General features: G+C 26.8%; 100 protein-coding genes, 4 tRNA genes, 2 rRNA genes, 1 pseudogene and 1 riboswitch (2 of these 108 only partly in view). Of the genes and pseudogenes, 47 read left to right on the top strand and 60 right to left on the bottom strand.

Annotation, left to right across the window (positions count from 1 at the left end; all coding sequences use genetic code 4):
- Window positions 1-148 carry the final stretch of a hypothetical protein gene (locus tag EGN60_RS01660; protein WP_124724363.1) on the top strand. It extends 2,150 nt beyond the left edge of the window, so only the last 148 of its 2,298 coding nucleotides appear in the window; its start codon lies off the left edge, out of view; its stop codon occupies window positions 146-148.
- Window positions 149-225: 77 nt separating this feature from the next.
- Window positions 226-2,742 carry a valine--tRNA ligase gene (locus tag EGN60_RS01655; RefSeq protein ID WP_124724362.1) on the top strand — a complete coding sequence of 839 codons (2,517 nt, stop codon included), beginning with the start codon at window positions 226-228 and terminating at the stop codon, window positions 2,740-2,742.
- Window positions 2,743-2,753: 11 nt separating this feature from the next.
- On the opposite strand, the gene recO is transcribed toward EGN60_RS01655, so the two are convergent.
- Genes recO through EGN60_RS01635 form a run of 4 tightly spaced genes read right to left on the bottom strand, consistent with a single transcriptional unit; the run spans window position 2,754 to window position 7,676 of the window.
- Entirely contained in the window at window positions 2,754-3,428 is a 675-nt protein-coding gene (gene recO / locus EGN60_RS01650; protein ID WP_157977614.1) for a DNA repair protein RecO, read from the bottom strand.
- 23 nt (window positions 3,429-3,451) lie between these two features.
- Window positions 3,452-3,778 (bottom strand): histidine triad protein HinT, encoded by a 327-nt coding sequence (gene hinT, locus EGN60_RS01645; protein WP_124724360.1) that lies wholly within the window; start codon window positions 3,776-3,778, stop codon window positions 3,452-3,454.
- A complete protein-coding gene (locus tag EGN60_RS01640; RefSeq protein WP_124724359.1) occupies window positions 3,778-5,517 on the bottom strand; it encodes a HinT-interacting membrane complex lipoprotein P60 in 1,740 nt (579 codons plus the stop codon). Before EGN60_RS01640 ends, hinT begins: the two co-directional genes overlap by 1 nt.
- A gap of 11 nt (window positions 5,518-5,528) precedes the next feature.
- Entirely contained in the window at window positions 5,529-7,676 is a 2,148-nt protein-coding gene (locus EGN60_RS01635; protein ID WP_124724358.1) for a HinT-interacting membrane complex protein P80, read from the bottom strand.
- Between the two features lie 95 nt (window positions 7,677-7,771).
- Between EGN60_RS01635 and EGN60_RS01630 the strand changes: the two genes are divergently transcribed.
- Entirely contained in the window at window positions 7,772-8,500 is a 729-nt protein-coding gene (locus EGN60_RS01630; protein WP_124724357.1) for a LicD family protein, read from the top strand.
- A gap of 20 nt (window positions 8,501-8,520) precedes the next feature.
- Here the strand turns inward: EGN60_RS01630 and EGN60_RS01625 are convergent, their stop codons facing one another.
- From EGN60_RS01625 to EGN60_RS03615, 9 genes are all read right to left on the bottom strand, one after another.
- Complete coding sequence (locus tag EGN60_RS01625; RefSeq protein WP_124724356.1) at window positions 8,521-8,832, bottom strand: hypothetical protein; 312 nt, start codon at window positions 8,830-8,832, stop codon at window positions 8,521-8,523.
- 153 nt (window positions 8,833-8,985) lie between these two features.
- Window positions 8,986-9,777, bottom strand: coding sequence for an ABC transporter ATP-binding protein (locus tag EGN60_RS01620; protein ID WP_245979626.1), 792 nt, complete (start codon window positions 9,775-9,777; stop codon window positions 8,986-8,988).
- 256 nt (window positions 9,778-10,033) lie between these two features.
- The gene (locus tag EGN60_RS01615) at window positions 10,034-18,427 is read right to left on the bottom strand and encodes an ABC transporter permease (protein ID WP_124724354.1); all 8,394 of its coding nucleotides are present in this window, start codon (window positions 18,425-18,427) and stop codon (window positions 10,034-10,036) included.
- A gap of 163 nt (window positions 18,428-18,590) precedes the next feature.
- The gene (locus tag EGN60_RS01610) at window positions 18,591-20,726 is read right to left on the bottom strand and encodes a hypothetical protein (protein ID WP_124724353.1); all 2,136 of its coding nucleotides are present in this window, start codon (window positions 20,724-20,726) and stop codon (window positions 18,591-18,593) included.
- 106 nt (window positions 20,727-20,832) lie between these two features.
- On the bottom strand, window positions 20,833-22,725 hold the full coding sequence (locus EGN60_RS01605) for a transglutaminase domain-containing protein (protein WP_124724352.1): 1,893 nt from the start codon (window positions 22,723-22,725) through the stop codon (window positions 20,833-20,835).
- 6 nt (window positions 22,726-22,731) lie between these two features.
- Window positions 22,732-23,448: a 16S rRNA (guanine(527)-N(7))-methyltransferase RsmG gene (rsmG, locus tag EGN60_RS01600; protein WP_124724351.1), complete on the bottom strand. Its 717-nt coding sequence runs from the start codon at window positions 23,446-23,448 to the stop codon at window positions 22,732-22,734.
- Window positions 23,432-24,394, bottom strand: coding sequence for a ribose-phosphate pyrophosphokinase (locus EGN60_RS01595; protein WP_124724350.1), 963 nt, complete (start codon window positions 24,392-24,394; stop codon window positions 23,432-23,434). Before EGN60_RS01595 ends, rsmG begins: the two co-directional genes overlap by 17 nt.
- A gap of 91 nt (window positions 24,395-24,485) precedes the next feature.
- Window positions 24,486-26,579: a magnesium-translocating P-type ATPase gene (mgtA, locus tag EGN60_RS01590; protein WP_334198913.1), complete on the bottom strand. Its 2,094-nt coding sequence runs from the start codon at window positions 26,577-26,579 to the stop codon at window positions 24,486-24,488.
- Window positions 26,576-27,256, bottom strand: a complete 681-nt coding sequence (locus EGN60_RS03615) for a P-type ATPase (RefSeq protein ID WP_281272056.1) — start codon at window positions 27,254-27,256, stop codon at window positions 26,576-26,578. The genes mgtA and EGN60_RS03615 overlap by 4 nt, the downstream gene beginning before the upstream one ends.
- A 200-nt stretch (window positions 27,257-27,456) precedes the next feature.
- On the opposite strand from EGN60_RS03615, the gene EGN60_RS03530 reads away from it, so the two are divergent.
- Window positions 27,457-27,621: a hypothetical protein gene (locus tag EGN60_RS03530; protein WP_245979623.1), complete on the top strand. Its 165-nt coding sequence runs from the start codon at window positions 27,457-27,459 to the stop codon at window positions 27,619-27,621.
- On the opposite strand, the gene EGN60_RS01585 is transcribed toward EGN60_RS03530, so the two are convergent.
- Genes EGN60_RS01585 through EGN60_RS01570 form a run of 4 tightly spaced genes read right to left on the bottom strand, consistent with a single transcriptional unit; the run spans window position 27,599 to window position 30,850 of the window.
- The gene (locus EGN60_RS01585; protein WP_245979622.1) at window positions 27,599-28,180 is read right to left on the bottom strand and encodes an ATP-binding cassette domain-containing protein; all 582 of its coding nucleotides are present in this window, start codon (window positions 28,178-28,180) and stop codon (window positions 27,599-27,601) included. The genes EGN60_RS03530 and EGN60_RS01585 overlap by 23 nt on opposite strands.
- A gap of 52 nt (window positions 28,181-28,232) precedes the next feature.
- Window positions 28,233-29,198: a lactate/malate family dehydrogenase gene (locus EGN60_RS01580; RefSeq protein WP_124724349.1), complete on the bottom strand. Its 966-nt coding sequence runs from the start codon at window positions 29,196-29,198 to the stop codon at window positions 28,233-28,235.
- Window positions 29,191-30,522: a glucose-6-phosphate isomerase gene (locus EGN60_RS01575; RefSeq protein ID WP_124724348.1), complete on the bottom strand. Its 1,332-nt coding sequence runs from the start codon at window positions 30,520-30,522 to the stop codon at window positions 29,191-29,193. Before EGN60_RS01575 ends, EGN60_RS01580 begins: the two co-directional genes overlap by 8 nt.
- Complete coding sequence (locus tag EGN60_RS01570; RefSeq protein ID WP_124724347.1) at window positions 30,512-30,850, bottom strand: hypothetical protein; 339 nt, start codon at window positions 30,848-30,850, stop codon at window positions 30,512-30,514. Before EGN60_RS01570 ends, EGN60_RS01575 begins: the two co-directional genes overlap by 11 nt.
- Window positions 30,851-30,916: 66 nt before the next feature.
- Window positions 30,917-31,005: riboswitch (TPP riboswitch) on the top strand.
- Between the two features lie 22 nt (window positions 31,006-31,027).
- On the opposite strand from EGN60_RS01570, the gene cypl reads away from it, so the two are divergent.
- Entirely contained in the window at window positions 31,028-32,173 is a 1,146-nt protein-coding gene (gene cypl, locus EGN60_RS01565) for an ABC transporter thiamine pyrophosphate-binding lipoprotein p37/Cypl (RefSeq protein WP_124724346.1), read from the top strand.
- Window positions 32,173-33,924 (top strand): PhnE/PtxC family ABC transporter permease, encoded by a 1,752-nt coding sequence (locus EGN60_RS01560; RefSeq protein ID WP_124724345.1) that lies wholly within the window; start codon window positions 32,173-32,175, stop codon window positions 33,922-33,924. Before cypl ends, EGN60_RS01560 begins: the two co-directional genes overlap by 1 nt.
- Here the strand turns inward: EGN60_RS01560 and EGN60_RS01555 are convergent.
- From EGN60_RS01555 to EGN60_RS01520, 9 genes are all read right to left on the bottom strand, one after another.
- Window positions 33,913-34,986 (bottom strand): Eco57I restriction-modification methylase domain-containing protein, encoded by a 1,074-nt coding sequence (locus EGN60_RS01555; protein ID WP_157977612.1) that lies wholly within the window; start codon window positions 34,984-34,986, stop codon window positions 33,913-33,915. The genes EGN60_RS01560 and EGN60_RS01555 overlap by 12 nt on opposite strands.
- Window positions 34,953-35,168 (bottom strand): hypothetical protein, encoded by a 216-nt coding sequence (locus EGN60_RS01550; protein ID WP_124724343.1) that lies wholly within the window; start codon window positions 35,166-35,168, stop codon window positions 34,953-34,955. Before EGN60_RS01550 ends, EGN60_RS01555 begins: the two co-directional genes overlap by 34 nt.
- Window positions 35,169-35,239: 71 nt before the next feature.
- Complete coding sequence (locus EGN60_RS01545) at window positions 35,240-35,842, bottom strand: GIY-YIG nuclease family protein (RefSeq protein ID WP_124724342.1); 603 nt, start codon at window positions 35,840-35,842, stop codon at window positions 35,240-35,242.
- Window positions 35,843-36,660: 818 nt separating this feature from the next.
- Window positions 36,661-37,209 (bottom strand): hypothetical protein, encoded by a 549-nt coding sequence (locus EGN60_RS01540; protein WP_124724341.1) that lies wholly within the window; start codon window positions 37,207-37,209, stop codon window positions 36,661-36,663.
- 291 nt (window positions 37,210-37,500) lie between these two features.
- Entirely contained in the window at window positions 37,501-37,665 is a 165-nt protein-coding gene (locus EGN60_RS03425; protein WP_157977611.1) for a hypothetical protein, read from the bottom strand.
- A 392-nt stretch (window positions 37,666-38,057) separates the two neighbouring features.
- Window positions 38,058-38,133 (bottom strand) — tRNA-Lys (locus EGN60_RS01535).
- Between the two features lie 5 nt (window positions 38,134-38,138).
- Window positions 38,139-38,225: transfer RNA gene (locus EGN60_RS01530), tRNA-Leu, on the bottom strand.
- A gap of 310 nt (window positions 38,226-38,535) precedes the next feature.
- On the bottom strand, window positions 38,536-39,663 hold the full coding sequence (gene dcm / locus EGN60_RS01525) for a DNA (cytosine-5-)-methyltransferase (RefSeq protein WP_124724340.1): 1,128 nt from the start codon (window positions 39,661-39,663) through the stop codon (window positions 38,536-38,538).
- A gap of 57 nt (window positions 39,664-39,720) precedes the next feature.
- A complete protein-coding gene (locus tag EGN60_RS01520) occupies window positions 39,721-40,263 on the bottom strand; it encodes a Bsp6I family type II restriction endonuclease (protein ID WP_124724339.1) in 543 nt (180 codons plus the stop codon).
- Window positions 40,264-40,288: 25 nt separating this feature from the next.
- Here EGN60_RS01520 and EGN60_RS01515 point away from each other — a divergent pair, with 25 nt between their 5' ends.
- From EGN60_RS01515 to rsmA, 4 genes are read left to right on the top strand one after another with little or no spacing between them, the layout of a single operon-like run.
- On the top strand, window positions 40,289-40,930 hold the full coding sequence (locus EGN60_RS01515; protein ID WP_124724338.1) for a 5'-methylthioadenosine/S-adenosylhomocysteine nucleosidase family protein: 642 nt from the start codon (window positions 40,289-40,291) through the stop codon (window positions 40,928-40,930).
- Window position 40,931: 1 nt separating this feature from the next.
- Window positions 40,932-41,159, top strand: a complete 228-nt coding sequence (locus EGN60_RS03525; protein ID WP_245979699.1) for a TatD family hydrolase — start codon at window positions 40,932-40,934, stop codon at window positions 41,157-41,159.
- Window positions 41,096-41,692 (top strand): TatD family hydrolase, encoded by a 597-nt coding sequence (locus EGN60_RS01510; RefSeq protein WP_334198912.1) that lies wholly within the window; start codon window positions 41,096-41,098, stop codon window positions 41,690-41,692. Before EGN60_RS03525 ends, EGN60_RS01510 begins: the two co-directional genes overlap by 64 nt.
- Entirely contained in the window at window positions 41,692-42,465 is a 774-nt protein-coding gene (gene rsmA / locus EGN60_RS01505) for a 16S rRNA (adenine(1518)-N(6)/adenine(1519)-N(6))-dimethyltransferase RsmA (RefSeq protein WP_124724337.1), read from the top strand. Before EGN60_RS01510 ends, rsmA begins: the two co-directional genes overlap by 1 nt.
- Window positions 42,466-42,509: 44 nt before the next feature.
- Here the strand turns inward: rsmA and rpmB are convergent, their stop codons facing one another.
- The 4 genes from rpmB to dnaA form a co-directional block, all read right to left on the bottom strand.
- Window positions 42,510-42,707 carry a 50S ribosomal protein L28 gene (gene rpmB, locus EGN60_RS01500; RefSeq protein ID WP_124724336.1) on the bottom strand — a complete coding sequence of 66 codons (198 nt, stop codon included), beginning with the start codon at window positions 42,705-42,707 and terminating at the stop codon, window positions 42,510-42,512.
- A 70-nt stretch (window positions 42,708-42,777) separates the two neighbouring features.
- A complete protein-coding gene (locus tag EGN60_RS01495) occupies window positions 42,778-43,005 on the bottom strand; it encodes an RNA-binding S4 domain-containing protein (RefSeq protein ID WP_124724335.1) in 228 nt (75 codons plus the stop codon).
- Window positions 43,005-44,102, bottom strand: coding sequence for a DNA polymerase III subunit beta (gene dnaN / locus EGN60_RS01490; protein WP_124724334.1), 1,098 nt, complete (start codon window positions 44,100-44,102; stop codon window positions 43,005-43,007). Before dnaN ends, EGN60_RS01495 begins: the two co-directional genes overlap by 1 nt.
- Window positions 44,103-44,114: 12 nt before the next feature.
- The gene (gene dnaA, locus EGN60_RS01485) at window positions 44,115-45,464 is read right to left on the bottom strand and encodes a chromosomal replication initiator protein DnaA (RefSeq protein WP_124724333.1); all 1,350 of its coding nucleotides are present in this window, start codon (window positions 45,462-45,464) and stop codon (window positions 44,115-44,117) included.
- A gap of 334 nt (window positions 45,465-45,798) precedes the next feature.
- Here dnaA and rpmH point away from each other — a divergent pair, with 334 nt between their 5' ends.
- The 3 genes from rpmH to yidC are packed head-to-tail and all read left to right on the top strand — an operon-like array spanning window position 45,799 to window position 48,296.
- On the top strand, window positions 45,799-45,945 hold the full coding sequence (rpmH, locus tag EGN60_RS01480; RefSeq protein ID WP_002881399.1) for a 50S ribosomal protein L34: 147 nt from the start codon (window positions 45,799-45,801) through the stop codon (window positions 45,943-45,945).
- Between the two features lie 31 nt (window positions 45,946-45,976).
- Window positions 45,977-46,306: a ribonuclease P protein component gene (gene rnpA, locus EGN60_RS01475; protein ID WP_124724332.1), complete on the top strand. Its 330-nt coding sequence runs from the start codon at window positions 45,977-45,979 to the stop codon at window positions 46,304-46,306.
- A complete protein-coding gene (gene yidC, locus EGN60_RS01470) occupies window positions 46,293-48,296 on the top strand; it encodes a membrane protein insertase YidC (protein WP_124724331.1) in 2,004 nt (667 codons plus the stop codon). The genes rnpA and yidC overlap by 14 nt, the downstream gene beginning before the upstream one ends.
- A gap of 72 nt (window positions 48,297-48,368) precedes the next feature.
- On the opposite strand, the gene EGN60_RS01465 is transcribed toward yidC, so the two are convergent.
- On the bottom strand, window positions 48,369-48,731 hold the full coding sequence (locus EGN60_RS01465; RefSeq protein ID WP_124724330.1) for a hypothetical protein: 363 nt from the start codon (window positions 48,729-48,731) through the stop codon (window positions 48,369-48,371).
- Window positions 48,732-48,859: 128 nt separating this feature from the next.
- On the opposite strand from EGN60_RS01465, the gene EGN60_RS01460 reads away from it, so the two are divergent.
- Window positions 48,860-49,867: a nicotinate phosphoribosyltransferase gene (locus EGN60_RS01460; RefSeq protein WP_124724329.1), complete on the top strand. Its 1,008-nt coding sequence runs from the start codon at window positions 48,860-48,862 to the stop codon at window positions 49,865-49,867.
- A 9-nt stretch (window positions 49,868-49,876) separates the two neighbouring features.
- Window positions 49,877-50,521 (top strand): hypothetical protein, encoded by a 645-nt coding sequence (locus EGN60_RS01455; protein ID WP_124724328.1) that lies wholly within the window; start codon window positions 49,877-49,879, stop codon window positions 50,519-50,521.
- 29 nt (window positions 50,522-50,550) lie between these two features.
- Here EGN60_RS01455 and EGN60_RS01450 read toward each other — a convergent pair whose 3' ends face one another.
- From EGN60_RS01450 to EGN60_RS01440, 3 genes are all read right to left on the bottom strand, one after another.
- Window positions 50,551-51,999, bottom strand: a complete 1,449-nt coding sequence (locus EGN60_RS01450) for a variable surface lipoprotein (RefSeq protein ID WP_124724327.1) — start codon at window positions 51,997-51,999, stop codon at window positions 50,551-50,553.
- A 123-nt stretch (window positions 52,000-52,122) separates the two neighbouring features.
- Window positions 52,123-53,109, bottom strand: a complete 987-nt coding sequence (locus tag EGN60_RS01445; RefSeq protein WP_124724326.1) for a DHH family phosphoesterase — start codon at window positions 53,107-53,109, stop codon at window positions 52,123-52,125.
- Window positions 53,096-54,073, bottom strand: a complete 978-nt coding sequence (locus tag EGN60_RS01440) for a DHH family phosphoesterase (RefSeq protein ID WP_124724325.1) — start codon at window positions 54,071-54,073, stop codon at window positions 53,096-53,098. The genes EGN60_RS01445 and EGN60_RS01440 overlap by 14 nt, the downstream gene beginning before the upstream one ends.
- Before the next feature lie 270 nt (window positions 54,074-54,343).
- Between EGN60_RS01440 and EGN60_RS01435 the strand changes: the two genes are divergently transcribed.
- The 14 genes and pseudogenes from EGN60_RS01435 to EGN60_RS01370 all read left to right on the top strand — a co-directional run bounded on the left by EGN60_RS01435 (window position 54,344) and on the right by EGN60_RS01370 (window position 74,584).
- Window positions 54,344-54,910: a DJ-1/PfpI family protein gene (locus EGN60_RS01435; protein WP_124724324.1), complete on the top strand. Its 567-nt coding sequence runs from the start codon at window positions 54,344-54,346 to the stop codon at window positions 54,908-54,910.
- A 72-nt stretch (window positions 54,911-54,982) separates the two neighbouring features.
- Window positions 54,983-56,029: a S66 family peptidase gene (locus EGN60_RS01430; protein ID WP_124724323.1), complete on the top strand. Its 1,047-nt coding sequence runs from the start codon at window positions 54,983-54,985 to the stop codon at window positions 56,027-56,029.
- Window positions 56,030-56,493: 464 nt separating this feature from the next.
- Window positions 56,494-58,461 (top strand): annotated as a pseudogene (gene mip / locus EGN60_RS01425) (Ig-specific serine endopeptidase MIP); the annotation flags it as partial.
- 19 nt (window positions 58,462-58,480) lie between these two features.
- Window positions 58,481-59,086, top strand: a complete 606-nt coding sequence (locus EGN60_RS01420) for a hypothetical protein (RefSeq protein WP_124724321.1) — start codon at window positions 58,481-58,483, stop codon at window positions 59,084-59,086.
- 17 nt (window positions 59,087-59,103) lie between these two features.
- Complete coding sequence (locus tag EGN60_RS01415; RefSeq protein ID WP_124724320.1) at window positions 59,104-61,155, top strand: putative immunoglobulin-blocking virulence protein; 2,052 nt, start codon at window positions 59,104-59,106, stop codon at window positions 61,153-61,155.
- 6 nt (window positions 61,156-61,161) lie between these two features.
- Window positions 61,162-62,559 (top strand): MSC_0624 family F1-like ATPase-associated membrane protein, encoded by a 1,398-nt coding sequence (locus tag EGN60_RS01410; protein ID WP_124724319.1) that lies wholly within the window; start codon window positions 61,162-61,164, stop codon window positions 62,557-62,559.
- Window positions 62,552-63,079, top strand: coding sequence for an MSC_0623 family F1-like ATPase-associated protein (locus tag EGN60_RS01405; RefSeq protein WP_124724318.1), 528 nt, complete (start codon window positions 62,552-62,554; stop codon window positions 63,077-63,079). Before EGN60_RS01410 ends, EGN60_RS01405 begins: the two co-directional genes overlap by 8 nt.
- Window positions 63,069-63,968: an MSC_0622 family F1-like ATPase gamma subunit gene (locus tag EGN60_RS01400; RefSeq protein WP_124724317.1), complete on the top strand. Its 900-nt coding sequence runs from the start codon at window positions 63,069-63,071 to the stop codon at window positions 63,966-63,968. Before EGN60_RS01405 ends, EGN60_RS01400 begins: the two co-directional genes overlap by 11 nt.
- On the top strand, window positions 63,958-64,428 hold the full coding sequence (locus EGN60_RS01395) for an MSC_0621 family F1-like ATPase epsilon subunit (protein WP_124724316.1): 471 nt from the start codon (window positions 63,958-63,960) through the stop codon (window positions 64,426-64,428). Before EGN60_RS01400 ends, EGN60_RS01395 begins: the two co-directional genes overlap by 11 nt.
- A complete protein-coding gene (locus EGN60_RS01390) occupies window positions 64,419-66,584 on the top strand; it encodes an MSC_0620 family F1-like ATPase-associated subunit (protein ID WP_124724315.1) in 2,166 nt (721 codons plus the stop codon). Before EGN60_RS01395 ends, EGN60_RS01390 begins: the two co-directional genes overlap by 10 nt.
- A 10-nt stretch (window positions 66,585-66,594) precedes the next feature.
- The gene (locus tag EGN60_RS01385) at window positions 66,595-68,127 is read left to right on the top strand and encodes an MSC_0619 family F1-like ATPase alpha subunit (RefSeq protein WP_124724314.1); all 1,533 of its coding nucleotides are present in this window, start codon (window positions 66,595-66,597) and stop codon (window positions 68,125-68,127) included.
- Window positions 68,127-69,542 (top strand): MSC_0618 family F1-like ATPase beta subunit, encoded by a 1,416-nt coding sequence (locus EGN60_RS01380; protein ID WP_124724313.1) that lies wholly within the window; start codon window positions 68,127-68,129, stop codon window positions 69,540-69,542. Before EGN60_RS01385 ends, EGN60_RS01380 begins: the two co-directional genes overlap by 1 nt.
- A 53-nt stretch (window positions 69,543-69,595) precedes the next feature.
- Window positions 69,596-71,917: an Ig-specific serine endopeptidase MIP gene (gene mip, locus EGN60_RS01375; RefSeq protein WP_124724312.1), complete on the top strand. Its 2,322-nt coding sequence runs from the start codon at window positions 69,596-69,598 to the stop codon at window positions 71,915-71,917.
- Window positions 71,918-71,926: 9 nt separating this feature from the next.
- On the top strand, window positions 71,927-74,584 hold the full coding sequence (locus tag EGN60_RS01370; RefSeq protein ID WP_124724311.1) for a putative immunoglobulin-blocking virulence protein: 2,658 nt from the start codon (window positions 71,927-71,929) through the stop codon (window positions 74,582-74,584).
- Between the two features lie 39 nt (window positions 74,585-74,623).
- On the opposite strand, the gene EGN60_RS01365 is transcribed toward EGN60_RS01370, so the two are convergent.
- Window positions 74,624-74,863, bottom strand: a complete 240-nt coding sequence (locus EGN60_RS01365) for a Smr/MutS family protein (protein ID WP_124724310.1) — start codon at window positions 74,861-74,863, stop codon at window positions 74,624-74,626.
- The gene (gene mutM / locus EGN60_RS01360; RefSeq protein ID WP_124724309.1) at window positions 74,863-75,687 is read right to left on the bottom strand and encodes a DNA-formamidopyrimidine glycosylase; all 825 of its coding nucleotides are present in this window, start codon (window positions 75,685-75,687) and stop codon (window positions 74,863-74,865) included. The genes EGN60_RS01365 and mutM overlap by 1 nt, the downstream gene beginning before the upstream one ends.
- A 37-nt stretch (window positions 75,688-75,724) precedes the next feature.
- Between mutM and EGN60_RS01355 the strand changes: the two genes are divergently transcribed.
- The gene (locus EGN60_RS01355; RefSeq protein WP_124724308.1) at window positions 75,725-76,192 is read left to right on the top strand and encodes an L-threonylcarbamoyladenylate synthase; all 468 of its coding nucleotides are present in this window, start codon (window positions 75,725-75,727) and stop codon (window positions 76,190-76,192) included.
- Between the two features lie 11 nt (window positions 76,193-76,203).
- On the top strand, window positions 76,204-76,668 hold the full coding sequence (locus EGN60_RS01350) for an RpiB/LacA/LacB family sugar-phosphate isomerase (RefSeq protein ID WP_124724307.1): 465 nt from the start codon (window positions 76,204-76,206) through the stop codon (window positions 76,666-76,668).
- Window positions 76,669-76,705: 37 nt separating this feature from the next.
- On the opposite strand, the gene EGN60_RS01345 is transcribed toward EGN60_RS01350, so the two are convergent.
- From EGN60_RS01345 to rpmG, 15 genes are all read right to left on the bottom strand, one after another.
- Entirely contained in the window at window positions 76,706-78,004 is a 1,299-nt protein-coding gene (locus EGN60_RS01345; RefSeq protein WP_124724306.1) for a YitT family protein, read from the bottom strand.
- A gap of 90 nt (window positions 78,005-78,094) precedes the next feature.
- Complete coding sequence (locus EGN60_RS01340; protein ID WP_124724305.1) at window positions 78,095-79,516, bottom strand: DUF2179 domain-containing protein; 1,422 nt, start codon at window positions 79,514-79,516, stop codon at window positions 78,095-78,097.
- Between the two features lie 5 nt (window positions 79,517-79,521).
- A complete protein-coding gene (locus EGN60_RS01335; RefSeq protein WP_124724304.1) occupies window positions 79,522-80,988 on the bottom strand; it encodes a replicative DNA helicase in 1,467 nt (488 codons plus the stop codon).
- 21 nt (window positions 80,989-81,009) lie between these two features.
- Window positions 81,010-81,447, bottom strand: coding sequence for a 50S ribosomal protein L9 (gene rplI, locus EGN60_RS01330; RefSeq protein ID WP_124724303.1), 438 nt, complete (start codon window positions 81,445-81,447; stop codon window positions 81,010-81,012).
- The gene (locus EGN60_RS01325; RefSeq protein ID WP_124724302.1) at window positions 81,428-83,389 is read right to left on the bottom strand and encodes a GGDEF domain-containing protein; all 1,962 of its coding nucleotides are present in this window, start codon (window positions 83,387-83,389) and stop codon (window positions 81,428-81,430) included. The genes rplI and EGN60_RS01325 overlap by 20 nt, the downstream gene beginning before the upstream one ends.
- Window positions 83,390-83,425: 36 nt before the next feature.
- A complete protein-coding gene (gene yihA / locus EGN60_RS01320) occupies window positions 83,426-83,977 on the bottom strand; it encodes a ribosome biogenesis GTP-binding protein YihA/YsxC (RefSeq protein ID WP_124724301.1) in 552 nt (183 codons plus the stop codon).
- 2 nt (window positions 83,978-83,979) lie between these two features.
- Window positions 83,980-84,912, bottom strand: coding sequence for a tRNA (adenosine(37)-N6)-threonylcarbamoyltransferase complex transferase subunit TsaD (gene tsaD / locus EGN60_RS01315; protein ID WP_124724300.1), 933 nt, complete (start codon window positions 84,910-84,912; stop codon window positions 83,980-83,982).
- Window position 84,913: 1 nt separating this feature from the next.
- Window positions 84,914-85,477 (bottom strand): hypothetical protein, encoded by a 564-nt coding sequence (locus tag EGN60_RS01310; RefSeq protein WP_124724299.1) that lies wholly within the window; start codon window positions 85,475-85,477, stop codon window positions 84,914-84,916.
- Window position 85,478: 1 nt separating this feature from the next.
- Complete coding sequence (tsaE, locus tag EGN60_RS01305; protein ID WP_124724298.1) at window positions 85,479-85,865, bottom strand: tRNA (adenosine(37)-N6)-threonylcarbamoyltransferase complex ATPase subunit type 1 TsaE; 387 nt, start codon at window positions 85,863-85,865, stop codon at window positions 85,479-85,481.
- A gap of 81 nt (window positions 85,866-85,946) precedes the next feature.
- Window positions 85,947-87,032, bottom strand: coding sequence for a zinc-binding metallopeptidase family protein (locus tag EGN60_RS01300; protein ID WP_124724297.1), 1,086 nt, complete (start codon window positions 87,030-87,032; stop codon window positions 85,947-85,949).
- A gap of 357 nt (window positions 87,033-87,389) precedes the next feature.
- A 23S ribosomal RNA gene (locus tag EGN60_RS01295) occupies window positions 87,390-90,285 on the bottom strand.
- 187 nt (window positions 90,286-90,472) lie between these two features.
- Window positions 90,473-91,992, bottom strand: a 16S ribosomal RNA gene (locus EGN60_RS01290).
- The 16S and 23S rRNA genes sit together here, the layout of an rRNA operon.
- A gap of 181 nt (window positions 91,993-92,173) precedes the next feature.
- On the bottom strand, window positions 92,174-92,752 hold the full coding sequence (gene nusG / locus EGN60_RS01285) for a transcription termination/antitermination protein NusG (protein ID WP_124724296.1): 579 nt from the start codon (window positions 92,750-92,752) through the stop codon (window positions 92,174-92,176).
- A 12-nt stretch (window positions 92,753-92,764) separates the two neighbouring features.
- Window positions 92,765-92,974 carry a preprotein translocase subunit SecE gene (locus EGN60_RS01280; RefSeq protein ID WP_124724295.1) on the bottom strand — a complete coding sequence of 70 codons (210 nt, stop codon included), beginning with the start codon at window positions 92,972-92,974 and terminating at the stop codon, window positions 92,765-92,767.
- Complete coding sequence (gene rpmG / locus EGN60_RS01275) at window positions 92,974-93,120, bottom strand: 50S ribosomal protein L33 (protein WP_124724294.1); 147 nt, start codon at window positions 93,118-93,120, stop codon at window positions 92,974-92,976. The genes EGN60_RS01280 and rpmG overlap by 1 nt, the downstream gene beginning before the upstream one ends.
- 70 nt (window positions 93,121-93,190) lie before the next feature.
- On the opposite strand from rpmG, the gene EGN60_RS01270 reads away from it, so the two are divergent.
- Window positions 93,191-94,495: a hypothetical protein gene (locus tag EGN60_RS01270; protein WP_124724293.1), complete on the top strand. Its 1,305-nt coding sequence runs from the start codon at window positions 93,191-93,193 to the stop codon at window positions 94,493-94,495.
- A 1-nt stretch (window position 94,496) separates the two neighbouring features.
- Window positions 94,497-95,648 (top strand): tRNA uracil 4-sulfurtransferase ThiI, encoded by a 1,152-nt coding sequence (gene thiI, locus EGN60_RS01265; protein ID WP_124724292.1) that lies wholly within the window; start codon window positions 94,497-94,499, stop codon window positions 95,646-95,648.
- 47 nt (window positions 95,649-95,695) lie between these two features.
- Here thiI and EGN60_RS01260 read toward each other — a convergent pair whose 3' ends face one another.
- The 3 genes from EGN60_RS01260 to EGN60_RS01250 form a co-directional block, all read right to left on the bottom strand.
- Window positions 95,696-96,010, bottom strand: a complete 315-nt coding sequence (locus EGN60_RS01260) for a thioredoxin family protein (protein ID WP_245979694.1) — start codon at window positions 96,008-96,010, stop codon at window positions 95,696-95,698.
- Window positions 96,011-96,033: 23 nt separating this feature from the next.
- Window positions 96,034-97,467, bottom strand: coding sequence for a proline--tRNA ligase (proS, locus tag EGN60_RS01255; RefSeq protein ID WP_124724291.1), 1,434 nt, complete (start codon window positions 97,465-97,467; stop codon window positions 96,034-96,036).
- A gap of 70 nt (window positions 97,468-97,537) precedes the next feature.
- Entirely contained in the window at window positions 97,538-98,728 is a 1,191-nt protein-coding gene (locus EGN60_RS01250) for a phosphopentomutase (protein ID WP_124724290.1), read from the bottom strand.
- 299 nt (window positions 98,729-99,027) lie between these two features.
- Between EGN60_RS01250 and EGN60_RS01245 the strand changes: the two genes are divergently transcribed.
- The 3 genes from EGN60_RS01245 to EGN60_RS01235 all read left to right on the top strand — a co-directional run bounded on the left by EGN60_RS01245 (window position 99,028) and on the right by EGN60_RS01235 (window position 102,432).
- Complete coding sequence (locus EGN60_RS01245) at window positions 99,028-99,870, top strand: variable surface lipoprotein (protein ID WP_124724289.1); 843 nt, start codon at window positions 99,028-99,030, stop codon at window positions 99,868-99,870.
- Between the two features lie 185 nt (window positions 99,871-100,055).
- Window positions 100,056-101,477: a pyruvate kinase gene (gene pyk / locus EGN60_RS01240; RefSeq protein WP_124724288.1), complete on the top strand. Its 1,422-nt coding sequence runs from the start codon at window positions 100,056-100,058 to the stop codon at window positions 101,475-101,477.
- Window positions 101,478-101,628: 151 nt separating this feature from the next.
- On the top strand, window positions 101,629-102,432 hold the full coding sequence (locus EGN60_RS01235) for a hypothetical protein (protein ID WP_124724287.1): 804 nt from the start codon (window positions 101,629-101,631) through the stop codon (window positions 102,430-102,432).
- A gap of 18 nt (window positions 102,433-102,450) precedes the next feature.
- Here the strand turns inward: EGN60_RS01235 and EGN60_RS01230 are convergent, their stop codons facing one another.
- On the bottom strand, window positions 102,451-103,260 hold the full coding sequence (locus EGN60_RS01230) for a hypothetical protein (RefSeq protein WP_157977610.1): 810 nt from the start codon (window positions 103,258-103,260) through the stop codon (window positions 102,451-102,453).
- A 94-nt stretch (window positions 103,261-103,354) separates the two neighbouring features.
- Window positions 103,355-103,438, bottom strand: a tRNA-Leu gene (locus EGN60_RS01225).
- Window positions 103,439-103,495: 57 nt separating this feature from the next.
- On the opposite strand from EGN60_RS01225, the gene EGN60_RS01220 reads away from it, so the two are divergent.
- From EGN60_RS01220 to EGN60_RS01210, 3 genes are read left to right on the top strand one after another with little or no spacing between them, the layout of a single operon-like run.
- Entirely contained in the window at window positions 103,496-103,981 is a 486-nt protein-coding gene (locus EGN60_RS01220) for a dUTP diphosphatase (RefSeq protein WP_124724285.1), read from the top strand.
- Window positions 103,981-104,655 (top strand): chromate transporter, encoded by a 675-nt coding sequence (locus EGN60_RS01215; protein ID WP_124724284.1) that lies wholly within the window; start codon window positions 103,981-103,983, stop codon window positions 104,653-104,655. Before EGN60_RS01220 ends, EGN60_RS01215 begins: the two co-directional genes overlap by 1 nt.
- Window positions 104,655-105,320, top strand: a complete 666-nt coding sequence (locus EGN60_RS01210; protein WP_124724283.1) for a chromate transporter — start codon at window positions 104,655-104,657, stop codon at window positions 105,318-105,320. Before EGN60_RS01215 ends, EGN60_RS01210 begins: the two co-directional genes overlap by 1 nt.
- Before the next feature lie 59 nt (window positions 105,321-105,379).
- On the opposite strand, the gene arcA is transcribed toward EGN60_RS01210, so the two are convergent.
- A complete protein-coding gene (gene arcA, locus EGN60_RS01205) occupies window positions 105,380-106,612 on the bottom strand; it encodes an arginine deiminase (protein ID WP_124724282.1) in 1,233 nt (410 codons plus the stop codon).
- 281 nt (window positions 106,613-106,893) lie between these two features.
- Between arcA and rpoE the strand changes: the two genes are divergently transcribed.
- From rpoE to gap, 5 genes are all read left to right on the top strand, one after another.
- Window positions 106,894-107,151: a DNA-directed RNA polymerase subunit delta gene (gene rpoE, locus EGN60_RS01200; protein ID WP_124724281.1), complete on the top strand. Its 258-nt coding sequence runs from the start codon at window positions 106,894-106,896 to the stop codon at window positions 107,149-107,151.
- A 36-nt stretch (window positions 107,152-107,187) separates the two neighbouring features.
- Window positions 107,188-108,057 carry a class II fructose-bisphosphate aldolase gene (locus EGN60_RS01195; protein ID WP_124724280.1) on the top strand — a complete coding sequence of 290 codons (870 nt, stop codon included), beginning with the start codon at window positions 107,188-107,190 and terminating at the stop codon, window positions 108,055-108,057.
- Window positions 108,023-108,907 (top strand): thermonuclease family protein, encoded by an 885-nt coding sequence (locus EGN60_RS01190; protein ID WP_124724279.1) that lies wholly within the window; start codon window positions 108,023-108,025, stop codon window positions 108,905-108,907. The genes EGN60_RS01195 and EGN60_RS01190 overlap by 35 nt, the downstream gene beginning before the upstream one ends.
- Before the next feature lie 44 nt (window positions 108,908-108,951).
- Window positions 108,952-109,045 (top strand) — tRNA-Ser (locus tag EGN60_RS01185).
- A 78-nt stretch (window positions 109,046-109,123) separates the two neighbouring features.
- On the top strand, window positions 109,124-110,128 hold the full coding sequence (gene gap, locus EGN60_RS01180) for a type I glyceraldehyde-3-phosphate dehydrogenase (RefSeq protein ID WP_124724278.1): 1,005 nt from the start codon (window positions 109,124-109,126) through the stop codon (window positions 110,126-110,128).
- 52 nt (window positions 110,129-110,180) lie between these two features.
- On the opposite strand, the gene msrA is transcribed toward gap, so the two are convergent.
- Window positions 110,181-110,651, bottom strand: a complete 471-nt coding sequence (gene msrA, locus EGN60_RS01175; RefSeq protein ID WP_170149952.1) for a peptide-methionine (S)-S-oxide reductase MsrA — start codon at window positions 110,649-110,651, stop codon at window positions 110,181-110,183.
- Window positions 110,652-110,706: 55 nt separating this feature from the next.
- Window positions 110,707-111,975, bottom strand: a complete 1,269-nt coding sequence (locus EGN60_RS01170) for a DDE-type integrase/transposase/recombinase (protein ID WP_157977609.1) — start codon at window positions 111,973-111,975, stop codon at window positions 110,707-110,709.
- A gap of 32 nt (window positions 111,976-112,007) precedes the next feature.
- Here EGN60_RS01170 and EGN60_RS01165 point away from each other — a divergent pair, with 32 nt between their 5' ends.
- The 3 genes from EGN60_RS01165 (at window position 112,008) to EGN60_RS01155 (ending at window position 114,044) form a co-directional block, all read left to right on the top strand.
- Entirely contained in the window at window positions 112,008-112,352 is a 345-nt protein-coding gene (locus EGN60_RS01165; protein ID WP_124724275.1) for a hypothetical protein, read from the top strand.
- A gap of 158 nt (window positions 112,353-112,510) precedes the next feature.
- Complete coding sequence (locus tag EGN60_RS01160) at window positions 112,511-113,581, top strand: BspA family leucine-rich repeat surface protein (protein ID WP_124724274.1); 1,071 nt, start codon at window positions 112,511-112,513, stop codon at window positions 113,579-113,581.
- Window positions 113,565-114,044, top strand: coding sequence for a BspA family leucine-rich repeat surface protein (locus EGN60_RS01155; RefSeq protein ID WP_124724273.1), 480 nt, complete (start codon window positions 113,565-113,567; stop codon window positions 114,042-114,044). Before EGN60_RS01160 ends, EGN60_RS01155 begins: the two co-directional genes overlap by 17 nt.
- Here the strand turns inward: EGN60_RS01155 and EGN60_RS01150 are convergent.
- Window positions 114,041-115,343 carry the 3' portion of an MIP family Ig-specific serine endopeptidase gene (locus EGN60_RS01150; RefSeq protein WP_124724272.1) on the bottom strand. 1,214 nt of this gene lie beyond the right edge of the window, so the window shows 1,303 of its 2,517 coding nt (coding positions 1,215-2,517); its start codon lies beyond the right edge, outside the window; the stop codon is at window positions 114,041-114,043. The genes EGN60_RS01155 and EGN60_RS01150 overlap by 4 nt on opposite strands.

Here is a 115,343-nt window from a genome sequence, read left to right as displayed (position 1 = left end):
AATTGAAAATAATCACAGCATTTACTGTACTTGAAACCAACTAAATAGTTGAGCAACTGAAAACAACATTAAAAATCAAAAATTAAATAATCTTTTATTTTTAAAACCTGAAATTAAAAGTGAGAAAAAGATAAAATTGAAGATTTAGAAAGTTTTCAAGAAACAACAATTATTGATTTAAGTATTGATAATGAAATAATTAAAGAAAATAAAGGAGTAAGTGAAATGGAAAAAAATTTAGATCATAAATTAATTGAAGAAAAAAGAAATGCTAAATGAATTGAAAGAAGGTTCTTTTCAAAACATGATAAAAATAAAAAACCTTTTACCATCATTTTACCACCTCCTAATGTAACAGGAAAATTACATATTGGTCATGCTTTAGATGGTTATATTCAAGACACTGTTATAAGATATAAAAAATTACATGGATATGATGTTTTATTTTTACCAGGTAAAGATCATGCTGGTATTGCTACACAAGCAGTAGTTGAAAAACAATTACTAGAAAACAAAAAACTAACAAGATATGATATCGGCCGTGAAGCTTTAATAGAAGAAATTTGAAAATGAAAAGATGAATATTCAAATAATATAACTCAACAATGAGGAAAATTAGGTTTAGCTTTAGACTATGAATCAGAAAGATTTACTTTAGATTCTCAAGCTAACGAAGCTGTTTTAAAAATATTTGTTCAAATGTATAAAGAAGGTTTAATTTATAGAGATAATAAAGCTATAAATTGAGATCCTAAATTACAAACTGCTTTATCTAATATTGAAGTAATTAATAAAGAAACTGAACAAAAAATGTACTACATTAAATATCCAATTAAAGATAGTGATGAGTATTTAGAAATAGCAACAACAAGAGTAGAAACACTTTATTCAGACGTTGCTATTGCAATTAATCCCGAAGATAAAAGAGTTAATGATTTAATTAATAAAATAATTGTTCATCCTTTAACAAAAAAAGAAATACCTATTGTTAAATCAGAAAGTATTGATCCTAACTTTGGTAGTGGGCTAATGAAAGTTTCAGCTCATGCAATGGATGACATTGAAATAATTAAAAACTATAAACTAGATTTAGTTGAAAGCATTGATAAAAATGGATTAATGAATGAAAACGCAGCTGAATTTAAAGGTTTAGACCGTTTCAAAGCAAGAGAAGAAATAGCCAAAAAATTAAAAGCAGAAGGTTATTTAATTAAAGAAGAAAAAGTTATTTCAAACGTTGGATATTCAGAAAGATCAAAAGAAGCTATTGAAGTTTTAGTTCAACCTCAATGATTTGTTAAAATGGAAAAATTAGCTAAAGATATTTTAAATCATTTAGATAGCGAAGATAAAGTTGAAATTATTCCTGTACGTTTTGAAAGTACTTTAAGACAATGAATGGAAAACGCTCATGATTGAACAATAAGTCGTCAAATTTGATGAGGTCATAGAATTCCTGCATGATATAAAGATGACCAAATTAAAGTTCAAATCGAAAGTCCTGGTCAAGGTTGAAGTCAAGATAATGACGTTTTAGATACTTGATTTTCATCAGCTCTAAGTCCTTTTGTTTTCTTAGGTTGACCTCAAAGTAATGAAAAATTAAATCATTACTACCCAACTGATTTATTAGTAACTGGATATGATATTATTTTCTTCTGAGTTTCTAGAATGTATTTCCAAGGATTACATTTTATGCATAAAAAACCATTTAAAAAAGTTTTATTACATGGTTTAGTAAGAGATTCACAAGGTAGAAAAATGTCTAAATCTTTAGGCAATGGAATTGATCCTATCGCTGTTATTGATCAATATGGATCTGATGTTTTAAAAATGTCTTTAATTTTTAATTCAACTCCTGGACAAGACATTAATTATGGTGATGAAAAAATTCAAATGGCTAGATTATTTATTAACAAATTCTGAAACATAGCACGTTTAATAAATAATTTTGAAAGAACTGAAATTGATTTTAATACAAAAAACTTAGATGAGTATGATTTTTGAATCATTAATAAATTTAATGAATTTAAAAATAATGTAGATGAAGCTATGAAAAAATATGAATTTACTATTATTTTTAAACATATTCAAGACTTTATAATTAATGATTTTTCTTCTTGATATTTAGAGTTTTTAAAATTCAAAAATAACGCCAACTTAATTCATCACTTATTTAAACAAATGTTAATTGTTTTACATCCATACATGCCTTTTTTAACAGATTATTTATTTGAAACAATGTATGAAGATGAACTTTTAGAAAAACAAGTAGATGATTTAATTAAAGTAAGTGATATTAAAGAAAATAATGTTAAATTTATTATTTCTTTAATTACAACTTTAAGAAAATACCGTGAAGATAAAAAAATATCAAAATCACAAACTTTATATTTCTATTTAGATAATAATCAATTATCAGAAAATGATTTATTAATTATTAATAAACTAACAAACTTCGAATTTAAAGAAAATCATGATTTATCTTTAAAAGTTTTAAATCAAGAAATTTATATTAAATTAGATGAAAATGCAGCTAAAGCGGAATTAGAAGAATTGAAAAAGTTAATAGAAAAATGCAAATTCGAAATAGAATTTAATTCAAGATTTATTTCAAATCCTGACTTTATGGCTAAAGCAAATCCTAAAACTATTCAAGATAAAAAAGATAAAATTGCAGAATTCAGTGAACAACTAGCATTCTATGAAGAACAATTAAAATCTAAAAAAAGTAGCAATTAAGCTACTTTTTTTTACATATTTTCATTTAAATATGCAACTAAGATATTATAGATATATTCAGAAACTTGATAATCACAAGCTTTATCAAATGTTTCAAAATCTTTATTTATATAATATATTGCTCTTAAATATTTAACATCTATTTCGTTTTTTGAATGAATAGAACATAAAAAACCACCTTTATGAAATGAAAAATCAACTATATTATCTAAATTATTACATTCAGCACAATGATCTAAAATAGGATTAATACCTTCTTTTATTAAGATCTTATACAATAAATAGTTTGTTACTGATTTTGTCTTAGTTTTTAATAATGGAATTAATTTTTCATAAGTATTAATAATTTCTGAACAATTGCCAGGACTTAATTTTAATAAAAAAGTTTTAATTACTTCAATATCTTTTAAAAAATTAGTATAGTTTTCAAGAGTAATTAAAGCTGTTGCTTTTTTTAATCTTAAAAGTAAATTTGGTTTATGTGAGTTAATTAATTCAAGAAAACTTAAAGAAAATAGTAGCAAATTAAAGGCATTTTTTGAGGTAATTTTTTTTATACCAGGAGCAAAGAAACTAAATAATCCATTTTCTCCTAAACATTCAATTATTTCATCATATTCATTTACTGGTATTTTTTTTAAAATAATTACTTTTTTTCTACTATATCCATAAAAAAATAATAACAAAAAAATCAACGTTTGTTGATTTTTTAGTCTTCATAATAAGGAATAATGTGTACGTGAGTTCTGAACACTTGTTGCCCTGCTGATTCGTTGTTGTTTACAACTAATCTAAAACCAGTAGCGTGTAGTCTCTCAGTTTGTTCTAAAGCTAGTTTTCTAGCTGCTAGCATAAGCTCAGCTAAATCTTCATCTTTAATGTCATATAAATTTTCTGAGTATTTTTTAGATACTACTAAAAAGTGTCCTTTTGTTTCTGGATTAATATCTAAAAATGCTATAACTTTGGCATCTTCATATATTATTGTTGCTGGTAAATCACGATCAATGATTCTTTGAAAAATATCTCGTTCCATTAAATTAATCCTTCTATTTTTAAAATGTCTGTAACATTTCTATTCATTTTTTGCTCGTCAAATTTAAAGCCTAAGAATTTAAAGTATTTTACAGCTTCACGATATAAATTATCCGCATCATTTGTTGCTATAGTTAAGGCTATATTTTCTTGTTGAGTTGCACTTTCTCAAGGTGTTCCATTAAAAGTTAAAACTTCTTTAGAAACATCTTGATCACCTTCTTTAACAGTTTCTGTTCTATATAATGGTGAAATTTTAATTACATATTTAGCTTGGATTTTATTATCCTTAATCATATCAACAGTTTGAGGATATTTATCTAAGTTAAAGTTTGGTAAATCTACTTCACTAACTGAATTTGAACTTTCTGTATATTTTAATTTAGCACTGTAATCATAATAGTTTCTTGCGCCTAATTCTTTAACACTCAAACGCACAGGGATTGTAACAGCTTGACCATCAAAAGTAATTAAAGCATTAATTTTGTATTGAAGAGTGTAAGTTGTTTGATCTACTGTAATTTGTTTAGTAAATAAATTTTTATTAATACTATCTCTATTTAAACCTTCGAATTGAATATCTTCAGCTGCTAAAGTGTCTAGTTTCTTTTCTGATAATTTGCTATCAAAAGAACCGTCTTTTTTAGCTTTAGGTGGTTTACCTACTTGAGCTAATATTTTTGCAAATTTGAAACTATCTTGTGAATAAACACGATTTGTTCTTGGATCTACAAATCCAAATACGCTTGATAAATCAGCTTTAACGTTTGCTAAAGTACCTGAAAGTTCTCCACTTGATGTATTAGCTGTTAAACCTTTATATGCTAATAAAGTTTTTAAAACGTCTTGACCTTCTGAAGATCCTGTTGCAATTAGTAAATCAGGGTTTTTAATTGGAGGGTTAAAGTCATATTGAGGTGTAGCACTTGGGTTATATGATGCTAATGCATTAAATTCCGCGAATGATGATACATTAGCTTGACCTCAACGTAAATTCATATCTCTATCATCTGTAAATGATCATTCTTCTAATTTTGGATTATCTATTAAGTATTTAATTAGATATAATGAATTATCTTGGAAATTTAAAGCATTATATAGATCTTTAACTGAGTCAGCTGTTTCTTTTTTATTCATTTCATCTTTTAAAGACAATTGATATAAGTCACGGCCTGAACTATCATTTGCTAGATTTCTATATTCATCTCTATTTTTTAATAAGTAGTTATAAACTAGTAATCTTTTTTGTAAATCTAATCTAATATCAGTTTCTATAAATTCTGAATTATTTAGCATAAATTTAAGTTGATCATCTGTTGGAATAGCAAAAGGTGTAGGGTTAAAGTCAGTTGTATCAACATTAGCATTTATATAATTAGATCTTAAACTTCAGAAAAATTGAGGGTTTTCTTTTAACTTTTGATCAGCATAGAATTTAAAAACTTTTTTAATATCATTAAATAATTGTGAACTTGGTTTGTTTATTAAAACTTTGATTGGATCTGAAGCTTTTTCATCTTCAGTTAAAGTTGCAACTTCATTTCCATAAAAAGTTTCTAAAAATTGATTTGAGACTCTTGTTAAAATATTATTTTTTGTTAAATTTTGTTTTAAAACACTTTCTTGAAAGCCAGCACTTGTTGTTTTGTTTTCTTTTTTAGTTGAACAACTAGCTGCAATAGGTAAAACTGCTAAAGGTACTAATGAAGTTAATAAACCTAATAATCTATTTCTTTTCATTTCTCTCCTCTCTAGTTATTTCCTCTAATAAATTTAGTAATAGTTTCAAATAAGTATGTTAATAAGTCTTTATCTTTACCTTGAGTTTCAAAATAGAATTTGTTTGTATCAGCATCTAATTTATAGTCTCTATATAAACCATTTTCTATTTCAGTTTTTAAATAATCTTTTACTTGGTTAGCTTTACCATCAATTAAGTTTTGATCTTTAATTTGAGTTAATAATACTTCATATTTTTTAGCTTTATCAATATCTTCATCAGTAAACTTAGCTGTTTGACCATCTAATGTAGTTAAATCTTGATTTTTGATATAGCTTACAAAATCATCTTCTTTTAATAAATCATCTACCATGAAATCTTTAGTTAAAATTTCACTAAAAATACTGTCTAAGTTAAATAATTGAGTTGTTAAAGTACTTGTATAATTTGCTTTTGATAAAATTGATAAATCATGTGTAATTAAACGTCTAACGACATCTTCAGAATCTAATTTAAATACGTTTTCAATTGTTATACCTTTATCAGTTACTAAAACATAGTTATCTTTAACTTTAATAATTTTAGAAACTTGATATTTTTCATTTTCATGACCAAATGCATTTCTAAATGCTAAACCAAATTTTTCATTAAAGTCTTGATCTGTCATATCATTAATGAATTTTTTAATTGCATCATTATAACGTGTGTATTTTTCAACGTATTTATCAGTTTTTTCTAATGTTTCCTTTTTATTTAATATTTCACTAAATTTCTTTTGTGATTTATCAGTGTCTGTAAATTGATTGTCACCAAATACTTTTACAAGTTCTTCTTTTAATTTAGTAAATAAATTGTCTTTTTGTTCAAATTTAAAAATACCTGAATTTGCAGTTGCATCGCCTAAAAGAATTGAAATTAATGGAATGTAGTCATCTGGATTTTTTGATCCAATTTTTGTTTTAATATTTTCAAAACCATTTGAACCATATTTTGAAGCTAATGATGTATCTGAAGCAACATATTGAATTAATTTTTCATCATTACGTGCCGCATTTTCAATTTGAGGTGTAATTTTATCAGCTGCCAATAATGAACTTAAGCCTTTAAAAGTAGGTAATTTATCAACTCCTAAAGCTAATTCAACTTTTCCATCGTCTGTTAAGTATGCACTAAATGTTAAAAGTTTAATTATTTCATCTTTTGTTACTGATCATTCTTTAGCACTATCTTTAGCAACTGGGTGAGCTGATAATGAAATAGATGAGGTAATTGATTGTTTGCGGTTAATTCAAGGAGCTAAAAATCTATCTGCTCTTTTTTGACTTTCAACAAATGATTTAGTTACAAAAATAGGAATTTTGATTTCATCTTTTGTATTTGTTTTAACTTCAACATCACTATCAACTGGTAAAACATAATTTTGATTTTCAGTTGCAAAACTTAAATTAATTACTGTTCCTTTTTTAGCAACGTCCACTCTTTTACCTTGATATGTGTAAAATACATCTTTATTTGCAACTATACCATTTTTTAATTCTGAATAAGTGAAGTCTGAATTAGTTTCGGTTTGATATCTTCTAAATGCATCGTTACTTAATCTTTGAGTAACTTTATAATCAATTGCTTCTTGTTTATTTTTAGCATTTCCATATTCAGGTGTAGCTAATTGTTCTAAGAATTTTTCATCAGCTTTCTTTTCTAAACCAAATTGCTCTTGGAATTTGACTTCAAGGTCATCAATTTCTTTTGTGACATCTTGTCTAACTTTATCAATACTTGGCAATGCAAATGTTTTTTCATCACTTTTTGCTTTATCAGCATTATAAACTGCTTCATATCATAATGAACCTTTGTATTCTTGTTCATATAGATATTTAACTAAATGTTTTTCTACTTCTGAAGCAATGTGTTTACTTGCATTAACTTGTTCGTGAACTTTATCAACATCACCATAAGTAATTGTTGAAGAATCTCCATTTGGTGAACTTAGACTTAATAAAACTGAATTATCTCCTAAAATTGGAGTTGGTTTTGGTAATGATTTATGTGCTTGAACTAAAGGAACTGCAACACCTGTTGTAATAACTGCCGCAATAGCAGTTGTTCAAACAGAAGCTCAAATAACTTTTTTTCTTTTCGCTTTTTGTTCAGTTGTTTTAACTTTTACTTTTTCTGACATATAACCCTTTCTTTATATTCAATATTTATATATTTTACCATTTTTATAGATTTTTTATTCAGGTATTTAACTTTTAAATTATAATACTTTTAGTTATGAATACTTTAATTATGAAAAATAAAGAAATTTTAAAAGAATTTGTGTCAATTTGTGAAGAAAATGACTTGTGATATTCAATGGATAATTTAAGTTTATTATCTTTTTTTAATGGCTATATTTTAGATGAAAATATTGAACATTTTGAAGTTATGATGCAATATAAAGATTATGAAAAACTAAAATATTTATATCCTCAAAGAGTTCTAGATTCAATGAGTCATTCAGAATATTTTTCACCTCAAAATTTATTTATTTCAGCTAATAAAAAAGAATATAATTTAGAAAATAATGTCTTTATTAAAATCAATCTTTTAATTCCAAGTAATCAAAAAAATATTTTGAATTACTTAAAATTTAAAAATAGAAAAAGAGCTTTTATGAGTCATTATTTACATTATTATGACTTAAAAAATTTTAGTAATAAATTTAAAAGTTTTTTAGCTAAGATTTTAAAACCTAGCACTAAATTAATTAACTATAAAGATATTTATGAAATTTTATATATTCAAAATGCAGAAGGCTATATAGCAACAGAAGGCTTAATTAAAAAAAATTCTCATAGAAAATGATTGCCCAATTTAAATTTAAAAGTTCATAAAAAAAGTTTTGATAATTTTGATGTTAATGTACTTGAAAATTATGATCTTTATTTAAGTAATATTTTTGGAGATTATAAAAATATAAAAAGTTTTGCTTCAGTAAATATAAATCAACAAGAAGAATAAAAAAATAGGAATTCGGTTTCCTATTTTTTTGTTAGTTTATACCCTTTCTCTTTTAGTATATAAAAAGTAGCAAATGTTGCTGTAGTAGCAATAGAATATACTAAATATAATACTGCAAAGATTAACATGCAAACTACTAGCGGTTTTACTTGTTTTCAACTAATTACTGTTATTGAGTAGTTTACAATGTCCATGAAGTAAATGATTGATGCGGCCATAAAACCAAGTCCAACTAAACATAATCTTTTATATATTTTTGGAACTGATTTTTTGATCATAAAAATCGCTACTGTAAGAACTAGTGATGTTATTACTGTACCGAAGATAATCATTGTTATTAGTAATCCAGTAGTCATATCTCTCCTTAAAAATACATAATAATTATACATTAACGCAAATAAAATTATTTTTATTTTAAAATTTAGAATAAAATTTTAAAAAAAATGAATATAAAAATGAACTAGCTTATACACTAGTTCATTTTTTTAGTTCTCTTCTAACATTGATTTTCTTGTTTGAATTTTAATTTCTTTAACTTTTCCTTGTTCTAAATAAATAACTTTATCAGCATAACTAGCAACGTCAGGATCGTGAGAAACTATTATTATTGTAGTTCCATAATCTCTGTTTATTTGTTGCAATATTTTTAAAACAGTTAGACCAGTTTTTTCATCTAAAGCCCCAGTTGGTTCATCAGCTACCATGATTTCAGAGTTTTTAGCAATAGCTCTTAAAATTGAAACCCTTTGTTGTTGACCACCAGACATTTGAGATGGATATTTATACATACATTGCTCAAGTTCAAATTGTTTAAATAAATCTTTAATATTTAAATGTTTTGATTTATCTCTTTGCAAATATGAACCTGTTTCAACGTTGTCATAACTATTTAAATTAGCTAATAAATTATAGTTTTGGAAAATAAATGAAATATTTTCTCTTCTAAATAAAGTTTGCTTATTATCACTTAAATAAGGTAAGCTAACGTCATTAACAATAACATCTCCACTTGTAGGTCTATCTAATGCACTAATAATATTTAACAAAGTTGATTTTCCTGAACCTGATTTACCATATAAAATGGCTATTTCACCTCTTTTAATTTCAAAGCTAACACCTCTTAAAACATCAGTTGCAACGTTTCCAGATAAATAAGTTTTTTTAATATTAATAACCTCAACAATATTGCCTTCTGAATTTTTTTGATCTATTTTATCATCTTTTTTTCTAGGTTTATTGTTTGCCTTTTTAAAATCTTTTAAAGTTTTTTGATCCAAAACTTTAACAGTAATGTCTTCGTCTTTTATTTCAAAAGGTTCTTTATGTTTTTTAATGTTAACTAAATTTAAATCTAAAACAGTTGTTTCGTTTTTATCTTTTTTAGCTTTTTTATCCTTTTTAGGCTTTTTTTCTTTTTTTATCTTAGGTTCTTTTTGAACTTTTTCTTTAACTTTTTTAGGTTTCTTTTCTTTTTAGTGTCGTCAGTTTTATTAACCTCAGTTAAAAGTTCATCAATATTTAAATCGTCTTTCATTATTTTCCTTTCAGAGCATCGACAGCTTTTATTTTATTTAAGCTTTTTCAAGTAGCAACAGAGGTAATTGTGAAGACTGTTAAACAAATAACAGTAGACAGAACAATTGCTGATAAATGTAAAATTAGTGGTAGAACTATTTGACTTGTTACCATCATAAATGTATTAAAGACTGCAATTATTGAAAGAGTAACTGGAATCATTAATAAACAAGCAAATAAAATTGCGGGTACATAGTTAAAGAAGAACAAGAATACTTTTTCTTTATTTGTATAACCAAGAATAGAAAAAGTTGCTATTGATCTTTGATTTGAAGCAATCATTATATTAGTAATAACAACTAATATAACTATAGAAATTATTAATGAAACAATAATAAATGCTAAAAGAATTGTATTAACAGTATTTGAAATACCTGAAATAAAGCTTGCTTCAATGTCTTTACTATTAACATCAAATGAAGCACCATTTAATATTGTTTTACCATATATAGTTGTTGGTTGAGTTCCGAAAAACTTAGTTAAAGTAGATAAAGCTAAGTTTTTATATTTTTCATTAGTTGATTTTAATGAAACAATTTCAGCCAATTGTTCATCATTTATATCAAGTAACTTTTTAAGTTGAGTTTTGTAATCTAAATTAGCATCTGGATGAGCTTCATTATAAGCTTCAACGTTGTGTTCATATACTGATTTATATCTTACTGAAGGATCTGAAATAAATATTCTCTTAAAGAAGTTTCAAATACTTTCAGAAGAAGCAGAAGCAACATCATAAGAAGCAGCAGCCCCTCAGAATCCTAATAATGAATAAGTAGTTAGAGTGTCGATTGTTTGAACAGGTGTATCATCATTTGATAATATACCATTAAATGCGTCATATTTTCTATCAAAAATTTCTCTATATTTTTGTTCGTTTTCAGGATCTAAAGCAATTTGATTATCAAGTTCATATTGTCTTGCATCTTTTAGCCGTTTAGATAAAGTATCATAACCTAGAATATGATCTAAAATATCTTTTCTTGAAACAATTTCAAGGTTAATATAAGTTTCTGAAATATCAATAACTCTAAATTTATAATCTAATTTAGGTGGTTCTTGTAATAAGGCTCTATAAGCAAAACGGTCAACGTGGTTTAATAATTTAGCACTAAATATTGAACCAGGTTTTAAATGGAACCGTCTTGCAGCAACTTCATTAACAATTACTGGAACAGGGTCGTTTGAATCAAATTTATAATTATAAGCTCTTAATTTTTGAGTTAAATTTTGACCTTTTGAGTTGTATAGTTTAATAAACTCAGAATCATCATAATAACCATAAATTCTATTTTCTCTTCCATTAATTAATGTTTTTGCATAAGTATATTTTTCATTTGTTTGATCATTTCAAAATACCCCACCAAATGATGTAAAGAAATCATTTCCAGTTAATTTTGAATAAGCATCTACTAAAAAGTCACGATATTGAGTTCTAAAACTTGAAGTTGAAACTCTTTTTGGTTTTAAATATGTAGCATTTGCAGCGTCTCATTCAATGTAGTAGAATTGACGTGAAATTCTATCATCTTTATTTGAACTTCCAGCACCAAATTGTTGTCCTAAGAATATAAAGAATCCAGTTCTATTACTTAAATCTTCAAGTTTATTAGCCTTATAATCACTTAAGAATTTATTTAAATCCTTAACAGCAATAATGTTAGTATAATCATCATAATCAGTATTAACTTCACGATAGTTACTATCACCATTAGCTAATTTTTTAAGATTAATTAACTGTTGAGTGTTTTGCATTTCAAGAGAAATTCTATTGAATATTTGAGCAACCCGAGCCCTTTGAGTTTCAGGCATATTTGCATAAGTAATGTCTCATGGACTTAACTCAACTGATAGATCCATTAATAAATCTAGTGATGATTTTGTAATAACTGTTGGATCAAATTTATGATGAATAACATCAGTATTAAATGATTCACCAGGTCTTAAGAAATTAGGGTTGTCATAATCTAATTGACTTCCTCCATTTCCTGTATTACCAGCCAAATCATTTGGAACATATAATAACGAATTAATATCTTGTTTATTATAAGTTACATAAGGTCCACCTTCAGTTGTAGGTGATTCTAAATCTAGTTTAAATTTGTATAATCTATCTTTATATGTTTTAGAAATTGTTTTATTAAAGACATTATTTGAAGATAAGAAGAACATTGAAATCAATGAAGTAGTTGAGAAAGCTAAAAATAGTGAAAACATTTTTCAGAAGTTATTTAAAGCCATAGCTGCAATATATCTAATTTTAATAGGCCATCTTCTAAATAATGAAGATATTCTTTGACCTAAATTACCAATTGCAACTTCAGTTAGTCCACTCATTAATTCAGTAGGTTTTTTCTTAACTGATAATCTTGTAATTATAAATATTAATCCAGAAGTAAAGAATATTGGAACTAAAATAGTTAAAAGCATAGCATATGTACTAAATGGAATTATTACAGTTTCTAAAGTTCAGTAACTTGATAAAACATTCATTGCCGACTTTTGTAAAGCAAAACCTAAAATGTATCCCATTATAGCACCAACCGTTGATGGAAGTCAACCAAAAGCGGCAAATGAAAGCGCTATTTCACCAGATTTATATCCTTGTGCTCTTAAAATACCAATAACTTTATTACGTGCTTCAATATATCTTTTAATAATAAAGTAAACAATAAATGAAACTAATAATGAAAGAACTAAAACTAAATATAGTGTCGCATTTCTTATAGATGTAATAATAGATCTAATTGTAACAACTCTAATATAACGCTCAGGGTTAATTGGATCTTGTTCATCTTTTAAATAAGCTTTTTGAGTTTGTGAAGCTGATATAGTTGAAACAATATCATTAAATTTAGCTTTTAAAGATTTTGGATCTTTTCCTTTAATAAAATTACCTTTTTTATCTACTGGCGCTTTTACTAAAACATAAGTTTTTAAAGCAAAAGTAGGATAAGCTGAATAAATTCTATCAAACCCTTTACTATTAACAAAAACAATAGCTTGATTTGATGTATCAACTTGAATATTTTCTTCATTAACTACAGGATATAAATAATCAGCTGTATTATCAACACCAATAATTAAATATTGTTGATTATTAACTATTATTTTATATTTATCGTCTAGATTTCTTATAAAGTCTTGCATTTCAAAAGGTTTAGATAAATATTTTGAAATGTCTCCTGTATAAGGTTCTTTTTTATTTTTAGATAAATAACCATAGCTTACTTTTGCTAAATATGAACCTGAATCTGTATAAACTAATTGGTTAGCTATAACAACTGGTTCAATTAAACTTTTTATATAATCTTTAGCTATTTTAGAAATATTAATATTAAAGAAATTTAAATCTTTACCTTCAGGATTTTTAAAGACATGGTTTACTAAATAATTAAAATAAGACATGTCAAGTGAAACTGCATTATCATTTTGAGTTTCAAATGTGGTTGAAACGAAATTAAATTCTTGAGTAATAGCAGCTATATTATTTTTTAATTCATTAACGTCAGCATTTTGCAAGTTATTTAAAATTTTAGAAATAACATAAGCTAAATTACCTTCATTTGGATTTGGACTTAATAAATAATATAAAGCAATTTGAGGAAAACTCATGAATGTTAGAGGATTAACAACACTTCTTGGAATATTTAATAATGATAAATAAGAAGGTAGTTGTGCAGCTTCTAAAGTATTTTTATATAAAATATCAAAATCTTGATCATTTAAGACTAAAGGAACTAAAGAATTAGATGCTGAATGAGATGTTTTTATAAATGAATCAATAAATGTTTTAATTGATTCTAAATAATAAGTTGGCATTTCATTAGCGGAAGCTATTAAACCAAAATTATATGTAATTTCATTTGAGTTAGCTAATAAAATCTTTTTAATTTCTTCAATTGTTTTTTCATTAATATTTGCTTTTCTTAAATTATTAAAGAAAGTGCTAAATTGTGGGCTTGATGAAATTAAAGAAACTAAAACTTTGTTTGCTTCAGTATTTTGAGCATTAGCATAAGCTACTTTTAAAAGTTTAGCTCTAAATGTGTCATCACTTCCTAAAATACCCATACTTGGAATTGGATTAATTACAGCATTATAATTAGCCATCTTAGCTTTAATTTCATTATCATTTGCTACTTTAAATAATTCTTGTAAAACTAAAGTTATTTGATCATAAGTTAGGAATTTATCATAATGGAATTCTCTATATCTATCATCAGTTTTTGAATCAATAATAATTTTTTCAGTAACATTAGCTAATTTATTTAAATTATAACCAAGTTTGGTTCATAAACTAAAGACACCTAAAGATTGTCTAATTAAATTAGCTGGATCTTTTCCTAACATTGATGAAACAAAACTATTAGCTAAAACACTATGTAATGTTTTTAGAATTTGTGAATCATTTTCATGGCCAGGAGCATTATCATTAAATATTGCTGAACGATAAGCTAAATCTCCATAACTTGCAGCTTTAATATTTTCAGCATTATCTTCTGAAAAATTATAGTTTTGATTTTTATTTAAATAATTAACATATAAAAGTTTTTGAATATAGCTTTTATAAGCTTCAATTTTTTGTTTTATTATTTCAAGATTTTGAAGATCTTGTTTGGTTACTAAAACTTTATTTTCTAAAAACTTATATTCATCTAAAGTTAAATTAATTAGTGTTTTGTTTTCTATTGCTTTTTGAACTTTAAATAAAATTTTATTAACATCATCAATAGAAAATTCGTTTATTGCTTGAGGTGCATTATTTTCATTTTTAATTTCAGTTTCATTAACTGGGAAATTTAATTTTAATAATGTTGGAATATCTAATAATGAAAGTTTATTTTCATCAGCAGCTGGAATTGCTAAGTTCAATGTTTTTGATGCTATATCTGTTTTATTAGATAAATTAAACATTTTGATTATAGCAGCTTGAATTTGTGAAATCTTACCTGAAGAAACTATCCCATCATATGAAGAGTTAATTGCTGATAAAAAGGCAGCAATATAATCGTTTTTAGTTAATGATTCAGTGTTAAAGTCTTTAAAGATTTTATTGTTAGATGAAATTGGATAATTATCGTGTTTAATTAATTTATTTAACGATTGAGTAAAACGAGCTAAATTAAATTGGCTAAATATTTCAAATAAACCTTTATTGATGTTTGTATAACTTAATGTTCCGTCTTTTGATCCATTTAGTTTAATAAATATTTTTCTCATTTCAGCTTTTTCATTATCTGAAATTACATTATTAACTAAAGTATTTGAATTTATTCATTTTTGATATAAACTTCTTGGGCTATCTGGATTTAGTAATTTTGAAAAATCTAATTGGTTTATTAAATTATTTATTGCTGTTTTTATTTTATATTCATCTAAAGATTGAAGTAAACTTAATAAAATTCTTTCATTTGATAATGATCAATAAGTATCATTAATTGCAGTGAAAGGTTTGTATGGATGTTTTTCATATCAATCTTGTATAATGGCTGAAAACTTAATAAAGTCAACTGAATTTACAATTGATTTTAAAAATTCAAAGATTTCATTTTTGTCTTTAATTAAATCTAAAGCATCTCTAATTGAAAATTTGATTTGAGGAATTAAATATAGAGAATTTAAATTTAAAAATCCTGAAATATTATGAATTTGTTCTAATAAAAAGTCATCTCTTTCTTGTTGAGTAGTTCCTGAATTTTTATATTGTTGTTGTAAATAAGTAATAATATTGTTAAATATTTTTTTAATTAAAGTATTAGCATTAGTGTTTGCAAATTCTAAGTTTTTATTATTGCTATGATTAATTGGTTTAATTATAAATTTTAAAATATCTAATAATACTTTTGTGGTAATTTGACCATTAATTTTACCAACCGCTAATAAAGTATGAAAACCGTTTGATTGAACACTTTGAGAACCAGCTTCAAAGAAACGATATAAATCATCTTTATTAAATAGTTTTCTTAAATCTGAATTTAAAATAATATCTCTAACTTTTTGAACTAAACTTTGAATTGAATTTTTTTGAATAATTTCTTGAACGAATTCATTATTAATTGCTCCAAAGCTGATTGGTAAAGAAATCGAGTTTTTAAATTCTTCATTAACTTTAGCTCAACCATTAGGTCCTATTTCTCCTCTAACTGTGTAGTTTTGAGTTACTAAATAGTCATAAAGTTCATTTAATGATAAATATTCTTTATTATTAATTTTTACTTTATTTCAAACATTATTATTAACAAAGCCTTTAATAGGTGAATATCTTAAAATAATGTATTGATCATCTTTAACTTTAGCAATACCACCAATTAATGTTGACCCTTTTGGGTTTTTAAGTTCTGGTGTTGCTGTTGTTATAGCTAAAATTTTACCTTTTACTGGATAAGGAATTTCAGTATTAGGTAAATAGTCATAATAAGTATCAAATCTAATGTCAGCATTAAAATAATTAATATCTGGTGTAAATTGTTTTAAAGTATATTCGATTAAATCTTTAGTATATACTGAAGGAATCTTTCTAATATATTTATCATTTGGATCTGGTTTTAAAACAAATTTATCAACATTTTCATTAGTTATTGAGCTGTTTAAATAACCTGGGTTTAATGTTTCATTATATAATTTATCAACATTTTGTTTAATATCTAAAACTGTATTTTTTTCATTTCCAACATTAACAAAATGGTAAACATTTTTCTTTCCAGTTTCTTCATTAACTGTTTCAACTGTAATTGTTTGTCTTAAACCTAAGTTCTCTTCTCCTACTTCTTTTTTAAGAGAATTAATAATAGATGAACGAGCAAAATTAGTTGCAGATTTAGAAATAAAATCTTGTGCAGTTTTTAATTGATTAACATTTGAAATTTTCAAAAATTCTCTATCACTAATAGGATTTGAACCAAATTCTTTAAATTCAACTTGTTTAATATTATTAAGTTTTTGATGTTCTAAATTTAGATGAAAAACTTTAATTTTTGGATTTTCTTTTCCACCTTCTCAAGGTTCTTTAAAAACAGTTAAAGTATCTTCTTTTGTAATAGGAACTGTTTGTTCTAATGTTTCTTTAGCATAATCACCTATGCTATATTTTGTTACAATTGTTTTATTTCAATATGATAAATAAAGAAGCTTGTTATATTCATCTGGATTAGTTTCTTTAAAATCACTTATAAATTTTAAATATGAACCTTTTCAGTTAGAATTATCTTCATCTAGTTCATTATTTCAGTTTAAAATTTGACGATATCAATTAAAATAAACTTCTGTTTCAGTTTTTCTTATTCAGTCTTCTGGTATTTTATAAGTAGTTGCTGATTTTAATGAAGTAAAAGTATCTATATCTCTTTCAATTCTATTATTTTGTAAATATTTATTTAATGAAAAATTTGTTTTAATTTTATCTCTAATATTTAAAGTAGTATCAGTACTGCTAAAGTTTGAGTCTAATTGTAAATCAGAAGTTGAATTTAAATTTTTATTAAAATAATATTTATCATTATTACCGTCTTTTCTAAAGCCTAATAATTGAATAGCTTTTTCAGCCGGTATAACAATTAAAGTATTTTGAGAATTTCATCTATCATAATCTTCAGTAGCATATGAAGCTTCTTTTGTTTCAATATTTATAAACAAAGGATTAGGTGAAAATAAATAATCTTTTTCTATTTGTGCAGCATTTGCTCCTCTTGGTGCAAATGCAACTCTAGCAATATCATTTAATGTGGGTTCGTGTAATAACTTAAAAGTTTGATTTTGGGCTAATGAAATATGCTGAGTTACTGGAACGAATTTATTATTTTCTTTTTTATATAATTTAAATTTTCTATCTGAACCAAAGAATGTAAATTCTCTTATTTTATTTGGGTCAGGATTTTGTTTTTGAACTTCAAAAGCAACACTAGAACCAGGATCTTTTTGAGAATAATAAAATCTCATAAAATCCTCAGTACTGATATATAAATTATCATTGTCTATATTTCAGTTTTCAAAACGGTTTTTTAATTTTATATAATTTTGTTCTTCAGGTTTAATAGAAATTGAATACGAAATATCACTGCCATTTTTAGATGCAGCAAATTTTATTGGATCATTTGTTAAAGTAACGTTGTCTTTACCCACTTGGCTATAACCGGAATTAGGAATAACACCTGATGGGTTAACATCTAAATCAACTGTTACATCATGTAGGCGAGATACTTTGTCATATGAATTAACAGTTGATGAAAAACTAACTTTAACGTCATTTAATAAAGTAAATAAAAAAGTTGTTAAGAAAATTAAAATAGTTAAACAAACTAAAGTTACTTTATTTCTTGACAGCGATTTGAATACTTCTTTAAAGAGTCTTCGCATATTTTCTCCTTAGATTTGCTGGCAAATAAAATATAAATAATTATAACAAAATTTAAAATTTTGTTGTCCTAAACGTCTTATAGACGTCTAAAAGCACAAAAAATTTAATTTTTAGGGCTTTTTATGACATAAATTAAACAAAAAAAATAAGACTCTAAAGGTCTTATTTTTGTATATTAACTAAAATATTTTTGTTTACAACAAGCTTTGCTTGCTCTGAAAATCTTTGTAAATGTAAGTCCTTTATTACCTCAGTTGAGTTATAAAAATCAGCAACTGCATTACCATTTTTTAAATCTAAAGTCTTTATTTTTCTATCAGTTTCTAAAAAATAAAGTTTTCCATTATATTCATTTAGTAATGGTTTTGCTATTTTTAAGTATAAATTTAAATCAATAATTTTGTTAGTTTTTGCATCTAATACTTTTAGTTTAAAAGTGTTATTTTCTTTTAAAATGAAATAAAATTTTCCTTTATAAAATTGAAAGGCTGATATTCTATTGTCACGATAAATTCAAGTATATTCATAAATTGTTTTCATAAAATGACTATCAAAATAATTTTGGTCTATTAACTCACCATCTTTTATATCTAGATCATATGGAAAATAACTTCAAGAACTTCTTGTTTCAACTGGGTTTTTATCTAATTTAACACTTTGATTTAATTTGAAAGTTTGAAATGCTGAAGAAGAATCAATACTAGAAGTAGATGTTTGACCAATAATTTCGACTTTTGCTTTTTCACCAGTTGTTGAACCATCAGTATCAACAAAAGTAGGGTCGGCATATGCCCATTTATTATCATCTAATTGATAAACTAAAAAGATATGAGTTTCACCAGTCCCGATTTTATATCTTATATTTGCAGCTGATAATAAATAGGTCATTAAATCAACATACTCTTTACATACACCTCAATGATTTTCGTATGCAGTTTGTAAAAAATTACCATTTTTATCTGAGTAATTTAAATTTTCAGTTACATATTTCATTATCACATATGCTTTTTCAGCTATGCTCATACCTTCATAAAATAATGAAAGTACATAATTTTTTTGAAATTCTCTTATTTTTAAACCTTCTGTATTCAAATCATTTCTTTGAAAAATAGTCTCACTTATTTGACCTTGTTTAGCAACCCTAAAAGTTCAAGGTCCTTGACTTGCTACTGATAAATAAGGTAAATTTACTAAATCAAATTGTAAAAAATCTTGTAAAGCATCGAAAACTGTAGAAACTAAAACTACTTTATCTTTAGGATAAGTTACAGTGACACTTGAACCTCTTTTTTGATGTTCAAGTGTTTTAATTGCTTTTATTCATAAGTTTCTTATTTCTACTTTAGATAATAATTTATCATTTGAAATTGAGCTGTTTGCATTTTCAATTGCTTGTCTTAGTTTTAAAACAAATTCATTAAAACTAGTTTCTAAATCATTAATTTTTTGAAGATTTGCTTCGGTTGCTGATGCATTCATTAATTCTTCAATATTATTCATTTTTTGAGATCACTCATTTTGCAATTCTAAAGGTAAGGTTCTTAATGATGTAGCATAAATCATTAGCCCATTTCTCATTAATCCTAATTTTCTTAATGGTTCGCCAGTGATTGCTACAAAAGGTTCATTAATATTATGATTGTCAGATTCAGGTTCATTTTGAGGCGCTGGGTTTTCTATTGTAGTAGTTGTTTCTGCAGGTGAAGTATTATTATTTTCATTTAAACTTGGTAATGTTTCAACAGTAGTTTCTCTTGCTGGTGTTTTAGGTTCAGTAGTAGGTTTAGAAGCTGAAACTTCATTTTCATTACTTGCATCAGAAACTGTAGGTTTATTTACTGGTGAAGCATTTTCACCTTCTATTTCATTATTTTTAGTTGAGACTTCGGGTTGATTTTCTTCATTTGATGCCACTACATTTTCTTTATTTGTTTTATTATTTAAATTATTTAAAGAAGGTGTTTTTGGTTGAGATTCCATTTTTTCTGGCTCACTAATAGGTTTTTTCTCTTGTGGAGTATTTATAGTCTCCTTTGGTTTTTTAGATATTTTAGTTTTATCTTCTAAAAGATTTTTTTCTTTTTCACTTGGAGGCAAAATTCTATCATTTTCTTTTGTTTCTTTTTTATTTAAATCTTCGCTATTTTTGCTATTTGTTCTTTCATCTTCTTCAATAGTTACAAAAACCGGCTTAGATTTATTATTTAGTTTTGAAATCGTATTTTCACATGACAAACTAATAGCTGATGTAGCTATTAAACTTGATATTAATATTAAAGTTGCTTTTTTCATTTTCATACAATTTCTCCTAAAAGTATATAAATTGTAATATAAAAAATAAAATTTTATATATTATTAGTAAAAATTAAAAAACAAAATCAGGAAATTCCTGATTTTGGCAAAATTATGAATTAATTAATTTTTCAATTTTTGTAGTAGCATCTGCACCATTAATAATTAGTTTAGCATCTTTTGTATCTCTTAATAAATTCATAGTTTTTATAGGCACATTAGATTTATAAAACTCACTAATTTGATTACCATTTGTTAAATCTAACTTCATTACTGTTGTATCATTTTTTAAAAAGAATAATTTTCCGTTATATTCATTTAAAAGAGGTTTTGCAATTGTTAGACCAGTAACATTTAAATCAGTAGTAGTGTTATTTTTTGCATTTAATATTTTTATTTTAAATGGACTAGAATCGTTTTCCTTTCAAATATAGTAAAAGTTGCCATGGTAGTATTGAAAGGCAGAAAGTCTGCTGTAATTGCTTTCTCTACTTGCAAGTTCTCAAATTGTATTCATAAAATGAGAATCAAAAAATTGTTTTGTTATTACTTTATCTTTTGGAATATCTAAATCATAAGGAAAATATGATCATGATCAACCAGTTTTTTCTCCTGGTCTATCATCTAATTCAACACTTTGAGTTGTTCTATAAGTATTAAATGCAGCAGAACCATCTAATTCTGGTGTTGAAGGTTGACCAATAATTTGATCTACTGAGTTTTCCCCTGTTGTACTGTTTCCAGTGTCAACAAATGTTGGATCGGCATAGACTCAGGTTTTATCTTCTAATTGATATGCTAAAAAGATATGTGCATCTCCAGTACCAACTTTATATGGAATGTGAGCAGCTGATAGTAATCACATCATCATATCTACATATTCTTTACATACACCATAGTGATCTATATAAGCTGTTTCTAAAAATTTACCTTTTTTATCTGAGTAATTTAAATTTTCTGTAACAAATTTCATTATTACATATGCTTTTTCTAAAGTGGGCATTCCATCGTAAAATTGAGACAATATAAATTCTTTAGCTCACTCTCTTTTGGCTAACCCAGCAGCATCTAAATCATTTTTTTGAAATATTGTAGTCCCAATTTCACCTGGAAGACCATTTTTAAATATTCATCTGCCATTACTTGCTATAGAAAGAAAAGGGTAATTTGTTAAATCATCTTTCATAAATTCTTGAACAGCAGCAAAAGCTTCTTGATTACGAACAACTTTTCCTTCAGGATAAGTTACTGTCGCAGTAGGAACTATAACATTATTAGGATCTTCAGGAGTTGGATTTTTAATTAATGGTTCATCCTTTAAATGTTTAATTGCTTCTATTCAGGCATTTCTAATCTCTTCAACAGAAGCATAACTTGAAGAATCTGCATTTGCCGAAATTGTTTGTAAAGCTTTGTTTAATTCTGACATCAGTGTATAAAAAGTTTTTTCGAATTCTTTAAATTCTTTTAATGCTTCCTTTGTAGCGGGCTTTCTTTTGAAATCACGAAGTTTCTGCAAAGCTTCATCATATTTAGCTTTTAAATCGGCAGGAAGTTTATTAGCTCTAGGAGCTAAACTTTGTATATTTCTTTCCATAAAAACAAAAGAAAAGTTTGCCTCTGGTGACATACCTAGAGTAGGACCATTATTAACTGGTGCACTAGGTGGATTTACGGGAGGTTGTGAACTAGGGCTATCATTTGATGGTCTTTCGTTTGTATTTGTAGAACCAGGGTTTATATTAGCTGAGTTACCATTTGCTGAGCTACCTGATCCATTTGAACTTCCAGCGCTTCCTGAATTTGAAGATGAGTTAGCTGAAGAATTCGAATTAGTATTTCCGTTTGATGATGAAGAACCTCCTGAACTAATTCCGTCACTTCCTGTTGTAGAAACTAAAATAGGTCCAGAACTTTTTTTAGAGCCAAAATCACAAGAAGCTGCCATCATAGGAATTGCTAAAGCTGCTGGAGTTAGTAAAATTAGTAATTTTTTTGATTTCATATTTGCCTAAACTTTCTTTAAATCATCTTTTATTATAAAAGATCATTTACGTGGGTAATTTTCTAAATTATTGATTGTTTTATTATAAAAAATTAAGTTTGTTTCATATCCAAATGGATTTATTACTTTTTTAATTTTTGTGTCTATTTTAAACGTATTTATTATTTTTGATGCATTATTGATTTCATTTTGGTAATTTTTTGATTTTAAAAAGCAAAAAACTCCATTTTTTTTGCCTAAATTAAAGCTTATTTCAATTAAGTTTTTTAATTCACTAACTGCTTTAGCTGAAATAAAGTCAAATTTATATTCTTCATTTGATTCTTCTGCTCTTATTTTTTTGACTATTATATTTTGAAGTGATAAATCATTTATAACCATATTTAAAAAGTTAACTCTTTTTTGCATTGGCTCATAAATTGTTATATCTAAATTTGGTCTATAAATTTTATAAGGAATGATAGGAAAACCAGCACCAGAGCCAATATCTAAAACTTTTTTATTATCTAAATTTAAAATCTCTTTTTCTATATTTATAAAAATTAAAATAGATTCAATAATGCCTTCATTAACTAGTTTTTCATCTCTGTAACCTGTTAAATTATATTTTTGATTTTCTATTTCAACAAGTTCATAATATTTATATAGATTATTTAAAATTTGATTGTCTTGAATATCTAAATGAGTTTGAATAAGGTCAATAAATTTATTTACTGTAAGCATGATAAATTTCGGTTATAGATGTGTTTTCAACATTAGCTTTAATTACAAGACCTAAAAATTGAGCTAAAGATAAAATTTTAATTTTTGAAAAATGTTTTAAATTGCTATGATCTATTGAATTTGTTATTATTACTTCATCTATTATTTCACTATTTTCAAAAGTTTCAAATCCGCATGAAAATAAACCGTGTGTAGCAGCAATAATAATTTTTTTTGCGCCTTGTTTTTTTAAAGCTTCTGCTGCATGTAAAATAGTTCCACCTGTATCTATAATGTCATCATATATTACAACGTTTTTATCTTTAACATTACCTAAAACACTTACTATTTCAGAAACATTTGGAGCTGTTCTTCTTTTATCAATAATAGCTATTTCTTCTTCATTATTTAAAAGTTCAGATAGTTGTCTTGCTCTAACAGCGCCCCCATGATCTGGTGAGACTATTGTAAATTTCTCATTACGATTCTTAAGTTCTTTTGAAAAAATAAAATGTCCTCTTAAATCATCTACTGGGATGTTAAAAAAACCTTGAATTGAAGGATTATGTAAGTCAATTGCAATGACTTTATCTACTCCACTTCTTTCTAATAAATCAGCCATTAAACGAGCAGTTATGGGCTGACGTCCTTGAACTTTTCTATCTTGTCTAGAATAACCATAATAAGTCATTACACAAATTATTCTTTTTGCTGATGCTCTTTTTAAAGAATCAACAAATATAAATAATTTCATGTAATTATCATTAACTGGTGATGAAGTATTACAAATTATAAAAACTGTTTTATTTCTAACAGTATCATAAGAATATAATAAATCTTCTCCATCTTTAAAAGTGATTTGACCAACTTCACTTACTTCTGTTTTTAAAACACTACCTATTTCTTTAGCTAGTTCAAGTGAATTATTCATGCCAAATACTATGACATTTTCATCTTTAAAACTCATATTTCACTCCTATATAAATACATCTATATTTTACTATAATAAATAAGTTTTTTATTTTATAAATAAAAATGCGAAAGTAAAATCGCATTTTTTATAAAAATTCTTTATATATTTTTTTGTAAATAATTTTTACTATTTGAACTAATATTATATAACTTAATAAAAACAGACCAAGTCAAGCATAAAACATTGCAGGTAAGGCTCTTAATTGAAGTCATGAATTAACTTTAGGAACGTATGCTATAGATGTTACTATACCAACTGCTACTATAGTCATTATTAAAACAGGCGTTGAAGCATTTGATTTAATAAATGGTATTTTATTAGTTCTTATAAAATGAATTATTATAGTTTGAGTTCACATAGAGGTTATTAGTCAACCTGTTCAAAATAGTTCTTTAAATGCTTGTTGATTTTCTAAAGAAGTAATTTGTTTATATTGACCTAAAGCTGAGCCATTTATTGAAATAGTTGGAATAAAAACATAATATAGAATTAAAAACGTCATTAAATCAACTATAGAACTAACTGGTCCAAATCAGAGCATAAAGCGCCAAATCGATTTATGTTCTCATTTTCTTGGTTTTTGAATAAACTCTTTATCAACATTGTCTCATGGCAACGTTCCACAACAAAAGTCATAAATTAAATTTAAGAAAATTATTTGAACAGGAGCCATTGGAATAAATGGTAATAAAATTGAAGCGAATATTATTGAAAAAATGTTACCAAAGTTTGAAGAAACGGTCATTTTTACATATTTATTAATGTTTGCATGTGTTTTTTTACCTTCAATAATTCCAGTAGCTAAAACATTTAAATCTTTTTCTAAAAGTATTATATTAGCTGATTCTTTTGCAATATCAACTGCAGTATCAACAGAAATTGAAACGTCAGCAACTTTCATAGCAGGAGCATCATTTATTCCATCTCCCATATATCCAACAACATGACCATTTTTACGTAAAATTTCAATAATTCTTGCTTTTTGATCTGGACTTAATTTTGCAAATATTTGAGTTCTTTCAACTTCGATTGCCAGTTGTTCATCAGTCATATCATTAATATCTTTTCCAATTAAAATACGACTATATGGAATACCTACCTTAGCACAAACTGCTTTTGTAACTAGTGGATTATCACCTGTTAAAATCTTAACTTCTACACCTAAATTATGTAATTTTTGAATTGATGATTCTGCTGAATGTTTAGGTGGATCTAAGAAAGTCAAATAACCAATTAAGGTCATATCTTTTTCGTCAACAACTGATAATTTACCAACTGCATTTATATCTGATTTTTTAGAAGCGACTGCAATAACACGCATTCCTTCTTCCCCAAATTCTTCAACTTTTCTTAAAACTTTTTTAATTATTTTTTTGTCTAGTTCAACAACTTTACCATCTAAATAAATTTTTGAACAAACATTAATTATTTCTTCAACTGCACCTTTTGTAATTAATGTAACTTTATCATTTTTAATTGATTTAACTAAAACTGACATTCTTTTACGATTAAAATCAAAGGGAACTTCGTCAATTTTATCGTAATGCAACTCTAAATTTTCTAATGATTTTAATTCATCAGCCAATTCCATTGTTCTATTAATAATTGATTTATCTAATAGATTTTTAAGACCTGTTTGATAAAATGAATTTAAAAATGCATATTTTAAAACGTGTGCATCACTTTTACCATTAACATCTAAATGACGTTCTAAAATAACTTCATCTTGTGTTAATGTACCTGTTTTATCAGTACATAAAATATCCATTGTTCCAAAGTTTTGAATAGAATTTATATTCTTAACAATGGTTTTAGCTCTACTCATTGCAATAGCACCTTTAGATAAACACGCTGTTACAATCATTGGTAGCATTTCAGGCGTTAAACCGACTGCAATAGAAATACCAAATAGTAGTGCATTAATTCAAGCTTTTGAATCAGTTCTATTTGTTAAACCAACAATTAAAAACACAATAGGAATTATTGAAGCCATAATTATTGTTAACATTATTGAAATCTTTTTAATTCCCTTTTCAAAAGAGGTTGGTACTTGTTTTTCATTTACTTTAGAAGCAACTTGTCCAATATAAGTATCATTTCCAACCACTATTACTATAGCTTTAGCTGAACCTGAAATAATATTTGATCCCATAAAAGCTAAATTATGACGGTTAGTTATATTGTCATAACTTTCTTTTTTGCTAACATATTATATTTTTCAATTGGTTCACTTTCGCCAGTTAAAGAAGCTTGTGAAACAAATAAGTCTTTAGCTTTTAAAATTCTTACATCACCAGGAATAATGTCACCAGCTGCAAAGTGAACAATATCACCTACAACTATTTCATCCATTGGAATTTCTTTTAAAACTCCATTTCTTTCAACTAAACACGTCGTTTCAATTATTTCAATTAATTTTGAAGCACTCGAAGCACTTTTTTGTTCTTGTATAAAATGAATAATACTACTTAAAAATACCATTACTAAAATAATAGTCATGGTTATAAAATTTAAGTCTTGTTTATTATTTTGAACAATTGGCAAAATAACGTCAACTACCATTGAAACGCCGGCCAAAACAATTAAAATAACATTAAAAAGATTGAAAAATGATCTAAATAATCTTTTTCAAGTTGTATCAGCTCCTTTTTTAGTTATTTTGTTTTCACCATATTCATCGCAATTTTCTTCAACTTGCTCTTCAGTTACTATACCTATTGAAGATGAATTATATTTTTTAAATAATTCTTCTTCGCTTGCTTCTGAAGCCATTATTAAACGTTTTTTAATTTCTTCACGTTCAGCTTCTAATTTTTGTTGTTTAGCTGATTTTTGTAAAGTATTTTTAGCTATCATAATTCCTCCTTTTATTTTTTTAAAAAGAGCGAATAATTAAAAGAGAACTTGTTCTTTTTTTAAACAAGTTTTGCTATTATTACTCCGCCCTGTACTTGAATTTTCCATAGAACAAAATTCCCTTTCTTTTTAGTTATTTTTATTTTACCACATAAATAATATAAAAAGCACTTTATGAGTTTTTTTCATAAAGTGCCTTAATGAATTCTTCATTTAAATTATTTTTATTATTCTCAAAAGAAACAACTTTACCGTTTTTAATTGCTAATATATGACTAAAATTATCAGCTAATAAATTTAAATCATGAATATTAACTAAAACAGTAGTATTAAATTCTTTATTTATATTTTTAAAAGATTTATAACTTCTTTTGCATTTAAAATATCAAGACTAGAAGTTGGCTCGTCAGCCAAAATAAGTTCACTTTTTTGAAGTAATAATTTAGCAATTTCAACTCTTTGTTTTTGACCGCCGCTTAGTTCAGAAACTCTTATAAATGCTTTATCTAAAATTCCTAGTTTTTCAAGAACACTAAAAACTTCTAATTTTTGTTTTTTAGTTAAAATTTTAAAAAATGTAAAAATAAAGTTTTTATATTGCGAATATAAATGCAAAATGTTTTCATATACATTTAAATCTTCAATTAAATTTGGCTCTTGACCTAAATATCCAATTTTTGTCAGTAATTTTTTATGTTCTTTTTTAGATAAATCTTTTAAATTTTTATTATCTATTTCTAAAACACCACTTTGAATTTCTAATTGATCTAAAATAGCATTAAAAATTGTTGATTTACCAGCGCCAGATGGCCCAATTATGGCAACCATTGATCCTTGAGGAATTAAAAAATTAATATTTTCTAAAACTAAGTTTTGATCTTTTTTTTCATATTTAGCAAAATAGTTTTTAAATTGTATTTCCATAGTAATAAATTATAAATAAAAATAGTGTTTTATAAACAACACTATTTATTTGTTAAAATTTTGGGTTAATATCTAAGTTTCTTAATACATCGATAACTGTTTGTTTCATTTCTGCTGAATATTCTTCAAACATTGCTAATTCATTTTCTTCTAATCTAACTTTTGGTAAGTGTCTATATCCATTACGTCCTAAAATAACTGGTAAACCAAAGTATACGCCGTGGTTTGTGTATTCTTTAGGTAATTTAACACCTAATGAGTAAATTGCTTGACGATCTGATAAAATACCGTTAACAATTTCAGCTAGGTTTTCACCAATACCGAAGTTTGTAATTCCTTTACCTGAAATAATTTCAAAAGCTTCATTTTTAACTTTTTCATATAAAGAACTTACTCATTCATTGTCTAAAGAACCGTTTGCCAAATAGTCTTTTAATGAACCTAAACCGATTCTAATTTTTGAAAATGGAATGATGCAACGTGCTCCATGTTCTCCAATAACAAAACCTGTAATTGAAGAAGCTTTAACACCGATTTTATCAGCTAAGAATTTTTTCATTCTTGCTGTTTCTAGAATTGTTCCTGAACTAATAACTTTAGAAGCTTCAAATTGTGTAACTTCTTGATAAACTGAAGCCATTGTATCAACTGGATTTGAAGCAATAATAGTAATTCCTTTAAATCCTGAGTTTTTAACATTTTCTCCAATTTCTTTTAATAATTTTGCATTGTCAGTTAATAGTTCTAAACGGTCTTTTAAAACACCTTCTTTAGGTTTTACTGATGCTGTAATAACAATAATATCAGCATCATGTAAATCTGAATATTCTCCAGCTCTAAATTTAGCGCCACAGTTAGACATAGAAGCAGCAGCATCATTTAAATCTTTTGCTTGTGCTTCAGCAAATGTTTTGAAATAATCAATTAATACATAATCAGCTTCGATGTTTTTATTTAGAGCAGCATATAAAAAAGCTGATCCAACTGCTCCTGTACCAATAAGTCCTATTTTAGTCATTATTTGTTCCTCTTTTCTTTTTTAAGTTTTTTACGAGTTCAACATTATACATGTATGGTGTTCCATTAGATTCAAAAGGATCATAGTCCATTAAATAACCGAACATAATTGCAGCTCTATAAATAAATGCAATTATTCATCCATAGGCCTCATTATTTTCTAAATCATTTATTGTAATTTTAATTGTTGGAGTCTTACAGTAATTTACGAGATTTTCTAAAAAAGTATTACTCATAATTTTACCTATACTATTATAAGTTAAATTTGATAAATAATTCAAATATTCATCTTCAGTATCACTGAAAGTTGAGACATTTTTATCATAAATAGAGCTATTATTAATAATTGCTGTATTAAATGATGGAACAGGGTTTGAAGCCACTATATTTAAAAAAGCATTATTTATTTCATAGCCATCTCAAAAGTATGAATTGATTCCTTTTTTAGCTTTATTTCCAACTTCTAAAAATACCATTGAAAATAGTTTTGCTAAACTAAATTCAGATTTTGAAAAACTAAAAATATTTTCAATAATTCTACTTTCTTTATAAAACCTAAATCTTGCTGTTGCATAACGATATGGTTCGTTATTTATTAATGAAGCTTCATTATATTTTTTATTAGCATTTTCAGCTCCTAATAAATATTTATCAATATCAATTCCAGCTACTGCTAGGGGTAAAAGAACAGCTGGTGAATATGCAAAGAATTTTTCATGATTATTATCTAAGATAACTAAATGTGAATATTTATAATCTCTTGCTTGATAAAATAATTCTCCATAATTATTATTGGTTGTAATAATAATATATTTTTTAGCTGAATCGGATGAAAATTTTTTAAGTAATAAAGCTCTTAATTCATGAAATAAAACAAGAGTGTTGAAATCTTTTCCGTTTTGTGAAATTACATTTATTGCAAAACTTTTATTTTCTAATTTAGCTAAAAGTTTAATCATATCTGAAGTTGTAATTATATTTGAAACATACAAAATTTCAGTTGTCTTTTGTTTGTCTTTGTCTTTAAAGACGTTTGAATATAAATCAACTAAGGCTTGACTTTGAATTGCTGTTGTTGAGTTTGAAATAACAACTAAATAATCAATTTGTTCTTGTTCTAATAAATTTGCAAATGATTTAATTTTTTCAATTGTTTTTGGTTCACTTGCTTCAAATGGTCTAAAGCAGTTTACTACTTGATATCCTTTATATTTTCCGCTTATAATTTTATGATTTATTTCTTTAATGACTTTTTCAGCTGCTTCGAATAATTCATCATTAACAGCATCAGATGTATCTACTGAAATAAAATTTTTATTTTCCATAGTTTATTCCTTTGTTTGTAAAGTCTAATAAACTATCAAATTTTGCAGTCTTTTTATCCATTTTAAAATTGAATGGATTTTTTAAATATTTTGGATGAATTCTTTTATATGAAACGTTGTATTCATTATCAGTGATTTTTTCAGTTATTATTAATTCTTTAATTTCCCCAACCTTAAACATTTCATTTAGATCAGCAATAAAATAATCACTTACTTCGGTAATATTTAGATTAAAAATTACATTGTCTTTTGATCCAAAAACTACTCAAGTTTTATTTATTTTTAATATTTTTGCTCTTATTATTTTTCCTATTTCTAAATTATTCATTATTACCCCTTATTTTATTATTTAATTTAATTATAAAGATTTTTTTAAAACTAATTTATAATATATAAAAAAGAACAGGGGTGCCCAAGGGCTGAGATAGACCCTCATTAACTGATCTAGTTAGAACTAGCGTAGTGAGTTTCTCAATTTTAAGGGTTTCTCTATAAAAGGAGAAATATGAAAAAATCATTAAAATTATTTTTATTTACTTTACCTTTAATAAGTCCAATAATATCAATTTCATGTCAAAATAATAATCAAGAAATTAAGACTTTAAAAGATATAAGATTTGCTGTAAATGATCCTTGATTTGGTTCAAGAAGTGAAGGATTTTTTAAAAATATTACAAAAAGATTTAATGAAAAAACTAATTCAAATGCTACTTATAATGTTAACTTTCAACAAGCCAATGCTGATTTAGCAAGCAATATTTTAAAAGGTTCTAGTGATGTTGCAGTTTTAACATCAGGTTTATATAATGCATCAAATAATGCAAGCGAATTAATTCCAATAGTTCAAACAATGACTAGAGCTTTAAGTTTTGATTTAGATAGTTCAAAAAGATATTCAGATGGTTCAGATAATGATGAACTTGTTAAAATAGCTAAAAAAGCTGAGGCTTTATTTTTAGAAAAACCTTATAGCGAATGAAATGACGAAGAATATAAATGAAATGGAAGTTTATATCAAAAATTTTATGCTCCAGCTGATACATCAGTTGATTTTTATAGAGGTTTAGTTATGATTCAAGGAACCAATGAAGAATTAACTAAAATTAAAGAAGCTTGAAAAAATAAAGATTGAAATACATTTAGAAACTTTGGTATTGTTTTAGGTGATAAAGATAGTAGTTCAAAATACATTTTGCCTCAAGCTTTATTTAAAAAGCATTTTAATAAAAAAGGCAATGAATTTTCTGGTTTTGAAGTCGATAAAATTGAACATTCAAATAAATATAACACAGGCAATATTAAAGATATTGGTAAAGGCTCATTAGCTGATTTTCATATTGTATTTGATGATCTAGGTTCTTTTGGCTATACTCATAATATAAAAGGTAATGAAAAACTAAATTATTATAAACCAGATAATTCAAATGCTAAAATTGAATTTTTAACTGTTACAGATCCTTTAAAATACAATGTTTTTGTAACTTCAAAAAGAATGTCAAAAGATTTAAGAGATGCTTTAGCTAATAGCATAATAGAAACATGAAAAGCTAATGAAGATGATTATGGCTTTAAAGTTGGATTTAATGGCTATAAAATAATCAATGATTATCAAACTGAAGTAATTAAGTTTTATAAAGATTCAACTCAATAATGAATACTAATTTAGATATTAAAACTTCTTTAGTTAATGACTATTTAATTAAAGATTCAAAAAAAATAAAGGCTTCAAAATCAAGTATTTTTAAGATTTTTATTTTTTTATTAATAATTGGTTTAATTATTTTAAGTATTGTAATAATAAATTTTAGTTTCTCATCTAATGGACTAAGTTTATTTTCAAGAAATTTAAAAAACTTTTTTACCCCGGTTCAGAAATCTGAAATATTTTTAAATCAAAATTTATGAATATTATCTTTTAAATTTTTATTTACTAGTATAAAAATAACTTTTTTAGGCACAACTATTGGGCTTATTTTAGCTTTAATTACTAGTTATTTTTCTAATTTAAAAATGAATTATAAATTTATTGCAATTCCTTTTAAAATTGTTGTTATTTTGCTTAGATTACTACCTGAATTATTTTTTATATATTTATTTCAAAATTCAGCTGAAAAAATGATTGCTATAAATTTAATTTTTATTTGATTTACTTGGCTTTGACTTCATGAATATTTTAGTCAAATAATTGAAAATGCTGATTTTAATATTTATTATTGAATGCTAAAAAATAAAACATCAAGATTTTATGCATTTAAAAAAGAAATATGACCTCAAATAAGAGTTAAGTTTTTTAATTATATTTTTTATGCTTTTGAATCAAATATAAGATGATCAACTATTTTATCTAAACTAGCTTTTCCTGGAATTGGTTTATTAATTAATCCAAGCATTAGTTCTTTAGATAATTATTATAATGAACTATTAATTCCTTTAGTTACATTATTAGGCTTTTTATTATTTTTAGAATTGTCTTCTTATTTATTAAAGAAATTCTTTTTTGTTTCAAAAAGTCATGAGTTTAATTATAAAAAATATCAAATAGATAAAGGTATAAAAAACTTTGTTTTAATTTTATTATTAATTTTGTTTATTACTTTAATTGCTTTAGCTATTAAAGATTTAAATGGACTTAAGTTTTATAATAGTCAAGCTAAAAAGAATTTTAAAGACTTTTTTAATCCTAATTGATCTGAAATAAAATTTAGTTTAGACAAACAAGGTATTTTTTGAATTGTTCTAGAACTTCTAGCATTAGTTTTTTTAACTTTAGTAATGACTTTATTTATTGCTTATTTTAAAATGTTTTTATTAACTAGTTCTTTAGTTAAAAAAACAATTAAAAGCATTTTTGGTTTTAGTAATATTTTTATAAGAACTATACCTGTAATATCACTTTATTTTTTAATTTCAGCTTTATATAATATGCCTGCTGCAGCATTTTCTATTGTTTTTAGTATTCATGGAGCTTCTACACTTTCTAGAGCCATGACATCTTCTTTAAACAATATTTCAATAAATAAAATAGAACAGCTTAAAAAAAATCATTTCAGTTTATTAAGAATTTATCATGATTATGTTTTAGTAACTATTAAAACTGATTTAATTACTTTTATAAGTTTTGAAATAGAAAAAACTTTAAGAAACTTTATAACTTATGGTCTTTATTCAGCTTCATTATTTGGAGAAAAAATTATTCAAACAAGAGTAAGAGAAATACCAGAAATAGCTCCTTATTTATGATTATCATTTTTTATATTAGCTATTATCTCATTTACTAGTTATTTATTAAGAAATAATAATTATAATAAACTTAAATTTAGTATTAAAAATCTATTTTTAAATAAAACAAAAAAAGATTGAACTATGGTTTATAGCCTTGTTCAATCTTTTTTAATATTTTAGAAAGCTTATTAACTTATTTATTTTGTTTTCTTGGGTTTTATTTAGTTTTATATTTTTATCAAATAATAAATATTTAAGAACTGAAATATTATTAAAATTACCATATCTTGTTATGTGTATAAGCAATTTATATAAAGGTTCGGTAATTTTCTTTAAATATTTTTGTGCATCATTTTCACTATCGAAAGCAAAATATCCAACAGATTGAGTTGTATTACTTTTAGAAACAATATAAGGTTTATAAAAATTAGAAAGTGGAACTATTATTAACCATTTTTCATATATATCTTGCTTTATTGAAGCATATCTTGTTATATTTGGCGTATGTATAGTTTTATATTTAAATTCACTATCTTGAATGTCTTTTAAAAAAGAACTTTTTGTATGGTTATGTAAATCACATCTATAGTTAAAACTGTTTCTTTTTTTGCCTATTGTTTTTAAACAAATTTCTAGTATTTCATTAGATATATATAGTGGTAAAAATTTAAGTTCTTTAGATATTAAAACATTTGTCTGTATGTCTTTTACAAGAAAATTATTAAAAACAGTTGTTTTATTATCAAAAACCCCTTTTTGTCATATAAAAATTGTAAATGATGACCCTACCTGAGGAAAAAATTTTTTTGCATCATTATCAATTACTAAAAAAGATCCTTCATTTAGTAACCTTTTTAATGTATTGTTATTGTTATTAAAAGACATTCAATTATTTGGAGTAATATAACATAAATACCCTTTTTCATTTAATAAATCAATTCCTTTTTCAATAAAAAGATTAGAAAGGCTTTTGTTTTTATTGCCTCCACCAGAATAAGGTGGATTAGCCATTATTAGGTCATAACTTCCTTCTATTTTTAAAGCATCTATATTACTAATATATTTTGGGTTTAAAAGTTCAATACATTTCTTTATTCTTTTTTCATTTATATCGTTAAAATAAATATTTTCTATGCTTGTTTTTGTTAAACAATAAGCTCCAAAGTTCCCATTACCGCAGCAAGGATCTAATATCTTTATATCTTTTTTTAATCAAAAATCTTCAGGGATATAATCAATCATTTTTTTACACATTTCATTGGTGTACATATATCGTCACGGCTATTGAAATGTGAAGAGTCATTATTTAAATCGTCTAAAAGTTGAAATAAGTTTTCTCAGGTTCGACTTTTTTTGTCTGGCAAAGATAGAGTAAAAGAATCGTCTTTAATATCAACAAAATAATCTAATTTACTTTTGACCATATAAAACTCCCGCTAGATAATTTAATAATAAATATATTTTAAATTTATTTTTTGAAATAACACACATTTATTTAAATATTTTCTTTTTTTGCAGTTGCATTAGCATGAACATTTGCTAAAGGTTTTTTTGAAAAAGCTTCAACAAATTTTTTTATAATAATGTCTTCAGCTGCTATTGATTTTGGTGTTGCAATTTTTTTTGATTCAACACCATGCCAGTTAAAAGAATAAAAATCATCACTGCAATCATAAATATATAATTTGTATGTCGTTTGTGTTGTATAGGTTGTGATCATTGATTGAACAATTTTTATATTTGTAGTTGAAACAGTTCTTCAATGAGTAACTGTTCCACAATTATAAGAATTTAATCTTTCTTTGAAAGTCGTTCTAGTTTGACCAAATTTTATTATGTGTTCTTTTCCATCTGAAACACATGTAATCATATATACTACACCTAAAGATTTTTTAAAAACGTTTTCAGTTTCTTTATTAACAAAATCAAATGCTAAAATTTTTTCATTTGTTACAATATCATTTACTATCTCTAAAGGTCTAATTTTTAACTTACAAATATATTGAAAATCTATAATACCTTCAAATTTAAAATCTTTTAACTCTGGTTGCTCTTTTACATCCTCCAACGTAAAAGGTTTATCATTCTTATTTGCCAAAATGAATATTTCTTCTAAAGCTTTTTTGTAATCTAAACCAGTTTTTGATCTATAAATACCATCTTAATATTTTTTACATAATTTTTTTAATTCTTCTATGTTGTTTTGATTATTTTTCATTTTAAAAATTTTACTTTTCCTTTGCTAGTATTAATTTAATTATAACATAATAAAAATAAATTTTATTTATTTTTTAAATACGGTTTAAAATAAAGAAAATCAATTATAAAAAGTATAAAAATTAAAAATAGAATATTGTTCATTATTTTTCAAAAATATTGCTCATTTTTTAAACAAAATATTGCTCATTTTGTTACCTTTTAATATAATTAAGTTATAAAGAGATTAATATACGCATATTAAAAAATAAAAAAGATTATAAAAACAGAATTGTAGATAAATTAATAAAAAGTTATTTAAAAAAAGCAAGCATTATTTGTCTAGAAGGGCCAAAATGATGTGGAAAAACCTTTACTTCAGCTCATCATTCTAACAGTAAATTTTGATAGGTAATGATGACAACCACTTTTCAAATAAAGAGTTAGCAGAAATAAATCTTTTTTCTTATTTTGCAAGGCAAAACACCTTGACTTATAGATGATTGACAAGAAGTTCTTTTATTATGAGATTTTATAAAAAATGAAGTTAATGAAAAAAGGAACAAATAATTTTAACTAAACTAAAATAAAAAATTTAGACACAAATACACTAATACTGTTAAAAAACGTATAGCTTTTTGTGCCTAATATACATTTACAATTTTGTTATTTTTTAAATCTTTTTTTATTGCCGCTATATCACTAAAAACTGTTGCAATTCTAATTATCTTTTTTTGCCCATTTTGTATAATTTATTTTTATTTTTTCTAAATAATTTTCTATTGGTCTAACTGATAAAATATATCCATTATGCCCAATTTTATTAATATATATATCTGTCAGATCTCCCAAGCAAAAATTTCTAAAAATTTTCATTGCTTGTTGCATATTGTCAAATTTCAAATATTCATTATTTTCGTTTATTAAAGGTTTTTTAATAGGAATTAAGCTATTTTCTGCGATTATTAATCAATGTATACATTCTAGGCTCTTTTCTTGAACTATTAACTCGCTTTTAAAAACTGTTTCTAATCCGTTATTTTTTATGTCATCAAACATATCTTTGCAAACTGAATAAACTTCTGAAAAATTTATATAAAATTCTCCTTCAAAGTTATTAAAAAATTTCTTAATTTCTTCTTGCTTTCCATCCATGTAATAGCCATAATCAAAAGTATCATTGGTATCAAAATGTTGAGCTTTTTCAGAAGCCACTGAATTTGATACTTGAATAACTAATAGTCTATCATTTTTTAAAATTATTGCCATATTTCCTCTTTTATAAAATTATTAATATTAAATCTTTTTTTTACACAAATATAAAATATATTTTGTAACTTCACTAAATCTTTTTTAAGAATATTTTGCTCATTTTGAAGTTTAGACATGAATTTATTTATTAACTTTTTTCGACCTTCATTTAATGTTCATTTTCTTTCGATCCATAAAACCATGTTAGATAAAAATTTAGACACAAAAACGCTTTGCGTTAATTAACAACCTTTTTTTGTTTTTTCTATTTAACATAATTAGAAATAATTAAAGCACTTTTTTAAGTATTTAATCGCCAGAATTTACTCAAGTATATATAGTTTTAACTGCTTGGATTGTTAAATTATAATTATTCTTTATAAAGTTTCTAGTTGGTTCAAATATAAATGAAATTTTATTATATTTATTTTTAAATAATTCATTGAATTCTGCTGTGTTTTCTCGTCTGTTCAATTTTATAAAACAATTTTTTTTCTGACTTTTACCCAGTAATGCGCATCCGCCACTGAATAACAAAACTCAGAAGAATTAACTTTCGTTTTATACAAAACTGACACATTGGATAAGCTTAATTTCTCAACTATTTGTCTTGTTGAAAAAAGAGTAATTTTTTAAATATATTTCAAGTTTAATTCTTTTTCAATATCATAAGTAGGCAAATCATCTATTTTTTTTAGATATTTTTCTAACAATTGCATTTTAAATTTACTCCCTATATTTATTTAATTATCTAAATTAATTTTACTATATTTTGTTTACAAAAATAGCGATCAGCACAAGATTTATATTTTTATTTAAAATAAATAAAAAAGAGCCGAAGCTCTTTTTTGATCAGTTTCCTGAAATGGTACGCCCTAGAGGATTCGAACCTCTGACCCAATGGTTAAAAGCCATTTGCTCTACCTGCTGAGCTAAGGGCGCATCAATGGTGCCCAGAACTGGACTTGAACCAGCACGGCCATTACAGCCAACGGATTTTAAGTCCGTAGCGTCTACCATTCCGCCACCTGGGCAAGGTGTGTACTTAACATACTTAATTATTATAAACTATTTAAATAAAAATTATTAAAAAAAATATTTTTTTATTAATCTTTTAAATTTTTTACTATTTTAAATATATTATTTATATTAAAATCATCAAAGTAAATTTTTTAAATAAATAAATTTTTTATATTATTTAATTTCTTGGTTAATAAAAATATTTTTTTAATTTATTAAGAAAACAATGTTTAAATTTTTAACTTTATTTAAATGTACACTAATGTTATAATGCAATAAAAGTTGTTTTATTTTTTTATTTAATTAAACAAAAAATTGCTTATTTTAAGCAATTTTGTCTTTTAAATCTGTTTTTGAAAATGCACTTAGAATTTCGTTTGCTATTAGTTTTATTACCGGAATAGAAACAGCATTGCCTGCTTGCTTATACAATTGAGAATCTGGGTAAGCTTTATTGTTAAAACTTTGTGGGATCTTAAATCAAGTATCTGAATTAAAACCTTGTAATTTTAATGTTTCATCTGGCGTTAATTTTCTTATTCCATAATCGTCTTTTATCAAAGGAACATTATGCCCACCAGTACCCATGTTGGCTGTTAAAGTAGGGCAAACATTACTTTTATTTTTTCTAACATACATGCCTCTTCTTAATTGAAAAAATTGAAAATACTCATCAATATCTCTATTTAAATTAATACTGTCTTTTAGTTCCCCAAAATACTTTGGATATTTTTCAGAATCATAATAATACTTATCATCGACTTTTTTATCTAAGGTTAATAAATTTTTTATTTGTTCTTTTCTTTTTTCTAAATTAAAATTATTTTTGTAAGTTTCTAAATTATCAAAAGAAAAGTTTTCAGCATCTTGATTATTTAAAAAACATACTATATAAATTCTTTCTCTATTTTGAGGCAAATTAGAATATTCTGATGTATTTAAAACTTTTTCTTTAACAACGTAGCCTAGTTTTTCTAATTCTTGTTTTATAACTTTAAAAGTTCTCTTGTTATCATGAGAAACTAAATTTTTAACATTTTCTAAAAACAGTGCCCTTGGTTTTTTATTTATATTTTTATTTAATAAATTAATTAAATTAACAATACTTCAAAATAAATTACCTCTGTTATCAAAAAAACCTTTTCTTTGCCCTGCAATACTAAATGCTTGACATGGAAAACCACCAACTAAAATGTCTAAAGGCTCATAAGCTATGTTTTTGTATAAGTTAAAATAATAATCTACATCACTTGATTTTTGATAATCTAGTATTTGTTCAATATCGCCTTTATAAATAGGATGTTTAAAATTATTTTTGTAGGTTTCACAAGCATAGTCATCCACTTCGTTTGCTCAGGCAATTTCAAAACCAGAACCATTGTGTTCTGCTTCAATAAAACCTCTACATATTCCACCTATACCAGCAAACAAACTTCCAACTTTATATTTCATAGCTACCTTTAATTAAATTTAATTATACAATATTGTTATTTATTGATATTAATTATTTTAGTCTAATAAATTAATTTTCAAAATAGGTTTTATATTTTTGTAATTAATTAATTTTTGTTTTATAGAAAGTCTAGGTCTTCTGCCTTGTTCTTGTTGTGCTTTAAAAGTCTCGTTTTTTTCATAATTTAAAACTACAGTTTGTATTTCGTTATCAACTTTATAAAAGTGTACTTCCCCATTTATTTTACCCTCTGGGGCAAAATCTATAAAATATAGTTCATCTCATGTATATTTAGGTCCAAAAGAACTCAAATCATTTAATATTGAAGACGACTTAAGTTGTATTCCTTTGTTTCTTTTTATATCTACAGCATCATAAGAATGAGCTGAATTTCTTGTTCTATAAGCATTAAAAAGCAAGCAAAACAAGCCCTCGCTAAGGACATCAGGCACATTCATAGATCTACCATTTAATTCTTTTAGTTTTTTATTTAGTTCTATTCATTTTTTAAATATTTCTTTTAAACTTTTAAAGTCTTTTTTTTCAAAAATGTCGACTTTTATTGTTTCATTTCTAAATTTTATTTCTTTATTTATCATATAACATATTATAATTTAAGTATTTATGAAATTATTTATTTTTGCAGAAGAATGAGAAACTGAAAAACTAAGAAATGAGTTAAATATTAAAAATAAAATTTCTTTAAATATAAATAATAATTATCAAAGTTTATATATGTATAAAGAAAATGTTTTATTAGCTCATTCAGGTGTAGGTAAAAGTAACGCAGCTTCTTTTTTAAGTTTTTTAATAGCTAAATATCCAATAGACATTATTATAAATATAGGACCAGCAGCTTCAATAAATAAAAGAGAAATAGGAGAAATTATTGAAGTAAATAAAACTTGTTTTTATGATGTTGATTTAACTTTTTTAAAAGGTTATAATTTAGGAAAGCTTCCTTATATTGAAACTTATTTTGAAACTAAAAATAAAATAGATAAAAAAGAAATCACTTTAGCTTCTGCTGATCAGTTTGCTTTTTTAAAACACAGGGATTTTTTATTAACTAATTTTGAAAATGTTGAAGTTGTTGATATGGAAGGAGCATCTTATAATTTAGTTGCTCAAAACTTTAATATTGATTTTTATTGCTATAAAATTGTTTCAGATAATTTATTAAGTAATAGCAATGTTGAATATTTAGAAGCTAAAAAAATATGAGAAAACAAAATTATAGAAGTATTTAAAAAAATAGGAAATTAAAATGAAATATATTGATGCACACACTCACCCATTTAAAGAGTATTATGATAATCCTTTAGAAATAATAAAAAGTTGACATAAACAAGATGTTGAAAAAATGATTTTAGTTGGAACTGATTATTTAAATGTTGTTGAAGTTTCTCAACTAATAAAAAAGAAGATTATTTATATGGGGCAATTGGAATTCATCCAAACGATGCAAAAGGTAAAGAAGATGGAGAATTTCTAAAAAAATATATATCAAATAAAATAGTAGCAATAGGTGAAGTAGGACTTGATTATCACTATGATGATTCTCTTTCAAAAGAAATTCAAAAAGAAAGTTTTTTAGCTCAAATTGAAGTGGCTAAAGAAAATAATTTAGTAGTGATGCTACATATTCGTGAAGCTTTAGAAGATGCTTTTGAAATAATTACACGTCCTGAATATAAAGATGTAATATTTGTTTTTCATTCATATAGCGGTGATTATGAATTTACTAAAAAATGTTTAGCATATGAAAATATTAATTTTTCATTTAGCGGTGTAATTACTTTTAAAAATGCAAAAAGTTTGCAAGCAACATTGCCTTTAATTCCTTTAAATAGAATAACTTGTGAAACTGACACACCTTATTTAACACCTACTCCTTTTAGAGGAACGCCTAATATTTCACCTTATGTAAAATATGTGTATGAATATATTGCCAATTATTTAAATATTGATCTTGAAGAGTTTGTAAACCAAGTTAGAAAAAATATAGAAAGAATTTATAAAATCTAATGAATATAGAAGCAAAAAAATCCTTTGGACAAAATTTTTTAATAAATAAAGAAATTCAAAAAAGAATAGTTTCATTAGCAAAAATAGAAAATGAAGATGTTATTGAAATAGGCCCTGGTTTAGGTGCTATAACTAATTTAATGGTTTCAAAAGTTAAATCTTTAAAAGCTTATGAGCTTGACAATAGACTTTATGAATATCTAAAAGATAAAAAATACAATGATAATATTGAAATAATTAATCAAGATTTTTTAGAAGCTAATTTATTTTCTGAAAATAAAAAAATAGTAGTTGGTAACATACCTTATAATATTACTTCTTTAATTATTTTTAAATTATTTGATAATATGAAATATTTGTCATCAGCAACTTTAATGGTTCAAAAAGAAGTAGCTCAAAGAATAACAAGCTTGCCTAAAAATAAAAGTTATTCAAAATTATCAGTTTTTTGCCAAATGTTTGCAAATGTAAAATATGGTTTTGATGTAAAAGCAAAAGAGTTTAATCCGGCACCTAAAGTTGATTCAGCTGTAATAAGAATTGATTTTAATAAAAAAGATTTAGACATATTAAATAATTATGAAAAATTAAAAGACTTTATTAAATTGTGTTTTCAATTTAAAAGAAAGACACTTTATAACAATTTGATTTCAAATTATAAAAAAGAAAAAATTGTTGAAGCAATTGAAAAATTAAATTTAAAACCAGCAGTTAGATCAGAAGAAATTGAAGTTTTAGATTTTTATAAATTATTTAAATTATTAGAAAATTAAAAGTTGCCTTTTGTGGGCAACTTTAATTATATTTAAAAAGATTACTAAGCAACTAATCCATATTTTTTTAATGTTCTTGCATTTTTAGCTGTAACTCTAACTGTTTTTTTAGTTCCTGTTTCAGTTAAAATAGTTACCTTTTGCAAGTTTAGATCAAAAGTTCTTTTTGAAGTGTTTAAAGCGTGTGATCTTCTGTTTCCACTTAGAGCTTTTTGACCTGTAAGTTGATCTCTTCCTGGCATGGGCACTCCTTAATTTATTATGTTTGATTTTAGTTTAATTAGTATGTTATATATTGTACATTAAAAATTGTTATTTTGTTTCATTTTGTTGTTTTTGTACTACAAAATAAACATCATCATCAACTCAAACAGTGTCACCAACTCTTATTTTAGCGTTTCGACCACCTGCTTTTCTATCATTTATTTTAACTTCATGAATGTCTAAAAAATATTTTGAAAGACCTCCAGTAGGACATGCATCAATTATTTTTAAAAATTGACTTAGTTTAATAAACTCTTGAATTATTTCTACTTTCATTAGAATCCTTTGAATGCTGAAATTAATTGAATTGCATTAGGTTTTGTATCTGAAGTTAATAATATTTTTGTTCTGTCGGCTGTGAATTTTAAAGTTATTTCATCATCATATACAGCAATAGCTTCTCTTAAATATTTAGAATTTAATGCTACTTTAAATTCTTCGCCTTCTAAACTGAATTCACTAGTTCTAATAGCTGCATCTGCTATTTCTTCTCTTACTGAAGAAATTTCAAAAAATTCATGTCCAATATTCAATCTTATTTTATTATATGATTCAGAAACTATTACTAAAACCTTATTTAACAATGAATTTAAAACACGTTTTGAAATATTTATTGTGTGAGCAAATTGTTTAGGAAAAATTCTTGAAACATCATTATAAGCTTGATTAAAGACAGCACATTCAATAACTGTTCCATCTAATTCAAACAATATCTTGTGTTCTGAGATATTTAAAATAACATCTCCATTGTATTCAAAACTCAATAAATCTCTTAAGTTTTTAGCTAATAAAGAAATATTAAATTCGCTATTTTCTTCTACATCAATGGTTTGTTCAGAATATCTAAAACTGTCAGTTGCAATCATTTTTAATTTGCGGTTTTGGCTTGAAATATTTACACAACACAAAATTAATTTTGCTTCATTAGTTGAGGCTGCAAACATAACATCTTTTGCCATATTTTTAAAAGCTAATCAATTAACTTTTAATTTTTCACCATAAATATTGAAATCAATTAAAGGATATTCATGAGAAGCAAATAGATTTAAATGGAAATTATCATTTTCAGTGCTAATACTTAATTTTGCATCATCAGATTTTAATAAAACATCTCCTTCTAATCTTTTAACTATATTTCTTAAAAAAACATAGTCAACTAAAACAACCCCAGCTGAAATAATTTCTGCATCTAATGAAGCTTCGATTGTGTGTTTAATATTAATTTTCCCATTTGAGCCAGTAAATGTTATTTGATTGTTTTCAGCATAAATTAAAACACCTTTTAATGCTGGAATATAAGGATTTGGATCTATTGCTCTTCCTATTCTTTCAATTGCTAAATCTAAAAGAATCTTGCTAATTTTTAATTCCATAATTTCTCCTAACTATAAAACTCTTTTGATATTTTCTTGTATTTTTTGAATTGCAACTTTAATTGTTGAATTTATTTTCATTGTTTTTTCTACTCATTGAAGTGAATTAATAACTGTTGAGTGAGATTGATTTGCAAAAAGTTTTCCAATCTGCTCTAAAGTAAGATTTTCAAAATTTGTTTTAATAATATAAGTTGCTATTCTTCTAGCATTGACTACTTCTTCTTTTCTTGTTACTGAAAGAATTTTTCTTTTTTCAATTTTATAATATTTAGCAACTGCATCTAAAACATGATCTGTTGTTATACTTTGTTTAGTTTTAGCAACATCTTTAAAAATTATGTTTTTGAATGTATAAACGTCATATGACATATAATCATCCATATCTGCATAAATTTTTATTCTATTTAAAGCACCTTGAAGCTCTCTAATTGAATGTCCGTAATTTCTTGCAACAAATCTTAAACATTCAGGATCTCATAAATCAACATTTATATTGTTTTGTAATAATTTTTGTTTTAAAACTTCAATAATATCATTATCATCTGGATTTTCTATTTGTATAGCTAATCCACCTTTAAATCTAGTTATAAATCTTTCTTCAAAACTTCCTAAATCATCAGGGCTTTTATCTGAAGCAAAAACAATTTGTTTATTATTTACAATCATTTTTTCAATTATTGTAAATAAAACTTTTAATGTTTGTTCTTTACCACCATAAATTTGTATATCATCAAACATTAAACAGTCATAACTAGTTAAACTATCAACTATTTTATTTATTTGCTCTTCATTTTTATTTTTAAGTTGTTCAACTAATCTTCTTGTTAAAGCATCTGGATTAATATAAAGAGCTGTTTTGTTTCTTTTCTTAAATTCATTACCGATTGCATGAAGTAAATGAGTTTTTCCAAGCCCACTACTTGAATAAATAAAAAATGGAGAAAATTGAACTGAATCGCTTTCGCAAATTGTTTTAGCAGCTCTTATAGCCATTTTATTAAAACGCCCAGAACTGTAATTTTCAAAAGTTAAATCTTGAGTTATATTATCTATTACTTCTTTGGTTTTTATTTCTTTATTTTCATTAGCATTCTTTTTAACTTCATCTAAACTTTTGATTAAAAAAGCATTATATTTTTCTCCATAAACGTTTTTAATAGCTCTTTTTATTTCACTTGAATATTTATCTTTAGTTTCTTCTTCTAAATATAAAACATAAACACTCAAATTTTCTTCATGAACTATTTTAACTTCTTTTAAATATTGCTCAAAAATTAATTTGCCCCCACAAATATTTAAAAGTTCTTGAGAAAATAATTTGTTATTTGCTTTTATTCTTAATAAATTATCATTAGACATAACTTTTATTTTACCATTATTTTATTTATAAACATTTGAAGTTAAAAAAAATGTTCAAAATCAAAAGTTACTGACATTTTTAAGAACAATTTTTTTATGCGTATTGTTCTTAAAATAAGGCTTTTTTTGCATATTTTTTATTAACTGACATTTTAAAATGTTTAAAGTTATTTTTTTGTCGATAATTTTTTAAAAAAGTTTTTAAATTAAGAGCAATTTTTTAAAATAAAAATTTTTATTGCTTTAAATAAAAATATTCTTAAATATTTATTGCTCTTTTGGTATAATTTAAATTATCCATTTTGATATTAATTTTATTTAAGAAGGAGTAGATATGAAAAGAACATACCAACCTAAAAAACGTAAACATATTAAAGTTCACGGATTTATGGCAAGAATGCAAACAAAAAACGGTAGAAAAGTTTTAGCTGCTAGACGTGCAAAAGGTAGACATAAATTAACAGTTTCAGACGAAAAATAGTTTGAATCTTTATTTTTTTATTTTAGAAAATATGAATAAAAAAAACATAGTCAAAAAAAATTGGGAATTTCAAAGAATACTTGATAAAAAAAAGCAAGTTATATCTGAGAATTTAATAATATATTTTAATAAAGCTGATTATTTTAAAGTGGGCGTTTCTATTCCCAAGCAGTTTGCCAACGCCGTAAAAAGAAACCACTTTAAAAATCAAGTTAGAGCGATTTTAAGAATGCTTGACATTGAAAAAATTAACTACGAAACAATAATAATTGCACGTAGAGGTTTTTTAAAATTAGATTGACAGCATAAAATCATAGAAGTTAAAAAACTTTATGAAAGGATAATCGATGGCAAAAAATAACAGCTCTAAACATTATCAGGATTTTAGATATGGAAAAGATCCAGAACAAAAAAGTCCTAAAAATGTTTTTAAGCAAGTTTGAAAATGAATAAAAATTGTGATCATTGTTTTATTCGTTACCGTTGGTTTAGTAGGTTGCGTCCAATCATTCACTGTTAAAAGTAGCAACAAAGTTGGTTCAGGTCAAGAGCTTTATGCAAACACTGAAAAAATATCACCAAACGTTGTTACATTTAGATATGATAAAAATGCAGCAAAATTTATTTTACCTAACAAGTTAAACAAAGAAAAAAACTTAGCAGTCAACACTTATTTAGGTTTAAAAGAACCCGGAGTATTACCTAAGTTAAGAGATCAAGATAATGCAAGTGGAGCACAATATGGAATTTATGGTGGCCAATCATTTGCATTACAATTAGACAAACTAATTGATGAAAAAAGAGGAATGAAAGCGGAAGATAATTTAATTAATATTACTAACGCTGGAGAATCTAAAAAAGATGGATATATTTATGGTCGTGACGGTAAATATGTTTACTTCAACTTTGGAAAAGATGAAAAAGGTGTAGTAACTGGAAATACAAAAGTTTATAAACCAGTTTCTAAATTTACAAACATTTTATTACCTCTAGTCTTGAATTGAAAAACAACTGAAAAAGAAGCTCCAAAAAACAATACTACAAACGGAACAAATACATCAGTTACATATGATTTAGTTAACGACTATACAACAATTTCAAAACTAAGATTAGCAATAATAAAATCTGATGTTTCATCATTATTAACACCAGAGAATTATTTAATTAGAGATGTTATTCAAATTTTATTTGAAGAAACATTTAGTCAATGATCAAAAAATGATGAAATTTTTAAACAAGCTTTAAATTTAAATGAAAATGATACAAAAGCAGAAATATTAGCAAAATGAAATAATTATATTTCTAACATTTACACTAAATTCAAAGCTGGTGAAAAATTAGACGAAAAAAGTGGTTTTCAACTACAATTACTAGCAATTAAATTGCAAGAAGCTTCAAAAGAATATTTAAATAACGCTTCATTTTTCGCAACAGAAAATATAACACCAGAAGGTTATCAAGAATTTGCATATTCTCCATTTTCAGGATTAGGAAATTATAACCCTAATGCATGAAGAAATCGCTTATTCAATGTTAATAACTCTCTTGTCCCAAGAAGAGCATTATCAACAGCTAAAGATTATTGATCACAAGGGCCTTTCTTTGGAATGTTTGTACAACCAGTTAACTTATTTATGAACACAATTATCACAAGCTTAGGTACAACTGGTTGAAGTGTTATATTAGCTTTAACTGTTACATTAATTATTGTTAGATTACTAACATTTATTATTTCATTTAAGAGCTTGTTTGGTCAAGCTAAAATGGAAGAATTTAACCAGAAAAAAGCTAAAGTGGAAGCTAAATATGCGCCTTATAAAGGTGATAAACAAATGCAACAAAGAAAACAAATGGAAATTAGCGAACTTTATAAAAGAGAAAAAATTAACCCATTTGGTCAAATTGTTACAATGTTTTTAACACTTCCTATATTGATTGTTGTTTTCAGAATTATTAGTACAAACCCTGAAATCAAACAAGCAACATGATACGGTATTAGATTATCTGCTACTTCCTTCTTTATGATAGTTCAAAATAAAGATTATAGCTACTTGCCTATTATATTAATATCTATATTAGTTCAAGCATTAGCACAATATACACCTAAACTTTTAATGTATAAGAAAAATAAATCACTAAGAGCAGATGCATATCAAAGAGAAGCTATGAAAAAGGAAAATAGAAAATATAATATAATGTCACTAATATTTATTTTCCTTGGTGCAATTTTCAGTGCTGGTCTTCAAATTTATTGAATTATTGGTGGTATATGGACTATTTTACAACATATATTTGTTCATTACTTCCAAAGAACAAAATTATTCAAAAATAAAATTTATCCAAAATTATAATCTTAAAAACTAGAACGTTGGCTTCTAGTTTTTTTATATAAAAAATATGACTTTTTAAAGTCACATTTTGAGTTATAAAGTTTGTTTTTCTGCTTCTTGGTTTTTTTCTAAATCTATTAGCATTTGCATCTTTAAAAGTCCAACAACACAAAAAATTAATCAAATAATTAATAATTCGACCATTAAAGTATATGTAAAAATTATTTTCAATTTTTGATCTTTTAAAGCAACTGCTTTTTTACGACATAATCCGCCCCAAACAAGAACCATTATTGTAAAAGCACTTAAAAATATAATTGAAATAATTAAACTTATACGACTTCTAAATGTAGGAACTTGTGCATACAATACTGCTGTTGATATTACAGCAATTAAAAAAATATAAAATCCTACAATGCTTCAAAAACCAAATTTAGTTAAAGTTTTTGCTTTCATATTTAATCTTCTTTTTTAATTACAAAATAATTTTAATACAAAAATATTTTTCTTTACTACTTTATTTATTAATTAATAATTTAATCAGTTAAAATATTATTAATAAAATCTTATTTAAAGAAGGTATTATGAAATTTGATGAAAAAGATATTTTAGATTATATTTCAATATATTTTTTTAAAACTCAAAAAATAGCTCAAAAATATCGTAAAAATGATATAGTAACTTTACAGTTTTTTCAAAGACACAATGATGTTAAATTATGTGGAATAAATGAAGCTTTAGATCTTTTAAAAAAGCATACAGACACAACAAAATATAAAATAAGATATATGCCTGAAGGAAGCATAATAAATAACCGTGAGGTTGTTTTAGAACTTGAAGGACCATATTATGAATTTGGTATTTGAGAAGGCATAATTGATGGTATTTTAGCACGTCAAACATCTATAGCAACTAATGCATATCAAATTATAAAAGCAGCTAAAGGCAAAAAAGTAATCTCAATGGCCGATAGAGCAGATAGATATATTAATCAAGAAAAAGATGCTTATGCAATAACATTAGGTGGAATTGAAAATCATTCAACAGCTTTAGCAGCAAATTATGATAAATCAAAAATGTTTGGAAGCATGCCTCATGCTTTAATTCAAATGTTTGGTGGAGATTTAGTTGAAGCATGTAAAGCCTATCATGAAACTTTTCCTGAAGATGATTTATTTGCTTTAGTTGATTTTCATAACGATGTTATAAGTGATTCATTGGCTTGTCTAAAAGAATTTGGTAAAACTTTAAAGGGTGTAAGAATCGATACTTCAAAAGCAATGATAGATAAAATGTTTACAGAAGGTGAAGCTGAATTTGGTGTTACAAGTACTCAAGTTAAAAGATTACGTGAAGCTTTAGATGCTAACGGTGGTGAACATGTTAAAATCACTGTTTCAAGTGGTTTTAATGCTCAAAAAATCGCTGATTTTGAAGCAGAAAATACACCAGTTGATTCTTATGGTGTTGGAGCTACATTATTAAAAGTTTGAGTTAATTTTTCAGCCGATGCTACAAAATTAAATAATGTTAACATAGCAAAAGCAGGCCGTGGTTATTTAAAAAACCCAAAATTAATTGAATATAATTAGGAAATAAATATGGATAAAAGAAAAAAAATATTAATTAAAAATTATGCTTTTGAAACTCTTGGATTTTTAATTGTATGTTTATTTTTAGCAATAAGTATTATTTTATTTTTATTAGGTGCTAAAGTAATTGCAAATTTAAATTTAAAAGCACAAATTGCATGTTATGTTTTTGGCTCAATTTTCGCAATTATTTTTATTTTAATAGTAATAAAAATAATTATGATTTATTTAACAGATAATAAATATTTAAAACTTTCAGTTGATACTAATGAATTATTTCAAAATGAAAGTTTAGAAGATAAATATTTAATAAGTAATGAAGAATTTAAAAAAGATTATTCAAGATATCAAAGCTCTTTAGACACTTTATATGGCTTTTTAATCGATTTAGAAAGAAAAGGATACAAAAGAGATTATATTGAAATTAAGAGTCTTGAAATAAGATATTTAATGCAACAATTAATTATGTCTTGTGACGATGCTTATGATAACTTTGATATCTTTATGGCTATTGATTTTTTAAAAGCAACAGCAAAACAAAAATTTATTTGAAAAGGTGATTTAAAAAAATATCCAATTTATTTTGAATATTTAAGAAAAATAATCAAAGAAGCAAATGAATATATTTTAGAAAATCATATTCAAAGTAAATAAAAATTCGAAGCTTTTAACTTCGAATTTTTTTAGTTGCTTCCCGGTGTAAAACTTATTCCACCAACTACGGCTCCTGTACCAGAAACACCGTCTGTTGAAGGTTGAGCTAAATTATCTAATTTTTGGGTAAGTTCATCAATTTTTAAATCGGCTATGTCTACACCTTTTGATTTTAGGTCTTTAATAGCATCAACTAATAAATTGTTAGCATTTTTTATATTATTGTTTAGACTCGCATCTTGCAATGTTGAATCTTCTTTAATAATATTTAATAAGTCTTCTTTTAAACCAAATAAAACAGTTTGAGCTTGTTCTTTAAATTTGCTTGTATCTTTATCGGGGTTTTTTGTGTAATAATCTATAAGCTTTTTAATAAATAGATATAAATTAAGAGTTGCTTTTTTCTCAGGTGAGCCATTTTGAGCAACGTTAGTTTGTATATCATAATTAAAACCCAAGTCGGCTTCTATACTCAATCTATTTGCTTCTTCTTCACTTATTTTTTGTGAAGAGGCAAACTGACCTGCGTTTATACTAGCCACTGGAGAAGGAGTAGTTTTATTTGAAGGTGATGAAGAATTTTTTGGTAATTTTTCTATTTTATCCAAAGCAATCTCAATACCTTTCGTTGTAACTCTAATATTATTAATATTTTTATTTTGAGCACTTATTTCATTTTGTGCATTATTTAAAAGTGCGTTTATGTCTGTGCTTATTTTTTTAGCTAATTCAGCATCAGAATCATTTTTTTGTTTTAATAATTCCTTCTTTTCAGTAAGTTTTTGAATGGCAGCTTGAATTTTATTTTCTAAATCTTTTTTGCCTTCAACAATTGAAGATGATGCTGTAGAAATAGCTAAAACTACATCAGATTTTTGTCTTTGAATATCATCTAGATTTGCAGCATCTAAATTACTATTTGTTTTTGTTTTATATTTATCAAATTCGTCAATTTTAGTTTTAAAAGCTACATAATCATCTAAAGTGTTAAAAGGTTCTACTAATAATTTTTTAGCTTCATCAAGAACAACTGAAAATTCATTAAATAATTGTTCTTTATTTGAATTACCTTCTTCTTCACTATGACTATTTGAATCATCTGCTTGCATACTGTCCCCAGTTGCTTCATCACTTACTTCAGTAGTTGAACCAGTTTCTGAGTTGTCTGTTGATTCTTCACTTGCTGAATCATTATTATCTCCTGAAGTCTGATTTTGATTATTTTCAGGTTGATTTACTGTTTCATCAGGTTTGTTAGTTTCTTCAGAAGTATTTACTTTTTCAGTTGTAGTTTCTGGAGCAGCTTTTTCTTCTGTAACTGGTTTTTTGCCTTCTTCACTATTATTATCAATGGTTGTTAATGTTGTTTTAGGTGTATCACTTAATTTTATATCTTGGCAAGATGCAGCTATCAAAGGAACTGATAAAGTAAATAAAGGTGTAGATAAAATAATTAACTTTTTAAGATTCTTTTTCATAAAACCCTTTCACTAGATTAATTTAGTTATTTTATTTTATATGTAAATTATATTTAAAAAAAGATTTTTTTGAATATAAAAAGACTGAATTATTATGCAATTCAGTCTTAAAATAAGATGTTTTTAAATATATTCAGCTAGATTTTTTGTTTCTTCTTGTAGATCTTTTACAATATCTTTAATTACTTCAGGATTTGAAATTTGTGCTCCAGAAGCTCTGTGATGACCGCCACCACCTCATTTAACAGCTACATTTCTTACACAGCAGCCTGTTGATCTAAATTCACAACGAATTTGATTTTCTTTTTCTTGAGTGAAAAATACTCAAGCTTTTGTGTCATCAATTGAAGAAAGTAAAAATGGTCTATTTGCTTTTAGAGGATCAGTTATTCCTCATTTAGCTTGGTCTTCTAAAGAAAAGTAAAATCAAACAACATTTTTATCAATAACCATATTTTGTTGAATAAATGCATTGATTTTAATATCTTGAAAAGATTTTTTAGCCATTTCAGTGTGTAATAAATCTTTTTGAGCACCATTTTCTCATAGTCAACTTACTAAACCCATTGTTTTAGCTGTAGTTGTGTTAGTTGTTAATCTTACAGAATCTGTATAAATTCCTAAATATAAATAAGTTGCTGCTAATGAATTTAATTTTCAATTTAAACCATAAGCTAATTCTGCTACTTGTTGAGCTGCAGCAGGAGCAACTGAATCAACTCAAACTAATGAAGCATTTAAATCGTCATCATTTGGGTGGTGATCAATTCTTATAACTTCATCAAAAAAGTTTTCATCTAAATATTCTCTTTTTTCTAAACGTTCTTTAAAATTTGCATCGACAATTATTGCTAATGAGTCTTCTAATTTTTGAAATGGTAATTCATCCATTTTAAAATCTAAATATGGAAAGTTACCTAAAGCATTTCCAATAGCATAAACATTTTTTTCAGGAAAGTTAACTTTAATTAAATTTTTTAAACCAAATTGAGAACCTAAACAGTCTCCGTCTGGTCTAATATGGTGAAATATAACAATATTTTTATGATTTTTAATTTTTTGTTCAATGTTTTTAAAAATTTCTAAATTTTCTTTGCTAATTGTTAGCATGTTTTCTAACCTCAGCTTTTAAATCTTCAATCAATTGTTTCATTTCTTTTTTGTTTTGACAAGTTGCACCAGCAGCTACTTCATGGCCACCACCTGGTTTGTATTTTTCACAAATGTGGTTAATTCAAATTCCATTTGATCTAACTCTTGCTCTAATAGTTCCGTCTGGTAAATCAATAAATAATACTCAAATTTTTGCATCGCCAATGTTAGCCATAACGTTAACATCGTTTGCACTGTTATCATCTAAGCCAAATTTCTTTTGAACTTTTTTATTTGCATAGAAATATAAAACTTGATTATCATTTATGTAATTTAACATTATATAAGCTGCAAATCTAACTTTCTTTTCTTCTCTTATTGATAAAGGAAAGTTAATGTATCAGACTTTAAAATCATTGTTTTTGTGTAAATATTGCATTACTTCAAATGTTCTTTCTTGAACATATTCATATTGGAAACGACCACTGTCTGTATTAATTCCTAAATAAACATAATTTGCTGCTTTTGTTGTTACATTTCATTTTGCTTTCATTGCAATATAACCAATTTGTTCAGCAGCAGCTGCATAACCTGCATCTTCTCATGTATAAGTATAATTAATATCTGGATCAACAGGGTGATGGTCAACTCTTAAAGTATGTGTAAAATTACCTTCTAATAATAAATTACCAAATTGAATTCTATTTGAAGAGTTAGCATCAACTACAACTCCTAAAGAATTTTTGAAGTTTTCTTTTGGAATTTCATCAAATTTATCAAAATCTCATTCTAAAAATGGGAAAATTCCTCCATTATCTCCTAAAACAAAAACGTTTTTTTCGGGATAATTTGTTTTAATTAATTCTCTTAAACCAAATTGAGAACCTAAACAGTCTCCGTCTGGTCTAATATGGTGAAATATAAATATATTATCGTGTGCTTCAATTGCTTCTACAGCAATTTTTCATGTGTTTTTAGCCATATTATTCTCCTTATATTTTTTAAAGTAATATATCTATTATTTATTATATATTAGTTTTTAAAAATATAAGACACTAAAAAACAACTTTTTAGAGATATTAATTTTTATATAATTACAAATTAGTTTTTAAAAACAAAGATTTTTATTTTTATAACTTTTTTATTGTCGCTTTGGTAATTTTTTGTGTTTTTTTGTTTATTTTTATCAAATTTAAAAATTTTTTGTTTTTTTAATCTATACTTTCTTAAACTAAAAAATTAGGAGGCTAAAATGAAACTTTTAGTATTAATAGAACCATATTTTCAAGATATTGAATTAACTTCAGTTTTAGGTGTTTTAATTACATCTCAAAAATTAGAAAAATGAGATTATTATTCACCTAAGATAAAAGAAGCTTCTGGTCAATATAATATTACTCATTTAACTAATATTAAAAATACATATGATGTTAATGACTATGATGCAATTTATATTCCAGGTGGAGTTGGTGCTCAATATTTAAGAAAAGATGAAGTAGCTTTAGATGTAGTTAGAGATTTTCAAAAACATAATAAATATGTGTTTACAATTTGTGACGCGCCTAATAGTTTAAGAGAAGCAAATGTAATTTCACAAGACTGTCCTTATTCATCATATCCAAGTGAATTTGGTTTAGCAGCTGCTTCTCAAAAACGTAATAATGATGATGTTACTGTTTCTGGAAAATTAATAACTGGACGTAATTCTCTTGCATCAATGGATCTAGGTTATGCTATTTTAGCAACTGTTTATTCAAAAGATGTAGCTAATTTGACATATCAACAAATGTCAGGAAGATTTGATAAAAAAATATATTAATCTTAAGTTGCTTAATTGTTAATTTGTTCAGCAATTAAGCACTTTTTTTAAAAAAAATGCAATTTTATTTTTATGAAAAAATTAAAAAATAATGACACAGTAGCTATTATTTCTTTATCAAGTGGCTTGCTTGGTGAAAGCTTTTGTTTAGAGCAAAAACTATTAGCTGAAAAGAGACTAAAAGAACTAAATTTAAATTTTGTTTATACTCCTAACGCTTTAAAAGGTATTGATTATTTAGAAAAAAATCCTCAGAAAAGAGCAGAGGATTTAATTTGAGCTTTTGAAAATAAAAATATAAAAGCAATAATTTGTGCCTTGGGTGGTTTTGATACTTACAAAACTCTTGAGTTTATTCTAAATAATAAAAAGAATATAAAAACTCTTCAAAAAAATAAAAAAATTTTTGTAGGTTATTCAGATACAACAGTCAACCATTTGATGCTAAATAAACTTAAAATAAAATCATTTTACGGAATTGCTTTGTTAACTTGTATTGCAGAATGAGACAAAGAAATTTTAGATTATACAAAGTCTTCAATCAATTGACTTTTTAATATAAATAAACCAAAAGAATATACTATTTCAGAATATTGATATAAAGAAAGAAAAACTTTTGGTTTTGAAAATAAAAATATACCAAGAGAAAAATATAAAGAAGAACATGGGTATGAACTTTTGCAAGGAAAAGCAAAATTTTCAGGCATTTTACTAGGTGGATGTTTAGAATCAATTTTTTCTTTATTAGAAAAACAAAACAATAATGAAATTGATAAAAACTATTGAATTTTAGATAATAAAACTTTTAAAAATAAAGTTTTATTATTAGAAACATCAGAAGAAAAATTAGAGCCAGAAATAATAAAAAATCAACTTGAATATTTAAAAAAATATAATATTTTTAGCAATGTAAAAGCTGTAATTATAGGAAAGCCACAAGACGAAAAATATTATTTAGAATATAAAAATTTATTCAAAACTTTCTTTTCAGATCCATATTTTAAAAACATTCCAGTTTTATACAATATAAACATAGGACACGCTTATCCTAAGATGATTTTAAAATTAAATTCAAAAATTAAAGTAGATTTTCTAAAAAGCAAAATAAAAAGCTATTAGCCCTTGTATTTTTTGTTTTTTTAATAAAAAAACATAAAAAAATCCAATAAAATGTGAAAAAAAGAGAAAAAAAGTCTCTTTTTTTTTTTTTTTGCCTTTACTGTATAATATATTGTTAAACTATTAATAGTTTAAGTAACCAAAAATGGGAGGAAATATATATGAAAAGATGAAAAAAATTATCTATTGTTTTAGGTACTATTTTTTCAGCTGTAGCATTGCCAAGCGCGGCGCTGTCATGTGTTAATAATAGTGCTACAAGCAAAAATAAAAAGACCATTACAAATGAAAATGAAGATAATGAAGAAAAGCCAGGTGAAAAACCTAATGCAAACAAACCAAATTCACCCCAAGGTGATCCTAACTCAAGAGCAGGAGAAGATGTTCCGGTTGACCCAGCTGGAACTATTCCAAGATTACCAGGAAGTTCAAATAGTGGTGCAAGAAGAAATCCTACTGTGCCAAAAGATGCTCAAGGAAACCCAATAACCAGTTCTTATTTTTCAAATTTACCAAATGAAAACGAAAAATATAATGTTGAAGAGAAAGCTTATATCGATGCACTAAATGGTGTGGATGGCCTACCAAACACTTTTGATCGTACAAGATTTAATCAAGCTGATTTCGATGCCAAAGCTGCTGCAAATGATTTACCTTCATTAGAAGATTCCTTATTAAAAGATTTTTCAGTTCCAAATAAAGATGGAAAATTAGTAATTAATCCAAAGGGTGGAACAGTAAAAGGACCATACTGACAATCTGATTTAGACGATACCGGTAAATCTCGTTGAATTCCTAACCAAGACTATATGGATTTATTGCACCAATCATTTAGAATAACAATCGCAAACAAGAATCCTATTACAAAATCTGGAAAAGCAGAATGGGGAACAGCTTGAATTTTAGATTATGTACCAAACGAAGATGGTAGTTATCCAACAAAATGATATCTAGGTACAAATTTACACGTGGCTATGGCTTTAAGACAAAGTCACGCAAGAGAAAATGATATTTATAGCATAGTGGAAAACAATACAGCAGAAACTGAAGCTGCCAAACAAGCAGATGCTAATTTAAAAGAAGCTGAAAGAAAATTTAGAATTAGAGCAATAGAATATAACCATTTTGATTCTGAAAAAGAAAAAAAGGGATTGAACCCATATGACAACCAAGCGATAGCAAAAGATCCAAAAATGCAAGAAGTTTTAATAGCTTATGACAAAGCATTTAAAGAAAAAAAAGCAGCAGACGATGCAAATACAGGAATTACCAATCAAGTTGTCTTAGAGAGATTTAATAAACAAACACCTTTAAAAGAAGAATTACAATTTACTTATCAATCTCCTTTTTCTGAAAAATTCTCAATTGAACCAGATAAAGTTAAATTAGTTTATGCTGCAGTCGACTTTATGAATACAAATCCTAGATCATATATAGCAAATGAACACTTAAAAGATTTACAAGAAATGGCTGATTTTGCTGTACTTGAAATTGATTTTAGTAGAAGTGATAACACTTACAAAATTACTAAAAATAATTTAAGAGTAGAAGACAAAACAGAAAGAAGTGTTTCAAATGCTCATGAATTTGCCAGAATAGCAACAAATGATTTTGCTACATTGCCAGAAAGTAAACAATCAAAACCCGCAAATTTTGATATGCTACAAAAATTTGATGAGCTATCTAGGGAAGACGTTTCAGTTAATTTTAAGGGTAATTCAATAACTACTAAAAAACTTAATGTAGATTTAATGGCTTTAGGCTTCCCTAATGCAGAGGCAGACAACCAAGGCAGAGATTCTAAATTTATAACTGACGAGGAAAGAAGATCAAGAAAAGGTGCAGCGTCAATATGAATAAACAAACCTTATAATATCGATGATGAACAAAATAGAAGAACAACATTAGATAAAGGCTATAGTTTATCAAGATCTTTAGCAGTAAGAAACTTTAAAACAAAACCGGGAATTTTTGACCTAACAATAGTTTCGCCTACACTAAATGGTGGAAAAAGCGGATTTTTTGTCCCTAAAAACTTAAAAGAAAAAGGTGGTACTTATAAAGGAAATGAGTACTTAAATTATGGTTTGGGTTATTCTTTAACATCATGACACCCATTAGGTGGAGCTTCAGGTTCTCAAATTAGAGACATTGATAAAAACATAATTGGTATCAATTTTGCTGCAGCTGACGATGCTGGAATATCACTTCTTTCATACATACAGGCATTAAGATCAAATGGTGTTGATTATCATGGGGCATATGGTAATTATAAAAAATTAGAGCAATATGACTTGATATATGGTGGTGGTGAAAACCAAAGAACTTCATATAGACAAGCACTAGAAAAATTATATAATGGTCAATACAAAACACATTTATTTAAACAAGGTGTTTCTGTATTGCCTGACGAATACAAATTTAAAAAATAGAAATTAGGAGGTAAAAAATATGGCTATATATACTAAAAAAAGCAGATTAGTTAAAACCTTAGTATCCATAGGTGCTATAGGTGTTGTTTCAGTAGCAGCTGCTTCAGCCATCTATACCACCAGAACAAGAGTTGGGCGCTCATCTGCTCTAAAAGCTTTTGAAAGAAATTCAACTCCAAAACTAAATACTGAAGAAGTTATTACAGAGGATAAAAATAATTCAAACACTGATAGTAACTTAGTCAAAAAAATAAATCTAGAAGAACAAGTGGTTACTAAACTAATCTTTAAAGACTCAGCAGATGAAAAAGAAAAATTTACTGCTGAAATAATATCTAAAAAAGGTGAAGACAAAGAAATCGACGCCGTTGCTTACATTCCTAGTTTATGAATTTATGATAAAGAAAAACAAAAATTAGATAAGCCAAAAGTTGTTTTAGGACAAGAAAATATAATTTGAATTAAAAAGAACCTTTATCAGAAGAAACAGTTGTTGAAATTATTTTTGATGACAAAATTTATCAAACTTATAGATTTAGAGCAAAAGATGGAAAAATTCCAGAAGTTTCACAATATCGTCCTGTTGGTTTTGAATTTGCAAAAGATGATTACAAAATTGTTTTAGGCCAAACAAATAGATTCATGGTAAGAAAAACAAAATCAGTTACTATAATTGATTTCGTTGATGAAAGAGGCTCTATTGTTTATAAAGCAACTTTTACAAGAGAACGTGATGATAAAAGCGAACTTCAATGACAAAGTGAAATTCCAAAAGGTTATAAATTGAAACTAAAACCAAGTGAAATTAAAATAAAAATAGATGATTTTAATAAAGTGGATGTGGTTAAAGAAGCTGCATTACCTGAAAAACCAAAAGAAGATCCTACCCCTCCTAAAACAATAGAAGAGAAAAAACCAGAAGAACCTAAAAAAGAAGAAGTGAACGCGCCAAATCCCAAACCTGTTGTGGATGTTGTAGAAACTCCTCCCGTACCTGCAAGACCATTAACAGAAGAAGAAAAAGCGCCTATAGCTTCTGCTGGGGAAGATATATATCCAGAATCATACGTTCCAAATTACGATTTTTCATATATAGCAGCAACACACCCAAGTCCAATTACTGGTGAAGCTAAAGAAAAATTAAGAAAAAAAATTGGAAACTACAATAGCTTATTAAGTTTAAATTCATTTGAAGATTATGAGAGAAACAAAAACGAACTTTTACGAAAATTTGAAATTACAGGAGCAGATGAAATTAAGAATTTTGATGCGTTCTTCAAAAGAATGTTTAGACCTGATGAACCAGGCAGAGGAAATGCTGCAGAAAATATAAAAGCGGTTATAAGAAGTTATGAACAAGATTGAGAAGCTTACGCAGCTAAAGGAATGGTTCCTGATATAAAATTCTGGCAAAATTATCCAACTGTAAATGAAGCTGTTGTTTGAGATTATGCAAAAGAAAGTGATAATCCTGTTTTAAATCACTACATAAAATTAAACAAAGAAAGATACTTTGCAAGCTCAACCAAATATATGAGAAATCCCGGTCAATTATTAGATAATGATTACTACGGTTGAACTAAAACAGATGCTTCAAATAGTTATAAAGAATTGACAAAAATTGAAGATAGAAATAAAGTTGATTCAAATGGAGATAAATTTGATGATGGTATAAGAGTTTATAAATATGTTCCTGATAGCGATAATGATGCAGTAACAAATAAAGAACCAAGATACCTAGCTAAATTAGATGCTAACAATAATAAAGGATATGAAAAATTCTTAAAATTTATAACAGATCATAAAGAAATTACTGGTGTAGTAATTGAAAATATGGGTCAATTAAATCAAAAACAAGATTTTTCAGAAATATTAGCAAAATTGCCTTCAAATATTAAAACTCTAACCTTATTTTTTGAAACTACAGATACATCAGCATTAGTAGGTTTAAAAGATAAACATTTAGAGGATGTTGAACTTGTAACAAAAGGAAACAATTTAGACTCTCGTTGAGCAATAGACCCAATTGCGTTTAGACATACAAGACATGTTTCATTTGATTACAATGTTAATAGATCGCCTGAATATGCAGCGGGCGTTGAAAGAGCCGGCTCAATAATGTTTAATACTATTAAACCAACAAAAGGAACAACTCCTTCAGAAGTAAAAGAAGCATTTACAATTGCATATAGAACGAAAGCTAATTGAAAAATATTTAATGGTAATTTCGGTGATGGTAGCTGAGCAAGCCAAATCGATTTATCTGAACACCCTGAATTAAGAAGTTTAGAAGGATTAGATCTAAACGATAAGGTATTTACAGCTCTTACTTTACACAATGATACTAATGTTTTTGAAGTAGATAGCTCAACAATTAACAGACAAAATTGAGATAGATTAATTGTAAGAGGACCTCAAAAAGCAAAATTATTCTTTGAAGGACCAAGACAAGTTGACACATTATACATTAAAGGAAATGCTGTTGACTTACCTCAAGATTACAACAAACAATTCTATGGTCTATTTGAAGCCGGAAGAGAAGTATTTAGAAACGTTTATGTAGATAACGAAGCAATGAGAAAAGCTATTCAAGATACTCAAGCTGCAAGAGAACATGGAATTAATGTACAAATAAAACCAGAAGGATTTGAAGCAACAGGGGCAAACACAAGCACTGGACCTTCATTTGATTAATAAATTATGCAAAAGAAAATTTTAAACACTAAATTCTTATTTTATGTATTAGCACTAGTTTTCGGTTTTATAGCATTATTTACAACAATATATTTTTCACATGACAATTTTTTAAATGAAAAATATAAGTTTTTAAAACCTGAACAAATGTTTGATTTAACAGAAATAAGACTTAAATCACTTAACTTTATTTTTATATACAATTTAACTCTCTCAATTGTTTTTGTATGTTATTTAATTTTTAGCTTAATAAGAAACTTGAAAAGAAGTAATTTCAAATTTAAATATTTTAGCATTTGATTTCTATTATATTTTGTACTTCTAGTTGCTTATGTAGCTTATCAAGGAGCAACAAAAACTCACAACCCAAAAACTTTAATTAACAAAACTGCCTTTTTTGTGGCTTTAATGATGTTGAATGTTTTACATGAGTTTTATAACATTATCATTATTAAAAAAACAAACCCTTTACAAGCAAAAAGTATTTTTATAATAGTTTTTGCTCAATTTGCGAGAATTATTCTAGTAGCAGTAGGAATGATAGTATTAGTGACTTTATTAAACAAAAGATCACAACTAAACATTTTTGATAGAAATGATTATTATGACTTTTTATTAAACACATTTAATACTAAAACTGCAAACAACTTTATATATTTATTCTTGATTATTTTTGGTTTAATTTCTCTATTTACAATTGCAATACTTGACTCATTTGCAGGTTATAGATGAAAAAGACAATTAATAATTAGCTTAAGAGACTTTTCATTAATTTCTCTAACATTAGGATTTTCAGTTCTACTATATTTAATAATTTCTGCTCCAACATTGAAATTTACAAAAGGATTACTATTTGCAGAGACAAATAATCATGTTGCTTGAGCTATTCCATTATTAATTAACATTTCAATCTTTATAACTATATTAGTTTTATTTTCAAACAAAAACAGTAAAAAAATTGGTGAATCAACAAAAGTATTTTTATTTTTTATCTCAGTATTTGCTTTTCTATTAGTAAATATTGTTCAATCATTAGTCGCAAGAGACAACTTAGCAAACACAATATTAACAATTTCAAATCTATTATTTATTTTAATCTTAGCTTTTGTATTAAATAAAAAAGTTAAGATAACTAACCCAATAACAAATACATTTTTATTCTTAACATTAATTTTTAGCACATTAGTAGCATTATTCAATTTCTATAATGCAAAAATGTTGGCAGTAGATAATAACTCATTAGCAACCTTTGCAAGTCCATTAAACGTAGTCGATGTATTTTCAATTCTAAGTTCTTCAATAGTTGCATTATATTTAATTTATCAAACAAGCAGATGGATAAAGAGTTTGGTGATTATTCAAAAATATCAAAAAGAAATTAAAATAGGAGCAAACAATGACTAAAGCCGAAGAAAAACAAATTCAAAAACTTTTAGTAGACAGCTTAAAAGGTGCATTAGAAAATTGAGACAACGTTATTAACGAATTTAACACAATTAAAAAGGCTAATAATTTAATTTCATATAAAGCATTAATGAATCAATTAAACTTTTTATACCCAACTAGAGACTATGAAGAATTAATTGAAAACATTTTTGAACAAGCAAAAAAGGCATGAAAAGAAGACAAAGACATTATTTTTAGAAGCTTTGTTTTATCAAAAGAAAGAAACGAAAGATATAGTTTATTATTCTTAGTTCCAACTCTTAAAAAAGAATCACAAGCAAATGTTTCCGCTTTTAGTCTTGTAAATTCTTCAGACCCTGTTGTTCAAAAAATTCTAGATTCAATAAATGAAATTATTGAAAAACATATAACTTCAAGCCCAATAGAAATTTTTTCTAATCTAATAATATACAGATTACCAGAAAGCAAACTTATCAAAGTCACTTTCGGAAAAGAATATTTAACTAATGAATATTAAAGATCTAGTAACTAAAAAACAAAGTTTAGAAAAAATTGTAAAGATTGTTGAATCTGATAAAAATATTACTTTAATTAGTATTTTAAAATTATCTAAACAAATTAACTTCTTTTTAGAAAGAGCTTTACACTCACAAATGTTAATTAGTACTTTAGATAAAAAATATGAAATAGAAAATGAATTATTATATAGTGAAAATTCACTTTATAGAAATGAAATAAAAAGTATTCCAAAGTTATGAATTTATATAACTGAAGAAGAAAAATTTGAAACTAACTCATATATTCGTCATGAAAAACTTTTAAAAAGTGATTACAACAATAAAAACGATGTAATTATAGCAATTGGAAAAAGAGCAATTTCTTTTGCTAAAGAAATGAAATTCAACATTATTTATCAATATGAACAAAATAATGTAGACGTTTTATCAAAAGTTTTACCAGAGTTCATAATTGCTTATCTTTTAAAAAATGGTTTTCACAATGTTCGTTTCATTATTAACTCATCAAAAATTAAAAAACTATATTTAAATGTTTTACCAATTAATGAATTCGAACTAAATTTAGAAAATAAATATCAAAACTTAGAAACATTAACAAACATTAACAAACTAAAAATTTTCCCAGATGTTAGCTCATTTATAGATAGTGAAATTTACTCATTTTTAACTTATATAACATTAACTCTATTAAGTGAATCAGCTTTAATTAATCAAAAATATACATTAGTTGCTCAAAACAAAACAATTAATGATTTAGACGATAGAATTCTATTTCTAAATAAAAAAGTTATTCAAGCGAAAAGAGAACTTGAAGTTGAACAAATTTCAATTCTATCAAAGAAAAAGGATATGTTGCATACTGTAAAGGAGGGCAAAAATGAAAAATAACCGCACTTCTTTAACATTTATTTCTCAAACATTTGACATTAAACATTTAGAAATTGATGGATTATATATAAATAGTGAATTAAAAGACACTTGAGTAAAATTTGAAAATTACTCAATAGCTTCTTTTAAAAAATGTTTTATTAAAGCAGTAATTGAAAAAGAAGAAATTTGTTTTATATTAACAAATGCTTTTATAACAAACATAGACAATGAAATTTCTGTTAAATATTCAGGAGTTATGAAACCTTATAAAAGTATTAAAAAACCAAACGAATTTATTCAAAATGCTAAAATAGAACTTAAAAATCTTGAACATGCTATTAAAAACTCATTAGCAATGAAAGATTTAGGATTAGACAAAAAAAATCAAAAAGATATTAACGAACTTAAAATAAACCTTTTTGAATTATCTGCAGTAACATTATTTAATTTAACTCCAGAAGAGGTATTATGAAATTAAAAAAATGGTTATTATTAGGTACTGTTTTACCTGTATCAATGGCACCATTAATTACACTTTCAGCTGATCCTGAACCCGCAAGCAATGGAGCTACTTCAAACGCTTCAAATGGCGCAACAAATACAAACAAGCCTACTAATCCCTTTGCACCAAATGCAAATGCTGAACCAGAAAAACCTAAAGTAGTTGACCCTCAATTTGGTACATTTAAAAAAGTTACTGAAGATAAAATAAAAGAAAAATTAAAAGAGTTAGTTAATAATAAAATAGCTCAACTTAAAGCTAAATCATCAAAATTAATAGATCCAGCTGAAACTAAAATTACAACTGAATCATTATACGAAAGTTTATATTTAGCTCAAGTTGCAAAATATTTAGAGACCAATAAAGAAAAAATAATTAACGACAAATACAAAGAATATGGTTTTGAAATAGTTTATCCTAAAATTTTAAGTAATGACCGTTCTTTAGAATCAACAACCATTACTTATAACGGAAAAGATTATGAAAATGCCGTAGTAGGTAAAACTGACAAAACTGACTACCGTGATTTTATTCAAGGAGAAGGTAATAAAAAGGAAGTTAAAGAAGAAAATGTTGTAAATGCTGTTAACGCTGACGATTTACAATCTAAAACAGAAAAATACTTTTCAGATTTAGATTCTAAATTTGATGAAATATTTGCAAACAAAGAAGACTTCCCTGAATTAAACACTGCAGTTAGATTCGTTAAAGATGAAAATAACGATACAAACATCGGTTTAACAATACCCGATAAATATAAAAGTTGGGACGACTTTTTAAAAGAAAAGATTAGTTCAAGATTTAAGGCTTTTGACTTAGAAGAAAACTCTCAAGACAATAAAAAAGAAACACCTGATATTCAAGAACCTAATCCAACACCAAGATTAATTCCTGGTCAAGCCGATCCAACACCTCCATCAAGTGTTAACGCTGCTACTGAAAATATCGGAAGATTAAGTCCATTTTTAAAATTTAATTTCTATGATCAAGCAAATAACAGAGATGGATTAGTTCAATCATTTAAACAAGCTGTACAAAGCGAACCCGATAAAGCTTCAGAAAAATACTTCTATTTTAATAACCCAATTAACACTAGATTCGATTATAAAGTTGATAATCTAGATTTAACAAAAGACGGAATAGAAGCTAATGTTATTTTGACTGACAAATTAGATGAAACAAAGAAAATAACATATAAAAGAGTTATATCAATCTGAAGCAATGTGGAGTTCGCTAGAGCTCACCAAGTGGGAATAGAAATTATCCAAAAATTATATAAAGAGTTTTATGACGCATTAGGAATAGGAGAAAATATTGACTTTTCAAAAATGTCTCATAGAATTGTAGCAGAAGCTGTCTTTAATATGATTTTAGAATCAGTAAAAATTATTAATAGTCAAGAATATAGTAATTATTTTATAAATTTAACTAATAATTTTAAATCTCAAGAACCTGCTGCATTAGAAACAAACTCATATAATAAAAACTTAGTAGAAGCATTTTTAGGTTTACATAAAAATGCAATCATTAATGGAAGAAGCTATTGAAGTTATCTAGCAGATGCCTACAAACAAGTTTATGATATATATATAAAATATGTTAAAAAAGAACTTAATGAAAGTATTGCAAAAAACTTTGCATTAGCATACCCTGAAGATAGCCAAAATCGTTTACACATGCTAGATGTAGCATTAAAAAATTTAGGTAAAAAAATAGACAATCTAAAAAGTTATTCATTAAAAAATAAAGCTTCTTTATTGCCTGAATATAATCAAATATTAAAAGATATTAAAGACATTAGAGAACAATTTGATTTATTACCTATGGTTACAACTAATGAATTATTTGAAAATCAAGCAGATGCAGTTAAAGCAAAATCAATCAAAGATTTAAAAGCTTCATTTGATAAACTTGACACTGTTCAAAGAAATGAATACAAAAGTGATATTAAATTAAGTGTTGGTATTACTTTAGCCGCAATAGCAACATCATTATTTGTAACATTAATTGTATTAGCTGCACTAACTAAAAAAGATAAATTAAAAATTAAAAAACTTAAAGCAAAAATTATTACTGTTGCAGTTGTTATGTCAGTATTAATTCTTGCTATAGCATTATTACCATTTATTTAAGGAGCAATTTATGGCAAAAGAAAACAAACTAATTATTACTGCAATATTTGATTACGTTATAGAAGTAACTGGTAATAATGATTATCAACAAAATCAAATGTTTGCTTTAAAAGATAATAAAAATGCACAACTTTTATTAATTTCAGCAAGTGAAAACAAAGCATTCTGTTTATCAAACGGTGATATTAACGATTTTGCAATTGGTAAAGAAGTTATTGAAATTGAAAATACAAACACAGTTCAAACTTCACTTGATTATTTAGGAAAAATTATTGATATTAAAAACAATATTCTTTTCCCTTTAGTAAAAGAACAACCTAAAAAGTTTTTAAAATACAATTCTCAAATTTTTAACACATATACAAAACTTTTAGACTACGAACCTTTAACAGATCAATTAAAAACAGGATATGTTTTAACTGATTTATTAATTCCAATTGGAAAAGGACAAAGAGAATTAATTATTGGAAATAGAAAAACTGGTAAAACTCATATTGCATTAAATGCTATTATTAACCAAAAAAATCAAAATGTTAAATGTGTTTATGTAGCAATAGGACAACAACATTCACAAGTTTCAGCAATTTATGAAATGTTAAAAGCAAATGGTGCTTTAGATTACACAATGATAGTTGCAGCTAAATCTGATAACCCATATGACCAATATTTAGCACCTTATGTAGCTATGGCTCATGCTGAAAATCTATCTTATGAAAGTGATGTTTTAATTGTCTTTGATGATTTAACAGCTCATGCTAATATATTTAGAGAAATTGCTTTATTAACAAATAAACCAGTTGGTAAAGAAGCATTCCCTGGAGATATGTTTTTCGCTCACTCTAGATTATTAGAAAGAAGTGGTAAATTTAAAAACCGTAAATCAATTACAGCATTACCTATTTTACAAATTATTGATAATGATATAACTTCTTTAATAGCATCAAACGTTATATCTATAACAGACGGTCAATTAGTAACTAATGATAAATTATTTGCTTTAAATTATTTACCTGCTATTGATGTTGATTTATCTGTAAGTAGAATTGGGGGAGCAGTTCAAAAAGAACACATTTCAAGAATTGCTCATGAAGTTGGAAAAATATTTAGAGCATATAAACGTCAAACTAAATTAGCATCATTAAAATACGATTTAAACGATGAAACTAAAGCATTAATCAATAAAGGTCAATTAATTGAAAACATGTTTATTCAAAAAGGTGTTTCAATTTATTCAGATGAAAATATGTATTTAATGTCTAAATTAATATCATGAAACATTTTCTCAGATGTTAAAGACATTGAAGTAGCAATTAAATTCTTAGAAGCTCTATTTGCAACAAACGAATTAGCTAATGAAGTATTTAAGAAAATTATGGCTAACTCATTACCAAATGAAACAAAAGCAAAAGAATATTTCGCTTTTGTATTAAGACAATATGGTGAATACAAGAATTTAGGTTGAAAAATTAATATAGATAAAGAATTTGTTAGACTATCAGATTCAGAAATTCAAGCAATAGAAAACATAATGGAGGCTAAATAATGGCTAAAATTACAAAAATTTGAACAGACGTTGTTGAAATAAATTTTAATAAAAGTAATATGCCTAAAATTAATGACATATTACTAAAAAAAGATAAAACAAGTAGTTTTATGGTTAAAAAAATTGTTGACGATGAAACTGTTTATGCAATGATTATCAGAACTGATGGAAAAATTCAAATCAATGATGAAATAACTAACACAAAATCAAGCTTTATGGTCCCAGTAGGAAAAAAAGCTAAAAACAATATTTTTGACGTTGATGGTGTTTCACAAAATAATGCAAACTCAGGTTTTGATTATGTTGAAATGAACTCAACAATTATCGAAAATTCAGACTATGCAATTAAGCCTGAATTAATGGAAACTGGTATTAAAGCAATTGACTTCTTTATTCCTATTCTAAAAGGTGCTAAAATTGGTATTTTTGGTGGTGCTGGGGTTGGAAAAACAGTTTTAATGAAAGAAATCATTTTTAAACTTTCAAATACACAACAAAATACATCATCAATTTTTATAGGTTCAGGAGAACGTTCTCGTGAAGGTGTTGAATTATATAATGATTTAAAAGAATCAAACTTGATGAAAAACTCATCAATGTATATAGCAAAAATGAACGAAACCGCTGGAGCTAGAATGAGTATAGTTCCTGTTGGAGTTACAGCTGCCGAATATGCTCGTGATGTTAATAAAGAGAATGTTTTATTATTTATTGATAATATTTTCCGTTTTCTACAAGCTGGAAACGAAATTTCTGCCTCTTTAGATAAAAAACCGTCTTTAGGTGGTTACCAAGCTACAATGAACACTGAAATTTCACAAATTCAAAATAGATTGTTTACAAATAAAAATGGTGCTATTACATCATTCCAAACAGTCTTTTTACCAATGGATGATTTATCAGACCCATCTGCTGTTGCAATCTTTAACCACTTAAATGGTAGTTTAGTTCTATCTCGTGAAGTTTCAGCTAAAAATATTTTCCCAGCTTTTGATGCTCTTGCTTCATCATCAGCTACTGTTAACCCATTAATTATTGGTAAAAAACATTATGAAGCTATTTTAGAAACTAAAAAAATACTTCAAAAATATAAAGAATTAGAAGATGTTATTTTGATTTTAGGGGTAGATGAACTTGATGATGCTTCTAAAATTGTCGTTAAAAAAGCTTTACAATTACAAAACTTTTTCTCACAATACTTCTTTATGACAGAATACTTTACACATGAAAAAGGACAATATGTACCTTTAAATGAAACTGTTGACTCAGTTGTAGAAATAATTGAAGGTAAATATATAGATGTTCACCCATCAGAATTTCTATACATCGGCTCAACAAAAGATCTAAAAATTGTTCAGCCAACACCTATAGTTGAAGAAGCTAGTCAAGAAATTAAAACAAAAGCTAAAAAATAAAAAATAAATATAAAATATATAAACAAAATTTAAAAAATAAACTGGAGGACTCTATGAAAAAAGTCAAAAAGCTTACTTTATTATTAAATGCTATTCTTATACCTACCGTTTTACCTATTATTTCAGCTTCTTGTGCAAAACCTGAAAAAGGAAAATTAGATAAAACAAATGAAAACAATAGTGGTAAGGTAAAAGAAGAAGAAAAAACTAAAGAAAAAAACAAAACTAGAGTCCCAGGACAACCAGATCCAGGAGATGACGTTGAAGTTGATCCAGCAGGACCACCTCTTAGATATCCTGGTGATGGCTCATTTGGTGAATTAGGAGCAGGCAGAAATGCAACTGTTCCTGATATTGATCCTAAAACATTTAATGCTTTACCAAATGAAGAAGAGAAATATAAAGTAGAAGAAGCATCATATATTAAGGGATTAGAAAGTAATGATTTCTTTCCTAAATATAGTACATTTGATACGACCAAATATGACGTAGAAAAATTTGATAGAGATGCAAAAGCAAACAATCTTCCATCATTTAAAGATTCGGTTTTAAAAGACTTTTCTGTTCCTAATAGAGATGGTAAATTAGTATTAAATCCATTTGGAAATTCTTTAAAAGGACCTTACTGACAATCAGAACCTTTAGACGCAGGCCGTTCAAGATTTATTCCAAATGATAAATATAAAGAATTGCTAAATCAATCATTTAGAATTATATTTTCTAATACTAATGAAGATTTACAAAATGAAACTAATGCAACTTGAGGAACAACATGAATTTTAGATTATGCTAAATCCAACCCAAATGAATCATATCCAACTAAATGATATTTAGCTACAAATTTACACGTTGCTATGTCTTTTAGACAAGATGAATCACATAAAAATGATCCATATCATAATATTTCAAATGCCGCAGAAGAAGCTAAGAATTACAAAGCGGCTAAGGCTGAATTTGATAGCGCTTTTGAAGATTTTAAAGTAATGGCTACACAATTAGGATATTATGCAATTCCTATGACTGATTATGGAGTACCTGTAGGTGGTACAACAACACCAGAATTTGATTATGGTAAAATATACACAGACCCAAGAATGAGACCATATATAAATAAATATGAAAATGCTCAAAAACTTTTTCAAGCTGCTCAAGCAGCAAATAAAGGTAAAACAAGTCGAATTACATTAGAAAGATTTAGAAAAGATACACCTTTGAAAACTCGTTTGAATTTTACTTATAATGACCCAAATGTAGAAAGAGTGACTTTAGATCCTGAACAAGTAAAAATAGTTTATGCGGGAACAAACTTTTTAAAGACTAACCCGAGTGATTATGTAGCAAATGAAAAATTAAAAAATCTTCAAGAAATGGCTGATTTTGCTGTTCTAGAAATAGATTTTTCAAAAAGTAAGAATTTTAGAGTAATTAGAAACGACATAAATTTTGCAAATTATTCACAAAATTTTAATATTAATACTGCACAGGATTTCGCTAAATGAGTAACAAATGGTTATGCTGAACTTCCTGAAAATGAAAAAGCAAAACCAGCTAACTTTGATATTAATGAAATTTACAACAATTTAAAAGATGAAAAAGTTTCTGTTTCATACGATACACAAAAACAAGATCCAAATGATTTAAATAATTTAGTTGACACAACAATTAATGTAAAAACTGATAAATTAAACGTAAACTTTTTAGCTTTAGGTTTTCCTAATGCTGAAGGAGATAATCAAATAGAAGATGAAAAATTTTTAACACAGACTGATAGAGTTTCATTAAGAGGAGCCGCCTCAGTTTGAGTAAATAAACCTAAGAATTTAAAAAGAACAACAGATGAAGAAGGGTGAGGAGTTTCAAGATCATTAGCAATAAGAAACTTTAGAACAAAACCAGGAATATTTGATTTAACTATTGTTTCTCCAACAATTAGTGACGGCGCTTCTGGATTTACAGTTCCAAAATTTTTTGAAGAAAAAGATGCGCCATGACCTGGTAAAGAGTTCTTATTTTATGGTTTAGGATTTTCATTAAACTCTTGAGAACCATTAGGTGGTTCATCAGGCTCACAAGTTAGAGATATTGATAGAAATATAGTAGGTATTAACTTTGCTGCTGGTGATTCAGCTGCTGTATCATTAATTTCATTAGTATTAGCATTAAGATCAAATGGAATTGATTATAAAGGTGCGTATGGAAAATATAATCTAGAACAATATGATTTAGTATATGGCGGAGGAAGAAATCAAAGAACTTCTTATCGTCAAGCCTTAGAAAAGTTGTATAATGGAGATTATAAAACTCATTTATTCCCAGAAGGTGTTAAAAATATACCTGTTGATCATCAATTTAAAAACACAACTAGTAAAAGATAGGAGGTAAATATGGCAGTCTATAGTAAAAAAAGAAAAGTAATAAAAGCTTTAGTATCTATAGGTTCAATTGGAATGGTTTCTGCTGGTGTAGCAGCAGGAATATATACAACTCGTTCAAAAATTGGTTTTAATGTTAAATTAGATGCTTTTGAACGTAATTCAACACCTAAACTTAATACTGATGATGTTATTATAAAAGATGCAAACAATTCAAACACAGATGTTAACTTAGTTAGAAAACCAGATCCTGAAAAAGACGTAATTACTAAATTGTTATTTAAAGATTCAAAAACAGGAGAATTAAAATTTAAAGCTCAAGTTATATCTAAAAAAGATGAAGATAAAAAAATAGATCCTACAACATATATTCCTTCTGGATGAGAAATTGATGTTGAAAAACAAAAAACAGATAAACCAACTGTGAATTTAGGTCAAGAAAATGAATATTGAATAAAAGAAGAAGACCCTTCAGAAAATACTGTAATTCAAATTATTTTTAATGATGAAGTTTATAGAAGTGATTCATTTAAAAAAGGTACAAGATCATTAGAAAATTTAGCTTCATATTTACCTGATGGTTTTGAATATGTAGACCCAAACTATAAAATTATAGAAGGTAAAACTAATAGATTTTTAATAAAGAAAGTTAAAGTTGTTACTGTTTTAAATTTCATAAATGAACAGGGCCACACTGTTTATAGAACAACAATAACAAGAGACAAAGGTGACAATACGCCTATTGACTGAAAATCTGAAATTCCAACAGGATTCAAAACAAAAGAAAATCCTGATACTATTAAAATTAAACCTGATGAAGAAAATAATATTGTTGTTGTACCAACAAGCAAACTACCAGAAAGACCACAAGAAGATCCTACACCTCCTAAAACTTTAGATGAAGATAGAAGAGAAGATAATAGGAGAGAAGTAAACACGCCTACACCTCCACCATCAATTACAAGACCCGCTGAAATCCCTAAACCTAGAAGTAATGCTCCAGAAGATCAACCTCCTACTGCAAGCCCAGGGGTGAATGTTTATCCTGATTCATACGTTAAAGATTTTTATGAAACATCACTAACACCTACAAACCCAAAACCTTTGACAGGAAAAGCAAAAGAAGACGTAAGAGCAGAAGTCAATAAGTATAACAAAATCCTTGAAATAAACAATAGAAATGATTTTAATAGGTTAAAAAACGATCTTATTAAAACATTCAATCCTAGCGATCCAGTTATATTTGATAGATTTTTTGAAAATGCTGTTTTCGGCCAACCAAATGGCTTAACGACTTTAAAAAATCTTATAAGAGACATACAAAACAACTGAGAGGATTTTGCTAACAAAGGTATGGTCCCTGTTATTTGATTTTGACAACATTACCCAACTTACAATAATGGTGGAACAGTTTGAGATTACGCAAACAAAAAAGATAACGCTGTTTTAAACCATTATATAGAAGAAAATGAACATAGATATTTTTCAAGTTCATCAGAATACAAAAGAAACCCTGGTCAAGTTTTAGACAACGATTATTTTGGTTGAAGTAAAGTTGATGCATCTGATACATTCGATGGTTTAACCAAAATAGCAGATAGAGAAAAAATAGACGGTAATGGGGATAGGTTAGATGATGGTATAAGAGTTTATGAATACAAACCAGACGCAGATAATACTACAGTTCCTGACAAAAATACTAGAAAATATATTGCCAAACTTGATGCAACAAATAAAAAAGGATACAAAAAATTCTTAGACTTCATTAAAGCTAATCCTAGAATAACTGGTGTTATAATCGAAAACATGGGATTAATTGATAAAAAACAAGATTTTTCAGAAATTTTATCCCAATTGCCTACTCAAATTAAAAGTGCAACATTATTCTTTGAAACAAATGACACTTCTTCATTAGTTGGTCTAAAAGATAAATACTTAGACGACATACAAATTGTTACAAAAGGAAATAACTTAGATGAAGCCTGGGGAATAGACCCCATTGCATTTAGACACACTAAAAATGTTTCATTTGATTACAATGTAAACAAATCTCCAGAGTATCCTTCTAATTCAACACCTAGAGCAAGTTCTATAGTATTTGATACAATTAGACCTGCTAAAAAAGATACGTTCTCTGAAATTCAAGAAGGTTTTACACTAGCTTACACAACTAGAAAAACTTGACGAATATTTAATGGTTCAATGGGTGACGGTAGTTGAATGTCAAGAATAGATTTATCACTTCATCCTGAACTAAGAAGTTTAAAGGGTTTAGATTTAAATGATAAAGTATTTAATAGATTAACTCTAGCAAATGGAAGTAATGTTTTTGAAGTAGATGGAAATACATTAGATCAACAGCAATGAAAAAGACTTATAGTAAAAGGACCTCAAAAAGCTGAATTGAAATTTGTAAGTCCTGTTCCAGTTAATACACTATATATAAAAGGGCTTGCAAAAGACTTACCTTATGGCTATAATGAACAACTATACGGACTTTTTGAAGCTGGTAAAAAAGTGTTTAAAACTGTTTATGTAGATAATGAAGCCATGAGAGATGCAATTCAAAGCACCCAAGCTGCTTCTGTACATAACATTACTGTTCAAGTTAAACCAGATAACTTCAATCCTTCAAAACCAGCAGAAATTCAAGGACCACAATTTATTTAACAAATTAAAAACGCCAATTGTAATATGGCGTTTTTAATTCTATTTATAAACTCTTATAACTGCTCTATTATTTAAATAAGAGTATCTATATCCTTCTTTGTCTAAAATTTCTTCTACAGTTAATCTTAAAGCACCTGTGCCTATACCAACAATAATGTCCATTGTATCATTATACTCATCATTTTTAAATTCATATAATGCTAAAAGTGTTTGTGAACTTGCTTCTATAGTATCCAAACCATGCAAATCAAGTTCTAATGGTTCATATCATGCTCTCATTAGTAAACCTTCTGACAATGAGGGCAAACGTATGTTCCTCTTTTGTTAACTTTGATTTTATAAATAGGATTTGAGCACACTGAGCAATTTTTTAATTTACTATTATGAATTTTTAATTTATCTTGAAATTGTCCTTGCTCATGATTCATACTTTCATAACTAAATAAAGTTGAACCTCCATATTCGTAACTTTCTCGCATAACATCGTGGGTATATTTTAATATTTTTTTAATAACATTTTTGGGTATATTGCAAGATGGAGATGTGGGATGAACTTTTGCTAAAAATAAGGCTTCATCTACATATATATTTCCAATTCCGGAAACAATTGTTTGATCTAAAAGTTTTGTTTTTATACTTACTGTTGTTTTTGAAAGTTTTTCTAAGACTTGTTCAACATTAATATTTCCTGGTTCAGCTGCTATTTTAGACAAAGGAAGTTTAGTTAAATAATCATCAATGGTTCTTAAATAAAATGTACCAAACATTCTTGTGTCAACATAATGAAGTTCTGTATTGTCTTTAAATTTAAATATAGCAACTGTATGTTTATCAGGTGATTCGCTTTTTTCAAAAAAGCGATATTTACCCTCCATTCTTAAATGAGATAATAAAACTTTTTTATTCGTTAATTTAATTATTATGTGTTTGCCTAAGTTTTCAATACCTAAGATTTTTTCATTCTCTAATTCTTGAATAAAATCATCTACTATTAGTTCTCTAAACAACTTAGGTTTAAAAACTAAAACTTTTTTTATTTCTTTATTTAGCACTTTTTCTTTTAAAATACGGCAAACAGTTCTTACTTCTGGTAATTCGGGCATAACTTAATTTTACACATTTTTTTGTTATAATTTTAATATGCAAGATAAATATGATAAATTGCTAATTTCTACCACTGACACAGTTTTGGGTATAGGTGGTCCTGTTTCAAAAGAAATTGAAGATTTAATTTATGAAATTAAAGGTCGTGATCGTTCTAAAAAATTAATAATTTTAGTTTCTTCAATAAAACAAGCAAGAGAATTTAAACAGTGAAATGATAAAGCTGAAGAGTTGGCTCAAAAATACTGACCCGGAGCTTATACTTTAGTAATTAATGATCAAGGCTTTAGAATGCCAAATCAAAAAGAATTACTAGATTATCTTGAAAAAAATGGACCTATTTATATGTCAAGCTGTAATTTATCTAATCAGCCGGTATGTAAGACAATTGAAAATGCTAAAATATTATTTCCTCAGATTAAAAAAGTTTTTAATTTTGGAGAAATGACGCAACAACCTAGTACAATTATTAGAGTTGAAGATGGAAAAATTTTAAGACCGTAAAAGAGGATATTATGGAAAAAACAAAAGTTAAAATAGTAAGTGACCACGCAGGTCATGAAGCAAAAGTTGAATTAGCAAAAAGATTAACTAACGAAGGCTATGATGTTGAATTATATGGTTCAACAAGCCCAGATGTATCTGTTTCATATTCAGAAGTTGGAATTGACTTTGCTAAAGAATTATTAAAAGATAATGACAGCGAAACAGCTAAATACGTGGCTTTTTGTGGTTCAGGTATTGGTATAAGTATCGCTCTAAACCGTTTTAAACATGTAAGATGTGCAAGAGTAACAAGTGTTAAAGAAGCTGAATTAGCTAAACTTCACAACGATGCTAACATTTTATGTATGGGTGGAAGATTAAATAGCTCAGATGATATTGAAGCTATGTTTCACAAATGAGAAACAACTAAGTTTGAAGGAAATAGACATATTCCAAGAATTAATAAATTAGACGAAGTTGGTCAAGACGAATAATTAAAAATTCCTTGCTTTAAGTTAGCAAGGAATTTTTTTAATCTATTTTAGAAGTATCAAAGTGACCGTGAATGTTATGAACTCTTGTAATTGTAATTCAAGCATTTGGTTCCGCTACTCAAACTTCATTTTTAATTGAGTTTTGTTCTAAAAATAGCGCTGTAGTTTCGATTACTGTAGTTTCTGTGCCTGTATATCCGCCTGTAACATGTGAAATATTGTAACCATGTCAATATTTAATGTCTTTAAAGTGTTTAATAATTTTTTCAGGTTCTTTTGTATATATTTCAATTTTAATTTTCTTATATTTAGGGAATATAAGTTCAAGGAAGGCACTATAAATAAAGATGTAGCAAACTGAACATAAAACTCTTAATAAAATTGCTCCATGGTTTAATGGTTTGCCTCCAGGGCCTTTTGATACAACTCCACTTAATTCTAGAGTTGAAATAACAAAAATTGAAAAACTAGCAAAACAGAAAGCAATTATCATAGACATACTACCAACTGATTTTTGTTTAACTCTTGATAGATAGTAAACTATAAAGTCCCCTCCAGCTGTTGAAGCTGAATTTTTTCATGCTAATCCACCAGCTGAACCACCACATATTGCACCAATTACTGCATAAATAATAATCGGTCAAGTTGGGTTTGTATACCCACGTGATAAAACATCATAGAATCTTAATAATGATAGATATTCCGCTGATGATAAGTTAAATTGTTTCATAAAAGCATCTTGGTCTTTAATTAAATTTCATCAAGAACTGTAATGATTTAAATAATTTCCATAAGCTTCTCAAGGTATTAAAGTTCTTAAGCTATTTTGAATATCTCCATATTCACCTTTACCAGGGGTTTGTCAGTTAACATAAAAAATAGCTATTTTGTCAAAAACGTTGCTTACTTGTGGAATTAACAATAAACTTTGAAAACACATTTGTCATATTAATCAATAGGTTGTTAAAACCATAAATAAACGTGCATTTTTCTTTCAGAAGAAGATAACTAAAGGTAAGTTAAATAAAAAGTATATGTAAGCAAAATATGGCGCTGTTTTTGAAACACTAAAAGTAATTGTTTGTACTAGTGCTGACAAGCCGGTTGCAATTGTTGCTGCTTTTGCTAAAAATGTTGCAACAGCAATGTTATATAAAATTGCTGATATAAAAATAAAGAACATTTTTTTAGGAAATTTAACTCAGATATTAAAGAAGTTAACACCATAAGGGTTTAAATCAAAGTGATTTTTTGATTCTTTAATCCTTTTAATTCTTTTAGACTGATTTTGTTTTTCTAATTGAATTAACTCTTCTGAAGTTTCTTTTCTTAGCATAGTACACCTCCTTTTCTTTTTTTTATTTATTTTTTAATGCGATAATAATAATTTAATATTTTAACTTATTTTTTAAATTATTTTATTAAGTTAATCAACATATGATGTATCAAATGAACCAACAATGCCATGAATGTTTGAAATAGTAATTCAAGCTTGTTTGTCTACTGCTTTTGCATGCTCTAAAATTAGGTCTTTTTCTAAATATAAAGCAATTGTTTCAATTTTTCCAAATTCACGGTGATTAAAACCACCTACACCATGAAAAATGTTAAATGGGTGATTATAACCTGATAATTTAAATTTTTCAACTAAAAGCTCAGGTCTTTTTGTATAAATTTCAATTTTAACCTTTTTATATTTTGGATAGAATTTATTAACTAGAACTGAGAATACTAATAAATAAACTATTGTTCCCATAACTCTAACTAAAAATAAATCAGAGTTTCAAACGTGACCGCTAATATTTCCTGTAAATTCTAATGATCCAATAACTATGGTTGAAAATGAAGAAAAACAAATAGCAACCATTAAAAATACATTACCTACTGGTTTTTTATTTCTATAAGCTATATAGTTTGATATAACTGATGTTCCACCAATTGAACCTCTTTGTCTTCAAGCAACAATAGAAGCAAATCCTTCAGATAATCCCCCTAGTATTGCATAAATTAATGTAGGTCAATTAGCACCATCATAAACACCAAATATTTTTGTATCTTTTAAAACATCCACTGCATTTAAATGATCTAATGCAATAGCATCTCTATTTTCTTTAAAAAAGTTAACTATATTACTTGATACTAAACTTAAATCTTTTGCATTAAATTGATTTGCTAAATACTTAGCAACAAAAAGATTTTCTTTATTTTCTAAAACTATTGACTTTTTATTTAATAATAAATTAGCTGCTCCAAGTATTTCAGCGTGATTTTCTCTTGTTATTTTAGGTAATATTCTTAAATCTAAGCCAAAAGGATCTCAGTAATAAGCTAAGGCTTGATTATTAACTGTAATAGGACCTAAAGGATTATATATTGTAATTCTCTGGTTTATAAAGTTAACTATTGGATTAGAACCACGACCTGAATATTCAATAAAGATACATTGTACAACGACTTGAAAAACCATTCAATAGTAAGTTAAAACCATAAACATTCTTGGATTCAATCTTAAAAAAGCAAACATTAATGGTAAGTTAACTAAAACATAAAACAAACCATAAAATTGAGCTGTAGAAGGGGCAGTAAAGGTAATTATTTGAGAAAGTGAAGAAGTTCCACTAGCAATTGTTGCAGCTTTTTTTAAGAAAACTGTTAAGGCAATGTTGTATAAAAAAGCACTAACTAACATTCATAAAACTTTTTTAGGATCTTTTTTTCAAACATTAAATAAAGTAACTTTTTGTGGATTCAAGACTTCCATTTTTTTTCTATAAAGTTCTCTTTTTTCTTCTTTACTTAAAAGAGTCTTATTGATTTTTTGCTGTTTTTTATTAACAGAATTACTCATCTAGATTATTCTCCTTTCTTTTGATTTTTTAAATGTATATCAGCTTTCGTATTTGAAACAAACATGTTGTAAGTTGGCATGAAAGTAAGTTGAGCTACACCAGTTGAACCATGACGATTTTTTGCAACAATAACATCAGTTATAGAAAAGTTATCCATTGAATCGCCTTCAATTGGTCTAATCTCTGTGTTTTCGTTTTCTTTATCTTTTTTCTTACGAGAAGTGTAGTAATCTTTACGGTATAGAAACAGAACAATATCAGCATCTTGTTCAATTGAACCTGATTCATTAATGTCAGCCAAAATAGGAGTTTTATCTTCTCTTTTTTCAACATTTCTGTTAAGTTGAGAAAGAGCAATAATAGGACAACCTAATTCACCAGCCAAAATTTTTAATGAACGAGAAATCCGACCAACTTCTAAATGTCTACTTTCAGCACTTCCACCATTAATTAATTGTAAATAGTCAATGATAATAATATCAGGTTTTGTCTTACCTGCAAAACGTTTTGAAATAGTAATAATATCCGAAATAGTTAAAGATGATTTTTCACATAAAAACATATTTCATTTTTGCATTGCTTGAACAGTAAATGATAAAAGCCCTAATTGATCTTTTGAAAGATCGCCTGTTTTTAATGAACGAATTGAAATAGTTGATTCAATTGCTAAAAGTCTTTGTATAAGTTGAGCTTTTGACATTTCAAGTGAAAATAATAAAACATTTAAGTTCTTTTGTGTTTTTTTGTTTTTTGATTTAGCCATATTAACTGCTAGATTCAAAGCAAAAGCAGTTTTACCCATGGCTGGACGTGCTGCTAGAATAACAAAATAACCTGGATTTAAACCGACTAAATAATTATCTAATTCTGGAAACCCAGTTTGAAGACCAACTCCAACATCATTATTACTTCTATTTAATATATCGCTAACTAACTCAGACGCTACATCAGATACGTGTTGAAAATTAACATTAATTTCTGATAAGTCAAGATTCATTAAATCAACTTGAACTTTAGTTATTAAATCATCAATATTAAACTCTTCATTATTAATAACATTTTGAGTTTTTTGAGATAAAGCATAAAGAAGCCTTGTTTTATATGAATCAACGAGGTTTTTTACATAACTACTAACTTCTTTTTCAAAGCCTCTATTTTGAATTAAAAAGTTTATGTAATTAGTTCCATAAGGTTCATTTATGTCAAGATATTTTGACATATCTATTTCTTCTATTTTCTTTTTATTAACTAAAAAGTTTAAAAAGCCTACAATGTCACTTCCAAGATTGTCTAGATTATATTGTTTTAATTCTCTAAATAAAACTTGATTAGCAGTGAAATAAAACATTTCAGGTTTAACAATTTCAGCCACTTTTAAATAAGCAGAGTTATCTGCTATTATTAGACCAAGTAATGAAATTTCATTATTTAAAGATGCTTTAATTTGGACTGAAATATCTTTTTGTGCCATTGTAAACCCCTTAATAAGTTATTATTTTTCTTCAAAAATTGTAATCTTTAAAAGTGCTATTACTTCTGGATGTAATTTAATAAATACTTGATGTACACCAAAAGTATTGTAACTTTCGCCTTGTAAACTATGAACGTCTACTTTGATATTATGTTTTAATAATTCTTTAATTATTGCTTTGTGTGTAATATTACCATGAACTATATTGCCATTTGATTTTAAAGTAAAGTTTAAACTTAATTTTTCAATTTCTTTTTTAAGTTCTTCTGCTTTAGCTTTTTCTTTTGCTTGTTGTTCACTTATATTACTTCTAACTCTTTCAAGATTTGCTAATGTTTGTTTATTAACTGGTTGAGCATAACCATTTTTAATTAAAAAGTTTTTTGCAAATCCATCATTTACTTCAACAATTTCATTTAAGTTATATTTTTCATATTTTTTAATTATTATTACTTTCATCTTTCACACTCACTATTGCTTGTTTAATGTTATCTACAAATAATTCAATTGGTTCACTTGTTTCTGCTGCTGCTGTTCCATAGTGCCCACCACCATTAACAGCTTCAGCTATTATTTGAACGTTTGTGTTAATTCCACGGGCAGACATTTTGCATTTTTTAGTTCCTGAAAGTTTTGCAACAACGAATGCCGCTTTTCTTCCATTAACACGTAGTATTTCATCTGCTGCCATTGAAATAATATCTGTAGAAGTTTCGATATTTTTATAAGCTAAAAAATAGCCTGGTTTAACTTCTTGCATTGAAGAAATTAATTCTTTTACAACTTTATAAACTTCTTCTTGCATTTTTAGAGTATTAACTGAAACTAAAATCTTAGCTCCTCACTCTTGTAATATAGATGCTGCATTGAAAGTTTTTGCTGTTGTTTGTTTTTGAAAAGTATTTGTATCAAGATAAATACCATTTAATAAAAGTTGAGCTGTTAGTTCATCAATTTTATCTTGATTGTTTGTGATTGCAATTATTTCTGTCACAATTTCACTAGCTGATGATGCAAATGAGTCAATGTATAAATTCTCATGATATGCAAAATCAGGATTTTTAGTAATTCTGTGGTGATCTAAAACAATAATATTTTCTTTTTTAATATTTTCAAAAGCTAACTGATTTTCAATTCTTGTTTCATCTGATGTATCACAAATTACAACTAAAGTATTATCATCACTAAGTGCTCTAGCTTCTTTTGGTGATATAAATATATCTTTAATTTCTTTACTTAAATTATTAAACACTCTTTGTGTTGTATCATCAAATGTTTCGTTTTGAATATAAGCCTTTTTATCAAATGCTTTAGATAATGAATAGATTCCAAAAGTTGAGCCTAAAGCATCTAAATCTGCGTTCTTATGTCCATAAGCAATAACTTTAGTAATCTTTTTAGAAGATAATTTTGCAATCAAGTTTTTAGCCATATAGTTAAGATTAGTTCTTGAAAAATTAACTTCAATTTCAGTAACTGAACCATAATGTCTTGGTTTTTCATTTTTGGTTAGTACTGTTATTTGATCGCCACCTCTTGTTTGTGATTGCATTAGAGCATCTTTTGCAAGTTGGTCTAATGTATCATCTTTAAAAATACCAAATGAAAAACCACCAGATATTGTTATTGAAATATCTTTAGAAACTGAACGGCTATTAATGTTTTGAAAAGCCGCAAAATTATTTTTTTCTAAAGTTTCTAGAGTTTCTTGATTTGTTATTAAAAAGAAACGACCATTTTCGTATTGGCGATAAATTAAGTTGTATTTTTTTGATAATTCATCAAGAATGTTAACTATCAAAGTATAAATCTTAAATAATTCTTCTTGTGGTAATGAGGCTTGATATAAGTCGATGTTATCAATGCTTATTTCTCCAAAAACAATTCTTTGTCTTTTATAATCACTTAATAAGTTATTTTGAACAGTTATGTCTTTTAAAATAACAAAGTTTCTTTCAAACATAACATGGACTTCATATTCTTGATTTTCATGTTTAAATTCAAAATCAACGTTATTATTATTTCACTCTTTTATGTCAAATACATCTTTAAGATTTTGACCTATAATGCTTCCAAACCGTTCTTTAACAAAAGGAGAAACTCATGAAATTGAACCAGCGTCTAAAAAGACTATAATTCCAATTCCATATTGTCCTGCTTCTGTTTGAACAAAATAATCAAGTGATTTTTTAGAAACTGTAACACTCCTTGAATATTTAATCAAAGCAAAAATTAAATAAATTCCTGTAGAGATAATGAAAACTAAATAAATTACAGAAGTAATAATCTTGCCTAAAGTGTTTAGTTTAAAAACTCCCACCATAAACAAAATACTTGGGAGTAAAAATAAAAAGATTATTTCTAATATCAAAAAAAGTTTTTTCTTATTTTTTTCGTTCATACAAATTAATTATATATGAAAAAACAAGCATTCCCTTTATAATTGATAAAAATCAATTATATCTAAAATGCCTATTTTTTTAGCTGATGAAACTAAAAAAATGTTGATTTCATTACTAAAGGTTAATGCTTGTGTTTTTACTCTATGTTTTTGAGATTGATTTGCTTTATCAATTTTTGTTATGATGATATCAAAATGAATGTTTAAAGATCTTAAATAATCAATCATTTCTAAATCAATAGGACTAAAACCAATTTTAGCATCAATTAATAAACATACTGTTTTTTGATTTTCTGAATTAGTAAAATAATCATCAATTATATTTGCAACTTTTTGTTGATCAGTTTTTGACATTGTAGCATAGCCATAACCTGGTAAATCTACAATTATTTTTTGATTATTAGTTAAAAAATAATTGACTAATCTAGTTCTACCTGGAGTTGAAGATGTTTTAGCAATTTTTTGATTAGCTAGAGCATTTATTAAGCTAGATTTTCCAACATTTGATCTACCTCAAAAAATAAGTTCTTTTTCGCTGTGTTCATATCAACTTTTTTTATCAGAAGCACTTTTTATATATTTTCACATTGCTAATCCTTTCTTAATTTTTCATAAGCTAATCTTGCTATCATCATGGCGTTATCTGTTGTATATTGAAATTCAGGTAAATAAACATTTTTATGTAATTTTAAAAACATTTCTCTTATACCTTTATTAGCACTAACTCCGCCAGCTAAAACAATACAGTTTGGTTTATAAATTTCTATTGCTTTTTGCATATGTTCTTTTAAATATTCAATAACTGTATTTTGGAAAGTTGTTGCATAATATTTAATGTCTGGATTTATTTTTCTATTTATATCATTATTAATTAAATTAATTATTTGAGTTTTTAAACCACTAAAAGAAAAGTTAAATTCTTTATCTGTTTTAGGAATTGTTAGTTTATTTTGAATAAATTTATTGTTTTCTAATCATAAATTATCAATTAAAGGACCACCCGGAAAACCTAGATTTAGTTTTCTTGCAACTTTATCATAAACTTCTCCAACAGCATCATCTTGAGTCTCACCCATTATTTCAAATTCGTTTTTTGATTTATATAAAAGAATTTGACTGTGTCCTCCAGAAACTAAAAGACCTAAGGCTGGATAAATCACATCTTTATTAATAAAAGCTGAATAAAAATGACCTTCTAAATGATTTAAAGGTAAAGAAGGAATATCTAAATAATTTGCAATTGTTTCAGCAACTAAATAACCCACTTGTAAAGAACCAACTAAGCCAGGTTCTTTTGTATAAGCTACATAATTTATTTCTTTTAAATTAACAACTTTTTTTAATTTATTAACTAAAAAACCAATGTTTTGAACATGAAGACGTGAAGCAATTTCAGGAACTGTTCCACCGTATTTTTTGTGAACTTCAATCTGAGAAAGAGTTTGCATTCAGATTAAATTATTATCTTTTAGTAAAGCAAAAGAGGTATCATCATGAGAACTTTCAATAGCTAAAATCAACATTTTAATTATCTCCTTTGTTTTCAACTTTTCCTATTTGAGGTTCATGGAAATATAAAAGACTTGCTTTATTTAGATTTCAAACTCTTTTAAAAGATTTTAAATATAAAGATATATTATTTTTAAATAATGAAAAATCTAAATTATCATATTCTTTTATTTCATTTGTTATTGATACTTTTGGTTTTTTAAAAGATAAATCAATTAAATAGTTGTTGTGTTTATTAGCTTTAATTACAATCTTTTTTCAATCTTGATTTAATAACTTCTTTTGTGTTTTTAAAAGTTCATAACTTGGAGCAACGTATAATTTTATTTTTGAAATTTGAGCTAAAGTTCGAGCAACTAAAAAGCCAACTCTTGCACCTGTAAAACTTCCAGGACCAATTGTTACATAAACAGCTTTTAGATTTTTTCTGTCTTCTTTTTTAATTACTGTATTTAGTTTATTAAAAAATTCATCACTTTTTTTAGTTAATTTTTCAATATGTAAAAAATCTGAAACAATGTTGTTTTCTATTTTGGTAATTATTAAATCATCCAAAGATGTTTCAATAAATAATTTCATATTACTCCTTATTTAATATTTCAAAAACATGGTTTTGATCTTTATCAAAATAAACATTGATTTCTAAATAATTTTTAAAGTCATGTTTAATATTTTTAGCTCATTCAATTGCTACTAATTTGTCTTCAAAATAATCTTCATAAGCAAATAAATCACCAGTAAGTTTATAAGCATCAATATGTACTAATTTATCATAAATTAAAATAGTATTGAATGTTGGTGAAACTATTGGTTTAGTTATATTCAATTTTTTAGCTATTTGAGAAACTAAAGTGGTTTTACCAGCTCCTAATTCACCGTTTAATAAAATTGCTTCTAGATTTTTAAATGATAAAATATAGTCAACTAAAGAATCAAGTTTTTCGTCTTTTTTAAATACAAATTTCAATGTTTGCTCCTTATATTTATTTATATAATTATAACTTAAAAAGGTGTTTTAAAATTAGCCAATTAAAAAAATAAAATACATTTATTTGTATTTTATTTCGTTATATTCTTTTTCGTTAAATGATTTTAAAAATTCAACTAATAAATCACCAGCAGCTAATAAATCGCTTATTGCACAAACACCAATTGGTGAGTGTAGATATCTTTGAGGTAATGAGATTGTTAATGTAGCAGCTCCACCGTCAGCAAATTGAAGTTCAGCTGCATCTGTACCACCACCCATAGCAACAAATTTATAAGCTGGTATTTGTTTTTCTTTTGATAAATTATAAACAAAGTTTACTAATTTAGGATCCATCATAGTTCCACGATCTTTTAATCTTAAAGCAGCTCCTGAATATAATTTAGTATTTCCTGGTATTGTATTTGGTGTATCATGTGATGCACATGTGTCTAAAGCAAAAGCAACTTGTGGTTTAACTAATTTAACTGAGCTTTTAGCACCTCTAGTTCCAACTTCTTCTTGAACTGTTCCAACTAAATATAAATCAACATCTAAATCTAAATCTTCCACTTGTTTTGAAATATATTCAAGAACTGTAACACCAGCACGGTTATCCATAGCTTTACCACCAATTAAATTAGGGTCAGCAAAATGAATTGTTTCACCACTTAAATAAACTAAATCACCAATTTCTACACCATTATTTTTTGCATCTTCTTCACTTTTAAAACCAAAATCCGCATATAGTTTCATTTCTGAAACTGCTTTTTCTCTTTCATCAGCTTGTAAAATATGAATTGATGTATGACCAAATAAACCAATAAATTCTTTACCGTTTGATACTTTTAATTTTGCTTTTGTTCCAATAACTGTTGTTGGTCAAATTCCACCAACACTTGATAAATAAAGTTGACCTTTAGGATCTATATTTCTAACAACATACCCAACTTCGTCCATATGAGCTGCTATCATAACTCTTGGAGAATTTGGATTTTTAGATTTTTTATGAAATATAACAGAACCTAAATTATCTCTTGAAACTTCAAATTTTTTTAAATTAATATTTTTCTTTAATTCTTCTACTATATTATCTTCATAACGTGACATACCTTCTAATTCCATATAGGTAATTAAACGTTTTTTAAATTGTTCTTCTCTTGTCATTCTATCTCCTTATTTAATAAATCTCATTTATCTTTAATAATTATAAATTATTTGTTTTATTTATTTAAGATATGCTATAATATTAGTAGTTCAATTTTGAATAAAAATTGGATTTATTTAATAAATGTCTTATCCGAGCTTAATGCTTATTTCTCTGAATAATTGAAAACCGGGTCTGCGGAGCCTGTTTTCGGCAAACTCAATACTCAATGACTGGCTTTGATACTCCTTCAAAGTCAGTTTTCTTTTTATTTATATTTTTTTAAAATAAAATAAAAAAGTGCTTAATTTAAACACTTTTTAATCGTTCTCTGAAAACTGAATACGACAATTTTAAATCTCGCTATAAAATTTATCACTATTAAACCAATCAATTTATTAGTACTGGTCAGCTGAATATATTGCTATACTTACACCTCCAGCCTATCAACCTCATAGTCTATAAGGAATTTAAAGGGAATACTCATCTTTGAGGGGGCTTCCCGCTTAGATGCTTTCAGCGGTTATCCCTGCCGCACTTGGCTACCCAGCTATGCTTTTGGCAAAACAACTGGCACACCATCGGTGCGTCCACTCCGGTCCTCTCGTACTAAGAGTAGCTCTCATCAATATTCCAACGCCCACATCAGATAGGAACCAAACTGTCTCACGACGTTTTGAACCCAGCTCGCGTACCGCTTTAATGGGCGAACAGCCCAACCCTTGGAACCGACTCCAGCTCCAGGATGCGATGAGCCGACATCGAGGTGCCAAACCTTCCCGTCGATGTGATCTCTTGGGAAAGATAAGCCTGTTATCCCCGGGGTAGCTTTTATCCGTTGAGCGACGGCCTTTCCACGAAGAACCGCCGGATCACTAAGTCCTGCTTTCGCACCTGCTCGACTTGTAGGTCTCACAGTCAATCACACTTCTACCTTTATGCTCTAAGATACGGTTTCTGACCGTATTGAGTGTAACTTTGAACGCCTCCGTTACCCTTTAGGAGGCGACCGCCCCAGTCAAACTACCCACCACACACTGTCCTCTTCCCGGATGACGGGAACAAGTTAGAAGTTCAACGTAACAAGGGTGGTATTTCAACGGTGACTCTGCTTGAACTGGCGTCCAAGCCTCATAGTCTCCCACCTATCCTACACATGTTAAATCAAACTCCAATATGAAGTTATAGTAAAGCTCCACGGGGTCTTTTCGTCTAGATGCGGGTCTCCGGCGTCTTCGCCGGAACCATAATTTCACCGAGTCTATTGTCGAGACAGTTAAGAGATAATTACTCCTTTCGTGCAGGTCAGTATTTAGCCGACAAGGAATTTCGCTACCTTAGGACCGTTATAGTTACGGCCGCCGTTCACCCGGGCTTCACATCAATGCTTCGCTAATGCTAACACCTTTGCTTAACCTTCGGGCACTGGGCAGGAGTCACCCCATATACATCGTCTTACGACTTAGCATAGAGCTGTGTTTTTGATAAACAGTTCCCCCTTACTATTCACTGCGGCCCACTTTTTAGGGTGGGCATCCCTTCTTGCGAACTTACGGGATGAATTTGCAGAGTTCCTTGACAATAGTTTTCTCGCTCGCCTTAGAATACTCATCTTGGGGACGTGTGTTCGTTCTCGGTACGGGTTTCAATAAACTTAAGTTAGAAGCTTTTTTAAGAGGTATGGAATCATCCAATTCGCTACTTTGTCGCCATTTCACTATGCATCATAACTCCCGGTTAAGCCATGCGGATTTGCCTACATGACCCAGTCATTATTTACCCCACAATCCAGTAAGTGGTAGTACTATCCTCCCCCGTCACTCCATCACATTTAAAGAAAGTACAGGAATATTAACCTGTTGTCCATCGGCTACGCCTTTCGGCCTCGTCTTAGGACCCGACTAACCCTGGGTGGACGAACCTTGCCCAGGAAACCTTCCCCAATAGGCGTCAGAGATTCTCACTCTGAATCGTTACTCATACCGGCATTCTCACTTGTAAGCGCTCCAGTAGTCTTCACAGTCTACCTTCAATGCCCTTACAACGCTCTCCTAACGCATTTCTGCCCGTAGCTTCGGTATTGTGTTTTAGTCCCGTTGAATTATCGGCACAGAGTCTCTCGACTAGTGAGCTATTACGCACTCTTTAAACGGTGGCTGCTTCTAAGCCAACATCCTAGCTGTTTAAGAAACTCCACAACCTTTCTCACTTAACACAATTTTGGGACCTTAGCTGACGATCTGGGTTGTTCCCCTCGCGTGCATCGACGTTATCACCGATGTACCGACTGCATAGTAATACATGATAGTATTCGGAGTTTGATTATAGTCAGTACGGCTAGGCGCCGCCATTCCATATTCAGTGCTCTACCCCCATCACTTAACACTACACGCTAGCCCTAAAGCTATTTCGGAGAGAACCAGCTATCTCCAAGTTCGATTGGAATTTCACCCCTACCCACAAGTCATCCGGGCACTTTTTAGCGTACTACGGTTCGGCCCTCCACTTAGTGTTACCTAAGTTTCAGCCTGCTCATGGGTAGATCACCTGGTTTCGGGTCTATATCAACATACTAAAGCGCCCTATTAAGACTCGATTTCTCTACGGCTTCGCTTTAATCCACTTAACCTCGCATGTTGACATAACTCGCCGATCCATTCTGCAAGATGTACGCCATCACCCATTAACGGGCTCTGACTAACTGTAAGTAATTGGTTTCAGAATCTATTTCACTCCCCTCCCGGGGTTCTTTTCACCTTTCCCTCACGGTACTAGTTCACTATCGGTGTCTGGTTAGTATTTAGCCTTACCGGGTGGTCCCGGCAGATTCAGACAGGGTTTCACGTGCCCCGCCCTACTCAGGATACTACAAGAAGATTTAGCCATTTCGCTTACGGGAATTTCACCCTCTATGTTTAAGCATTCCAACTTATTCTGCTATAACTAAATTTTGTAACTTCATAATGTAGTCCTACAACCCCAACAACATGTGTTGGTTTGGGCTTTTCCCCGTTCGCTCGCCACTACTGAGGGAATCATTCTTTATTTTCTCTTCCTGCTGCTACTGAGATGTTTCAATTCACAGCGTGTCTCTTCATTCGACTATGAATTCATCGATATGATAATTGAGGATTAGCTCAATTAGGTTTCCCCATTCGGAAATCCCCGGATCGTAGCTTATTTCCAGCTAACCGAGGCTTATCGCAGGTAATCACGTCCTTCATCGACTTCCAGACCCAAGGCATCCACCAAAAACTCTTATCTTGTTTAATAGTTGTTTTGTTATATTTGTTGTATGACCTATTGTTTGTCTATAATTTTGTATTCTATAGGTTGATCTAAACTTTGAAATATTAATTAATATATCAATGTCGTTATTCAGTTTTCAAAGAACAAAATTGAGAGATTGTTCTCTCAAAACTGGATACAAATATTACTCCATAACTAGTGTACTCCGTAGAAAGGAGGTGATCCATCCCCACGTTCTCGTAGGGATACCTTGTTACGACTTCACCCCAGTCACCAGTCCTACCTTAGGCGGTCGCCTCCGAGGTTAGCAAACCGACTTTGGGTATTACCAGCTCCCATGGTGTGACGGGCGGTGTGTACAAGACCCGAGAACGTATTCACCGCAGCATAGCTGATCTGCGATTACTAGCGATTCCGACTTCATGGAGTCGAATTGCAGACTCCAATCCGAACTGAGATCGGCTTTTTGAGATTTGCTCCATGTCGCCATATTGCTTCTCTTTGTACCGACCATTGTAGCACGTGTGTGGCCCCACTCGTAAGAGGCATGATGATTTGACGTCATCCCCACCTTCCTCCCGGTTACCCAGGCAGTATCTCTAGAGTCCTCGACTTAACTCGTTAGTAACTAAAGATAGGGGTTGCGCTCGTTGCAGGACTTGACCAAACATCTCACGACACGAGCTGACGACAACCATGCACCATCTGTCATTCTGTTAACCTCCACTATATCTCTATAGCTTTGCAGAAGATGTCAAGAGTGGGTAAGGTTCTCCGTGTATCTTCAAATTAAACCACATGCTCCACCGCTTGTGCGGGTCCCCGTCAATTCCTTTAAGTTTCACTCTTGCGAGCATACTACTCAGGCGGATCATTTAATGCGTTAGCTGCGTCAGTGAGTTCCCCACCGACTAATGATCATCGTTTACAGCGTGGACTACCAGGGTATCTAATCCTGTTTGCTCCCCACGCTTTCGTCCCTCAGCGTCAGTATAGACCCAGTAAGCTGCCTTCGCCTTTGGTGTTCTTCCATATATCTACGCATTTTACCGCTTCACATGGAATTCCGCTTACCTCTATCCAACTCTAGTTTGCCAGTATCCAAAGCGAGCCGGGGTTGAGCCCCGGGATTTGACTCCAGACTTAACAAACAGCCTACGAACGCTTTACGCCCAATAATTCCGGATAACGCTTGCGACCTATGTATTACCGCGGCTGCTGGCACATAGTTAGCCATCGCTTTCTGATAAGGTACCGTCAGTTCAAAAGCATTTCCTCTTCTGAATGTTCTTCCCTTATAACAGCACTTTACAATCCGAAGACCTTCATCGTGCACGCTGTGTCGCTCCATCAAGCTTTCGCTCATTGTGGAATATTCCCTACTGCTGCCTCCCGTAGGAGTTTGGGCCGTATCTCAGTCCCAATGTGGCCGTTCAGTCTCTCGACCCGGCTAAACATCATAGTCTTGGTAGGCCATTACCCTACCAACTAACTAATGTTCCGCACCCTCATCTCTTAGTGGGGCTTTGAGGCCCCTTTCACAACGGAATCATGCGATTCCATGCGTATCCGGCATTAACTAATGTTTCCATCAGGTATTCCAATCTAAAAGGTAGATTAAGCACGTGTTACTCACCCATTCGCCGCTAGGTTTAAAAAACCCCGCTCGACATGCATGTATTAGGCACACAGCCAGCGTTCATCCTGAGCCAGGATCAAACTCTTAAAAAATGTTATCTATATTATTGAAAATAAATTGACGTTATGGTATTTGTATCCAGTTTTCAAAGAACTATCTTCGCGCTTACTATTTATATAAGCACAATTATTATTATACACAGTTTTTTAAAATATGTTTAAAAAAGATAATTATTTTTTTGGGCATAAAAAAATAGGCGTTTGCCTATTATTATTAAACACAAATTTCTAAATCTTCATAGTCAAATTCAGTTGGTACTTTTCTTCCGAATTGTTCTATATTAACAAAAGCTTTTTGGGTTTGGTCACTATTTTTAATAATTTCACCAATTTCACCTTTATATGGTCCAGTGATAATTTTTACAATTACACCTTCTTTAAAACCAGTTTCTATATTTCCACTTTCAAATTTTTCATTTAGTTCTTTTTCTTTATCAACCATTTTTTGGAAACTTTTTTCACTTATTGGAGTTGGTTTAGCACCTTTTCCACTAGATCCTACTAAACCTGTTACATATTGTATGTTCCGAACTAAATATCAAGAATCATCGGTCATAATCATTTTTAAAAAGATATATCCTTTATAAATATTAATATATCTAATAGAATAATCTTCACCTCTAGTTTTTTTCTCTAGTTCTTTATTTGATAAATGTGGACATTTAAATACTTTTGATTCAGAAAAATAATCTTCCATATTTTGAGTTTTTATTTTGTTTCATAAAGCTTCAACAACATTATCTTCTTTTCCTGAAACTGTAGAAATCATATATCATTTAAAATCTTTAATCATAGCATCTCCTAATTAAGCTTTAATTCCAACTAAATTTCATAAACTTGTAAAACTTAAAGTAATTAAAAAACAAAAAATTCCTAATACAATCAAAAAAGCCATTGTTAATCCAAATCATTTTCAAGCTTTAGGTGCTCTTGCTCAATTAATTCTTTTTATTTCTTTAACTCAATTTTTCATTGTTGAGTTTTTTAATTCTTGATTTTCATTGCTTTTTTTCATTATTTTTCTTCCTTATGTAAAGTTGATTTATTACAGTATTTACAAAACTTATTTAATTCTAGTCTAGCTTCTGAACTTTTAGCTAAAACATAATTTTTGTGTAAGCATTCTTGACATGCTAAAGAAACTTTTTTGCCTTTTTTCATATTAAAATTATAATTAAATCATTGATTTTTTTTAAAAAATTACTAACATTATTAATTTATAATTTTAATTATGAGTTATTCAAGCAAGATTCTAGTCATAATTTTAATTGCTTTAAGTTTATTATTAATTATTTCACTATTTTATTTTTGATACTATTTTTCTCATTTATTTTTGAAACTAAAAAAAGAAAAGTATCAAAATCTATTATTAAAATACAAAGATTATAATGAAAAACTAAAAATTAATTTTAATCAATTATCTGGATTTATTAAAAAAGAAAGCTATTTAGCTAAAATAAATGATTTATATTGAGATAATGAAGAAAATTTTAAGCTTTTTAAAAAACAAAGACATGAATTAGAAATGATTGAATTAAGACATAAAGAAAATCATAATCTTTGAAACTTAGATTGTTTTTTTAAAAGTTGAAAAACTTTAAAAAAACTAAACTTTTATAATAAAAAATTAAAAAAGAATAATAAAGAAATTAAAAAACATTGTTTTGATGATTTTAACATTATGAAAAACTATTTTGAGTTTTTAAACAAAGCTAAAAAAATTGTTTTAAAACTTAAAAAAGAATATTTAAATGAATCAATATTTCAAAATATTAATTTAATGTTTTTAGAATGTGAAAAACTAATTGAGCAAGGTTTTGATTTATTAAAATTTGATAATTTAAAAAATCAGATAAAAAAAGAATTAAAAAACCTTTTAAACTTTATTTTTATTTTTAAAAAAAGAAATTATTTAGCTAATAAATTAAAAGAAATAGATAAAGAAAACCAATTTGATTTTTTAATTAATGATTTAAAAAATAAAGAAAATCAAATTGATGAAAACGATTTAGAAGATATTAAAAAAATATCTCAGTATTATTTAAATAAAGATATAAAGATTCAAGACTTTTTATTTAATGTTAATGAATATCTTTTAAATAATAAATTACTAAATTTAAATATTAGTTTTGAAAATAATTATCAATATTTTTTAAAACTAAAAAAAGAGATAAATAAAGATTTAAAGCAAAAAAGTTTAATTAATTTAAAAATTGCAAATAAAAAGAATTATGAAGCTAAAAAACAAACATTAGATACTTTAATTAGTTTAGCTATTGAAAACAATATTGATTTTAGTTTTTTAGATTTTAAAAACCAAAATGAAGAAATGATTGATTTTGCTTTGCTTTATTTATCTTTAAAGCTATATAAAAAGAATTTTGCAAAAGAAATTCTATATAGCTTTGGTTCAAAAGTTTCACAAAATAAAATGTATAATTTAATTTATCAAGAAATTTTAGAAGCTTACAAAAATGAAGATTATGAAAAAATCATAAAAATCTTATTAATTAAAATGAAGGAATCAGTGAATTAAGATGTATGACAAAATTTTATTAAGATATGGTGAACTAACTTTAAAAGGTGAAAATAGAAAAGATTTTATTAACCAAATTAAAGCTAATTTACAATGATATATTAAAAAAGAAGATATAAAAATGGAATTTGATAGAGCTTTTATAAATTATTCTTTAGAAAATTTAGAAGCTTTAAAATACATTTTTGGTTTATCTTCTTATTCATTAGTTTATGAATGTAAAAGCGATTTAGATGAAATTGAAAAAATAGTTTTAAAAATTATTAAAGAAAAAGAATTTAATAGTTTTGCAATTGATTCAAGAAGACATAATAAAAACTTTTCAATGACTTCAAATGAACTTAATATACATTTTGGAGGAGTTGTTTTAAAAAACACAGAAAACAAAACAGTTTCATTAAAAAATCCAGATTTAAAAATATATATTGAAATAAGAGATAAAAGTACTTATGTTTTTAGTGATTATATTCAAGGTTTAGGTGGTATGCCAACTAAGAGTTCAGGAAATGTTTTACATTTAATAAGCGGTGGAATTGATTCACCTGTAGCAACATATTTACTTCAAAAAAGAGGTTTAAAAGTTTCATTTATTAACTTTATTACACCTCCTCATACAGATAAAAGTACAACTGATAAAATTGATGCAATTATTAATTTATTATTAAAATACCAAGGCGATGCAACACTATATCAAATAAACTATACAAAAATAATGAATTATATTGGTTTAGTTTCAAATCAAAAATATAAAATAACATTGATGAGAAGAAGTTTTTATAGAATAGCTAATAAAATTGCTAAACAAAAAAATATAAAAGCACTTTCAAATGGTGAAAACTTAGCTCAAGTTGCTTCTCAAACTCTTGAATCAATTTATACAATTTCTGAAGTTTGTGATTTACCTATTTTTAGACCTTTACTTTCTTTTGATAAAAATGAAATAATTAAAATTGCTAAAGAAATTGAAACCTTACCTATTTCATTACTAAAAGCTTGTGAAACTTGTGAACTTTTTGCTCCTAAAAATCCTGTTACAAAACCTAATAGAGAAGAAGCTAAAAGATTAGAAATTGAACTTGAAATGCTTGAAAAACTTGAAGATGAAGTTATTAATGAACTTGAAATAAAGAAATTTTCAATAAATAAAAAATAAACCTTAAAGATTTAGTTTAAGCTTAAACTTTAGGGTTTATTTTTTTATTATTTAAAGTTTTTTAATAATTCTTCAGCAGGCATGTAACCAACACTTTGATTTACTAGTTTACCATCAACATAGTAGAATAATGAAGGAATGCTTGTAACACCCATTTCACGAGCGAAATCTGTGTTTTGATCAACATCAACGCTGTATACATTAATGTTTGAGTTTTCTGAAGCAAGTCTTTGTAGTTCAGGTCCTACCATTTGGCAAGGTCCACATCATGTAGCTCTAAAAGCTAAGATTGATTTTCCTTCTAAGTGTTTTTCAGCTAATTCTTGTTTTGAAGTTTCTAAATACATAATTAGTCCTTTCATTTTTTATTTATAAATATTTTTAGTTAATAAGCTTTTGCAAAAATAACAAATCTTTTTGATTTTTTATTAGTTCAAAAACAAACATCATTTTTAGGAATAAAAGGCAATTCAAAAGGCATGCAACGTGTTGAAGCTCCTGTTTGCTCTTTTATTTTAGTTTCATCTTGACCATCGCCTTCAAAAGCACATAAAACTCATTTGCCTAATTCAATAGCATTTTTAAATTCTTCATAATTATTTATTTCAACTATATTTTCATATAATCTTTTTTTAGCTTCTTTATAAAGATTTTCTTGAATTTCATTTAATAGTTTTTGAATCTCATTAGTTACATTATCTAAAGAAACTAGTTTTTTTTCTAATGTGTCTCTTCTTATTAATTGAACTTGGTTATTATCCAAATCTCTAGGTCCAATTTCAACTCTTAAAGGAGTACCATGAATTTCTGAATTAGCTGCTTTAAAACCAGCTCCTTTATCACTGTCATCAATTTGAGATTCTATATTTAACTTATCTAACTCACTTTTAATTAATAAAGCTGTTTCATGTATTTTAGGATTTTTATTAGCAAATATTTCAATAATATCTACGGCGATTGGAGCAATTTTTGGTGGAATAATAATTCCTCTATCATCTCCATGTGTCATTATCAATGCACCTAGTAAACGAGTTGAAACACCTCAACTTGTACCATATGCATTTTCTAAAACATTGTTTTGATTTTTAAAAGCAATATCAAAAGGTTTGGTAAAGTTTTGACCAAGGTAATGACTTGTACCAGCTTGTAAAGCCTTACCATCTTTCATCATTGCTTCAATAGTATAAGTAAAATCAGCACCTGAAAACTTTTCGTGTTCAGTTTTTTGACCCACCATAACTGGAATTGCTAAATATTCTGAAACAAATTTTTCATAAATTAGCAACATTTTTTCTGTTAGTTTTTTAGCTTCTTCTGCATTTGAATGCATTGTGTGACCTTCTTGTCATAAAAACTCACGTGTTCTTAAAAATGGATTTGTTGTTTTTTCTCATCTTAACACATTAACTCATTGATTATAAATTAAAGGGAGATCATTATATGAACCAATCTCATTTTTAAATAAATCAGCAAAAAGAGTTTCGCTTGTAGGTCTAATATAGTATTTTTCAGCTAATTTTTTGCCACCAACTTCTGTTACTGTTGCTAATTCTGGATTAAATCCTTCTAAATGATCTTTTTCTTTTTGAAGCAGAGATTCAGGAATTAAAAGAGGTAAATATACATTTTTAACACCTACTTTTTTAAACTCACGATCCAAATTCAAACGAATATTGTCTCAAATCCCAAATGATAAAGGTTTAAAAATAATTGAACCTTTATTTGCTCCATAAGCCATTAAATCACCATTTTGAATTACATCAGTATATCATCTAGCAAAATTTTCTAATTGTGGGGTTATCTTTTCTAATTTTTTCATACTATATTTATTTTATACAATTTTTAAAAATTTCTTTAATTTAGAAACTAAAAAGCGCACAAGACGCTTTTTAAACTAATTTATCAAAGATATCTTCACCAGTTTCTACTAAAGGAACGTTTCAGTTTCTTGCTACTATATTTCCAGCAGTTCCTAAACCTTTTAGAGGTTCTTTAAATACTTTAGGTTCTTTAAATGATTTTGAAAATACAGTTAGAGGTAATGCTTCACGGCTGTGATCTGTTCCTTTTGTTGGGTCATTTCCGTGATCTGATGTCATTATTAATAAATCGTCTTCTTTTAAAGCGTTAATTAATTTTGTTAATTTAACATCTAATCTTGAAACGTTTTGGCTATATCCAACAGGGTCTTGACGGTGTCCATAGTGACTATCAAATTGAACTAAGTTAACAAATACAAATTGATTTTTTGAATCACTTGAAGCGATATCAATAGCTATGTCCATGTTTTCATCATCTGAAGCAGGACCATAAACTTTATTAATACCTACACCACTAAAAATATCTTTAATTTTACCAACAGCAACAACATCAACGCCAGCTGCTTGTAAATCTTCTAAAATAATATGACCAGTTGGTTTATTTGCATAATCATGACGGTTAAAAGTACGTGTAAATTTTCCGTTTTCATAAACAAAAGGTCTTGTTATAATTCTAGCTACGTTTCATTCAGGACGTGATGAACAAATTTGACGAGCTTTAATTCCATATTCAGTTAGTTTTTCAACACCTAAAGTTTTTTCATCACCAATGATTTGTAATGTTGAATCTGGAGATGTATAAATAATCATATCTCCTTTTTCCATGTGTTGATGTCCTAATTCTTCTAAAATAACTGTACCTGATGCTTCTCTATTTCCAATTATTTTTCTACCATCTCATGCTTTTGATAATTCATCTAATAAATCTTGTGGAAATCCGTGTTCAATAAATTGTGGGTTAGGAACTTTTGTATAAATTCCCATCATTTCTCAGTGTCCAGTTAAAGTATCCTTACCATTTGATAGTTCATGAATTCTTCCTACATATGCTAAAGGATTTTTATTTCTAGCTACATGTCCAGCCACTTTTGCTACTTCTGTAATTCCCAATTTTTTTCAAGTAGGAATTTCTAGAGGTAAAGCTTCAGAAGCATGAAGTAAACTATTTGCTCCTTCATCATGGAATTCTTTTTGTCTAGGTTCTTCACCAATTCCTAGACCATCTGTTACTATAAAAAATACACGATTAAATTTAGGCATATTTCTTCCTTTTTAAATTGATAAAATAAATATATATTAATAATAAAAGAACATTAAATATTACCTTTAATGTTTTTTACATTATTATTTTACTATTAAAAAATAAAATGTTAATTTGAATTTTTAAACTTTTTTAGCCGTTTATTAACTTAAAAGAGTTTTAAAAATTTTTTTTGCAAAAAAAAAAATAGCGCTTTTTTTATGTAAATATTTCTTCACTACTTTAATATATATATATTATATATAAATTATGTGTTATATTTTAGGCGTAAACAAATATCTAAATAAAGGACATATATATGAAAACTAAAAAATTTGTAGCACTATTAGGTGTAATCTTACCTGTAGCTGCACTACCTGCTATAGCAGCTTCTTGTGGAAAAACAGAAGAAAAGAAAACTGAAGAAGTAAACCCAACTCCTGCTCCAACACCTGCCCCTACTCCTGAACCAGCTCCTGCTCCAACTCCTAAAGAAGGAACAGGATCAAATGAAGGAACAGGAAATGATGGATCAGGAACAACTTCACCAAACACAACTCCTGCTGTAGCACCTGTAACAGCTTCACCAGCTGAAATCGCTGCAGCTAAGGCTGAAAATGCAAAAACTGTAAATACTCTTAAAGAAGGTCCAAAACTTTTATTAGCACAATTCGAAAAATTAATAACAGCTGTAAATGCCGAAAATAAAGATGCAGGAGCAATGGTTACTAAAATAAGAGATGATTTTAAAAAAGATTATGAAGCTAAAAAAGATTCAGATGATAAAGACGTTGTTATGTCTTTAAGAAGAGAAGGAAGCGCAGCATTAGAAAAAGCAAAAAAAGTTGTCGTTGAATTCGCTAGAACGATTGCTCAAGAAGTTGTAGACTACTATAATTCTTTAAGTGTTGAAAACCAAAAGAAATACGACTCATATAGACGCCAAGCAGAAGCAAGATTAAAAGTAAACACTTCAAATGACATGGGAAGTATGCTTTATACCGCCAACAAATTGAAAGAACAAATGGATGCTGTTAAAGCTCAAATAGAAAAAGGAAAAATTGCATCTCTACCTAATTCAAAAGAAGTAGGAGATGATGATAAAGACGATCAAAAAGAAAATGATAAACAAGCAGCTGAAAAAGAAAAAGCAAAAAGATAATAATAAATTAAATAATTAAGTAGTAATTTTATTACCTTAATTATTTTTATTTACTAGATTTTTTAATTGAAAAAGATTGAATTTTTAAGTTTTTTCTTTTACTAAAACTTAAAAATGGTAATATTTTAGTATATTATAAAATAATATTATGATCAATTCAATAAAACTTAAATGAAGGAGAACTTATGAAGTTCAATGAACAAAAAACAAAAATAGTTGCAACAATTGGTCCAGCATCAGACAATTATGAAACATTGAAACAATTAATAGAAAATGGAGTTACAACAATCCGTGCTAACTTTTCACACGGAGATGGTCCAAGTCACCAACATAAATTTGAATTAGCTCGTCAAATTTCAAAAGAATTAGATCGTCCTATTTCTCTACTTTTAGATACAAAAGGACCTGAAATTAGAGTTGGTAAAATGGAAAATGATGCAGTTGAAATTCCTGCAAATCACATTATTAAAATTACAACTGGCGAAGAAGCTTACAAAACACATTTAGGAACAAAAGATGAAATTACAGTTTCATATAGAATGGACCAAGATGTTAAACCAGGAGATAAAGTTTTATTAGATGATGGTAAATTAACAACAATAGTTCAAGAAGTTAAAGAAAAAGCAGTTATTGTTAAAACTTTAAATTCACACAAATTAAAAACTAACAAAAGAATTAACATTCCAGGCGTTGATTTCTCATTACCATTTTTAGGTGAAAAAGATAAAAATGATATTGCATGAGGTGCAAGATATAAAGTTGATTATATTGCTGCTTCATTTGTTAACTCAGCCAAAAATGTTCAAGAAATAAGAGAAATTTTAAAAGCTAACGGTGGAGAACACATTCAAATAATTTCAAAAATTGAATCACAAATGGGTATAAAAAATATAGATGAAATTATTGAAGCTAGTGATGGAATTATGATCGCTCGTGGGGATTTAGGTTTAGAAATTCCTTACTATGATGTTCCTTACTATGAAAAGAGAATTATTAGAAAATGTCGTTTAGCAGGTAAAGAAGTTATAGTTGCAACTCAAATGCTAGACTCAATGGAAAACAACCCAATGCCAACAAGAGCTGAAGTAACTGACGTTTACTATGCAGTTGAATTAGGAGCTGATGCTACAATGTTGTCAGGAGAATCTGCAAGTGGTAAATATCCTGTTGAAGCTGTTAAAACAATGGCAAGAATTGCTAAAAGAGCAGAAGAAGAATACTACGGTGAATTATTCTACACAAGACAAATTGAAAAAGTAGCAAACCATCCAAGTCAAAGAATGTTAATTGCTTATGAAGTTGCTAAAAAACTAGAAAAAGGTGAATACAAATTTGCTATTGTATTAAGCCACAGTGGTAGACTTTTAAAAGAAATTGCTAAATATCGTCCAAATTCATACATCATTGGTGTTGTAAGTGACGATAAATTAGTATGAAGCTTTGGTGTTACATCTTCAGTATTTTGTGAAAAACACTCAGAAGCAGTAAGAAACTTAATTAAATTTGATCATGAAGCTGGTAAAAAAGTTTTAGCTGATTATGGTGCCAAAAAAGGTGACAAGTTTATTGTTGTTGATAGTTTAAACATAACAGAACACGAATATTAATTAAAAATCTAAAGAACAAGTTTTTAAGAAATTTGTTTTTTTTTTTGAGACAATTTATAAATATATTAATTTATAAAATAAAAAGGAAAATAATGAAAAGATCAAAAAACTATTATTTTTATTAGCAACTCCTTTACCATTAGTTGCTATTTTGCCTGTTGCAATGAGTTGTGGAAGCAATTCAAATGCCGACAAAACAACAACCAAAAATGTTGAAACTCCAGACAGTACATCTAAAGAAGGTACTGAAGGTGCTCCTGCAGTTGAAAAAGAAAACAAAAATCCTGAAAGCGCAGGAAATCAAAACGGAAATGCTTTATCTCAAAACCCACCAGCAACTACTGAAACAGCAGAAAAGGCTCAACCATCAGCCCCTAAATCAACTGTTACAGAATTACCTAATACACAAAGTCATCCAAATGTTCCTGCAAAATTTAAAGCAGACTTTTCAGCAAAAACTAATTTAACAAAATTATCACTAAATAAAGTAAGTGAAATTGCAAAACTTTCAGAAAAAGGAATTAAAGGTGAAGATTTAGTTTATTTAAGAGCTGTTAAAGGTGTGAACTTCATAAATCATGCAAAAAAATTAATTAATGGAAGATTCCAAGTTACAGTTAAAAATGGTAAAAAACCTGTTGTTAAGGCGATGACTTTAAATGAATTAAAAAACGGTATTGTAAATAAAAACGTAACAAAATTAAGAGATTATGCAGTTGACGAATTAAACAAATTAAAAACAACAACAGTAGAAAATAATTTAAAAAATGGTGCTATGATTAAAAAAGGAAATAATGTTATTGGAAGAACACAAACATTATTAAATCTATTAGCATTTTTATATGTTAATAAAGATCAAAACTACACACCAAAACAAGCTGAATTAAAGAAATTTAAATATGTTGACGAAAAAAACAAACCTGTTGATTTACATGCTATTATGATAAAAAAATAAATTCCGTTAATTCGGAATTTATTTTATTTTACTGTTTGCTGAACTTAATTTTTTAAAACCATAGTTATTAAATGAAAGCATTAAGAAATCATTATAAGATTCATGGTTTTTGGTTTTTTTAATAATATACATTTGGTATGTAAAAATTGAAATTGAAATAACTAAAACTGAAGTTGCAATTATTAAAAGCAATCTTGAAACAGTTCTTAATGATTCTTCATTATTAATTAATAAAATTACTAATCATAATATTATTGCAAAGAATGCAAATGGAATTAATATATTATAAAAAACAGTTCTTATTATTGCGCTCTTTTTTTCTTCTTCAATATTGTTTTCAATAAAGCTATATTTAGCAAAATCGGCGTTTATTTCATTAACTAAATTTTCATATTCTAATGAGGAAGCAGAATATTCTAATATTTTAGCCATCGCTTCAATAAATTTTTCTTTGCTCATTCTTTTTTTAGCTGTATAAAATTCTGCTAATCTTGCATCTTTTAAAACATTACATTTAGATTTATTTTTTAAAGATGTTAGAAAACTATATAGTTGAAAATAATCAGTTATTGAATTTCTTTTAAATAAATCAATAAATAGAAATCCAAATAAAACTCAAATTAACCCAGTTCCTATTCCCATTAAAATACTAATTACAAAGTCATTAGCAATTTTTAAAAGTTCATGATATCTGTTGTTTAAGGTTATAACTATATAAACTAAAACTAGTCACAAAATAGCTAAAGCCATAAAAACTAAGAAAAGAAATCATACTGAGTGAATTTCTAATGTCGTTATTTTTCTTAATTCTTTTTTTCTATTGTTCATCATTTCTCATTTCTTAATGTATATATATTATAATGAAAAAAATCACTAACTTAAATTTGTTAGTGATTTTTTAAATTTTGATACAAATTGTATATGGTGCTCCAGACTGGACTTGAACCAGCACGGCTCTCACCGGTTGATTTTGAGTCAACTGCGTCTGCCATTCCGCCACTGGAGCATTTTTTAACTTATTTTACATTATACCAATTTATTGCTCTTATGTTATAATTTAACTATGAATTTAGAAGAGATATTTACAATGCAAAAAGCTTTAGATAAAAAAATAGCAAATAAGATTTTAGAGCAAGATAAAGAAAATATTGAAACAAAAATGGCTATTGCTTTAATAGTTGAATTAGCAGAATTTGCTAATGAAATAAAAACTTTTAAATATTGAAAAATAGATAAAAGTACAGACAGAGAAAAAATTCTCGAAGAATTTGCAGATGGTATTCATTTTCTAACTTCAATGGCTTATAAAACCAATTTAAATAGTGAAATTAAATTAATTTTTAAATCACAAGACTTTAATTTACAATTAGCATATACATTTAAAATATTTACAAAACTACTTTATAAATTCAACAAAAGAAATATTAAAAAAGCTTATGGACTATATTTAGCATTAGGCAAATTAGCCAACATTGAATATGAAGACATTATTCAATCATATTTAAAAAAGAATGCTAAAAATTATCAAAGAATCGAAGAAAATTATTAATGAAAAATATTAATCAAAATACTAATGAATTTAAAAAACCTTCATTTTGAAAAGTTTTTTGATTCATAATATATATTTCTTTTATTGGCTTTGGCGGCGGAAATGCTTTAATGCCGGTAATTAAAAAAGAAGCTGTAGATAAACAAAATTGATTATCAGAATCTGAATTTGATAGAGTTGTGATAATAACAAATATGTTGCCTGGGGCCAGTGTTATTGAAGCTATAGGATATGTTTCAATAAAATGTTTGGGCTTTTGAAAAGGTTTAATTGTAACTTTAGTTGCAATATTACCTCATTGTTTATTATTTTTTGGACTTTTTTTAGCTTTAAGCTATGTACCTAAAAAATATTTATATTTAGTTTCTTTAGGTGTTTTAATTAGTATTGTTGGTTTTTTAATCAATTTTGGAGTTAATTATTTAAAAAAGAGTTATAAAAAAATGCCTGTTGCATTATGACTATTTTTATTTGTTTTTACTTTACTTTTTTCATTATTAATTCCAGTTCCTTATAATATGCCTGTTTTTGTTATGGTTTTAATAATCGTAATTTTCTTTATAGTTTTTAAAATTCAAAAAAGAAATGCAAAAAGATTAAATTTAATTAATCAAAAAAATGAAAAGGAAAATATAGAAAAAATAAATATTGAAAGTAAAGAAGGTGATAAATAATGCTAGCTTTACTTTTATCAATTCCATTACTTATTTTTGTCTCTTTATCAATATTTGGTGGTGGTCAAGTATTTATGCCTGTTTTTCAATGGATGTGAAGATTGCTTGATCATATATTTAAATTAAATATAACTGATGACAAAATTAATCAAGTGTTTTCAATAGCTAATGCAACGCCTGGTGTCGTTTCAACTAAATTTGGTTTAATTACTGGATATTTAGTTGCTAATGGCGAGTGGTGAGGTTATTTAGCAATGATCTTAACTTATTTAGTTTTTGCTTTACCTGCAGTTTTAATGATTTATTTTTCAATGAAAAAAGTAAATCAGTTTTCAAAAAATGAAGGTCTTAAAAAACTTTTATTAATAATGAATCCTGTTGTTGCGGGAATTGTTATTGCTTTAGCTATACAAATAATTATTTCAACAATGTTTCCTTATTTAGTTTTTAATGAAGGAGTAAATAATTATTTTGGTTTAATAAATGAAAAACAATCTGAAAAAGTTGCTTTTTTTAAAGGATGAAGACAAATAGTTTTATATATTTGAGTTCCATCAGGAATAATAATGAGTTATATAGCTGCTAGAAAAAAAGTTCCTTTATGAGCTATATTACTTTCTAGTTTAATATTTACTTTTATTATTTTTCAACCTTGATTAAATTAAAAACATCTCAAATTAATGAGATGTTTTTTTAGCTAATTTCTATATATTCCAATATTATATTATCATTTAACGTCTTTACGTGCTAAAGGCATTGACATACAACGAGCATTACCCATACCTAGTGATAATTGGTTACCGTGGAATGGAAGAACTTTAATTCCAGCTTTTTCTAAAGCAGCATTTGTTTTTTCATTACGTGAGTATCCAATAACAACTCCTGGTTTAATTGCTAAGTAATTTGTTCCGTCAAAGTGTGTTTCACGTTCGATATCGATTAATGAAGCACCTTCTCCGGCGATAGGAATTAAAACAGGTTTTTTGTTGATAATTGATGCTAATAAACCTTCTAGTGGTAATCCACTTTTTACAGGTTGAGGTTCATCTCCTCCGTTAACTAAGTCATAGTCTCAGAATTCGAATACGTCGTTTGCAATTGGTGAGTATAAGAATTTATCTTTATCTAACATTGTTAGTCAGGTGTCTAAGTGCATTAAGTTTGTTCATTTAGGAACATTAATTCCAACAATACGTTTGAATTCACATTCTTTATTTGCTTTAATGTTTTTAGCTAATAATGTAATTGTTTCTAAGTCAGTTCTTTCTGAAACCCCAACAACTAATGTATCGTTATTATAAACGAATACGTCTCCACCTTCGATTGATAATTTTAGAGATGGGTCGTAGTATCATGGTGTTGATGTTAATTTAGGGTGATTTGAAAAAATGAATCTTGAGAATAATGTTTCACGTTGACGAACTTTGTAACGCATGTAGTGAATTGTAACCCCATTACCTACTGATGCAAATGGGTCACGTGTAAAGTATAGGTTAGGCATTGGATCAACAACTAATTCACGTTCTGATTCAATTCCTAAATCATATTTGGTTAGCCCTGCCATCATGAATTCAACCATTTCTCTTGTTGATTTTCTTGATAGTAAAAAGTCTTTAACGGCTTTCCTTTCAACTTCGCTTAAAACTGGGTCTGAATCTTCTAAAAATTCTTCCATTAATTTAGCTTTAGCTTCAGGTGATGCTAATTCATATGTTTCAGTAACTAAGTCAGTTAATTCTACAACGTTAACACCTTGTTTTTTTAATTCAGCAACAAAGCCTTGGTGTTCTTTTCTAGCATCATGACTTTCTAAAATGGCTGAGAATAATAATTCATCTAGCCGAGCTGGTGTAATATAATCAATTTCACGTCCAGGTTCGTGAACTAAAACACTTTCTAATTCACCGATTTCTGAATAAACGTGGATTCCTTTAAATTTACTGTCAAATACAGACATTTTTTTCCTTTCAAAATTAGATCTTAAAATTCTATGTATAAGTAATTAGGGCAACCAAAGTAGTTTTATTACCTGATTGTGAAAATTTTATCTTATACATAATAATTATATTCTTTATTTTTTCATTCTTGCATTAAGGCTTTTTTTTAGTAAAAAAAGTATAAAAAATAGTCTAAAAAGTAATTATTCTTATTTTTTTCTCGCTAAATTATTATTTTTGTCTTAAAATCTATTAAAATATTTTAGCAGTGAAATAATTTAAACGGTTAAGGAGCGAGTATATGGAATACAAAAGTTTAGTAGATGTTGCCAAAAGCATTCTAGATGAAAATGAAAATTTAGAATTTGCAACATTATTTGAAGGTGTTAAAGAACAACTATTTTCACGTTGAAGAGATGAAACACCAGAAGAAATTTCAGATCAAAAAATGCTTGAAAATAAAAGAGGCGAATTATATCGTTTATTAACAATCGATGGCAGATTTTTTTACAATAATAATGGAACATGAACTTCATTAAGACGAGAAGAAAGAAACTAGTGTTATGCTAGTTTTATTTTTTTAGAAAGGAAAAATATGAGAAAAATTAGTGTTAGAAAATTAATAAAAAATTCATATTTACAAAAATATGTTTTGTTTCAAATAAATATTAATAATCTTGAATGATTAAAAGCAATAATTAGCGCAGTTAACAAAATAAAAGCTGTAATTATGATTGGAATAACACCTTCAGCAGCTAAATATTTTGGTAGCTTTGAAATAGCAGTTAAACTTTCTAAATTAATGATTAAAAATGCTAATTTAGAAAATAATATTTTTGTTCATTTAGATCATGGCAGTTATGAAGATGCTAAAAACGGACTTGAAAAATTCGATTTTGATTCAGTCATGTATGATGGTAGAAAAGAAAGTATTCAAAAAAATCTTTCAAACTGTCTAGAACTAATTAAGTTAGCTAAAAAAAATCAAGCTATTGAAGCCGAACTAGGATATATTGGTGGAATAGAAGATAATGAATTTAATCCAGGTTCTTTATGTAAATTAGAAGATGTTAAAGAAATAAAAAAAGCAAATATAGATATGTTAGCAGTTTCAGTTGGTAATATTCATGGAGAATATCCTAAAAACTGAAAATCACTTGATTTTGATTTACTTAACTCAATAAATAATGAATTTAAAAAACCTTTAGTCTTACATGGTGCTAGCGGTTTGCCTTTTAAACAACTTTATAAAGCAATTGATGAATTTGGAGTAAGAAAAATCAATATAAACACTGATTTGCAAATTGAAAATGCAAAAGCTTTAATATCTTTTATAAATTCAAATAATATTATTGAAAATAAGCTTTATCATCCTAGAAAGTTATATGAAACCTCAATTAAAGCAATGGAAGATTATTTATTAAACTTGTTTGAAAAATTTAAAGAATTTATTTTACAAATTTAAAAAATTTATTTCACTTTTTTTAATCTTATTTTCTTTTAGTTTAATTTCTTGCAACCTCTTTAAAGATTCTACTAAAGCCTTAACTAAAAAAATAACACAACCAAAAAATACAATTTCAAAAGCTAAAGAAATTCTTGAAAAAGTTTCAATGCCTCTAGAAACTCATTTTTTATTAGATTCATTAATTGATGAAACACAAGAAGCATTAAAAGATTATGAATTAAGCAATATTCAAAAACTACAAAAAATTAACAAATTAAAACATTTTTTAAATAATATTAATTTTCTTAAACCTAAAACTCTTTTTGATTATCGTGAATCAAAAACAATTCAAATTAATAAATTAACTCACATCTGAATAAAAGAAATAACTGATGGAGATACTTTTGTTGATTCTGAAAATAGAAAATATCGTTTTGCAGGAGTTGATACACCTGAAACAAAAAAGCGTGTTAATAATATTTGAAAATTAACAAACGGAATACAGTATAAATTTGGTTTAAGAGCTAAAAACTATATATCTAAAATAATAAATGAAAAAGCTTTAGCAATTTATGTGTTGCCTTTTATAAATAATAAAAATAAAAGTTTTCATGACCATTATAAAAGAATATTAGCTAAGGTATATTATTTAAACAAATGAGATAATAAATTTTATTTACTAAATGAAGAATTAATTGCATTTGGTTTAGCTAGAATGCATTATATATCATTAAATAAAGAAGATTTTTATTATACAAAAGACATAGAATTTTTTAATATTTTAAATAATGCAAAAAATTTAGCACAAACAAATCAGTATGGAATTTATAACCTAAATAATAATATTGATGAAATTTATCCTAATTAATTATTTAAAAAATAAAAAATAAGTTATAATTTAAAAATGGTACTGGGTAAGTACTCAAGTCGGTCGAAGAGGCGGTCCTGCTAAGACTGTAGGGGTGATAAAACACCCGCGGAGGTTCGAATCCTCTCTTACCCGCCATTTTTTTTATTTTATTTTTTTAATATTTTAAAAAGTTTTATAATTTATAATGCATTAAAAAAATAAAATGGAGGAAATATGAAATCTAAAATAGCTATTAATGGATTCGGAAGAATTGGTCGTTTAGTTTTTAGACAAATTTTTGATGATCCAAATCTAGATGTAGTAGCAATTAACGATCTAACAGATGCTGCAACATTAGCACACTTACTAAAATATGATACAGCTCACGGTGTAATGAAAGCTGAAGTAACTCACTCAGGAAATTCAATTGTTGTTAATGGAAAATCATTCCCAGTTTATAGTGAAAAAGACCCAGCTGCTTTACCTTGAAAAGAATTAGGTGTTGATATCGTTGTTGAAGGAACAGGAAGATTTGTTGATGTTGAAGGAGCTAGCTTACACATTAAAGCTGGAGCTAAAAAAGTTTTAATTACAGCACCTGCAAAAGGTGATGGAGTTAAAACAATTGTTTACTCAGTAAATGAAAACACTTTAACAAGCGATGACAAAATTGTTTCAGCAGCTTCATGTACAACAAACTGTTTAGCACCAGTTGTTAACGTTTTAGAATCAGAATTTGGAATTGTAAAAGGTTACATGACAACTATTCACTCATTTACAGCTGATCAAAGACTACAAGATGCTCCTCATAAAGACTTAAGAAGAGCTAGAGCTGCTACAGAAAACATCATTCCTACTTCAACAGGTGCTGCTAAAAGTATAGGTAAAGTTATTCCTGCTTTAAAAGGAAAAATGAATGGTATTGCACTTAGAGTTCCAACAATTACAGGTTCAATAGTTGACTTAGTAGTTGAACTTAAAAAAGATACTTCAATTGAAGAAATTAACAATGCAATGAAAAAACATTCATCAGAATCATTTATTTACACAGAAGACCCAGTTGTATCAAGTGATATTATTGGAACAACTGCTGGATCAGTATTTGATTCACAACTAACCGACATTTTAGAAGTTGATGGCAAAAAAATGTACAAAGTTTATTCATGATATGACAACGAAAGTTCATTCGTTTCACAATATGTAAGAACTTTAAAACATTTAGCAAAATTAACAAAATAATAAATTATAGTTCAAAAATTAAAAAGAGGTCTCCCTCTTTTTTTTATACTATTTAAAACTTAATGTGACATGCTACTGAGGGATTTTTATCTGAATAATCCTGGTGGTATTCTTCTGCTAAAAAATAATTTTCTAACTTTTTATTTTCTGTAACTATAGGTTTAGAATAATTTTTTGCTAATCTATTCAAAGTATTTTTTATTATTTCATAATCACTATCAATTTCATAATAAATTCCATTACGATATTGAGTTCCATAATCTACATCTTGAAAATTTAATGCTGTAGGATCAATTACAGCTAAAAGTTTTTCAATAATTTGTTCTAAACTTATAACTGACTCATCGTAATATAATTCAGTTGTTTCTACAGCATTAGTTTTTCCTGTTTTAACTTCTTTATAAGATGGATTATTAAATATTGAATTAGCATAACCTACTGTACTAAATTTAATTCCTTTTATTGTTTTAAAATATCCTTGAACACCTCAAAAACAACCGCCTGCTACATATATTCTTTTCATTAATTCTCCTTAAAAATCAAAAGTTATGTAAATAATATATATTAGGATAAAAAATTTAGACACAAAACGCTATATGTTGATTAACAGCATATGGCGTTTTATATTCCATATTCGATTGTGGTCTATCTAAGTTATATCAAACCACAAATTTGTTAACTATATTATACACATTTAATAAATTCATTTTACTGGTATCGTAAAAATCGAATAATTCTCTTTGAAAAATTGAAAACAAATATTCCGAAGGTCTATTAGCTAATGAATTCCCTTTTGGTGACATAGATTGTTTAATGTTGTTGGTTTTTAAAAAGTCCCTAAATTTATTATTTGCATACTCTATACCATGGTCGCTATGAAAAATTTGAGGTTTTATTTTAAATTTCTTAATGGTTTCATCTAATAATTTAATAGTTGAATCAGCGGTTCTTTCTTTTGACAATGTTCAGTTTAAAATTGAATTTGAAAATGTTTCAGTTAAAACATGTAAGTAGTATCATTGTTCTTTGACTCTTACATATTTAATATCCGCATGAATTGTTTGAGCGAAAAAAGATGATGAAAAATCTCCTTTTAAAAAGTCATAAGTTCATATTTTATCGTATTTAGCTTCTTTCGGTGGTCTTGATTTGTTTGAACGCACATATGACAAAGATTTATATTGACTTTTTTCATAATTTATTCTAAAAACATATGAAGAAACATATTTTTTTGTTGATCTTATATATTTATAATAGAGTTTGTCCCTACCTATAACTAATCCTAATTTTTCAGCTTCTGCTAAAATCCAATCAATAATTTCTTGTTTAATATATTTTTCTTTAGAATCTTTTTTTTGTTTTTTAAGATAGTTAGAGTAAATAGAAGTTCTGTTTATATCAAAGATTTCTGCTAGAATTTTCATTCTGCAGTTTTTAATATTTTTTTCGTCTTTTCTTTTCTTAACTTTCTCAATTATATCTGAATTTGTTATCCCATGCTCTTCTAATATTTCTTCTAAGACATCTTGATAAAATTGTCTTTCATATTCATTTAAGTCATTTATGCTTATTTTTCTTTTTCGACCTGATTTACCTTTTTTTGGAGCAATTCCCGTTTTAGATTTGAGTAATTCCATATCTAAATTATACAAGTTGTATCAATCTGTAATTAGCATTTTGGCATATTTAAATGGGTTTCTTTTATTCTTGTATTTTAAATAATTTTCTTTATATCTTTCTTCTCAGAAATCTTCAACAAAAGTAATCATCGCCATTTCTAAATCTTTTTCAATTAAAATTTTTATATATTTTAGTTTTTGTTCTGCTGTAAACTGTTTTCTTGACATAAAAAAACACATTCCTTTCTTTTAAATGGAATGTGTCTATAAATTTTTATCCTAGTTTAGGTCCAAAAGTTTATTTAATTCTTTTAGTAACAATTATGGAAAACGACAAAAAATATGACGCAATTCCTTATTACATTGCCATTCCATTAAAGAACCTAAATAAAGTTCAAGAAGAATTATCAAACAATAGAAAAGAAATGATTAAAGAAGTAAAAGAATCAAAAGAATCAGAAATACTAGACTTTTTTAATAAAAATCCTGTTTATGAAAGAACTATAATAGACTTTTTTGGCGGTGTTAAACATTTAAGTAATATTTCAAAAAATGTAAAAGAAGATAATGTTCCAAATCTTTCTGAGATTTTAAACAAAAAATAATTTTTTATTTTACTTTTCTATTTTTATTTAATGCTTTTAGCAATTAAATAAAATAAAACACTTCTATATATCTATATTAAAAACATTTAAAAATTTGTATTTTAAAAACTTAAATTAAAAAGGAAATTAAGAAAAAAAATAAATTTTTACTTTTATTGATGCCAGCTGCAATTTTATCTCCTTTAATTTCTTTAGCTTGCAATAAGCCAAATGATAATAAAAACAATATTAATGACATAAATAAAAATTTTAAGTATTCACCTGCTTCTAGAAATGGATTAATTGACTTAGTAAATGATGAAAACGTTAATTTAGGTGATATAGACACTTCAAAAATTACAAACATGTCAAATTTATTTTCAGAATCATATAGAACTGATTATAGTGGAATAGATAAATGAGATGTAAGCAATGTTAAATATTTTGATAATATGTTTGAATTACCATTTCCAGAGACAAGAGAAAAGGTAGACATGTCAAAATACAATTTTAACAATTGAAATTTAAAATCAGCCGAATCAATGTACGGCATATTTGGTAATTTAAATATTATTCCAGATATATCAAAATGAAATTTATCTAACGTTAGAGACCTAAGAGGGTTTTTAGGTTCAGGTTATAAAGACAATTATTCAAAATTAAATATTAACATAAATAGCATTAGATTTGATTTGCCTGAAACTATTTATAATGTAGATAAACAGCTTGCAGGTTTGTCTTTATTCTTTCATGAAGCCAATGTCAATAAAATTAAAAAGCCAACAAATTATAAAGAAGAAGGGCAAGATTTTAAAAAAGATGCCACACCGTATTTATTAAAAAAACCTGATGGAAATATAAAATATAGACCTAAAACTAGACATCAACTAAGACAAATAGTTAGAGATGGAAACGTTGACTTAAGTACAATTGACGTTAAATTCATTGATAACATCGACAATTTATTTGACTTTGAAATTTCAAAAGAAAGACTTGCAGGTGTTAATAGTTGAGATACTTCAAATATTCAATCTATGAAAAATGTTTTTAAAAATCAAGACGTGTCTTTATTAAATATAAATAATTGAAATACAGAAAAAGTAGAAGATATGAGTGGAATGTTTGAAAAAACTAAGGGAAACATAGATACATCAAATTGAGTTGTCTCTAAGGTAAGAGATTTCTCTAATATGTTTGCTTTTTCACACTTTAACAACTCATTAGAAGACTGAGATGTATCAAACCGGTAGAAATTTTGCTGGTATGTTTTTAGGTTCAGATTTTAATAAACCTATTGCTAAATGAAATATGACAAAAGCTAAAAATCTTTCTTATATGTTTGGCACAGTTTACCATGAAATGTGAAGTGCTTTTAATCAAGACATCTCAAAATGAAATGTTTCTAATGTAGAAAATTTTGCTGGTATGTTTAGCGGTACGAAATTCAACCAAGATATAAGTGGCTGAGATGTATCAAGCGGGAAAAATTTTTCTTATATGTTTGCAAATGGTTATTTTTTTAATAAAAATTTAAACAATTGAAATGTTTCTAATGGTAAAGATTTTTCAAATATGTTTTACGAAACTTTTGGTTTTGATCCCCAATCAACAGAAAATTGAAGGGTTAAACCAGAGGCTAACATAGATTCAATGTTTTCAGAAAGACAAGGCAATAATTATCCTAACTGATATAAAAAAAGAGGTAGTAACTAAACCCCTTTATCAAACATCCTAGTTTTCAAATTAGGATGTTTTTCTTTTAATGCTTCTCTATATGAATAAACTTGATGAGGATATTTATTTTTATCACTTCCATCAATTAGATTATAAGGATAGATAGTTAAACCATTACTTTGAATCTCTCTTTGTTGAACAAATTGAACAAAAGTAGGAGTGTATATTTTTATATTCTTATTATCATTAGTTAAAAAGCTATTTGATCCAGGCTTTTGACCTCACAAAATTCCTAAAATAAGTCCTTGACTATCCATTAGCATTGAACCACTCATTCCACCAATAACTTGTTTTGGACTGATTCCTCTATAAATCAAACCATAAAGCTTGCTTTGACCTTTTTTATTAAATTCAGTACCTCTATTAGCAGCAACTGTATTATTATAAGTTGAATCACTAAATAAGACTGGTCTATTAATACTATCTAATAACGAATTTAGTTCTGTATCTAAAATATTATTAGAAGTTGAAATATTATTATTTTCGTTTGGAAAACCTGCAAAATAATATCTTGTTTTGTATAAATATTTATTGTCTCCTATATATTCATTTATAGCAATGCTTAACTCATTTATTTTTCTTTTAGTATTAGCTTTACCATTTTGATTATCTATTTTTCTAAATATAGGCGAAGATCCTTCTTGTCTTATATTTAAAATATTTCTTCTTAAATATTCTAAAGTATCAAAAGATATAGTAGCATAAGCTTCATTTTTTGAATTTAAGATTTTTGAATTACCCTTAATTTTTGTATAATATTCATCTGTTTTTTTAACTGCATATTTAAGTTGTTCTAAAACAAATCTTCATTCAGTATTAGTTTCCCTAGAATTTCTTACAGGCATTGAATTATTAAAATCATTGTCGGTTAATGCTCTTTCAGTTAAATCAATATCTAATTCTAAAACAGCAAAATCAGTATAGTAATTATTTTCTTTATTTTGAGTGTTGTCAGTGAAGTTTTGAGCTAAAAATAATACTTTAGGCATTGCTTGTGGTGTAAAAAATCTATAAGCATATTGCTTATTAAATCTTCATTGATTTTTTGCTTTTTTAATTTCTTCACTACTTGTATTTACTGTATCAACACCAATTGAAAAATATTTTATAGGATTGTTTAATCTTTCAGTTTGTAAATATCTTTGAGAATCTTGATCAGTATATAAATCAACTGCAACGTGATAATTAGTAGCTAAAAATAGTTTGTAATGTTCTTTATCAAGTTTAGCATAATCTAAAAGTCAGGCAGTTCCTCCAGTTGTTCTATTATCTTGAAAT

The sequence above is a fragment of the Mycoplasma struthionis genome (assembly GCF_003855455.1).
In the GTDB taxonomy this organism is placed as follows: Bacteria; Bacillota_I; Bacilli_A; order Mycoplasmatales; family Metamycoplasmataceae; genus Metamycoplasma; species Metamycoplasma struthionis.
The sequence above is the reverse complement of the archived record's forward strand: the minus strand, read 5'-3'. Positions and strand labels throughout refer to the sequence as shown.